Genomic DNA, 115,343 nt, shown 5'->3' with positions numbered 1-115,343 from the left:
AACACCGACGGGGTGTTCGCCGCCGGAGACTCGGGTCGAGGGCAGTCGTTGATCGTGTGGGCAATCGCCGAAGGGCGTGCCTGCGCAGCCTCGGTGGACAAGTTCCTCATGGGTTCAACAACACTTCCCGCGCCGGTAGCTCCAAGCGATAGGGCCATCAGCATCATTTGAGAGTCACAGGCTTAAATGCGGCACACCCACTGAGGGTGGGCCGCATTTTGCCTACGGTTTACATGAAAGGCATATGGCTGACGGAATGAGACGCGCAAAGATTGTTGCTACCTGGGGTCCATCCCTAGCGAGCTATGAAAACACCGTAGCGGTATTGAAGGCGGGCGTCGACGTGGCCCGCCTGAACATGAGCCATGGGGATCACTCCATGCACGCGCAGTCCCTGGCGAATGTGCGCAATGCGGCGGCGGAGATCGGCCGCGCGGTCGGTGTATTCGCCGACCTCCAGGGCCCGAAGATCCGCCTGGGCCGCTTCAAGGACAACGCGAAATACATCCTTGAAGCCGGCGAACAGTTCACCATCACCATCGAGGAGGTCGAAGGCACCCGCAACCTGTGCGGCACCACCTTCAAGGGGCTTCCCTCGGACGTGCAGGTGGGCGACTTCCTGCTGGTGAACGACGGCAAGGTCAAGCTCAAGGCCGTAGAGGTCACCGACACCGAGGTGCGCTCCGAGGTTGTTGTTGGCGGCGAGGTCTCCAACAACAAGGGAATCAACCTGCCAGGGGTGGCGGTGAACGTTCCCGCGCTCAGCGAGAAGGATGAGGACGACCTGCGCTGGGCCCTGCGCGCCGGCATCGACATGGTGGCGCTGTCCTTCGTGCGCAACGCCAGCGACATCGAGCGCGTGCACGAGATCATGGACGAAGAAGGCCGCCGGGTGCCGGTGATTGCCAAGATCGAGAAGCCGCAAGCGGTGGCCGCGCTGGAGGAGATCGTTAACGCGTTCGACGCCATCATGGTCGCCCGCGGCGATTTGGGTGTGGAGCTTCCGCTGGAAGACGTGCCCGTGGTGCAGAAGCGCGCCGTGGAGCTGGCCCGCCGCTGGGCCAAGCCGGTCATCGTCGCCACCCAGGTGCTCGAATCCATGATCGAATCACCCACCCCGACCCGCGCCGAGGCATCTGACTGCGCGAACGCGGTGCTCGACGGAGCCGACGCGGTGATGCTCTCGGGGGAGACCTCGGTGGGTGCGTACCCGGTGGAAACCGTGGAGACCATGTCCCGCATCATCTCCTCCACCGAGCAGCACGGGCTGGATCGGATTCCGCGTTTGGGTTCCAAGCCAAAGACCCGTGGCGGCGCGATCACTCGTGCGGCCGTGGAGATCGCCGATCAGCTCGATGCCAAGTACATCGTTGCCTTCACCCAGTCCGGCGATTCGGCCCGACGCCTCTCGCGGCTGCGCCCGAAGAAGCCGGTGCTGGCGTTCACCCCGCTGCAGCAGACCTACAACATCATGACCCTGATGTGGGGTGTCCAGGCCCGGCTGGTTGCCTATGCGGACCACACGGATAAGATGACCGCCCAGGTCGACGAGGCGCTGTTGAGTGAAGGCCTGGCCGAACTGAACGACATCGTGTGCATCGCCGCCGGTTCCCCTCCGGGGCAGGCCGGTTCAACCAACTCGTTGCGCGTCCACAAGGTCGGCGACCTGGCCGACGCCGGACAGCTGGTTAACGGCAAGCCGATGCCTGCGCGTGAAACCGTTGGCCCGTGGGACCCGGAGAACGTTGCGGTCTCCGGTTAGCTGTAGCACCGGCGTCCAGCCGTACGCGTAGACCCAGGAAGGACCCGGCCCTGCCCGCACACTGCGGGCAGGGCCGGGTCCTTCGTCGTTGGGCCCAGCTCAAACGGCCTTGGGCTACTCAATTGTGTTGCACATCACGCGGGGAAACTTTAATTGCGGGGCGCGAATTCTATTGGGGCAAACAAAAAATCCGCTGGCAGCAGTTCGTTGACTGCAACCAGCGGATCTCTTTTTTGTGCCCAAGGTGGGACTCGAACCCACACATCTTTCGATACCGCATTTTGAGTGCGGCGCGTCTACCGATTCCGCCACTTGGGCGGGCACAATGAATATCCTACTTGAGGTTTCGCAGATTTCCTAATTGAGCTCTTGGCCGATATTCGGCCCGATCCGAACGCAACCCAGTAGGCTTAGAAGTGACACTGAGGCAACGGGGCTTCACGTACTGAAACCACCGACATCTGCCGATCGTGATGGCAGGCATTCTTAACACGAAGGACGGCGCCGAATGAGCGAGCTACCAGAAATCACCAGGATCCCCTCCGAGGCGACGAGCTCGCCACGCCGCGTCATCGTGGCAGAAGATGAGACGTTGATTCGCCTGGATATCGTCGAAATTCTGCGTTCCGAGGGGTATGATGTGGTGGCCGAGGCGGACAACGGCCAGAGCGCCCTGGAAAAAGCCCGCGAGCTGAAGCCGGATCTGGTGCTGATGGACGTCAAGATGCCGGTTATGGACGGCATTACCGCGGCCGAGGCGATCGTGAAGGAACGCATCGCCCCGGTGGTCCTGCTGACGGCTTTCAGCCAGAAGGAGCTGGTGGAGCGTGCCAGGGAGGCTGGCGCCATGGCTTACGTGGTCAAGCCATTCACCCCGGCAGACCTCACGCCGGCGATCGAAATCGCGATTTCCCGCAACGATGAATTGCGCGCCTTGGAAGAAGAAGTTTCCAACCTGGCCGAACAGTTTGAAACCCGCAAGCTGGTGGATCGCGCCAAGAGCCTGCTGATCACCAAGATGGGACTCAGCGAGCCCGAGGCATTCCGCTGGATTCAAAAAACTTCGATGGATCGCCGCCTGAGCATGCGACAGGTCGCGGAGACCGTCATCGATCAGGTGAAGTAGGCCGCCGCAGGCCGCGCTCCTGGCAAAATGTGCGTCAAACCACCTGTGGTTTGACGCACATTTTTTATTTTCCGGATTCTTCACAGATTCTCCGGGGCCGGTGTTTGCGCAGGAAGTTGCCCGTTGTTCACCTTCCGTTAACCTTGTGTTGCCATGGTGGACATGTTGACGAACCATTACATGGGCATAAGATTGAAATTACGTGCTGACCCATGGTTTGGCGCGCCCTCCAACTTGCACCACGGATCGAACTCGATCCACGTAATTTTCCTTGCCGTTCGACCCCTCAGGCTGGTATTCAATGGATTTGACGCTTATCGTCGTCCTGGTCATTGCCTTGGCGTTGTTTTTCGACTTCACCAACGGTTTCCATGACACGGCCAATGCGATGGCCACCCCAATCGCAACCGGGGCAATTTCGCCCAAAAAGGCAGTTGCCCTCGCCGCAATTTTGAACCTCGTCGGTGCGTTCCTGTCCACGGAAGTCGCCAAAACAATTTCTGGCGGCATCATCAACGAAGACCCCACCGGCAGTTCAGGTGTTGCCATCGGCCCGGCGCTCATTTTCGCTGGCTTGATGGGGGCCGTGATCTGGAACCTGTTGACCTGGCTGCTGGGCCTGCCGTCAAGCTCGTCCCACGCATTGTTTGGCGGGTTGGTGGGTGCCGCGATTGTCGGCGCCGGCTTTAATGCAGTGAACTACGGGGTACTGCTCTCCAAAGTGCTGATTCCTGCTCTTTGCGCGCCGGTCATCGCGGGTGTCTCCGCGTACCTGTGCACCAAGCTTGCCTACGCAATCACCAAGCGTTCGGCAGGCTCCTCCCCGAAACGCGGTGGATTCCGCTATGGCCAGATTTTTTCCTCCTCGCTGGTGGCGCTCTCGCACGGCACCAACGACGCGCAGAAGACCATGGGAATCATCACCCTGACCCTGGTCGCCTCGGGTTTGCAGGACGCAAATTCTCCGGTGCACCTGTGGGTTGTCGCAGCCTGTGCATTTGCCATCGCGCTGGGAACCTACACCGGTGGCTGGCGCATCATCGAGACCATGGGTTCGGGTCTGACCGATGTGAAGCCCGCCCAGGGTTTCGCCGCTGAAATGTCGACCGCGTCGGCCATTTTGACCTCATCCCATCTGGGTTTCGCTTTGTCGACCACCCAGGTCGCCTCTGGCTCGGTGATCGGTTCGGGCCTTGGCCGCAAGGGCGCCGAGGTGCGCTGGGGTACCGCCGGGCGTATTGCACTGGGCTGGCTGTTCACGTTGCCTGCCGCGGCCGTCGTCGGCGGTTTGGCTGCCTGGATTACCAAAGCCGGAACCGTTGGCTTCTACATCGTGGCCGTATTGGGTGTTGCCGCGATGCTGACTATCTGGGTGGTGTCGCGCAAGCAGCCGCACGACCATGAGTCGGCGATGTCGGACATCGACAATTCCGGGGCCGCGGTGAATATCCTGAACAAAAAGGAACGTCGCGCGAAGGCCAAGGCCGAAGCGAAGGCCAAGCAGGAAGCCTTGCGTGCGAAGGCCGAACGAGATGAGGCCGAAGAAGAGAAGGTGGAGAACGCATGATCGACTGGACAGCATTCTTGATCGTTGCCGTCGTCACCTGGGCCGCCGCCTTGCTGATTGTTGCCGCCTACTCGCTAGGTGTCCGCCTGCTGGCGGTAGCCAAGGATGAGGGAGCGAACGTTGGGCTGAGCAAGTCCGGGGCGTACGCCTGCTTCACGGTGTGCGGTCTGATCGTCGCCTTCGGAGTGATCTTGATTGTGCCTCAGCTCAGCGAGGCAATTCTGGGAATTTCCTCGAGCCACTAGGTTGCTGCGGTGCGCTTGGCCGCGTACAGCTGGTTACCCGCGGGAGGCACCCCTAGACTGGAGCCATGACAAGCTTCAAGTACTACGTGGGTGCCTCCATTGATGGTTTTATTGCAGATCGCGATGGAAATGCGCGGTGGCTTCAACCGTTTACGAAGCTCGCCGGCGTGCGGGAGCACTTCGAGCAGTTTTTTGCCGGAGTGGGCGCGGTGGTGATCGGGGGCAAAACCTATGAAAATATCGCTCGGGACGTCGCCGAGGGAAACCTGGAATGGATCTACGGGAACAAACCCGTGTGGGTGTTCACGCATCACGAACTGCCCACGGTGCCCGGGGCTGACCTGACCTTCATCCGCGGTGAAATCGGCTTTTGGAGCAGGGACATCGCCCGCAGCGCCTTGGCGGGAGACGTGTGGGTTGTCGGCGGGGCGGATCTAGCCGGCGGGTTCCTTGAAGCCGGAATGCTTGACGAGCTGGTGGTCATCACCGTTCCGGTGCTGCTCGGTGGCGGTGCGAGTGTTTTTGGCCGCGGTATCACCCGCGAACTCGCTGGCCTGGAGCTGAGCAACCTCGGTGGGAATGTGTTCGCTTCCCGCTATGCGATTGGGTAGCCGCCAGCTGTTTTTTGAAGACGATCCCAACCGGTCAGATTATCTGCGCCCGCCCCGATGGGGCGGGCGCTTTTTGCCGCGTACCCCGAACTAGGGCTCGATGGGCAGCAACATGTTGGTGATGCGGGCGGTGGCCACCCGCTTGCCCATTTCGTCGCTGATCACAATTTCATGGGTGGTGCTGCGCCGCCCCAGATGCAGCGGGGTGCACACGGCGCTCACCAGGCCGGTGCGCCCGGCGCGATGATGGGTGATATTCAAATCCACGCCGACCGGGTTGGCTTTGCCCGCACCGTGCAGGGCGGCGGCGAAGGAACCCAGGGTTTCTGCCAGGGCCGCCGACGCGCCGCCGTGCAGGATCCCCATCACCTGGGTGTTGCCTTCCACCGGCATCGTGGCGCAGAGCCGATCGACCGCGAATTCGGTGAAGTTGATCTCCAGTTTCTCCACGAGGGTGCCGACCCCGTGACTGCGCAGAAACGCCCACATCGACTCGGGCACCCCGTGGGCCGCGAGTTGATCGGCAAACGGGTGTGCTGAAGATTGCGTGGGTTGGGAAGTGAATTTCTCGCTCATGCCAACTAGGCTTTCAGGTGTGAGCGAAACTACCAAACCGACGCCCGAATCGGACAAGAGCCTGCTGATCATCGACGGACACTCCATGGCATTCCGCGCGTTCTACGCGCTGCCTGCGGAGAACTTCGCCACGAGCACCGGTCAGCACACCAATGCAGTGCATGGCTTCGTCTCGATGCTGCTAACGATGATCCGCCAGCAGAAGCCGACCCACGTCGCCGTGGCATTCGACCTGGATACCCCGACGTTCCGCAAGCAGGAGTACAGCGAGTACAAGGGCGGACGCAACAAGACCCCTGAAGAGTTCTACGGGCAGATCGAGCTGATCCAGCAAGTGATGCACGCGATGAACATCCCAAGCATCAGCCTTGACCCGTTCGAGGCCGACGACATCCTGGCCACCTTGGCAACCGCGGGCGAGGAGGCCGGTTTTCGGGTGCTGGTGGTCTCCGGAGACCGCGACGCGTTCCAGCTGATCACCGAGAAAACCCTGGTGCTGTACCCGAAAAAGGGGATCAGCGACATCCCGCCGATGGATGCCGATGCGGTTGAAGCCAAATACTTTGTGCGCCCCGAACGCTACTCGGACTTGGCCGCCCTGGTGGGTGAATCGGCCGATAACCTGCCCGGCGTTCCCGGGGTCGGCCCGAAGACCGCCGCCAAGTGGATCAATCAGTACGGCGATCTGGCCGGCATCCTTGAGCACCTCGACGAGATCAAGGGCAAGGTCGGCGAATCGCTGCGCGAACATGTGGACAACGTGACCCGCAACCGCCGGCTGAACCAGCTGCGGCATGACCTTGAGCTTCCGGTGACCCTCGAAGAGATGGAACTGGTCGCGCCGAATCGCGAAGAGATCGAGAACCTGTTCGATGCGCTGGAGTTCAACACCCTGCGCAAGCGGCTTTTCGACCTGTTCGCGGCCCAGGAGGAACAGGCGGCCCCGCAGGTCGCCGAATTCGCGCGGGTGATCACCGACAACGCGGACTCGTTGAAGGCCTTCCTGGCCGCCGGCGACGGGGCGCCGATCGCGATCCAGCTAGGTGTTGCGAACGGCGAGGCCGTGGGATTGGGCCTGTTCCGCGGCACCGAGGCGGCGTGGGTTGAGCTTGACGCGGTGGATGACGCGACAGCCACGGTGCTGGCTGAATTCCTGGGTGACGCGCAGGCTCCGAAGATCTTCCATGATGCCAAAACCGCCATGCACCTGCTGGCCGATCGCTCGCTGAGTGTTGCCGGGATCGCCGATGACACCCTGATCAGCGCCTACCTGATCCAGCCTGACCGGCGCAGCCACGAGCTGGTCGACGTGGTGCAGTACCACCTGAAGTATGCGGTCCCGGTGTACCAGGCCAAAAAGGGCGAGCTGGATCTGGGCCTGGCCGGGGACCTGGCCGAGCCGACCCTGGCGCAGGCCCAGGCGATTTTCGACCTTTCGGGCTACCTTGACACCAAACTGGTGGAAAAACACGCGGATCAGCTGGCTCGGGAGATGGAGCTTCCACTGATTCCGGTGCTGTTCGCCATGGAACGCGCGGGGATATCGGTGAACCGTGAGCGCCTGGACGAACTGCGCGCGCACTTCACCACCCAGGTCGATCAGGCTACCAATGAGGCTTTCGCCGCGATCGGCCACGAGGTGAACCTCTCCAGCCCCAAGCAGCTGCAGGTGGTGTTGTTCGAGGAGCTGGACCTGCCGCGGACCAAAAAAATCAAAACCGGGTACACCACCGACGCCGAATCGCTCCAGGACCTGCTTGTCAAAACCGGCCACCCGTTCCTCGTCGCGCTGATGGCCTATCGCGATGCGATCAAGCTGCGCCAGACCGTGGACGGGCTGCTGAAGGCGGTCCACTCCGATGGGCGCATCCATACCACCTACGCGCAGACCGTGGCCGCCACCGGCCGGTTGTCCAGCCTGAACCCGAACCTGCAGAACATCCCGGTGCGTTCGGAGGAGGGGAGGCGCATCCGCGACGTGTTCACCGTCGGCGAGGGTTTCGAGACCCTGCTCACCGTGGACTATTCGCAGATTGAAATGCGCATCATGGCTCACCTCTCCGGCGACGAAGGGCTGATCGAGGCCTATCGCGAAGGGGAGGACCTGCACCGCTACGTTGGTTCGCGGGTCTTCAACGTCGAGCCAGCGGAAGTCACCAGCGAAATGCGTTCGAAGGTGAAGGCCATGAGCTACGGCCTGGCGTACGGGTTGAGCAGCTTCGGGCTCTCCAAGCAGCTGAAGATCGGCGTCGACGAGGCCCGCAAACTGATGAAGGACTATTTCGATCGTTTCGGCGCGGTGCGGACCTACCTGCGCTCGGTGGTGGAGCAGGCGCGGAAGGACGGGTACACCGAAACCATTTTCGGGCGCCGCCGCTACCTGCCGGAGCTGAACAGCTCGGATCGCCGTTTGCGGGATATCGCCGAACGCGCCGCCCTGAACGCCCCGATCCAGGGGTCGGCCGCCGACCTGGTGAAGGTCGCGATGCTGAAGATCGCCGACGAATTGCGTGCCGGCGGATACACCTCGCGCATGCTGTTGCAGGTCCACGATGAACTGGTGCTGGAGATCGCACCGGGGGAGCTGGAGGCGGTCAGCGAACTGGTCACCCGGGAAATGGGGCACGCCGCGGACCTGCTGGTTCCGTTGGATGTGCAGCCGGGAACCGGCGCGACCTGGCACGAAGCAGCGCACTAGGTACCTGTCCGCACCGCGGTATTGCCCCGAGGCAGTTCGGGGCGGCACCGCGGTGCGGCAGCACACTGACACCCTCGCAACAGATGAAAGGCCTTAGCGAATGAGCACCTCAACACCGGATGGCATCACCCTGGAACTTATCACTCCTGAACTGATTGATGGCCAGCCCTCAGAAAGCTGGAGGCTGCTGGATCGTGCCATCAGCCGGGGATTCCATGGGCCCAGCGCGAATGCCGAGGACCGGAAAATCCTCACCGAACTGGAAATCCAGGACGGTTCGCGGTCCATCGCCGCGTTCGATCGCACCGCGCAGGCCCCGGACCTGCACGCCTGTGAGCCGGTGGGCACCTATTCGTACTTCCCCGGCACCCTGAATGTTGGCGGCGCCGAATTGGTGCCGGTGCATCAGGTGACCTCGGTGACGGTCAGCCCGACGCACCGGCGTCGCGGGATCCTGCGCTCGATGATCACCGAACACCTGGCCGGCGCCGCGGCGCAGGGTATCGCCGTGGCCGTGCTGACCGCCTCGGAGGCAACGATCTACGGCCGATTCGGTTTCGGGGTGGCCGCCGAACGCGCCCGCTTCGAGCTGAAGGCCGGGCAGGGAGCGCAGTTCCGTGTGCCGATGACCGGATCGGTGCGCGCGGCCGACCCCGCCGAGATCGCCTCGCAGGTGGAAGAGCTGTATCTGGCGCACCACCGCGCCACGCTCGGCTCGGTGAGCCATAAGGCATTCGACCTCGGTCGAGCGACCGCCCGCTGGGAAGATTTCGAGAATCTTAAACCCTCGACCAAGCTCCGCGCGGCGTTGCACTACAACGCATCGGGTGAGCTGGACGGATTCATCACCTACACCTTTGACGGGTGGGGCCAGTCGCCGGCCACGATGTCCATTTCAACCCTGTGCACCGTGAATGCGCAGGCACGTCGCGAATTGATCGCCTACCTGTGCGACCATGACCTGGTGGAGCGTGTCACCGGCCGCGCTCCGGTCGACGATGCGCTGCCCCTGGCCTTGCGCAACTCGCGTGACTACAGCGTCACCGCTTATGGCGATCACCTGTGGGCGCGCTTGCTGAACCTGCCGTCGGCGTTGGAAGCTCGCAGCTATCCGCACGATGCCCGGGTGGTGCTGCAGGTTGAAGACGACATGGGTTTTGTGGACGGAACCTGGCTGCTTGAGGCGCGTGACGGGCGCATCGTGGTGCAACGTACCGAGTCGGGCGCGGCCGAAGCCCGGATCCTGGCGCGCGATCTGGCCACGCTCTACCTGGGGACCCGCAGCGCGAACCACCTGGCGGCGGCAGGCCTGCTCACCGAACACCACCAGGGTGCAGCGGATCGATTGGATCTGCTCTTCTCCGGGTTGCAGACGCCCTATTGCCAGGTTGATTTTTAGCCCGCCCGTGCCAGCTGATTGCAGACCGGGAGTTGGCTGAGGGCTGGCGCGCAACCCGGTAATGTAGCGAACCTCACAAAGCGGCTTCGCTGATGTTGGTGGTATCCGCTTTGCCCAGGCTTGGTGCAGAGCGTAGACTTTAACAGCGTGCCGTGGCTATGCCATGTCCGCGATTCGTTTTACCCGCTCGAAATTCCGGGACTTCCGGGGTTTCGACTGATCAAATCTATCCACATCGGAGTCCCTACTACATGACCATCACCTCGAACGAGAACAACAGCGCACCAGTCGTCGCAATCAACGACATTGGATCTGCTGAGGACTTCTTGGCCGCAGTCGATGCCACCATCAAGTACTTCAACGATGGTGACCTCGTCGAAGGCACCGTCGTCAAGGTTGACCACGACGAAGTTCTGCTCGACATCGGTTACAAGACCGAAGGTGTCATCCCTTCCCGCGAGCTTTCCATCAAGCACGACGTTGACCCAGGTGACGTTGTCACCGTTGGCGACAACGTCGAGGCCTTGGTTCTGACCAAGGAAGACAAGGAAGGCCGCCTGATCCTGTCCAAGAAGCGTGCGCAGTACGAGCGCGCTTGGGGCGACATCGAAAAGATCAAGGAAGAAGACGGCGTCGTTACCGGTACCGTCATCGAGGTTGTCAAGGGTGGCCTCATCCTGGACATCGGCCTGCGCGGCTTCCTGCCTGCGTCGCTGGTCGAGATGCGCCGTGTGCGCGACCTGGCTCCATACATCGGCCAGGAAATCGAAGCCAAGATCATCGAGCTGGACAAGAACCGCAACAACGTTGTGCTTTCCCGCCGTGCATGGCTCGAGCAGACCCAGTCCGAGGTCCGCTCGACCTTCCTCAACAAGCTGGAAAAGGGCCAGGTTCGTCCGGGCGTTGTTTCCTCCATCGTCAACTTCGGTGCATTCGTGGACTTGGGCGGCGTCGACGGCCTGGTACACGTTTCCGAGCTGTCCTGGAAGCACATCGACCACCCATCCGAGGTTGTCGAGGTTGGCCAGGAAGTCACCGTCGAGGTTCTGGAAGTCGATCTGGACCGCGAGCGTGTCTCCCTGTCGCTGAAGGCTACCCAGGAAGATCCATGGCAGACCTTCGCCCGCACCCACGCACTGGGTCAGGTTGTACCGGGCAAGGTTACCAAGCTGGTTCCATTCGGTGCGTTCGTTCGCGTCGAAGACGGCATCGAAGGCCTGGTTCACATCTCCGAGCTGGCAGTTCGCCACGTTGAGCTGGCCGAGCAGGTTGTCTCCGTGGGCGACGAGCTGTTCGTCAAGGTCATCGACATCGACCTGGAGCGCCGCCGCATCTCGCTGTCGCTCAAGCAGGCTAACGAAGGTGTTGACCCAGAGGGCACCGAGTTCGACCCAGCACTCTACGGCATGGCTGCAGAGTACGACGAGGCCGGCAACTACAAGTACCCAGAGGGCTTCGACCCAGAGTCCAACGAGTGGCTCGAAGGCTTCGAGACCCAGCGCGCTGCATGGGAAGCACAGTACGCTGCTGCCCAGGAGCGTTGGGAAGCACACAAGAAGCAGGTTGTTGCAGCCCTTGCCGCCGATGCAGAGGCAGAGCCTGCCGCTGCCGGCGAGGCCGCACCAGCATCGTACTCCTCGGAGGCACCAGCCACCGATGCAGGTACCCTGGCTTCCGACGAAGCACTGGCTGCTCTGCGCGAGAAGCTGACCGGCAACTAATTTGAGGCTCCCGCCTTGGCGGGGTAATCATTTGGTTTGTTTGCGCCACAAGGCCCAACCCATTGCGGGTTGGGCCTTGTGCCATTTAAGCGGTGTCCTGCATCGAAATCTCCTCCAGCGCCGCGGCCGCCTCATCCATAGTGCTGATGGGTTTGCCCTGCAGATCGCTCGCGCGATGGACTGCTCAGATTAGTTCCGTTCGGTAGTCTAAGTGCAACGGGCGCAGCAAAGCGCTTGGTACGGCCGCGCTGCCGGACGTTCACGGAGCACTGGAGAAGACATGGTGAATCAGCTCGCAACGAGTTCCTTGGCCGTGCGCAAGGACGTTCCCCTCCGGTCGCTGAGCGAGGACGAATGGGCCCGGGTTCCGCGCAGCATTCCGGATGCGTGGATATCGGCAGGGACCTGGATCCCGTTGGCGGCGTTGCTTTTCTACCTCATCTGCTTCGCGCCCCAGCCGATAGTGTTTGGAAGCTGGGCGCCGATCGTGTTGTCGTACTCATTTTTTATCGGGTTGCTGGTCCTGCTTGTTGGAGCCCGGCGGCATGCACCGTGGATCGGATTGGCCGCTTCGGCGTGGTTTTTGAGTTTGCTGGAACCCACAGGGCTGGAGCGCACCGTGTTGTATTGCGCGATCGGATATTTTGCGGTGCTCGCGGCCAGCGTTGCGATCGGGCAGATCCGATTCGCTTCGCTTCTGGGCGCCTGGCGCCGCGGGGAGCAGGGACACCTGCCGGTTGAGCTAAGCGCGTTGAAGCCGCTGAAATATTCGACGCAGCTACCGACCTGGGTGTGGAGTTTTACCGGTGCGCTGGTGGCATGGCCCCTGGTCAAAACCGCTTGGAAGTTTTTTACCGACGCCGACATGGATTTCGCCGCGGTGGACCCGGCGCTGTACTACGAATTGGGGGTAGGTTTTGCGGTGCTGGCACTGATCCAGCTCATCGCGGTGCTGCGCTGGATCGAATCCCGCAGCATGCCGCCGCTGGCTCTGGAGATTCCGGTGCTCCCGGGTCTCGGGCCGTTGGGATTTACGGGTGTTGGCGCTGGGCTGCCGGTGGCAGAGGGACAAAGCTCGGGATGCGGCTGCGCGGAGGCGGAGGCCAATACGGAAGTTGCCGACTTCAAGCATCCGGGCTGGATGCTCACCGACCAGCACTGCGCGGTGCATGGAATCCGGGCCGTCAACGAGTTGGCACCCGATCAATTCCTGGCGATCGCCCGCCAGCCCTGGGTTTACGGGAAGGACGCAAGCCGCGCGCCACATGCCGGGCATCAGCGGATGGTCATCGTGGGGCTGCACGGCTGGGGCGCAACACCTCGCCGGGTGAACACCAGCGTGCTGTCCGGCGGGGGAATGCAGGCCCCGACGCACCTGTTGCCTGGGACGGCGCGTGAACCAGTCAAGCGGGCGGACCGAAAACTGAAGTGGGTCGACCCCCGGGGCAAACACTGATCCCGGAGGCCGAGCAGGCACCTGGTCGGGACATCGACCGGATCAGCCTCGCGCCGCTGGGAAGCCGGTCCACGGCGGTGCGAGTGGCCGGAGAACGGGTGCGGATCGAGAACTGCCTTCAGGCCGATGGGGTGCAACACCTCGGTACGCAACACTGAGACGCACCGATAATTCCGCAACCTCAGTGCGTCGAGCGCAAGGCGCCGAGCGCATGGGGTTGGACTGCGCAGCTTAGGCTGCGCGGTGCTGGTTCACGGTGTTGCGCACCGGGGATTGCGAGGGATCCATGAAACGCGGCAGGATCACCTTGGGCACACCATCGTCGGCGATGACCTTGATCAGTCCGGCGTGCACATCGTGATGGTGCTTTTCGCACAGCATGGCACCCCAATAGACCGAGGTGACACCACCTTCGGACCAGAGCCAAATGTGGTGGATGTTGCAGGATTCGGGATCCTGGGTGCAGCCGGGAACTATGCAGCCGCGATCGCGCACGGTGATCGCCAGGCGCATGGGATCGGTGTGGAAACGTGTCGCGCGGCCCATGTCCAGGACCTGGCTTTTGCCGCCGAGCACCAGCGGGATGATTTTCGCCCGCGCCAGGGTCACCCGCAATTGCGCGGCGGACAGCTCATGACCGTGCAGGGTGATGCCGTGGGTTGCGGCCCGTTCTTCCAGTTCGTCCAGCGTCAGGGTGACGATCACCTGGGGTGCGACGGTGGCGAGGTGCAAGCCCTTCCCGGTTTGGGCATCCTGTTGAGCCTGCGCTTGGGTGTTGGGTTCCAGCAGGGTGCGCAGGCGCTGCGAATTGATACGCAGAAAATCCAGCAGTGCATTCAGCCGGCGCAACGCGACGGAAGGTTCGGGCGCGGGATCCGGTGCGGTGTTGGCCGCGGCTTCCTCATCGGTCACAAAATCCGGGTGCTCGGGAACGGGGGCCTCGGATTCCTGCCGGCCAAAGGTGCCGAACACAACGTTCGTCTTGGCTTCACGGGCTGTCTGGCCGGCCTGGGTGCGCGGATTGTCCGCCTGGGCGATAATCGAGTCGAAGATCTCCGTGCCCAGGGGATCGAGCAGCAATTCGATCAGGGTCAGCCCGTGCCGCGTGCCTCGGCGAAACAGCCCGGCCTGCGCGGCGGGATCTTCTTCGGCTTGTTGGGTTCGCGCCTGCTTAAAGATCTTGTTGACCCGCCGCTGCCGCGAGGTCGGTTGGGTGTCCTCCAGCGCGTCGTCGATCAGCTCTTCGAGCGGAGTCCCGAACTGGTCTTGCGCCGAAGCGGTGCGCGGCGGCTGAAATTCTCCGGGTGCTTCCTCAAACTTTTCAAGCCGCCTGGCCGCCGAGAGCACCTCGCCGGGCCGATTCCCCGGCGCGGCGAAACGTGCGGCCAAGAGCGGGAACTGGGGCGGGTACTGCGGGTGCTGGTCATCGAACTGGGCGATCACATGATGGGCGTCGGCGATGCGGCGCTTAGCCTCAAAATAATCCAGGTTCAACCAGGCCGCCGTGAGCTCCTCGGGCGAATCGAAACTCGGGCGCCCCTCACAGAGCTGGGGCGCAAGTGCCAGGTCGGGTTCGGTCTCCCGAAGGGCGTCGAGCTCCATCACCGACAGGCCGTGGGCGGCGCTGGCTTCGATCAGGTGCGCCGCGTGGATCTGCGCGCGCACCGACTCGTTGGCGACGTCTTCCACCGCGCTGGCCAGGGCCAACGCGTACCGAGGATCAACGGGGGAGCCATCTAAGGACGCGGCGGTTTGAAGCTGGCGCAACAGTTGCGCCATGAGCGCGGCGCAGGCCAGGGACTCGCCAGGGGAAAACTCCGCCGGGTCCTTCAGGCTGTGTGCCAGGGCGCTGAGGGCCTGGGTGCGTGATGCGCTCATGGGACCAGTCTGCCCCCGCGCGGCGCCGTGCAACGAGGCGGCGCAAAAATGTGGATAACTATTTTGTTTAGCCGGTGCTGCGTCGGGTGGAACGGGTGAGCGTGAACGTTCGATTGCGGGCCAGCTGCTCGGTGGGGCCGATGCGGCGCGCCAGCTCGCTGCGATATTTCAGGTGGGAGTTGAACACGCAGATCAGTTCGCCGCCCTCGGTGAGCACCCGCGCGGCCTCGTCGATCAGCTTCATCGCGATCTGCGCGGTGACGGTATTGCCGATGTGGAATGGCGGGTTCAGGGTGATCAGGCTGGCGCTGGCGCTTGGCATCCGCGAAAGCCCGTCGTCTTGCACCGCGCGCAGCCGGTTGGACAGCTTGTTCGCGTCGGCCGCGGCAAGGGTCGAGGCGACGGCGGAAGCCGAGTGGTCGGAAGCGTTGACGCGCAACTGCGGGTGGGTGAGCGCCGCATAGATGCCGATCGACCCGTTGCCGCAGGCCAGATCGATCAGCTCGGTGTGGGCCGCAAGCGACGGGAGGTGCTCCAGGAGCAGGGCGGTTCCCGGGTCAAGCCGTGCGTTGCCGAAGGTCGCCGCGCCGGCGATCAGGATGAAGCTGGTGCCATTGACCTGGTGGGTTGCACGCACCGGGAAATCCACGGCGGGCCGGTCGGGGCGCACCCCGGTGGCGGTGAGCACCCGGGATTTCTGCCGGGCCAGTGAGACATCCAGGGTGCCAAAGTGCTCGGCCAGCACCTGGTTCATCGAATGGTTCATGTGTTTGATGCGCCCGCCGGCCAGTACCCGAACCGCCGGATCCGCCACCGCGGCGATCGCCGCGGCCTGTTCGGCAAGCACGTCCAAACCGCGCGGCAGGTTCATTAGCACCAGCCGCGCATCGCGGGCGACCTCATCCAGCGCAAGAAACCGCACCCGGTCGGCCCAGTGCCCGGCCAGGGTCGCGAGGTTGTTCTCGATCGCGCGCCGGGCGGTCAGCGCATCGGTGTGGACGTGGATCCGTTGGGCTCCCAGGGCCAGGGCGCCCAGGGACAGCGCCCCGTACCGGTCGCCGATCACGGTGATCGTTTCCGGCCACGGTTCGCCGCCCTGGTTCAGCAACTCGGAGCCGGTTTGAAGCAGCAGCCGATCCGCGGCGTCGACGGCGAACAGGTTCTCCGCCTGCACGTCGGGGAAGCGGCTTAGCCCGGCGAAGATCTCCTGCAGCGGATCGGGTGCGGCGGCGTGTGGTGAGCTGGTCATGAAAGGTCCACCCATCTGGTGTCAACGGGGCTTAGCCGGCCGGCGCCGGAGGTCATCGCGGCGGTGAAACCGGCCAACTGCTCGGCGTGGATTGCGGTGTCGTCGATCCCGACCTGCAGCACCGCGTGCTCCGCCTCCCAACGGCTTGGTTCCAGCTGATAGCCGGCGGCGCGCAGCTCGTTCTCCCAGCGGGCGGCCAGGGCATGCGGGGCGGGCAGGGCTAAAATCCGCAACCGTTGCCGGCGCAACAGGATGGAATGATCCAACGCCTGGGATACCGAATCCGAGTAGGCGCGGACCAGTCCGCCCGCACCGAGTTTGATACCGCCAAAGTACCGGACGCACACGGCCAGCACGTCGGAGAGCTCGGTGCCCTGGCCGGTGTCCCGTTTGGCCAAGGCCTCGAGCATCGGGATGCCTGCGGTCCCGGAGGGCTCGCCGTCGTCATTCGAGCGCTGGATCATCCGGTCCGGACCCAGGATGAAGGCGCTGCAGTGGTGGCGGGCGTCGAAATGGGTTTTGCGCAGAGCCGCGATGTGATCGCGGGCTTGGGCTTCGGTGGCGACCCGAAAGAGGTAGGTGATGAAGCGGGAGCGTTTGATTTCGACCTCGTGAACGCTGTCGCGGTTCACGGTGCTGTAGGCGGTGGCGCGAGAATCGGTGGAGTCCATTGTTTCCAGTTTATCCTGCGAGCTGTCCCATCCGCTGCCCGGCGGTGGGGCCGTGGTACGGCTAGCCGGTATTAATCCGATGTTTGCATATCGCAACCGTTTTTCAGCTTGATTTACCGATGGGTTTAACCATTGACGCGGTGCTGTGCGAGTGGGAAAATATTGCCCACATGGGGCATCTGCAGGGGCTGGGTTCACGTTGCTGGGGGAGTTGCCAATGGGTGCATCGTACGAAATGGAACTGCTGGATCGTTGGCGTCTACTCGCAGATCGCCAGCTGATTAAACTGCGTTTACGCGAACAGCGGGTGCTGAGCCTGCTGGCGGTGCAGGGGCCGGTCTCGCGACGCAGGATGGCTGGGATGCTGTGGCCCGATTCGACCGAGGCACGGGCAGCCGACAGCCTTCGAGTGAGCCTGTGCCATATCCATCAACAGTGCGCGGGGGTTATTCGGTGCGATGACGGGTGGGTAGAGATCGATCCTGCGGTCGGCATCGACCTGCATAGGCTGCGCCACAGGCTGCAACAGGTGCTGTTAGCTCCCAGCGCACAGTCAACTCCGGAAGATTTTTTCCTGCGCATCCGGCAATTGCTGCCTGATTGGGATGAGCCGTGGCTTTTTGAAGAGCAGGAGGCACTGCGCCAGTTGCAGTTGCGCGCCCTGGAAGCCAGATCGTTGCAGCTGCTGAACCTGGGATTGCAGGAACAGGCGTGGCAGCTGGCGCAAAACGCACTGCGCCTGGATCCGATGCGGGAATCGGCCGCCAGCCTCAGCGCGCGCGCCGAATCCGGGCAGGGAAACAATGCCTCGGCCACCGCCGGGTTGTTGCAGTTCATCAGCCGCCTCAAGAGCGAACTGGGGGTGGAACCGAGTCCCGAACTGCTGCACACCCTCACCCAGCTGCGCGGCGCCTAGCCGCCGGCCGATGCAATTGACTGCCCGGCTTGGTGCGCCATGGACCCTCTGGTGGGCGGCGCGTATTAGGCTGGTGGCATGATGCATGTGGGCCTGACCGGTGGGGTGGCATCCGGTAAATCAGTGGTGGCGGCAAAGTTGGCGCAGCTCGGCGCGGTGGTGATCGACGCCGACGCGCTGGCCCGGGTGGTGGTTGAACCCGGAACCCCGGGACTTGCCGCGATCCGCAATAGCTTCGGCGAACAGATGCTCGCCGAGGACGGGACGCTGAACCGTGCGGCGCTGGGCGCCCTGGTGTTCGCCGACGATGCGGCGCGCGAAAAACTCAATTCGATCCTTCACCCGCTGATTCGGGCCGAGGCGCAACGCCTGCGCGAAGCGGCAGACCCGAATGCGCTGGTGGTGGAGGATGTGCCGCTGCTGGCGGAGACCGGCACACCTGAGGCGTTCGACGTGGTCATCGTGGTCCAGGCCCCGCGAGAAGAGCGTGTGCGCCGGATGGTTGAGGACCGCGGTTGGAGTGTTCAGCAGGCCGAGGCGCGCATGGCGGCGCAGGCAAGCGATGAGCAGCGCGCGCAGATCGCCGACTATCTGCTGATGAACGACGGCAGCCGGAATGAACTGCTGGCCAAGGTGGAAAACCTGTACCGGCAGGAACTGAACCCCGCAGGAATGAAATAGCCGATGGCCAAGATCGCAAAGTGGTTGATGCTCAGTAGTTTTGCCGTGGCCCTGGTGCTGTGGCTAGGTTTCGGCGGACGCAGCGAATTTGTCGCCTCCGCCGGACCGTATTCGGCGGTGGTGCAGGTCAGCGGGTGGCTGGCGCTGCTGGGATTGGTGTCGGCAACCTGGCTGACCATCAGCTTTTTTGGCGCTCTCATCCGCCGCACCGTGGCACGTAACGCAGTGCGATATGGGATGAAACGAGGACGCTAGGACAACTCACCGCGCCACCCGCGGGCGGCTTTTCACCGTCCGCGGGTGGCGCGCGAGTAGCTGAGAGACGGAGTCTTCGGCCAGGTCAGTTACCGGGATCGGGCAAGCTTTCCGGAGCCATGGGTTCGGGTGCCAGCTGCGGTCCACCGGTTGCCAACTCTGCCAGCGCCATTGGCGCGGGTGCCGAAGCGCCGCCCTGATCGGCGGCGGCCACCAGCTGCTCCAACGGCATCGGCGCCGGAGCGGCATGGTTGGACTGGGACTGTTCGGATCCCGCAACCGTGATGTTAAACGTGTAGTCCTTACTCATTTGGGTATTCACCAATTCTCTGCGGACGGTTTAGAGGTAAACCTGGGTGATGTTTTTCGCTGCGTCCAACACGATATAAACCTGTTTTCCCGTAGCCTTGGCCACGGAGAGCACCACATGGACGTTGCTCACCCCGTCGGCCGCCCCGGTGAGCACCTTGTGCCAGGCGTTGTCCGAGGCTAGATGGGCCCAGGCGTTCTGCGAATGGTTGGAGGTGAAGATTTGATTGATGGTGGTCCACATGTTTTTTCCTTCTTTCGTGTGGTTCGTTCACGGATTCACAGGTAGCACTGCGTGATGTTGGATGCGTCGGCGACGACGGTAACCTTCAGCCCCTTGGCTTGCGCCAGGGCGAGCACGGTGAGCATGTTGGTGATCCCGTCCGGTGCACCCGTGGTGATTTTCCGCCATCCAAGGGTTCCCACGTGGGCCCACGCGTTCTGCGTGTGGATCGTCGCGAAGACCTGATTCACCGCGATGTTGTAGTGGGTCGCGGGCCCGGTGTTGCGGGTGGTCACGGTCATCGAATGCGCGACCGCCGAGATGGTCTCGATGTCCAGGCCCGAGCCGGTCGCGTCCCACCAATTGCTGTTCGGCGCCGAGGCGGGGCCAAAAGTTGAACCGGAACCGCCATACAGGTCGGTGGCGTCGCCATAGTTGACCCGCCGCTCCAGGTCGAAACGGTTGTCGGCCTGCTCCAGGGACAGCTCGTAGTGTTTGGCCGCGGTCATCTCCTGATTGCTGTTATTACCCGTGGTGTCAACGTGCCAGATCGCGACCCCCGAATCCGGGAGGGACGTATCGCGCCCGATCTGTTCGCGGTTCTCCACGATAAAATATTCCGATGCGCTGCGCGGATGCAGCAGGAACTCGTTGCGACCGGCCGCGATGGTGTAGCTCTGCCCCGAGGCCATGGTCGTGGCCTGCGAAGACCACCCGGCGGCATGTTTCAGGTAGGCATCGACCTGGGTCGGATTTTTGTCGTTGCCGCCGTAGCACATCAGCGAGTAGTGCCCGACGCCCAGCCCAACCCCGACGCTGTCGTAGTCGTACAGGTCCGGGAAATCGCACACCATGTGTCCGTTCTCATGGCAGAACGTGCGCAGCGTGAGTTGGTTTCCCAGGTCGGTGATCTGGTAGTCGGAAAAGCGCCGTGTCGAGCTGAGCACAAAAGGCGAGGCCAATGCCCAGCTGTGCGGCCAGAGTCCCTCGCTCCATGCGTTGGAACGCACCCCGGCATAAAAGACGCTTAACGCCTTGACGTAGCCACCGGAATCCGCGGTCAGCCCCGAGAAGTCAAAACCGGAGGCCACCAGGGAGTTCAGGGCCTCGCGAATCAGCTCCTGGGCCCGGGTTCCGTAGCTGATGGCCGGGTCCGTGTAGTAGGTTCGCGGGTGCGCGGCGCGGTAGTAGGCCGTTACCGTGTTTTTGTAGCTGAGCTTTCCGTCGGAGACATCGCGGAAATAGTCGAAGGCAGAACCGTTGTTGCCAAAACCGGTGTAACCAACCTTGTTGCAGAAATCGTCAACCTCCTGTCGGTTGATGGTGGCCGGGAAATCACTGAAGTCAATGAGCAACACCAGTCCCCGGAAATTTCCGGTGGTCGGATTCGACGGCGGCGCGGCATCCGGGGACAAACCCTGGGCCGCCGGCTGATTCTGCGCGGCCTGACGTCGTTGCATCCATCGTGGTGTCGGGCCCATCGCCTCCTTGGCCTGGCGGGACTGCAGTGCGTTTGATTCATGTGTGATGCGCAGGTGCTGGGGCAGATTCAGGGTTTGTGGATCTGTCGAATCTACCCGCTGGCCGGTGGACTGCAACGAGGCGCCGTCGTCGGCGAGGGCCGCGTACTCGTAGTAGCCGTCGGCGGCCTTCACCACGGTGTAACCGTCGAGGCTTTCGAAAACCGCATGGAATTGGTTGCCCCAGCCTTTGAGCGTCAGCTCGGAACCGTCGGGATTCTCGAATGTGAAGATTTCGCCTTGAAATGGGACTGGCATGAAAGTGCCTTCCTCCCTGGAGAACATGGATAACCACGGACCTCACCGGCGTGACAGTCCGGCCTCGCGGGGTGAAGATCCTTTAATAAGCACCGCGGGAGTAACCCGCAACAAGCGGCCACCCTTGAAGTGCGCAACGTTGTGTTGGATCAACACAGCTCCTTTGTTTCTGCGTGATGTCCAACAGCGTCTCGCGATCAGTTACCCTGGTTGCGACTGCGCTCCTGCCTACTATGACTGCGTACCGATTACCCGTGCATTACCCCGGCGTTACCGACGCGCCGCAACCGTCGATAACTATGTTCTCCTTTGCTGTGTTGTGTGCACAGTGAGTGGATCAGCGGGCTCCACGGATTCTGTGGCCCGGTTCTGGGGCGGACTTCACGGCTAGCGAAGCCGGGGTAATGCTGTCGGGGTGAGGGCGTAGGCTAGAGGCATGAGTCTTGCACAGCCCATCAAACGTGTTGTCGCCCCTTTCGAAGTCATCAGCGAGTACGAGCCGGCCGGCGATCAGCCGCAGGCCATCAAGGAGCTGACCGAACGCATCACCGCGGGCGAGAAGGACATCGTGCTGCTTGGTGCGACCGGTACCGGTAAGTCGGCGACCACCGCGTGGCTGGTTGAACAGGTGCAGCGCCCCACCCTGGTGCTGGTGCAGAACAAAACGCTCGCCGCCCAGCTGGCCAACGAATTCCGCGAGCTGATGCCGAACAACGCGGTTGAGTACTTTGTGTCGTACTACGACTACTACCAGCCCGAAGCCTATGTGCCGCAGACCGATACCTTCATTGAGAAGGATTCCTCGATCAATGAGGAGGTTGAGCGGTTGCGCCACTCGGCGACGAACTCGCTGCTCACCCGTCGGGACACGATCGTGGTCGCGACGGTCTCCTGCATCTACGGTTTGGGTACCCCGGAGGAATACGTCGCCGGGATGGTGACTGTGCGCCGGGGTGAAGAGCTGAACCGCGACGCGATGCTGCGCCAATTTGTTGCCATGCAATACACCCGCAACGACATGGACTTCCACCGGGGCACCTTCCGTGTGCGCGGGGACACCGTGGAGATCATCCCGATGTATGAAGAACAGGCGGTGCGGATCGAATTTTTCGGTGACGAGGTGGAGGCCATCTACACCCTGCACCCGGTTACCGGAGAGGTGATCCGTGAGGAAACCGAGATGTACATTTTCCCCGCCAGCCACTATGTGGCCGGTGCGGAACGGATGGGCAAGGCCATCAAAACCATTGAGGACGAGCTGGCGGCCCGCTTGAAGGAACTTGAATCGCAGAACAAACTGGTCGAGGCCCAGCGGCTGCGCATGCGCACCACCTACGACCTGGAAATGATGGAGCAGATGGGCTTCTGCAACGGCATCGAGAACTACTCCCGGCACATCGACGGCCGCGAGGCGGGGAGCGCCCCGCACTGCCTGTTGGACTACTTCCCGGATGACTTCCTGCTGGTGATTGACGAGTCGCACGTTACGGTCCCGCAGATTGGCGCCATGTACGAGGGGGATATGTCCCGCAAGCGCACCCTGGTGGAGCACGGCTTCCGCCTGCCCTCGGCGATGGATAACCGTCCGCTGAAGTGGGACGAGTTCTTGGAGCGCATCGGGCAGACCGTGTACCTCTCCGCGACCCCGGGCAAGTACGAGCTGGGCAAGTCCGACGGATATGTGGAACAGATCATCCGCCCGACCGGGTTGATCGACCCGGAGATCATCGTCAAACCCACCAAGGGGCAGATCGACGACCTGCTTGACGAGATTCGCACCCGGGTGCAGCGCGACGAGCGTGTGCTGGTGACCACCTTGACCAAACGAATGGCCGAGGACCTCACCGACTACCTCACCGAGCATCAGGTGCGGGTGCAGTACCTGCACTCTGATGTGGACACGATCCGCCGTGTGGAACTGTTGCGCGAGCTGCGTATGGGCTCCTTCGACGTGCTGGTGGGCATCAACTTGCTGCGTGAGGGTTTGGACCTACCCGAGGTGTCGTTGGTGACGATCCTTGATGCGGATAAACAAGGTTTCCTGCGCTCGGCAACCTCGCTGATCCAGACCATCGGCCGTGCCGCGCGTAACGTGTCGGGTCAGGTGATCATGTATGCGGACAAGATCACCGACGCGATGAGCCAGGCAATTGAAGAGACTAACCGCCGGCGTGAGATCCAGCGCGCACACAACGAAAAACACGGGATCGATCCGACCCCGTTGCGCAAGAAGATCGCCGATATTACCGATCAGCTGGCTCGCGAGGACGCCGACACCCAAGAGCTGTTGAACAACAACCGGCTGGCCAAGGGCGGTAAACGCACCGCTGCCTCGGCGACGGTCCGCAAGGATGGCTTGGCCGCTGCGCCAGCCGAAGACCTGCTGGGCCAGATTGAGGAAATGACCGCGCAGATGCACGCGGCTGCCGCTGAACTGCAGTTCGAGCTGGCCGCCCGGATCCGTGATGAAGTATCGGAGCTGAAAAAGGAATTACGCCAGATGAAGGCCGCCGGGCACGCCTAGGCGAATCGTGGCGATCCTGTATTGGCGGTTCTCAGACGCGGTGGGTGCGGGCGGCCAGCGTAAAGGTGAGGCCGCGCGAGCGCCTAAAATTCACGAGTTGCGGGGTATGGGGCTGTGCCTGTGAGTTAGCTGTGGTCTACAATGGATGATTGTACGTAGGGGAGTATCCCAAATGCTGTGAACGTCAGCACGCGAATCAATGGCGATTCGCCGGGCACAGCAGCCGAATTTCGCACCATCTGAAGGTGGTGAGGCCGGCGGAGAGACTTGCGGCCATTAGCCATACCCTGCAACGAAAGGTCGCTCTTCTGTGGGCAATTCCGGGTTAACACTTCAATTTGAGATCATCGCACTGATCGTTTTGTGCGCGGTGCTCGTCGCCGATCTGCTGTATGTCACCAAACGCCCCCACATTCCTTCGATGAAGGAAGCCGGGATTTTTGTCGGTATCTACATCACCCTGGCCCTGATCTTCGGCGCAATTATTTGGACGCAGGCAGGACCACAGCTCGGCCAAGAATTTTATGCGGGCTGGATCACCGAATACGCGTTGTCCGTCGACAACCTCTTTGTTTTCATTATCATCATGGCCCGCTTCTCGGTACCGCGTAAGTACCAGCAGGAAGTGCTGATGTTCGGCATCATCATCGCGCTGATTCTTCGCGCGATCTTCATCGTGCTCGGTGCGGCAGTCATCGAACACTTCTCGTGGGTCTTCTACATCTTCGGTGCATTCTTGCTGTGGACCGCTTGGAACCAGCTCAAGGAAGAAGGCGACGAGGACGAGGAAAGCGGCCTGGTCAAGAAACTGACCAGCAAGCTGCCGATTTCCGAGAACTTCGACGGCAACAAGCTGCGCACCATGGTCGACGGCAAAAAGCTGTTCACCCCGATGGTGCTGGTATTCATTACCATCGGCATGACCGACCTGCTGTTCGCGTTCGACTCGATCCCGGCGATCTTCGGGCTGACCCAGTCCGCGTTTATCGTCTTCACCGCGAACATTTTCGCGCTGATGGGTTTGCGCCAGCTGTACTTCCTGCTTGGTGGCCTGATGAACCGTCTGGTCTTCCTGAAGCACGCACTGAGCTTCATCCTGGCGTTCATCGGTGTCAAGCTGGTATTCCACGCGCTGCACGAGAACCAGCTCCCGTTCATCAACGGTGGCGAGGCGCTGCACCAGTTCCCATGGCTGGACATCTCAACCGGTGTCTCGCTGCTGGTCATCCTGGGGGCGATCGTGGTGGCGACGGTCTTGTCGCTCTGGACGCCCATGGGGCGCCGAGCCGCTGAAAAAGCGGAGGAAGCCGAGGCCATTGCACAGGCCGCCAAGGCTGTGGCTGAAGCCAACGACAAGTAACCGATCGTGTGAAATGCCCGCCGGCCGCAACCCATTCAGGGAACGACCGGCGGGCTTTTTGCTGTCGAAATCCAACCACCAACGCAGTCTGCTAGGGTACACATCATGAGCACCACACCGTCCTCAACCGTCGAAGCTGCCTCGTCAATTGCGACGATCTCCGGCACCCTCTCCCGCCTGCTGGGCCACGCGGCCGGGCAGGGCCGTTCGGTGACCGCCTGGCGCGTATTGTCCGTCCTGGATCGGGATGGGGCTCAACGTGTGGGGGACCTTGCCATTGCGCAGCGAGTCGCCCAGCCGACCATGACCGGGCTGGTCATCAGGCTGGAGCACGACCAGCTGGTTTCGCGCCGCGCGGACCCCAACGACAGGCGCGCCAGCCTGGTTGAACTCACCGACTCGGGCAAAGCCGAGGTGGACGCCTATCGGCTGCGTGCCATCTCGGCCTTAACCAGCGGAATCCAGGCGCTGCCCGAAACGGAGCAGCAGATCCTGGCCTCTGCCGCACCGTTGCTGCAAAAAGTCTGCGACGAACTCGCTACCCAGCTGGATAAATAGGTCCTGCTGCCAGTTCCGCTCAGGACCCCGAAGCACCCGTATCGCCCAGGGCCGCCGCCTCCGGGTCCTGGGAATTGGTCATGGCCAGCAGCCGGCGGAAAATCGCCGGCCCCTCGTCGCCCAGCCCGTCATGGTGGAAATCCTCGGTGACCCAGGCCTGCAGGTTCGCGACCTGCGACGCGGTGCGCAGCGACAACTCGCGGTCCACGTACACGTCATCGTGGTACACCGCGGCTGCCACGGGCACGGTGTTTGCCGCCAGGACCTCCAGGTTGTAGAGCGCCGGGAAGTGTTCGTGCTCGGCCAAGATCCGGGCGACGTCTTCCAACGGACGCAATGCTGGATCCTCCGCGAAATGCCAGCGGAAAATCATCTCACCGGTTAATAACGGGGTAGCGGTGTGCTCGGTGAACTCGGCAAATTCGGGAAGCACCGCTTCGGCCGCGAAATTTGTGGCCGATCCCTGGGCATAAATACTCTCGTGCATCAGTGCATACAGCGGATTCGAGGCGAAGGACGACTGCGTGTACAGCGCGTCGAGGAAGGTATCCGACAGGCGCGGACCGCCGGGTGTCGTAATAAATGCTTCCTCGAAAATGTGGTGCAGCAAATGGACCCGGCTGTTTCCGCCCAGATACATCCCCAGCATTTGGACCAGCGGCACCGTGACACGCTGGCCGTTGGGCAGCACCTCGTCGCCCGAGCGGCGCACATGAGCATAGATCTTGCCCAGGGTCTCGAAGTCCTGGGGATACCAGGAGAAGTATTCGGCGTTGCGTTCTGCCATCCGCTGGTAGGTCGCCCGGTAAACGTCGTGGGCTTCAGCGTCCAACGAAGCCAGCCCCCCGGTGACCAGGCATCGATCCAATGATGCCGGGAAGAGCGAGAGGTAGGTCAGGGTGCAGAACCCGCCGTAGCTTTGACCCAGGGTGCTCCAGGTGCTGATACCCAGGTGTTTGCGCAGCTCCTCCGCGTCGCGAACGATCGAGTCTGCGCGGAAATGCTCCAGGTAACGTGCTTGGGCGGCCGAGTCTCCACGCAGGGCGAGCGACTGGCGGTTGGCCGGGGTGGATAGGCCGGTACCGCGCTGGTCCAAAAGCAGCACGCGGAAGTGCTTAACCGCTTCGGCGAGCCAACCGGACAGCGATCCGGGACGCGGAGATTTCCCGCCGGGCCCACCTTGCAGGTACAGCAACCACGGAAGGGAGGAGTCGGTGCTGACCTCGCGGGCGAACACACTGATCTGTTCGCCGGCCGGCCGGGAATAATCCAGCGGGACATCCAGCCGGTGTTCGGTCACGTCCATGCCGCGGTAGTGGCTCATGGGGTTGCTCCTTGGGTGCCTAGCGTTTGAAGTGCCTGACCGTCGAGGCGGCGGGTGGTCCACCCGTCCATCGACGATGAACCGATGGAATCGTAGAACTTGATGGCAGGTTCATTCCAGTCAAGCACGGCCCATTCCAACCGGCGGTAGCCGCGCTGAACACAAATCTGCGCGAGAGTGCGCAACAATGCGGTTCCGGTGCCCGAACCACGCTGGGTATCTCGCACATAAAGGTCCTCCAGGTGGATGCCGTGGCGCCCTTCCCAGGTGGAATAGGTCAAAAACCAGATTGCCACACCGATCACGGTGCCCGAGCTGTCTTCGGCAACATGGGCGAAAACCTTGGGGTCCGCGCCAAACAAGTGGTTTTCGATCTCTTGCGCGGTGTTGTGCACCGCATCCGGTTCCTTTTCGTAGACTGCAAGTTCTTGGATTAACTCCAGAATCTGCGGGCAGTCCGCAGCTGTTGCTTCGCGCACAATACTCATGTGCTCAAGCTTACCGCCGTCGTGCCGCTAAATCGTCGGTGACCAGTCCTAAGGTTGAATCCATGATGGGTGGACACCACGCCATGAGCGGCGCTGCCGCATGGCTAGCAATTACAACTCCGGTGAGCATTGGCTCCGTGAACCTTGGCTTCGGCGCACTGCAGATGGACCGGTGGGAAACACTCGCTGGAGCGATCGTCTGTGCCGGAGCGGCGCTTTTACCCGATGCGGATCACCATGGGGCGACCATCGCGCGGGCCTTGCCGCCGATCTCCAGCATTTTCACCCGCGCCATTGGCAAGGTGTCCGGCGGGCACCGCAACGGCACCCATTCGATCCTCGGCATGGCATTTTTTATCCTGCTCGCCTGGCTGGCCAACGGCTGGGCGGTGCAGACAGCTGCATTCGGGACGGTGTATCCGGCAGCCGCATTGTTCGCGGTGCTGCTGATTTCCTTCGCGGTGAAGTCGGTAAAATTTATGCCACCGGCCCTGTGCTGGATTATTGCGTTGGCTGCCGGAGCGTTTGTCGGAATGAACACCCCGCAGGAGAACCAATGGTTTTTGCTGGCGGTCGCGGTGGGTGTTGCGGTGCACGTGGTGGGGGATATGCTCACCATCGGCGGTTGCAACCTGATTTGGCCCATCAAGATTCGTTCACCGCGCTGGTTCCGCCGCCTTCCGGTGATTGGCGGGGTATGGAAGGCCAATGGCCGGGTTGCCTTGCCGATCCTTGCCGAAACCGGTTCAACGGCCGAATGGGCCCTTGCCTCCTTGTTAACTGTTTACGTGGGGATCGCACTGATTGTTGTGTGAGCCGCCGAGCAAGTGAGGCATCCGGTAATGGTTGGGTAACGCGCCGGGGCGGACACTGTGGCTACCTGGGTCACAGCCTTCTGCGTGCGGCTTGATCGGGTGTTGGGGGCCTGGAACAAGGGTGATTTTGGCTCGGTGAATGCTGTCGGTGAACCGCTGTCCGGGGCGGGCGATGGTGTGTAACGTTTAGTTTTTGCGTTGGCTGATCAACAGTGAGCTGGGGGCGAAAGTGAAGGACAGCGAGCAGACGACACCCATTGAAGCGAACATGAATCAGAGTCGTTTTCCGATTGCCGTTTCAGACCTCGCGGCCTGGCAAGATGAGGCGAGCTACCTAGCCCAGCAGCCTGCGGTGGGCATCAACAACGATGGGACCAATTCCGACGACGCATCCAAGACCGCTGCCGTGTTGGACGAAGCGATCCGGCTGCATCTGGACACTGCGCAGAAGCGGCTGAGCGGGCCAAGGATTTTGCCGATGCTGCGCAGCACCCTGATCGGCAGTGTGATGGCCCACGTGCATGCGGCCGAAACCCTGATGCTGCGGCGTGGTGATACGAACTACCTGATCGGCAAGATTCCCAAAATTCAGGCTGATGTCCGCAATCATCTGCGACTCAAAGACCCGCAACGTATTGAATTCGAACAATTGATTCGGGACCTGGACAAGCTGGATTCCAACCTGCAGGCCAAACGGGAGCTGATTAACTCCGGTCATGTGCGTGAGGAAATTATTAACGCCGGAGCCGCGGCGAATATGGCCTATCGTCGAGAGTATGCGCGGATGTTCAGTTTCCATCGGGGGCTGACCGTCTGGACGCTGATCTTGCTAGTTCTCGGGGTGGCGCTGGCCGTCTGGGGCGCGAAAGATCCCGGCGCCTTGGCGATCTGTTTTACCCCGGTCGGTCAGGAGAGTGTGGTTTGCCCAACGGGGGAGAGCCCATACCCTACGGTGCAAACTGCGCCCGCGGCTGAGGAAACTCAGGACGAAAACACCGGGACCGGCTCAACCCAGCGCACACGCGATGAGGTGATCAAGGCAACCGCACAAGCCGCGGATATCTCATTGCTATTGCTCATGGGGATGGCAGGGGCCGCGGTGACCGCCGCCGCGTCCTTCCGCAATGTTTCAGGTACCGCGGCACCGTTTAACCTGGCCATCGCAATGGCGCTGTTGAAACTGCCGCTGGGGGCATTGACAACCGTTTTTGGGCTGATCCTGATTCGTGGCGGGTTTTTTCCGGGGCTCTCCGACCTGGACAGCTCACCGCAGATCCTTGCGTGGGCGGTAATTTTCGGGGCAGCGCAACAACTGTTCACCGCCATGGTGGACCAGCAGGCCAAACGTGTCCAAGACCAGGTGGGTGAGGCAGTTGAAGCACCCGCTGACTGATCCGGTACGCGACTTCAAGGAAACAGTGCCAGAAGGGATCGGGTTATGCCGCTGAATAACGGGTACGGGGTGCTGATCGGGACCCTGCAAAACTACTACCGCGACCCGCCGGATGACTTCGGCCGGTATTACCACGGCAATCTGGTGATCCACACCCCGGGCGGCAATTACAAGTGCGCGATCGACGTGGATCCGAAAAACATGCCCGATGGGATCCAATGGCGTGCCGTGGGTGTCCGGAATCTAGATTTTGCGGCGATCTCCGCGCTCGCCGACGGCTGGCATCCCTTGACTTTGGATCCTTCCAGCGGCGCGTTGGACTACATCCGCAGCACGGTTTTGCACCCGCCGGTCATCATTCACCTGCTGCGTTACTCAAGTTGCCTGAACCGGTTGTTGTCCTGGCTGCGCTGGAACCCGCCATGGAAGAGCGGCACCGGGTTTCAGGCGCTCACCGAACTTGAAGCGGTCATCGAGGAGGGCACCAGGTTTTTTGTGTTCGGCGAACCGTTCTCCAGCGGGCTGGGGGTGCACAACATTCACCAGAACCAGGGCGACCCTGTGGGTGGCGGGTTTGATGCGGAAAACTGGATCTGGCAGGACGGCGGAACCATTGTGCTTAAACCGGACGGTCGGCTGGTGGGTTTCCTGAACAAATTCAAGACGCAGTCTTTCAAAACCGACGATCAGGGCCGCCCGCTGTAAAAAATTGGGGGTAGGCCCCGGAGCGCGAACGAATCACCGCTCCGGGGCCTGAAGTTTGATGCTCACCAGTACATGACGCTGGACTTGCCGATGCCTCCGGCCCAGTACAGGCGCAAACGCACCACGTAGCGGCGTCCGGCCAACAATCGCAAGTTGAGCTGGGCGTTCAGGCCGGTGCCGCTGTCATCATCACCGCCCAGGTATCGCAATGAGCCGCCGTCGTCCTCGAAAAGCACCATGACCATGTCTGACTGGCCAAATGTGGAAATGGTGTAATTCTGAGAAGCTTCGGGTTTCAACACGAAGTCTGCCTGCTGGCCGGCGGCCAATTCGAGCAATTGGGATTCGAAGACCTTCAGCTCCCGCAGCTCGGCGGTGAGCTCGGGATAGAACTTCTTGGCCCATTCTTTGTCCGGGGCCGATAACCCGCCCGGAGGGTTCAGCCCGCCGGCGTACTGTGCTGGTTCCCGGATCAGTCCGGCCGGGAACCAGTACTCCATCACTGAATCCGGGTCCCAAGCGGACCCGTCAACTTCCTGGGTGCTGATTTTGCGCAAGACGTTGTGCTCGGTCTGCGAACGCGTCCAGAAGTTCGGGGAGCCGGTGAAAAACCGGTAGACCGCATCCTCATCCCACTCGATCCCGGAGAACGGATTCTGGTGTTCGTGCGGAAGCCCCAGGGTATGCCCGATCTCATGCAGGGCCGTGCTATGCCCGTAGTCATCGGTCAGGTCCCAGCCGAAGTTCATGGTGGTTTCGGTGGCCGGGATTCCCAGCAGGTCGCGTCCCACGTAGGACCAGGAACCGTCGTTCGGATCGAAAGCGATCCTGATCTCAGAGGCCGCGCGGTCGGTGGTTTCGGTGAATTTCAGCCCCAGCGGGAGGGCTTTCCATTCGGCGAAGGCGTCGCGCACGGCCTGACGCTGAGCTTCGGGGCCGTCAACAAAAAAGTAGTGCAGTTCGGTTTCGTTGACCCAGACCTTGGACAAAACTCGGATGAGGCGCATGCGTGCATCGGGCATGCCCGGGGGAAGCTCCCGGCGGATGGTCGGCTTGGACAGGCACAGCGGCCGGTTTTCATAGTTCATATCCTGCTCCCTGGGTGGAAGTTCGTCGCAGTATGAAGGGGCAGGTGCCGCACCGGGTTAGCGCGGCACCTGCGGGATGCCTAGCTGACATACACCATCGGCACACCAAGGTAGTTGGCGTTTCCGTCGGAGAAGTTCAGTTGGGCGTGTGAGCCCCCGCCGCGTGCGTACACGTTCAACGCCACGGAAAGCAACAGGTAGGCCTGATCGGCACCGAGCAGGTCTGAGTAGTACATCGTGCGCCAACCATCAAAACGGTCGTTGACGTTGATGTTGTCGTTACCGGTGGACAGCACGTTCACGGAGCCAGCCGGTTTGTAGTTGTACTGGTAGCCACGGGCCGTCATCGAGATGTTGACCTTGGCTTCCTTGGAGTCGAACCAGCCGTCATCCGCCCGGACAATGTAGAAGCCATTAAACGGAACGTAGATGGTTTGCGCGTAGTTGCGGTTCTCCGGGGCACGGAAGGTGAACCACCAGTCCATGTAGAGGGTGAAGGACCCTGCCCCGGTTCCGAAGAGTCCGGAGCCTGCGCCCGACGCCCAGCAGGAGGCATTGATGTTGCCCGGGTTGTACCCCTGCCAGGAGATGGCCCCGTTGGAGCCGTGCAGTGTGCCGTAGTACGGTGTCAGCCAGCCCACGGCGGCGGCCGAAGGGTCGGTGCCCATGATGGCAGACAACGACGTGGATTCGCCGGGGTCCTGCTCGGCCAGCGCGGCAGCTCGGTCTTCCACCTGAGCGGAGACCTGCTTGTCCGCCTCGGAGGTGTCCTGCCCCAACTGGTCGGCCAAGGCTTGCGGCAATGTTTCCTTCAGCGCCGCCAGGCTCCGCTGGCCGCGGGATTCAAGCTCGGCCTGATGGTCGGCCTGGGACTTCTGCAGCCCGACAACTTCTTCTCGCCTGGCTGCGAGCAGCCGGTCAAAGCGCGGATCGATGCCCTCATTGATGTCCGTCATGATTTGTTTCTCCCTCATGATCAGGCCAACACCTACGTCGTGGTCGGTGGTTACCGGTGCGACCGCCCGGGTGTGGGCGCGCGTCGGCCTTGTGGAAGCTCCAGCGTAGAACCGGTGCTGTTACCCGGGTATTACCCCGGTGTTACGCGGGGGAATTAGCGGGAATTTATCAGGTGGGCGATGCTGCCAAGGGTGCTCGGATCATCGTCGAAGGTGCCGTGGGAGGTGGCCTGGGACCGCCGCCCGGGGGCCCCGCCGGTGGTTTTCGACCACGTCACGTCCGCCCCGACGGAGGCGAGAAAATTTCTCAGGTCAGCATCTTGCGTATGTGTTTGTTCCATCCCGAGGATTGGGGTTTTCCGCTCGGCTTCCAGCGCGGCGCTGATCAGGCAGAGCATCGAACGCGGGTAAAGCCACAGCACGCTGTCGTCCTCTTCGAGCTGGTGGCCCAGCCCAAAAAGGTGCAGGTTTTCCAACCCCTGGGCTGAACCGGTGATGGGGCGCAAGGTCCGGTTGAACTCCGCGACGGTCAGTGCAGGGGCCAGCAGGCTCAATGAACTGACTGCCGTGTCCGGGTGGTGCTGAAGGTATTGGGGAATGAACCGGGAGTGGAAGATTGCCCCGGCCGAGTGCCCGGCCGCATGCACCTGCACGTCTCCCGGATTATGCTGGGTGAACTCGGCAAGCCGTTGGGCGACGTAGCGGGCCCCGCCATCGCTGGCGACGGCTTGATCCGCTCCGATTTTCATCTGTCCCCAGACCTTTTGCCCCAACGGGCGGATTGCTCGTTCCAATCCGTCGCTGAACAGGTCTTCAATCAGGTTGCGGGCCCGGCCTTGTTCCTGCAGCTCACGAGCGCTGCCGCGGGGCAACAGGGAGCCCAAGGCATCAAGCAACCCGGTCTCCCAGACAAAAAACAGCGGGTAGATGCCGTGCGACAGGAAATGCGGAAGCAGCCGGGCAGCCCCGATGATGCCGCGTGATTCACTCACCAAACCGCCGTGCGCCCAGATTAACAGGCGCAGCGGCCGTTGGTGAGTTTCCAGATACCGGGGAAGGTGTTCAGCGAAGATGGCGTCGACGTCGTCGCGGCTGGTCTGCAAGGTGCCGTCGGTGGAGAACTGGCCGTTGGACAGGTTCACCAGATGCGGACGCAAGGCATCCAAATCCAGGGTGGGCGGCAACGCATGCAGGGTCGCGGGTTCGGCCGGCTGCAGGCTCAACAGTGTCATGGGGTGCTCCTTGGTGGTGCCGCGAACACGGTGTTGAGTCAAAGGATGGACGCGCAGGCGTTACCGGCGCATTACCCGCTGGCCCGCCTGCGGGGATTTTCGCCGCGGTAAACCATCACCAGACCGGTGAGCAACAGGGCGAATTGCACGATGGTGACCACCGCGCCTTCGGCGGTGAACAGTACCGACCAGCCGCTGAGCAGCAGCACTAGCGTCGGCAGGAGGATCATAGCGCCGCACAGGCGCAGCCACGAACCGTTCATGGCCAAATCCTACGACACAGCCCGCGACAACACCAGAGGTGAAATCGCGGGCTGTGGAGGAACAATCCGTGCTTTTAGGAATCCAGGCGTCCCACCGCGGTCACCGTGACCACCGGCTCGCCCACCGCGTCGGAATCATCCAGCGAGATGGTCGCGTTGATTCCCCAGTCGTGGTTTTCTTCCGGGTCGGCAAAAATCTGTCGGACCTCCCAGATGCGCCCGGGTTTTTCCTTCACGATAAACAGTTTGGAGCTGCGCGCGGTCGGGCCGTCGTCGATGTCCTCATGTTCCTCGAAGTAGTCGTCCATCGCGTTGGCCCAGGTATCGGCGTCGAATCCGTTGTGTTCGTCGAGTTCACCCAGGGCTTTGTCTTGTTCGTCGGCGAAGAGCTTCACGCGGCGGAACATCTCATTGCGCACCATCACGCGGAAGGCGCGGACGTTGCTGGTGAGTTTCTCCGGGGCAGGAGGAGTGATTTCCTCGGATTCGTTGTGCAGCTCACCGCGGGAGAGCTCTTCCCACTCGTCGAGCAGCGAGGAGTCGATCTGGCGGATCATTTCGCCCAGCCATTCGATGAGGTCTTCAAGGTCCTCGCGCAGCGAATCCTGCGGCACACTCTGGCGCAGCGCCTTGTAGGCATCGGTCAGGTAACGCAGCAGCACCCCTTCGGAGCGGGCCAGCTGGTAGTACTGGACGAAGTCGGAGAACCCCATGGCGCGTTCATACATGTCGCGCACCACACTCTTGGGCTGAAGCTCGAAGTCCGCGAGCCACGGCGCACCGGCACGGTACTGCTCGAAGGCCGCCTCCAGCTTTTGCGCCAGCGGCATCGGGTAGGTGACTTCTTCCAGCGCGGTCATGCGCGCGTCGTAGTCCAACCCGTCGGCTTTCATCGCGGCAATGGCTTCGCCGCGGGCCTTCTTTTCCTGTCCGGAGAGCACCTGACGCGGTTTTTCAAGGGTCGCCTCGATGGTGGAGACCACATCCAGCGCGTAGCTGGCCGAATCCGGATCCAGCAGCTCCAGGGCGGCCAGGGCGAACGGGGACAGCGGCTGATTCAACGCGAAGTTCTGTTGCAGGTGCACGGTCAGTTCGTAGTAGTTGCCGTACTGATCCGGTTCGGCGCGACGCACCACCACACCGGTAGCGATCAGTTCACGCAGAATGCCGATGGCGCGGAGTTTGAGTTTGCGTTGCGCGGCGGGGGTTTCGTGGTTTTCGCTCAGCAGGCGCACCGCCGCCTCAAACGCGTTGTCCTCACGTTCGAGCAGGTTCAGCAACATCGAGTGCGAAACCTGGAAGGAGGACTTGAGCGTTTCCGGGGCGGCGTCGACGATCTTCTCAAAGGTCTTCTCACCCCAGGTCACAAAACCCTGAGGTGGTTTCTTTTTGGGGATCTGCTTCAGTTTGGTTGAGCCCTCACCGTGCTTTTTCAGGGCCTTCTCCATGGCCTTGTGGTTCTCGATGGCGTGCTCGGGGGCTTGGACCAGCACCGTGCCGGCGGTATCAAAACCCGCCCGCCCGGCACGCCCGGCGATCTGATGGAACTCGCGGGCGTTCAGGATACGGGTTCGTGTTCCGTCGAACTTGGATAACGCGGTGATCACCACGGTGCGGATCGGCACGTTGATCCCCACCCCCAGGGTGTCGGTGCCGCAGATGACCTTCAGCAGGCCGGCCTGGGCCAGCTGCTCGACCAGGCGCCGGTATTTGGGCAGCATGCCCGCATGGTGCACCCCGATGCCGTGGCGTACCAGGCGGTTCAGGGTTTTGCCGAAGCCGGCGGCGAAACGGAACCCGGCGATCAGCTCGGCGATCCGGTCCTTTTCCTCGCGGGTGGCCACGTTGATGCTCATCAACCCGGTCGCCCGGTCGATCGCATCCAACTGGGAGAAGTGCACGATGTAGATCGGCACCTGCTGGGTTTTGATCAGTTCCTCCACGGCTTCCTGCACCGGCTCCATGGAGTAGTAGAAATGCAGCGGGATGGGGCGCTGGGTGTGGGCGACGGTGACCGTGGTTTTGCCGGTGCGCTCTTCCAGTTCCTTTTCGAAGCGGCTCACGTCGCCCAGGGTGGCACTCATGAGCAAAAACTGCGCCTGCGGGAGCTCGATCAGCGGCACCTGCCACGCCCAGCCACGCTGCGGGTCGGCGTAGAAATGGAACTCGTCCATGATCACGCACCCCACATCGGCGCGGGAGCCTTCGCGCAGGGCGATATTCGCCAAGATTTCCGCGGTGCAGCAGATGATCGGGGCGTCGGCGTTGACCGACGAGTCACCGGTCACCATGCCGACGTTCTCCGCACCGAAGATCTTGCATAAATCAAAAAACTTCTCGGACACCAGCGCCTTGATCGGGGCGGTGTAGAAGCTGATCTGGTCCCGGGCCATGGCGTAAAAATGGGCGGCGATGGCGACCAGCGACTTGCCCGAACCGGTGGGGGTGGCCAAGATGACGTTGCTGCCACCGGCCAGGGCCATCGAAGCCTCGTCCTGGGCCGGGTACAACTCGATGCCGCGGGTGGAGACCCAACGGCCGAAGGCCTCGTAGATTTCGTCGTCGGATACGTTCTTCGCGTCTGCAGGCAGGTAATCGGTGAGCAACATGATGTTCCAAGCCTATCCTTTGCGAACTGTGACCACGGGCTAGGTGATAACGCGCCGCGCGAATATGCTCAGGAATATGAAGTGGGATCCGAGAAAGTACACCGAATTCGCCGATTATCGCGGTCGTCCCTACAAAGACCTGTTAGGTCAGCTGGGAGAGGTGAACCCGGCAAAAATTGTGGACCTCGGCTGCGGACCCGGAAATATGACCAGGCTGCTGGCCCAACGGTGGCCGCAGGCGCAGGTCACCGGCTTGGATTCGTCGCCCGAAATGATCACGCAGGCCAGCGACGCTGAACACGAACCAAACCTGGGTTTCGAACTGGCCGACGCGCTGACGTGGCATCCGGAACCGGACACGGATTTATTGTTCTCCAACGCGATGCTGCAGTGGCTGCCCGGACACCGAGACCTGCTCAAGGTTTGGCTCGACGAACTGAAACCCGGAGCTTATGTGGCCATCCAAGTGCCGGGAAACTTCGGTTCCCCGTCCCATTCGGTGATGCGACAGGTTGCAGATAGCCCTGAGTGGGTTAATGAACTTGGCGGTGTGCTGCGCCATGACGATGTGGTCGGGGAACCCGACGAATACCAACGGATCTTGTTGCAGGCCGGATTCCAAGCCAACGTGTGGGAGACCACCTACCAGCAGGTGATGATCGGCGAGGATCCGATCTTGGACTGGGTGCGCGGTACCGCGCTGTTGCCGATCAGGGCGGCCCTGGATAGCGCGGATTACCTGAGATTCGAGGACGACTACCGGGTGCAGATCAGTGCGCACTACCCGTTTTTTGCGGGGCCGGATGGAACCAAGGTCACCAATTTCCCATTCCGCCGGATCTTTATGATCGGCCGGAAGCTCGGCTGAAAACCTGCCCACCCGCAGGGCCGGGGATCGCAGGCCCGAAGATAGCGGAATTGCCGCCGGCGAAAACAGCCGACGGCAACTCCTTGTCCTGGGTTACCAGCCGCGCTCACGCCATTCATCCAGGTGCGGTCGCTCGATGCCCAGCTCGGTGGTGTTCCCATGCCCGGGAAAAACCTTGGTTTCATCCGGGAACCGGTCAAAGATCCGGACCGAGACATCGGTGATCAGCGAACTGAAGCGCTGGGGATCTTTCCAGGTGTTGCCCACCCCTCCGGGAAAGAGGCTGTCGCCGCTGAGGATCACCGGCTGACCCGAGGAATCCACCAACGCATAGGCGATCGAACCGGGGGTGTGGCCGCGCAGGTGGATGGCCTCGATCACCACGTCGCCAAGGGTTATCTTCGACCCGTCGGAGAGCGGATGGCTGATCGTCACCCCGGCCTCCGCCGCGATTCCCTGGCAGTCATCGGCGCCCGCATAGGTGTCCACCGGGTATTTTTCAACCGTTGCGGCCAGCGCGCGCACATGATCCCAATGCTGATGCGTGGTGGCGATACCGACAATGTGCGGCTCCGGGCCGTCGTGGCTAGCCGCCGCGATCAACTCCTGAATGGCTTCAAAGTCGTCGGCCGCGTCAACCAGCAGCTGTTTGCCGCTGGCTTTCTCGGTGATCAGGTACACGTTGTTGGCCATATCGGAGACGGAAATCCAGCGGATGCTGACATCGTCCAAAAGAAGTTCGTTCATGTCCCCAGACTACGGGGAAAGCCGCTGTGTTCACGATAGGCTCAGTAGACGAGCGTCAATCAACGAAACGGAGCGGCGCATGAACACCCTGCACTTTGTGAAACTCGATGAAAAATCGGCGGTAGTTCCCTACCAGCAGGTCCGCGAGCAAATCCTGAGAGCCATCTCCGAAGGAAGATTAGCGCCCGGGACAAAACTCCCTTCGGTGCGCGCGCTCGCCGGCACGCTGGGACTTGCGGTCAACACCGTCGCCAAGGTGTACAAGGAACTTGAATTGCAAGGTGCCGTGGTGACTCGCGGGCGCCACGGCACGGTGGTCCAAGCGACCGAGGACCGTGCGGACCAGGAGGTCAGTGATGCGGCGGCAGACCTGGCGCGGATCGCGCAGATGTGGTCCGTGGATGAAGAAACCGCGGTGAAGTACGTACGTGCCGCCTTCAGCTCACTGCCTCGGTAGTGTGATGGTGCGTTGCTCGCGAAGCACCGCGAGGGGATAAACCTCCTCAAGGAGGCACTCTTCGTGCCCCGAGTCGCAATCGCCGGCGCACGGTGCGACAGCATGCCGGAATTCCACGATGACCAGCGGACTGGTTGGACATTAGACCAAGCATCCTCCTGAATACATGCCGTGGCAGCGGATGCCGGCAGCGCTGGCAAGTGAGGCTCCATGGATAACGACCGTCGTTCCGGCTCGGTACCGTGGTGCCGCGCGGGGCCATCCGACCCTGTGGAAAACCTCTCAAAATAATTATTCTTGCCCATAGGCTGTGCGAATTGACACCCACCGACTTCGGGAGCTCATCGTGCAGCAGAACACTCAACGTCCACAAATATTGCAAGCCGGGGCAGCTTGTTGCCTGCTGTGGGGGCTGCTGACCGGCTGCACCACCATTTCCGCGCAGCCCGAAACACCGCCGGCCGCCCTGGGTGCCCAACCCGTTACGGTGGCCTGGAGCAGCAAAGAAAACCTCGTCTCAAAGATTCACGTGATTCAACCCCGCGGGCTGGCAATCGCCTACGTTGAACGCAAAGGTTCCCTGGCACTGATTGCCCGTGACCTTAATGACGGGTCGCAACGCTGGAAGCGCGAGGCCTCCATCGGACGCACACCCGGCGGGATCGCCCTGGCATTTCCGGTCATCGAACGTGATGGAAAACAGACGATGGCCATGCTTGAACCTATCGGCGAAGAATCCGAACAACTGGTGATCATTGACCTCGCCACCGGAGATAACATAGCAGAAGCTTTTCCGACCACCTTGCGGGCAAATCGTCCCACCGAATGCGACGGATCGTGGTGTATCGAGGCCTACACGAGCCAAGGCGTTGACAAAGATCTGCGGTACGACTGGGATGACCAGCGCTGGAACCCGGTCTCAAGCCGCGAGCTTCCCACACCCAAGAAAAAATCTTCAGACCGGCTGATCGACGAGGGCCTGTCATCATCCCAGGACAGGGGAGAGAACCAAGAGATCCTGAGCTATGCCCGCGACGGCAGAATTCTCTGGAGCATCCCCTACGAACAGATTTTCGACCGGTACTATTCAACAGATCACGGATGGGAATGGGAAATGTTCAACGAGCCGCACCAAACCTACGTGGGGAGCGGTTCGCGGATGGACTACCAATACGTGCCAGATGGAGACGCGTATGTACGAGACTGGAGCACAGACCAGATGCTCGTCGGGCTGGAACCCGAAACCGGCAAACGACGCTGGGCGATACCAGGGGCGGCCCTGAACTGCGCCAGCATCGCCAACGTCCGTGCCGCCCAGACCCGTAGCAGCTTTGTCACCTGCAGATTCCAGCAGGGACTGACCACGGTACGCCCCGCCACCGGATGGACCGAAGGGACCACCGGGCTGAAATGGGATGTGGCAAGCATCGATGCAACCACCGGCGAGGTTCTGTGGTCCCACGAACTGCCGGAATACGACGACGCGGTGGATCTGGCCGATGCGAACAAAATCCTTGGCGACCAGAAATACACAATCCTGCCCCTGAAGTCTGGGCTCGCCGCGGTGGATATCGCGACCGGGGCGAAAGCCGAACTCTCCGAGGTCCTCGGGCCGATTGTCCTGTGCGAAATCGAGCGAGAGCCGGTAGACATCAAGAACCCCACCAAAGAATCCGGAAAAACCAATCTGAACCTTGGCGAAAGTGTGGAACCGTGCACTCGCGATGACTTGAAGCCGACCAAGGAGCTTCCGTTATTCGCAGAATTCCAACGAATCGGCCTGGATAAGAACCCCATTGAGGTTCTCGCCTCCCGCAACGGCATGGTCGCCTACAAGATGCCCGAACGCTGATGGCCATTCACCTTTGAGCGCTCAGGCTTCACGCCGGGAAACCGCGACGAATCAGTCGAGTTGTCATCCCAGGCGTCACGCCGGCAAACCCCTGTCATGACTCCTGCGTCAGCCCAAAGCCAGTCCGTGAGGCTAACTCACCCAGCGCGCCGGTGCGAACTTGAGCCGGTAGGACACTTGGCGCTCGCCGTGAGATTTTCAGGTCGTGGAGCTTGTGACTGTGAGTTACGTCGGAGTTCACACTCATTCGAAGTAATTTTCGATTAGTATTGCTTCGTGGCTATTACTGCAGAGAGCAAAAAAACTGATTTGACGCGCCTGGTCGTCAAGGGCGCGCGTGAGCACAACCTGAAGAATGTCGACATCGATCTGCCGCGTGACGCGATGATCGTGTTCACCGGCTTGTCCGGTTCTGGCAAATCTTCGCTGGCGTTCGACACGATTTTCGCCGAGGGCCAGAGACGTTACGTTGAGTCGCTCTCTGCCTATGCCCGAATGTTCCTGGGCCAGGTCGACAAGCCGGATGTGGACTTCATCGAAGGCTTGTCCCCGGCGGTGTCCATCGACCAGAAATCCACCAGCCGAAACCCGCGTTCCACGGTCGGCACCATCACCGAGGTCTACGACTACATGCGTTTGCTCTGGGCGCGTGTGGGGCGTCCGCACTGCCCGGAATGCGGCGAGCCGATTTCCAAGCAGACTCCGCAGCAGATTGTGGATCAGCTCATGGAGCTGCCCGAACGCACCCGTTTCCAGATCCTTGCCCCGGTGGTTCGCTCCCGCAAGGGCGAATTTGTGGACCTGTTCGCAGAGCTCTCCGCCAAGGGCTTCTCCCGCGCCCGGGTTGATGGAACAACCATCCAGCTCACCGATCCTCCGAAGCTGGCTAAACAGGTCAAGCACACCATCGAGGTGGTGGTCGACCGCCTGGCCATGAAGGAAGACGTCCATCAGCGCCTGACCGATTCCATCGAGACTGCCCTGGGTATTGCCGATGGAAGGGTCCTGGCGGATTTTGTCGACCTCGACGCCGATGATCCGCAGCGTATCCGCTCATTTTCCGAGAACCTTGCCTGCCCCAACGAGCACCCGTTGGCCATCGATGAGATTGAACCGCGGACCTTCTCCTTCAACAACCCCTTTGGCGCCTGTTCCGCCTGCTCCGGTATCGGTACCAAGCTGGAGGTGGACGAACACCTGATCGTCCCCGACGATGAGGTGACCCTCAACGACGGGGCCATTGCTCCGTGGTCCCTGGGCAAGGCAACCACCGAGTACTGGAACCGCCTGATTGAAGGCCTGGGCAACGAACTGGGCTTTACGATGGACACCCGCTGGCGGGACCTGCCGGACGTCGCCCGGCAGGCAATTCTGCACGGCAAGGACCACAAGGTGGTGGTGCAGTACAAAAACCGGTTCGGCCGCGAACGGAAGTACTCCACCGGTTTCGAAGGTGTCATCTCCTACGTGCACCGCAAACACCAGGAAACCGAATCAGATCACGCGCGTGACCGCTACGAGCAGTACATGCGCCAGATCCACTGCCCAACCTGTGGCGGGGCGCGCTTGAACCCGGCATCGCTGTCGGTGCTGGTGGGCGGTAAATCCATTGCCCAGGTCTCCGCCATGGACCTGCGCAGCGCCGCCGAATTCCTCACCACCCTGGAACTGAGCGAACGTGAAGCGAAAATCGCGGTGCAGGTGCTGAAGGAAATTGGCGCCCGCATGAAGTTCCTGCTGGATGTGGGACTTGAGTACCTGACCCTTGAACGTGCAGCCGGCACACTCTCCGGCGGCGAAGCCCAGCGTATCCGACTGGCCACCCAGATTGGTTCCGGGCTGGTCGGGGTGCTGTATGTGCTCGATGAGCCATCCATCGGCCTGCACCAGCGGGATAACCGACGGCTGATCGAAACCCTGTTGCACCTGCGTTCGCTGGGCAACACCCTGATTGTGGTGGAGCACGACGAGGACACCATCGCTGAGGCCGACTGGATTGTGGATATCGGTCCGGGTGCCGGCGAGCACGGCGGCGAAGTGGTCCACTCGGGATCCGTTGAGGGGCTGAAGAAGAACACCCGCTCGTTGACCGGCGATTACCTCTCGGGACGCAAACAGATTGAGATTCCGTCCAAACGCCGCAAGGTGGACAAGGACCGCAAGCTCAAGGTCGTTGGCGCCAGCGAAAACAACCTGCAGAACGTCAGCGTGGAGTTCCCGCTGGGGGTGCTGACCGCGGTGACCGGTGTTTCGGGTTCCGGCAAGTCCACCCTGGTGAACGACATCCTCTACAAGGTTTTGGCGAACAAGCTCAACGGCGCCAAGCAGGTGCCCGGACGCCATACCCGTGTGCAGGGTCTGGAGCACCTGGACAAGGTGGTCCACGTGGATCAGTCGCCAATTGGCCGCACCCCGCGCTCCAACCCGGCAACCTATACCGGGGTGTTCGACAACATCCGCAAGTTGTTCGCCGAGACCAATGAGGCCAAGCTCCGCGGCTACCAGCCGGGACGTTTCTCCTTCAACGTCAAGGGCGGACGCTGCGAGGCCTGTTCGGGCGACGGCACGCTGAAAATCGAGATGAACTTCCTGCCGGACGTTTACGTCCCGTGCGAGGTGTGCCACGGAGCGCGCTACAACCGCGAAACGCTGCAGGTGCTTTACAAGGGCAAGAACATCGCCGACGTGCTGGATATGCCGATTTCTGAAGGTGCCGAATTTTTCAGCGCCTTCACCCCGATCGCCCGCCATCTGAACACCCTGGTGGATGTCGGATTGGGCTACGTCCGCCTGGGGCAGCCGGCCACCACCCTCTCCGGCGGCGAGGCGCAGCGAGTGAAACTCGCGGCCGAACTGCAGAAGCGTTCAAACGGCCGGTCCATCTACGTGCTGGATGAGCCAACCACGGGCCTGCATTTTGAAGACATCCGCAAACTGCTGCTGGTGCTGCAGGGGCTGGTCGACAAGGGAAACACCGTGTTGACCATCGAGCACAACCTGGATGTGATCAAGTCCGCTGACTGGGTGGTTGATCTGGGGCCGGAAGGCGGTTCCGGCGGTGGCACGATCATGGCCACCGGTACCCCGGAAAAGGTAGCGAAGGTCGCGCAATCGCATACCGGCGCGTTCTTGGCGCAGATCCTTTAGAAGGGACGAGCAGGCAAAATGCCCTCGGTGAGCGGGCGCGGGTACATTCGAATTCAGTTATGGATTGTTTACCCGCGTCCGCTTCGTGGGATGATGTCCTAGTGAATATGTCGGTTGCAAGCGTGCTCTTTGATCTGGACGGGACCCTGGTGGACCCTGCAGGCTCCATTACCTCCGGAATCCGCCATGCCCTGGTGGCTCACGGAATCCCGGATCCCGGAGAAGAAAATGTCGAGGCGCTGGTTGGCCCGCCGCTGCAGGTCGGGCTGCGCACCCTTGAGGGGGTCACCGATGAGAACATCGACTCGGTGATTGCCGCGTACCGGGTACGTTACGCACAGGTCGGCATGCGCCAATCCACGGTGTATCCAGGCATGCGAGAGGTGTTGGACGGGCTGCGGGCAGCAGGAATTCACGTGGCAGTGACCACCGCCAAGCCGCTGCCGATCGCCCGTGAGCTTATTGCCGTTCAAGGGCTGGACAGCAGCCTCGACGCAATCCATGGCAACAGCAGTGAAGGCGGGTCGCACGGCTCCAGCAAGGCCCACATTGTGGCCGCTGCGTTAACCCAGGCAAAGCTGGACCCAGCACACTGCGTAGTGGTGGGGGACCGGCACTACGACCTTGATGCCGCCCGCGACAACGGTGTGCGCAGCATCGGGGTGCACTGGGGTTTCGCGCAGGGTGATGAACTTGATGCCGCGGACTTCCAGGTGTCTACCGCGGCCCAGCTGGCACATCTGCTTTTGGGTGAGCAACTGGCCGCCGAATTGAACTTAGAGAAACAGCTGCAGGAAGGTGCACAGTAGATGAGCATCTACACCATGACGCGATCCTCCATCCGCGGCATCATCCACGGCATCTGCCGCGCCGAGGTCACCGGACTGGAAAACGTGCCTAAGGAGGGCGGCTTTATTGTTGCCTCCAACCATCTTTCTTTTTTTGACTCCCTGATCATCCAGGCGCTGACCCCACGCGACGTCGCCTTTTTTGCCAAGGCCGAGTACTTCACGACCCCCGGTGTCAAGGGCAAGCTGATGAAGTCGTTTTTTGAATCGGTCGGTTCCATCCCGGTGCAGCGTGGGGAGCAGGCGGCCTCCGTGGCCGCCTTGGACTCGTTGGTGGAGATCATCGAAGCCGGCAGCGGCATCGGAATTTACCCGGAAGGTACCCGGTCGCGCGACGGCAAACTGTACCGCGGACGGACCGGTGTGGGTTGGCTGGCACTGACCACCGGTGTTCCGGTGGTGCCGGTGGGCCTGATCGGAACCGAGAAGCTGCAACCGGCCGGAACCAAGGGGTTCCGTCCGACAAAATTCCACATCCACTACGGCGAGCCACTGTACTTCGACAAGCTCGGCCGGAAACACCCGCTTCCGCAGCGCCGTCTGGCTACCGACCGGATCGTTGATGCAATTGCCGAGCTTTCGGGGCAGGAGCGCGTGGACTCCTACAACCAGCTTCCGCCGGACGCCAAGTAGCCCATGGCAGATCCAGCCAGCTACCGGCCGCAAACCTCGGATATTCCCACTAAACCCGGCGTCTACCGCTTCCGCGACGAGCACGCTCGGGTGATCTATGTGGGCAAAGCACGGGTTCTGCGCAACCGCCTGTCCTCCTACTTCGTCAATCCGGACCGATTGACACCAAAAACCCGCACCATGGTTTTCACCGCCGCAAGTGTCGAGTGGACCGTGGTGGGTTCAGAACTCGAAGCGCTGCAGCTGGAGTACACCTGGATCAAGGAATACAACCCGCGGTTCAACATCGTCTTCCGGGACGACAAAACCTATCCGTACCTCGCGGTGACGATGGATGAAAAGTATCCGCGCGCCCTGGTGATGCGCGGCGATAAACGCAAGGGCGTGAAATACTTCGGCCCGTTCTACCCGGCCAAGGCCATCCGGGAAACCCTGGACACCCTGTTGCGGGTTTTCCCGGTACGCAGTTGCGCGCCGGGAGTATTCAAACGCGCCGAAGCCTCGGGGCGTCCTTGCCTGCTGGGCTACATCGACAAATGTTCGGCCCCCTGCGTGGGCCGGGTCAGCGAAGAAGAACACCGGGCCTTGGCCGATGACCTGTGCACGTTTATGGGTGGGGAAGCGACCCGATTCACCAAGGCATTGACCGTGAAGATGCAAGAGGCCGTAGCCGAGCTCGAATACGAGCAGGCTGCCCGCTACCGCGACGACATCGCCGCGCTGAACAAGGTTTTTGAACGTAATGCCGTGGTGCTGGCGGATAACACCGACGCGGATATCTTCGGAATTCACGGTGACGAGCTGGAAGCCGCGGTCCAGGTTTTCCACGTGCGAGATGGGCGTATCCGTTCTCAGCGTGGCTGGGTGGTGGAGAAGGTCACCGACACCACCGACGGCGAATTTGTCGAACAGCTGCTCACCCAGGTGTATGCGGACCATGCGGATCGGATCCCGCGGGAAATACTGGTTCCGCAGCTGCCCGAGGACACCGAAGAGGTGACCACCTGGCTTTCGGAGCTGCGGGGTTCACGGGTTTCCTTGCGGGTGGCCCAACGCGGGGACAAGGCAGCCCTGGCGGGAACCGTGGTGGAGAACGCGGAGCAATCCTTGCGCCTGCATAAGTCCAAGCGGGCGGGGGACATCACCACCCGCTCGCTGGCCATGCAGGAGCTGCAGGACGCGCTGGGGACCGAACAGGCATTGCTGCGTATCGAATGCTACGACGCCTCGCACACCCAAGGCACCAACGTGGTCGCCTCGATGGTGGTTTTTGAAGACGGGCTGCCCAAAAAGAGCGAATACCGGAAGTTCTCCATTACCGGAGACGCCGCACGTGACGACACCGCCAGCATGTATGACGTGATCCACCGTCGTTTCAGCCGGTACCTGAAGGAAAAGGTCGACCCGCAGCTGCTGACCGGTGGTGAAATCGAAGCGGGGACCGCCGAGGTGAAGAAGTTCGCCTACCCGCCTTCATTGGTCATTGTCGACGGTGGTCCGCCGCAGGTCGCCGCCGCACAAAAGGCCCTGGATGACCTGGGGATCGACGATATTCCGGTGGTTGGCCTGGCCAAACGGCTCGAAGAGTTGTGGCTGCCGGAGGACCCGTTCCCGCTCATCCTTCCGCGCGCCTCCGCCGCGTTGTATCTGGTGCAGCGGTTGCGCGACGAGGCGCACCGTTTTGCCATTACCTTCCACCGGGCCAAACGTGGCAAGTCCATGCTCGCCTCGGAGCTGGATGCGGTACCGGGCTTGGGCAAGTCGAAGCAGGAAGCATTGCGCAAACACTTTGGTTCCATGAAAAAAATTCGTGCAGCCAGTGTCGAGCAGCTGCTTGAAGTGCCCGGAGTCGGTCCGAAACTTGCGCAAACCATCGCAGATTCGCTTCAAGGCGCGTCACCGAGCGCGGTAAACATGACTACCGGAGAAATTCTGGACTAGCCTTGAAGTATGAGCGCTGAGTATGAAGCCGTAAAGCCGCCGGAATCCGAGCTGGTGATTGTTACCGGCATGTCAGGTGCCGGTCGCACGACCGTTGCCCATGCCTTGGAAGACCAGGATTGGTACGTGGTGGAGAACCTGCCACCGGCCATGGTCGGTCCCCTCACCGAGCTGATGAGCCGGTCGCAGGGGTCCATCCCGCGAATGGCCGTGGTGATGGACGTGCGTTCGAAGGACATGTTCCCCGAAATCCGTGATGCGCTGGCAAACCTGACGGCCAGCGGAGTGAAATTCCGGCTGGTCTACCTCGATGCCAGTGACGATGTTCTGGTTCGCCGGTTTGAGCAGGGACGCCGCCCCCACCCGCTGCAGGGTGATGGCCGCATCGTCAACGGAATCCAGCGCGAGCGCGAAATCACCCGGGAACTGCGCGAAGCCGCGGAAATCGTTTTGGATTCCTCCTCCATGTCGGTGCACGACTTGGCCCGCACGGTCAACGAATTGTTCAGCGAGTCCGGCCCGGTGATCCTGCGAATCAACGTGATGAGTTTCGGTTTCAAATACGGGCTGCCCACCGACGCCAACTACGTGGCTGACGTGCGCTTCATTCCCAACCCGCACTGGGTGCCTGAGCTGCGCCCGCAAACCGGGCTGGACCGGGAAGTCTCGGAATACGTTCTTTCGCAGACCGGAACCGGCGAGTTCATCGAGAATTACCTCAAGGCATTGGAGCCGGTGTTCGACGGCTACCGTCGTGAGAATAAGCACTACGCGACAATTGCCGTGGGTTGCACCGGCGGCAAACATCGTTCGGTGGCCACCAGCGTTGAACTCGGGCGCCGCCTAGCGCAGTTGCCCAATGTTCGGGTGAACGTGAGCCACCGCGACCTGGGACGTGAGTAGTAGCGATGGCCTTCGCTACCGGCCCGATCCCCATCCAGGGCCTGAACCGCAGCAACGACTATCGCAACCCATCCGTGGTGGCTCTGGGCGGGGGACATGGGCTTTCCGCGTCGTTATCCGCCCTGCGGCGGCTTTCGACCGACCTGACCGCCGTGGTCACCGTCGCAGATGATGGCGGCAGTTCCGGACGCCTGCGCGACTCATTCGACGTGCTGCCTCCAGGGGACCTGCGCATGGCGTTAGCTGCCCTGTGTGATGACAATGACTGGGGCCGGACCTGGCGTGATGTGATGCAGCACCGGTTTGAATCGCCTGCCAACGCCGAGGAACCGCTCAACGGCCACGCGGTGGGAAACCTGTTGATCCTGGCGCTCTGGGAACTTCTGGATAACCCAGTCGCCGGCCTGCGCTGGGCGGGAGCGCTGCTGGGTGCTCGCGGTCAGGTGCTGCCCATGAGCACGGTACCGCTCTCAATCCACGGCGAAGTGCTTGAAACGGATGCCGCCACCGATACGTTGGTGCGCCGCCATATCGAAGGGCAGGCGAAGATCGCCAAGGCAGGGCTCGGGGGATTGGTCACCAATGTGAGTTTGGACCCGCCGGATGCTCCCGCCTGCGCGGAGGCCCTTGAAGCCATTGAACTGGCTGACTGGGTGGTCCTTGGCCCTGGGTCGTGGTACACCTCGGTGTTGCCGCACCTTTTGCTCCCCGATATGCGCCAGGCTATCGCCACCACCACTGCCAAGCGGTTGCTGACCATGAATCTAGCGTTGGATACCGCAGAAACTTCCGGGCTGGACGCCGCGGCTCACCTGGAAGTGCTCAGCCGCTATGCGCCAGAGGTGAAATTCGACGCCATTCTCGCAGACGAATCGCTTGTGAACAACAAAGAACGATTTGAGCTCGCAGCGCAAAAACTCGGTGCCCGGACCTTTTTTAGTAGAGTAGGGGTATCTGACGGTCGTGCGGTGCACGACCCGTTGCGTCTAGCGGCGGCCTATCACGAGGTGTTTACCGCAATCGGATCCTAAGGGGATCCATGTAAGGGAGTTTGATTCATGGCATTGACGGCTTCCGTCAAAGACGAGCTGTCGCGGGTGGAAATTCGCAAGCCTTCGGTCCGCAAGGCCGAAGTCTCGACCATGTTGCGTTTTAGCGGCGGACTGCATATCGTCTCCGGACGAATTGTGATCGAAGCTGAAGTGGACTTGGCTGCGACCGCCCGCCGCTTGAAGATTGCCATTGGCGAGCTGTACGGCCACGATGCCGAGATCGTCATGGTGTCGGGATCTGGGATCCGCAAGGGCAGCCGCTACATTGTGCGCGTTTCCAAGGACGGCGAAGTTCTCGCGCGGCAAACCGGTTTGCTTGACCAGCGCGGCCGCCCGGTGCGCGGCCTGCCTTCGGTGATCGTCAACGGTTCTACCGCTGACGCCGAGGCGGTCTGGCGTGGTGCGTTCCTTTCCCACGGGTCCTTAACCGAACCCGGACGAAGCTCGGCATTGGAAATTACCTGCCCCGGCCCCGAGGCCGCGCTGGCACTGGTTGGCGCCGCGCGCCGGCTGGGCTTGACGGTTAAGGCCCGCGAGGTACGTGGTGTTGACCGGGTGGTGATTCGCGACGGCGACGCCATCGCCCAGCTGCTGACCCGCATGGGTGCACATGATGCACTGATGGTCTGGGAAGAGCGCCGGATGCGCAAGGAAGTTCGCGCCACAGCCAATCGCCTGGCGAACTTCGACGATGCCAACCTGCGTCGCAGCGCCCAAGCGGCGGTCGCTGCCGGTGCGCGTGTTGAGCGCGCCATAGAGATTCTGGGTGACGAGGTGCCTGAGCATCTGCGTTACGCCGGACTGCTACGCCTGGAGCACAAACAGGCGTCGCTGGATGAGCTCGGCCGTATGGCTGAACCACCCATGACCAAGGACGCGATTGCCGGCCGTATCCGCCGCCTTCTGGCGATGGCTGATAAAAAAGCCAGTGATATGGGAATACCCGGTACCGAGTCCAGCGTTCCAGTAGATGAACTGGAACAGTAAAGTGTCCCCGCGGTAATCCTTTCCGCGGAGATTCGTCCAATTTAACAGATTGAGGAGAATCATGGCTGTCTATTCGCTGCCAGAACTGCAGTACGACTACGCTGCCCTTGAGCCGAACATCTCGGCTCGCATCATGGAGCTGCACCACTCCAAGCACCACGCAACCTACGTTGCTGGCGCCAACTCGGCACTGGAGCAGCTGGCTGAGGCTCGCGAAAAGGGCGAGTTCGGCAACATCCCGAAGCTGTCCAAGGACCTGGCGTTCCACCTCGGTGGCCACACCAACCACTCGATCTTCTGGAACAACCTGTCCCCAGAAGGCGGCGACAAGCCTGAGGGCGAGCTGGCCGCGGCGATCGAGGACTTCTTCGGTTCGTTTGATGCATTCCGCGCTCACTTCACCGCATCGGCCATGAGCCTGCAGGGCTCGGGCTGGGCTGTTCTGGCATACGATGCAATCGGTGGCCAGCTGGTTATCGAACAGCTCTACGATCAGCAGGGCAACGTCCCAGTGGCAACCATCCCGCTGCTGATGCTGGATATGTGGGAGCACGCCTTCTACCTGGACTACGTCAACGTCAAGGCCGACTACGTCAAGGCGTTCTGGAACATCGTGAACTGGGCCGACGTCCAGGCTCGCTTCGAAGCTGCCCGCACCGGCGCCGCTTCGTTGATCGTCCCAGGAAAGTAAACTTACTTAATCGGTAAGTTAGCTCACATTCAACGTTGAGATAGCGTAGGATGTATAAGTGTGTGGCGGATCCTGGCATCAGCCGGGATCCGCATGCACGGCACAACGGAGTGTCCTCTTTAAAGTAGGCCACTTCCGTAAGACTGCGGTCGTGGCATCATTTTCCCATTTAGAGGAGATAGTCACGTGACAACCCGTGTTGGAATCAATGGTTTCGGTCGTATCGGACGCAACTTCTTGCGTGCAGTTCTGGCTCACAAAGCAGACATCGATATCGTCGCCGTCAACGACCTTGGTTCAATCGATTCGCTTGCTCACCTGGTGAAGTTTGATTCCGTGCTCGGCCCGCTGGGCGAGACGGTTTCAGTCTACGGCGACGAGATTGTCGTCGGAGAACGCCGTATCAAGGTTCTGTCCGAACGCAAGCCAGGCAACCTTCCATGGCGCGAACTGAATGTGGACATCGTCATCGAGTCCACCGGCTTTTTCACCAAGGCTGACGATGCCCGCCACCACATCGAAGCCGGCGCCAAGAAAGTCATCATCTCGGCTCCAGCCAAGCATGAAGACATCACCATTGTGATGGGCGTCAACCACGAAAAGTACGATCCGGCCAGCCACGCCATCATCTCGAACGCATCGTGCACCACCAACTGCTTGGCTCCCGTGGCCAAGGTGCTGAACGACGAATTCGGCATTGTCGACGGCCTGATGACCACCATCCACGCATACACCGCTGACCAGCGTCTGCAGGATGCACCGCACAGCGACCCGCGTCGGGCCCGCGCTGCGGCGCTGAACATGATTCCTACCTCCACCGGTGCCGCCAAGGCTATCGGCGTGGTGCTTCCGGAACTCAAGGGCAAGCTGCACGGTTACGCCATGCGCGTCCCAGTTCCAACCGGCTCGGCCACCGACCTGACCGTCAACCTGGCCCGCACCGCCACCGTGGACGAGATCAACGCAGCCTTTGAGAAGGCCGCCAGCGAAGGCAAGCTTTCCAAGTACCTGGAGTACTCGACCGATCCGCTGGTTTCCTCGGATATCGTGACGAACCCGCATTCGGCAATCTTCGACTCCGGCCTGACCACCATCATGGGCAACACCGTGAAGGTTGTGGCTTGGTACGACAACGAGTGGGGATATTCCTCACGCCTGGTTGACCTTGTCGAATTCGTGGGATCAAGCCTCTAGTCGATAACCTAGAGACATGTCTTCACACACACTTGACGAATTGATCGCTGACAACGGTGTCCGCGGACGCTACGTACTGGTCCGCAGTGACCTGAACGTGCCGCTCGACGGTGACACCGTGACCGATGACGGCCGCGTACGCGCTTCGCTGCCGGTGATTTCCAAGCTGGTTGACGCCGGCGCCAAGGTCATTGTGATGGCCCACCTGGGTCGTCCCAAGGGCCAGTTTGATCCAAAGTACTCCATCGCTCCGGCGGCTACCCGCCTGAACGAGTTGGCCGACTTCGATGTCACCGTGGCTGCCGACGTGGTGGGCCCTTCGGCCCGCGAAGCCGCGGCGAACCTGGCCGACGGTTCGGTTCTGGTCTTGGAGAACGTGCGTTTCGACGCCCGCGAAACCTCCAAGGACGACGCCGAACGTGTCGAGCTGGCCAAGGAACTGGCCGCATTGACCGGCGAGAACGGTGCCTACGTCAACGACGCGTTCGGTGCGGTGCACCGCAAGCACGCCTCGGTGTATGACATTGCCGGCTTGTTGCCGAGCTACCAGGGCGACCTGGTGGCCACCGAGGTGAAGGTCCTCAAGACCCTGACCGAGGCTCCTAAGCGCCCGTACGTGGTGGTTTTGGGCGGTTCGAAAGTCTCGGACAAGCTCGCGGTGATCGACAACCTGATCGGCAAGGCCGACCAGCTGTTGATCGGCGGCGGCATGGCGTTCACCTTCCTGAAGGCGCAGGGCCACAACATTGGCGGCTCGCTGCTTGAAGAAGACCAGATCGCCGTCTGCCAGGAGTACTTGGAACGCGCCGAGAAGCTCGTCTGTGACATTATCCTCCCGGTTGACGTGGTGGTGGCGGACAAGTTCGGTGCCGACGCGGCTCACGAGGTGCTTGACGCAGACAAGATCGAAGAGGCGAGCTTCGGCTCGAACGGCCTAGGCCTGGACATCGGCCCGAAGTCTGCGGAGAAGTTCGCGAGCTACATCACCGGCGCTAACACCGTGTTCTGGAACGGCCCCATGGGTGTCTTCGAGATCCCGGCATTTGCCGAGGGGACTCGAACCGTGGCGCAGGCCCTGGCCGGCTCGGAAGCGTTCAGCGTGGTAGGCGGCGGCGACTCGGCCGCGGCCGTGCGTGCGCTGGGTTTCTCAGAGGATGACTTCGGACATATCTCCACCGGCGGCGGCGCCTCGTTGGAGTACCTTGAAGGCAAGACCCTGCCGGGTGTTGCCGCATTGGAAGGCTGATTTATGACCATTTCGCAAAACGGTGCATTTGTGCGCCAGCCGCTGATCGCCGGCAACTGGAAGATGAACATGGACCACGTCCAGGGCATCACCCTGGTGCAGAAGTTGGCGTGGACCCTGAAGGATCACCAGCATGACTACGATCGGGCCGAGGTGGCGGTATTCCCGCCATTCACGGACCTTCGTGGCGTGCAGACCCTGACCCTGGGTGACAAGCTGGACGTCGTATACGGCGCCCAAGATCTGTCCACTCAGGATTCGGGAGCCTACACCGGTGAAATCTCCGGTCAGTTCCTGAACAAGCTGGGTTGCCGGTACGTTCTGGTCGGCCACTCCGAGCGTCGCGAGTACCACAACGAAACCAACGAGGTCATCGCCTCGAAGCTCGCAGCGGCTTACCGCCACGAGCTGACCCCGGTGTTGTGTGTGGGCGAGGGCCTGGAAATCCGTAAGGCAGGGGAGCAGGTTTCATTTACCCTGACCCAGCTGGAGGAATCCCTGGCCGGCGTCACCGCTGAGCAGGCCGAAAACCTGGTTATCGCTTACGAGCCGGTTTGGGCCATTGGCACTGGCGAAGTTGCGGGACCTGCCGATGCGCAGGAACTGTGCGCCGCCATCCGCGGGGCACTGGCCGAACGCTTCGGTGATGAGATCGCGCAGAAGACCCGACTGCTATATGGCGGTAGTGTTAAGGCGTCAAATGCCGCCGCAATCATGCGTGAACGTGACGTTGACGGCGTGTTGGTTGGCGGAGCCAGCCTTGACGCTGAAGAATTTGCTAATATTGTCAGGTTCGAACATCATCTCGTTACCGACTGAATCTAACTAAGGAACCGTCGTCTTGGATATTATCAAGATCATTTTGCAGGTACTCCTGGGCATCACCAGTGTCTTGCTAACCCTCCTGATTCTCCTGCACAAGGGGAAGGGTGGCGGTATGTCCGACATGTTCGGCGGCGGCATGACCAGCTCGATGGGATCTTCAGGTGTCGCTGAGCGAAACCTGAACCGTATCACCATCATCCTCGGTTTGATCTGGGGTGCGGTCATTATCGGGCTGGCCTTGGTCATGAGATTCAACATCGAAGCTTAATCTTCGAGGTCGCATCGCGCAAAAACGGTGGGCATCTTCTGCAAACTTGTAGAGGATGCCCACCGTTTTAGTACCCCCTCGATGCCGGTGTGGTTAACAATGCAGGAACAACAGCGGCCTGCCGCGCGCATGCATAAGATGGAGAGGCGACTGCGGTAGCGTTGAGATTGCAGCCGGAGCAGAGCATTCGGTGTTGACGCCGCTATGCGAGCAGGTCTCGCTCCAAGCCGTTGGCACGCAGATCTAAGGCCACTGGCGCCAAGCCCATGCTTCTAACGTCGTACCGGCGTAATGGCTGTCTGCTTGGGCGGACGCAGGACTCAGAGTCAGAGTGAAGCGCAGACTAGGGAATCTATGGACCTGCTAAGTGTTATTCCGTTTATGCTGGGGCTCTTGACGCTGACTGCCATCTCGGCCGGCCTGGCACCTTCCATGAGTGCCGGGAGACTGACACGAAACTCTGCGATCGGCATTAAAACTCGGCATACCCTGGCCACTGACGACGCGTGGCTGAGTGGCCATGCGGCTGCCGCTCCCTTGATGAAACTCAGTGGACGGATTGGCTGGGTCTTTTTGTTGCTCGCCACCGCATTTTGCCTGTTTGGGTCGCCGGGGTGGGCCTTCGCGATTACAGGCGTTGGCTATGTGGTGGCCCTGACGTTGCTCTTCGTTGCCACGGCCAAGGCGAACGCCGCAGCAAGATCCAGCGGCTAGCCCTGCCGCATTATCGTCACGACGCTTTCAGGGGTTTCCAAGCCCCGTTGTGCGGCGGTGTGCAGGCAGCCGATGTCGCTGTCGCTTGAGTTCAATCAGGGCGCGAAGGTCTGCATGGTGGGAAGCGGTCAACCAGAATCCGCACGATACCTATGCGCCATGGGCTATCTGATAGCAACTTCAGTTTTGATCGGGTGCGCTAGCAGCCAGAGCTGAACACCGCGATCGAATGGGCCCGGGCGGCATATCGATCCGACACGGTGCCGGCCGGATGCCCAGGCGCGGCGCTGTCCAATTCGAGCTGCCACGGAGCCGCGTTCTCAGGGTGGGGCAGGTCGAATTCGCAGTCCTCGCCGAGGTTGAAAATGATCAGGACACTTCCGGCGAGGCCTTCACCGCGAGGGTCCTGGGCTCTGCCGCGCAGCTGGAGGGCCAATGAACGAAAGTCCGGATTCTGCCAGTGTTCGGCAGCCGGGGCGGACCCGTCAGGGAGCAACCACCGCACATCGGGCAGTCCGTTGGCGCGCAACTGCCCATGAAGGAAACCGCGCTGGCGCAGCAACGGGAGGCGCCGGCGCACCTCAATGAGCCGCCGCACATACTCCATCAGCTCGCGGTCCGTAGCCGACCAGTCGATCCAGCCCAAGTCGTTGTCCTGGGCGTAGGCGTTGTTGTTCCCCCGCTGGCTGTTGCCCAGTTCGTCGCCGGCCAAAAGCATGGGCACACCCTGCGCGAGGAGCAGGGTGGCGAGCATGCCGCGCACACGCAGGCTGCGAGCCTGGGCGATTTCCGAGTCGTCCGTGGGGCCTTCGACCGAGAAGTTGTCGCTGTGGTTCCCATCATGGCCGTCCCGGTTATCCTCGCCATTGGCCTCGTTGTGCTTGCGCGAGTAGGAGACCGTATCGCGCAGGGTGAACCCGTCATGCGCGCTGATGAAATTGATCCCCGCCGCGGTAGTGCGCCCGGAGTGCTCGAAGAGGAACGCGGAACCGAGCAGCAACGCGCCGATATTGGCCTCTCCCAGCGCTTCGCGGCGCCAGGCCCGTCGCACCCCGTCGCGGAATTGGTCGTTCCACTGGGCGAAAGGGGCCGGGAAGTTGCCCAGCTGGTAGCCGCCCGGACCAAGGTCCCAGGGTTCGGCGATCAACTTGAGCCTGCCGAGTACCGGATCTTGGGTGATGGCTTGCAGGAAGGTGCCTTGCGGATCGAAGCCCTGCGGGCCGCGTGCCACCGCGGTGGCCAAATCAAAACGGAAACCGTCGATGCCGAAAGTCTGCGCCCAATAACGCAGGCTGTCCAGCACCATGCGCAGCACCATGGGGGAGTGAACCGCCAGTGTATTACCCGTGCCGCTGTCGTTGGCATAGCGGCTTTTGTCCTCGAGCAGGCGGTAGTACCCGGCATTATCCAGGCCGCGCAGGTTCAGCGTCGGCCCGTGGGCCGCGCCTTCGCCGCTGTGGTTGTAGACCACGTCGAGAATAACCTCGATGCCTGCTTCATGGAGGGTGTAAACCAGCTGGCGAAGCTCGGCCACAGCGTCGTTTGCGGCGTAGCGGGGTTCCGGAGCGAACCATGCCACCGGCTGGTAACCCCAATAGTTCCGCAGACCCTTGCCCACCACGTGTTCGTCGTCGAGGAAGGCCTGCACCGGCAGAAGCTCAACGGCGGTGACCCCGAGACCGCGAAGGTGTTCGATGACCACCGGATGGCCCATGCCGGCGTAGGTTCCGCGCAGGTGCTCCGGAACCCCGGGATGGGCCGCGGAGATGCCTTTCAGATGGGTCTCGTAGATCACCAGGTCGGACAGGTCGTGGCCGGGGCGGTTGCTGGCCGGATCCGGCCCTTCCGGCGCTGAGGCAATGATGCCCTTGGGCACCACCGCTGAGCTGTCGCGCAGATCCGGCTGCGGGTCGAGCTCCCCGGCCGCCGAGCGCAGGGTGCCGTTCATCAACTCGTGATAGCGTACCGGGCGGTCCAGAGATCGAGCGTAGGGGTCGATGAGCAGTTTGTGGACGTTGAAGCGCAGCCCCGCGCTGGGGCGGAACTCGCCGTCGGCGCGCAGCCCGTAGCGGGCCCCCGCGCCCAGGCCGGAAAAATGGGCATGCCAGATACCGTCCTGGCGATAGGGGATCACCAGACGCTGTTCGGGTTGCTGATCCTCGTCCGAAAACAGGCAGAAGTACAGCGCGCTGGCATCAGGTGCATAAACCGCCACGTTCACCCCGGCGGAATCCACGGTGACACCCAGCGGCCAGGGCCGCCCGGCGGATGCCACTCCCGCCGGGGTTCCGGTCATCAGATGAGCTCCGTGAACAGCTTGGCGTACGCGGCCGCTGAGGTGCCCCAGTCCACCTCGGTTTCCAACGCCTGGGCGCGAAGCCGAGCCCACGCGTCGCGATCCGCGTACAGGTCCACCGCCCGGCCCAAGGCAAAACCCAAACCGCCCGCATCGATGTCGCTGAAGGTGAAGCCGGTGGCGGTCCCGTCGGCCAGATGCGCCGGCGTGGCGTCCACGACGGTGTCGCGCAGGCCGCCGGTGGCGGCCACCAATGGGATGGCGCCGTAGCGCAAGCCGATCAGCTGGGTCAGCCCGCACGGCTCGAAGCGCGAGGGGACCAGCACCAAATCCGCGCCGGCATACAACCGGTGGCTCAGCGGCTCGTCGTAGCCGATGTGCAGTCCCACCGACTGCGGATAGCGGGCCGCCAGCTCGCCCAGCGCGTACTCGTAGCCGGGGTCCCCGGAACCGAGCACCACCACCGCGCCACCGGATTCGATGAAGGTCGGCAGCTTCTCCAACAGCAGGTCCACACCCTTTTGGTGGGTGAGCCTGGTGACCACCACCGCCAGCGGGCCGGAAGGATCTGCCAGGCCGAACTGGTCGATGAGCGCTTGCCGGTTGGCGGCCTTGGCCGCAGGTTCTGCCGCGGAATAATTGGTGATCACCGGATCCGTGGCAGGGTTCCAGACGACGGTGTCAATGCCGTTGAGGATCCCCTGAAGTTCTCCGCGGTCCGCTCGCATGGACACCACCCCCTGAAGCCCGAAGCCGAACTCCTGGCGGGTCAGTTCCTGGGCATAGCCGGGGCTCACGGTACTGACCCGTGAGGCATGCACGAGGCCAGCCTTCAGGGTGCTGACCAGCCCATGGTATTCCAGGGCGTCCGGGTGGAAGTCCCACGTCGGAAGGCGCACTGCATCCAACTGGTCAGCGCCGAAGATGCCCTGGAAGGCAATGTTGTGGATGGTCAGCAGGCTGGGTGTCGACGCGCCGGCATACTTCAGGTAGGAGGGCAGAAGCCCGGCCTGCCAATCATGGGCGTGCACCACATCCGGTCGCCAGCGGTCGGAGGTCCCCTCGATGGCCAGCCGTGCGCCCACCCAGGACAACGCCGCAAAACGCACGTGGTTGTCATGGTGGTCGTGTCCATCAACCACATATGGTCCGCCGGGCCGGTCATAAAGATGCGGCGCATCCAGCAGTAGGAGGTCCAGCCCCTCGTAGCGGCACGAACGGACCGAGGCCGGGCCGCCGAAGAGGTTCTCGTCCCGCCAAATCCGCCGGGTGCGGCCCACCCGCTCGAGCAGGCCCGGATAGGCCGGCATCAGGATGCGGCTGCGCCATCCCAGGGGTTCCAGCGCCGCCGGCAGGGCGCCAACCACGTCCGCCAGGCCGCCGGTTTTCACCAGCGGAGCGCATTCGGAAGCAACGGACAGCACACGGCGTAGTTTCTGGGCCATAGGCTCCTACATCCCCTCCAGCACGTCGGCGTTCAAGTCCATGCGGCCCTCGAGCACCGCGGCCCGGCGGTCCAGCATGGGCTGGGTAACCAGCACCACCCCGGAGTCCGTGCGGCGGAACCACTTGGAATCCTCGACCGGGTCCTTCCCGACGATCAGCCCCTCGGGGATACGCACCTCGCTGTCGATCACGCACTTGGTCAGTTCGGCGTTGCGCCCCACATCGACATTCGGCAACGACACGACGTGGTCCAATTTCGAGTAGGAATGGGCACGGTTCCCGGTGAACAAGAGCGACTTGTGGACCTCGGCGCCGGAAAGGATGCAGTTGCCGGAGATCAGCGAGTCGATCGCTTGCCCACGCCGGGATGCGTCATCGTGGATGAATTTTGCCGGAGGTGTCAACTCCGCGTAGGTCCAGATGGGCCAGCGGTTGTCGTACAGATCCAGTGAGGGCACTACCTCGGTCAGGTCAAGGTTCGCCCGCCAGAAGGAATCGATGGTGCCCACATCGCGCCAGTACGGCTCGGTTTCCAGCCCGCTCATCACGCAGGAGTCGGTGAACTTGTGGGCGTAGGCGCTGCCGTTCTTCACGATGGCCGGAATGATATCGTGGCCGAAGTCGTGGCTTGAACTGGAGTCCTCGGCATCCTCAAGCAGCAACTCGCGCAGGAATTTCCAGTTGAAGACGTAGATGCCCATGGAAGCCAGCGCCATATCCGGATCCTCGGGCATGCCCGGAGGGTCTGCCGGCTTTTCCAGGAAGTCCACAATGCGCCCGTTCCCGTTCACGTGCATCACCCCGAAGCCGGTGGCCTCGGCGCGCGGAACCGTCAGGCAGCCGATGGTCACATCGGCCTGCGTGTTGACATGCTGGCGCAGCATGATCTCGTAGTCCATCTTGTAGACGTGGTCCCCGGCCAGGATGATCACGTACTCGATGTCGTAGTCGTCGACGATGTCGATGTTCTGCGTGACGGCATCCGCGGTGCCCAGGTACCACTTGTTTTCCTGGACGCGCTGGCTGGCCGGCAGGATGTCGAGGTACTCGTTGCGCTCGGCGCGGAAGAAGCCCCAGCCGCGCTGCATATGGCGGATCAGCGAATGCGCCTTGTATTGGGTGGCGACGGCCATCTTGCGGACCCCGGAGTTCAGGGCGTTGGAGAGCGGGAAATCGATGATGCGCGACTTGCCGCCGAAGTGGACCGCCGGTTTGGCACGTCGGTCGGTGAGCTCTTCGAGCCGGCTGCCGCGGCCACCGGCCAGGACGAAGGCCATCGCCTGGCTGGACAGGCGCGGCGGCGCCCCGATCAGGTGGCGTGTATCGGGAGCGGTATTCATGAGCGTTCCTCCACAAAATAGATTGCCGATAAAGGTGGGAGTGTGAGTAGTGCGGATTGCGCCTCGCCGCCGGCGGGGACGGTTTCGGTTTCGATGGCTCCGCCGTGGCCGCGATTGGCCCCGTGGTAGTTCTCCGAATCCGTGTTCAAAGCCTCGATCCAGCGTCCGGCCACCGGGAACCCGATGCGGAATCCGGTGCGTTCAACCGGGGTCAGATTCACGACGACGACCACGTGGGCATCGCCAGGCTCGCCGCGGCGCAGCCAGGCGAACACCTGGTGTTCCTTGTCATCGACGAGCAGCCATTGGAACCCTTCGGGACGGGTGTCATGCCGGTGCAGGGCGGGCTGCTCGCGGTAGAGCCGGTTCAGGTCGCGCACCAGCGTGCGCACCCCTGCGTGTCCGGGATCATCGAGCACCTCCCAGTCCAGTGCGCCCTGGTAATTCCATTCGCGTGGCTGTCCGAACTCTTGGCCCATGAACAGCAGCTTCTTGCCGGGATAAGCCCACATGTAGCCGTAGAACGCCTTGAGGTTGCCGAGCTTGTCCGCGTGGCTGCCGGGCATCCGCGAGTACATCGATCCCTTGCCGTGCACCACCTCGTCATGGCTGATGGGCAGCAGGAAGTTCTCGCTGAAGGCGTAGGTGATGCCGAAGGTCAGCTGGTTATGGTGGTGCTTGCGGTAGACCGGATCCTTCCCGAAGTACTCCAGCGAATCGTTCATCCAGCCCAGGTTCCACTTGTAGCCGAAGCCCAGGCCCCCGTCGTGCACCGGGCGGGTGACCCCGGGGTAGGCCGTGGAGTCTTCTGCGATCATCGCGATGCCCGGGTGCCGCGCGTAGCTGGCGGCGTTGGCCTGCTTAAGGAAGTCCAGCGCCTCGTAGTTCTCGTTGCCGCCGTCCTTGTTGGCGATCCACTGGCCCTCGGCACGCGAGTAGTCCCGGTTGATCATCGAGGCGACGGCATCCACCCGCAACCCGTCGAGGTGGTATTCCCCGAGCCAGTACAGCGCGTTGGCCACCAGGAAGTTGCGCACCTCGGGGCGGCCGTAGTTGTAGATCAGCGTGTTCCAATCCGGATGGAACCCCTCGCGCGGATCGAGGTGCTCGTACAAAGCGGTCCCGTCAAAACGGCCCAGCCCATGCTGATCGGTGGGGAAGTGCCCCGGCACCCAGTCGGCGATCACCCCGAGCCCGCGGGCGTGGGCGGCATCGATGAAAGCGGCGAAGTCCTGCCCGGTGCCGTAGCGGATGGTCGGGGCGAAGAGCCCAATGGGCTGGTAGCCCCAGGACCCGTCGAATGGATGCTCGCTGATCGGCATCACCTCGATATGGGTGAAACCCATCTCAGCGGCGTAATCCACCAGCTGAGCAGCCAGTTGCAGGTAGCTCAGCGGTTCACTGCCGTCGCCGGTGCGGCGCCACGAGCCCAGATGCACCTCGTAGATGCTGATCGCGGCGTCGACGGAATTGATTTCCTCGCGCTTGGCGACCCACTGCTGGTCCTGCCAGTGATGAGTGCCCAGGTGCCGCACCACCGATCCGGTGGCAGGCGGGTGCTCGGAGCCGAATCCGACGGGGTCGGCCTTCAGCGGCATCAGCGTGCCGTCCGGGCCGATGATCTCGTACTTGTACACCACGCCCTCGCCAAGCCCGGGCAGGAAAAGCTCCCAGACGCCGGTGGCGCCGCGCGAGCGCATGGGGTGCGCGGTGCCGTTCCAGGCGTTGAAATCCCCGACGACCGAGACCCTTTGGGCGTTGGGCGCCCAGAGCGCGAAGTGCACGCCGGGCACCTTTTCGTGGGTGATCAGGTGGGCGCCGAGCGTGTTCCACAGGCTTTGGTGCTCGCCCTCGCCGATCAGATGCTCATCGAGCTGGCCCATGACCGGGCCAAAGCGGTAGGGGTCCTCGCGTTCTTCCACGTGGCCCGAGGACCAGCGGATGCGCAACCGGTAGTACGGCAAGGCCGGACCGGTGAACAGCGCCGGGTCTGATGCGTGCGCAGCAAGCTCGCGTTCATCGGTGGAGTTGAACAACCACAGCCGCGCCGCTCCCGGAAGCCGCACCACCACATTTTTGCCGTCGTCGGTGGGGCCGAGCACAGCGAAAGGATCCGGGTGCCGCCCCTGGCCCAACAGGCCTACCTGCTGGGCGTCGATCACCGAAAGCGTCTTGTCCTCGTCTTCCACTTGGGACTCCTTGCTGTTTCGAATGCTCTTATCCAAGCACAGTCAGTGCACCGCCAGCTTAAGATGACGCAGGTCAAAGCTGTATGACTTACCGTGACCGAATATGCCGGGCTACAGGGCTGATTCCACGTCCCAAATCTGCGACATATACTCGCGGATTGAGCGGTCTGAGCTGAAATATCCCATGCGGGCCACGTTGAGGATCGCCATTCGCTGCCAGCGTGCGGTGTCGGCGTAGCAGGCGGCCGCCTCGCTTTGCGCCCGGTCGTAGTCCTCGAAGTCCGAGGCCACCAGGAACCAGTCACTGTTCCACAACGCTTCAAGCAATCCATCGTAGCGATGGCGGTCATCGGGGCTGAAGGCACCTTCTGCAATGGACTGAAGCACATCGCGCAGGGTTTGGCTGGCCTCCAGCACGGTGCGCGCGTGCCCGGGCTGCGCCCGGCGTTCGGCGACCTGTTCGGTGGTGAGCCCGAAGAGGAAGAAGTTCTCCGCCCCGACATGCTCGCGGATTTCAACGTTGGCCCCGTCCAAGGTGCCAATGGTCAACGCGCCGTTCAGGGCGAACTTCATGTTTCCGGTGCCCGAGGCCTCCATGCCGGCGGTGGAAATCTGCTCGGAGAGATCCGCCGCGGGGATCAGCTTCTCAGCCATGGAGACGCCGTAGTTCGGCGGGTAGGCCACACGCAGCAAATGCTTGGTGTCCGGGTCGTTGTTCAGAACCTGGGCAACGTCGTTGATCAGCTGGATGATCAGCTTGGCCATGTGGTAGCTCGGGGCGGCCTTGCCTCCGAAGATCTTGACCCGGGGAACCCAGCCGGCCTGCGGGTCGCGCTTGATCCGCTGCCAATGCGCAATGGTCCACAGGATGTTCAGCAGCTGGCGTTTGTATTCGTGCAGCCGCTTCACCTGGGCGTCGAACAAGGCTTCGGTGGGCAGCTCGATTCCGTGTTCCTGGGCCAGCCAGCCGGTGAAATGCTGTTTGGCCTGGCACTTGCTGCGGCCAAAGGCGTCGCGGAAGGCCGGGTCATCGGCATAAGGCTCCAATTCGCGGAGCCGCTGAAGGTCGGTTTCCCAGCCGGAGCCGATGGTGTCGGTGATCAGCGATGCCAGCGACGGGTTGGCCAGCTTGAGCCAACGGCGCGGGGTGATGCCGTTGGTGATGTTCACGATGCGCCCCGGGTGGAGTTCATTGCGCACCGGGAACAGGTCCTTGCTGACCAGGTCGGTGTGCAGGGCCGAGACGCCGTTGACCTTGTGGCTGGTGGCAAAGGCTAGGTCTCCCATGCTGACCTGATCGTTGCTGATCAGGCGCACCGGGTCGGGGGAGGAGCCCTGCAATTGAATGAACTGGGTGTCCAAGGTTTCGATGATCTGCAGGTGGCGCGGGAGGACCTTGCGCATCAAGCCCACGCTCCAGCGTTCCAGGGCCTCGGGCAGCAAGGTGTGGTTGGTGTAGCCCAGCACCCCGGTGGCGGTTTTCACCGCCGTATCGAAGTCGACACCGTGCTCGTCCACCAGCAGGCGGATCAGTTCGGGACCGGCAATGGCCGGATGGGTGTCGTTCATCTGGATGGCAACAAATTCGGGCAGCCTGAGCAGATCCTCGTGGGCGGAGAGATAGCGGCGCAGGATGTCCTGCACGGAGGCCGAGGTCAGGAAGTATTCCTGGGAGAGCCGAAGGCGCTTGCCGCGGTCGGTGGTGTCGTCCGGATAGAGCACCCGGCTCAGGCTTCGAGCCAACGCCTCCGGCTTCGAAGCCGCGGCGAAATCCCCGGCGTTAAAGCGGCTCAGGTCGAACAGGTCCGCGCTGGGCATGGGCGCCCAGAGCCGAAGGGTGTTGGCCCATTGGCCGCCGTAGCCGACAACGGGTGTGTCATGGGCCGAAGCGAGCACCTGGGCGCCCGGCGACCAGATCCAAGCCCCGTTGTGCTCCGCGAGCTCGCCGCCAAATCCCACCGGGTAGGCGGCCTCGGGGCGTGTGAAGTCCCAGGGGTTATCCGTGGCCAGCCAGTTTTCCGGGGTTTCGATCTGCCGCCCGTTTTCGAAATGCTGGCGGAACAGCCCGTGCTCGTAGCGCAGGCCGTACCCGTAAGCAGGGCATCCCGTAGTGGCCATCGATTCCAGATAGCAGGCGGCCAAACGCCCCAACCCGCCATTGCCCAAGGCCGCGTCTGGCTCGCCCTCGGCCACTTCGGCAAAACTCAATCCGAATTCGTCCAGCACTTGAACCACGATGTCCCGCAAACCGAGATTGATGGCCTGGTCCTCCAGCAGCCGGCCAATCAGGAATTCCATCGACAGGTAGTAGACCCGTTTACGGTCTTCGTCCCAGGTGCGCCGGGTGGCGTTGAACCAGGGGTCGACCGCGTGGTCGCGCACCGCATGGGACACGGCGATCCGCCAGTCGAAGAGCGAAGCTTTCTGCGGGCTCTTGCCGACCGTGTACTGCAGGTGGCGTAGCAGGGCTTGGCGGAACTGTGCTGGCGTTGGCGCAGCCTGCTCGGCTGCAACATCGCCGAGTTCGAAGGCATCGATGGGTTGCGACATGTGCTGATCTCCTTGTCAACTGATGGATAAGGGCTTTCAGTGGTAGTGCGTGAAAGGTGACACTACTCTATGATCGGCATTCTGTTCTCACCGATGACCTTGTGGCGTCATCGAAGATCCAATGCGCCATAGCCCCGGTGCGCTGCCTGTCCTGGAAGTCCCAGACCAGTCGGTGCCCTGAGGCGATCGTATCCGGCCGTGGAAAACGAGGTGTTTATTGCGTGTGAAGTTTAGGTTTAATGATGTGTACCTTGCACTGAGGAGTCGATCAGCTCCACCACGCGTTGCGCCGGCCCCAGGAGGCGGCGACACCGGCGCCGCCGTGGCCGTAGACCGCCCTTATGTTCCAGAACCTCGTATTGGGCTAGCTTTGGAACCAGGCTTATGGCTCGTGTGAGCAGGTCGGAAGCTGATTGCGCAGCACCTTCGATGTTGGTTTCATTGGCAACATCGCTCCCGCCCACAATGATGTCATTGTGGTGCGGAATGATACAGGCGAGACCCCCAGATTGATCGTCATCACTGAGCGGTCTTGCAGCCCTGCGGAATTGGCCAGCCGGATCAACTGTCTACGAGTCGGATACACGCTGTGATCATCGTCCAGCAATTCGCCTGCGCTAATCCTGCCCGCAAGCACAACTGAATCGGCATCTGCCGGGAGAGTGCCAGCGGGGCTCACGGTCCGCTGCTCAAGCTGCACGCAGTAACGCTGGAACTGGTTTTAGAACAAGGAAAGATAAGTGGGCATCGCGATGACCGGGACTGTGGAGCTGGTGGCGCTGAGCGCACTTTCGATCAACAACGAGGGGTCTTTTAGGCTCGCATGACTAGGGCGCCAAGCCCAAACGTCTAACGAGTATCGGAGGATTCGTTGGCCCGAATTCACGGGGGAAGACTTCGTGACGATGTGAACCGAAGGGCGCACAATGTATTGATCTATTGAGTGTTATTCCCTTGTTGCTTGGACTCTTGATTCTGATTACCGTCGCGATGGCTTGGCACCTGCTATGAGTGCCGGGAAGCTGGCATGAATCTCCGCGGACGGATTGGTTTTGTCTATTATTGGGCGTCGCCGTGTTTGGCTGTTGAGGCTACCTGGGTGGGTCTTTTTGATCACTGTTGCTGGATGTGCCGTGGCTCGGAGGCTGGCCTTCGTTGCTACGGCCACGGCGATTGCTGCTGCAGGGACCAGTGGATAACCCTAGGCAGGCAATGGTCGCGGCATTCTCAACGAGGATCTTGCCGCGCTGCAACGGAATTGCAACAGTGAAAAGGTGAATGGAGCCAAGCCAATTTGATTCGGGCAGAGTTGCGAAAGATAGCCGCGAAAACTGAACTCGAACTCCAGCGCAAACCCTGACTGAATAGTAGAACCGGCTTTGCTTTATTTGAGTGTGGACGATTTGCTTGCTCAGCTTTGCTGTCGTGAAAAGAACTAAAAGAAACAGGGCAGATTCCGTATAATTGGCCATGTCAGCTAGTAAGCTCCCCGCGCCTGCGGGGATGAGCCCGAGACAGCTCCTAAACCTGCTCCATCCAAGTTAAGCTCCCCGCGCCTGCGGGGATGAGCCCTCGGTCGGCTGCTTCTGCGTAACTTCTCCCTGAAGCTCCCCGCGCCTGCGGGGATGAGCCCGCATTACCGTTCTTAGACGCTCCCATCCAAGTTAAGCTCCCCGCGCCTGCGGGGATGAGCCCCAACCGGCAATCCGCAAGGAGACTCTACCCATAAGCTCCCCGCGCCTGCGGGGATGAGCCCAACGAGGCGGGCGACACCGTGGCAAGCCTAGCCAAGCTCCCCGCGCCTGCGGGGATGAGCCCAAGTGGGCGAAAAAGAGCGAACTGAAAGACCTAAGCTCCCCGCGCCTGCGGGGATGAGCCCCAGCCCGCGTCCGGCCACGCCAATGATCCTCAAAAGCTCCCCGCGCCTGCGGGGATGAGCCCTAAGGAATTAGTTGGGGGCGGTTTTGTTTTGTAAGCTCCCCGCGCCTGCGGGGATGAGCCCCTGCTGCAGGTGGGTCGCAGTCTTCCTGCCTTAAGCTCCCCGCGCCTGCGGGGATGAGCCCCTCATGACCACACGCAGGAAACAAGCCGACGCAAGCTCCCCGCGCCTGCGGGGATGAGCCCACGCGCATCTTCTCCACACCGTTTTCGGTTTGAAGCTCCCCGCGCCTGCGGGGATGAGCCCAACAAAGAAGATCGCTAGGCAACTACGCATAGAAGCTCCCCGCGCCTGCGGGGATGAGCCCGCGGTTGCTGAGCTTATCGGCGAAGCTAGGCCAAGCTCCCCGCGCCTGCGGGGATGAGCCCGGCATCAACGCGATCCCTGGGACGTGTTCGGTGAAGCTCCCCGCGCCTGCGGGGATGAGCCCGCCCGCTTCAACCCGAAGCGTTTCGAAGCCGCAAGCTCCCCGCGCCTGCGGGGATGAGCCCCCCACGCCGTGCCGGGGCCGCTGTTGAATGGGAAGCTCCCCGCGCCTGCGGGGATGAGCCCTGAAGGAAATTGCAAGCAAGTACATGCGCCGAAAGCTCCCCGCGCCTGCGGGGATGAGCCCCCACCCCGGGTAGCGCTATTTTTACGCCCAGAAAGCTCCCCGCGCCTGCGGGGATGAGCCCACAATGTCCCCACGGACGGCGACGACTGGTTGGAAGCTCCCCGCGCCTGCGGGGATGAGCCCTGGTGGCCTTTGTTATTCCCGAAAGGAATTCAAAGCTCCCCGCGCCTGCGGGGATGAGCCCACTGCGCCACGCAAGACCCGTGGCCTGTTGCAAAGCTCCCCGCGCCTGCGGGGATGAGCCCATGTTCGCTGAAGCTGTTGGCGGCGACACCATAAGCTCCCCGCGCCTGCGGGGATGAGCCCATGTTCGCTGAAGCTGTTGGCGGCGACACCATAAGCTCCCCGCGCCTGCGGGGATGAGCCCACGCAGCCCTGCACGACAAGGCACGTGGAACCAAGCTCCCCGCGCCTGCGGGGATGAGCCCACGGACGTTTCCCAGACGTTCGATCAGACGTTAAGCTCCCCGCGCCTGCGGGGATGAGCCCCTATCAACACTGGTCACTTCCGGCAACGCGACAAGCTCCCCGCGCCTGCGGGGATGAGCCCATCTGGCGGCAACTGGTCAGCAAGTGGCTTCAAAGCTCCCCGCGCCTGCGGGGATGAGCCCGCGCAAACGCTCAACAAGCAAACATGGTTTGAAAGCTCCCCGCGCCTGCGGGGATGAGCCCACTGGGCGTACGCACCGCTGATCAGCAGTCAAAAGCTCCCCGCGCCTGCGGGGATGAGCCCGGCCCTGGGCGATGACGCGCATACCCTTCGCGAAGCTCCCCGCGCCTGCGGGGATGAGCCCAATCGTGGTCGGGTCAGTGAACCAGACTTCTGAAGCTCCCCGCGCCTGCGGGGATGAGCCCGACGGTGAACGCGGACACGAACGAGTTCGGCAAAGCTCCCCGCACCTGCGGGGATGAGCCCGCCTGAGAGCCGATCTAAGAGCCTAACAGCACAAGCTCCCCGCGCCTGCGGGGATGAGCCCTGTTCGCTACGTGCCCGTAGATCCGCGTCGTTAAGCTCCCCGCGCCTGCGGGGATGAGCCCAATGCTGAGCGTGATAAGGAAGCTCGCCTGATAAGCTCCCCGCGCCTGCGGGGATGAGCCCGTGCCGCAAAGGACGTTGTACGCGCAGTATTCAAGCTCCCCGCGCCTGCGGGGATGAGCCCCAATCACCCGCACCACAGTCCGCACCGGAATCAAGCTCCCCGCGCCTGCGGGGATGAGCCCGCAGAGTCGGCGCGTGTGGCGGCTGAGGATGCAAGCTCCCCGCGCCTGCGGGGATGAGCCCTTGGACAGGGTCGACCGGGTACGCTCCGCCGCAAGCTCCCCGCGCCTGCGGGGATGAGCCCACACCCCATGCGAAAGTCACGCCACTACCGAAAAGCTCCCCGCGCCTGCGGGGATGAGCCCGCGCGTCCACAGCTATTGAGATTGCTAAACCCAAGCTCCCCGCGCCTGCGGGGATGAGCCCTCTTGGGCTTGCTCGGCCACCTGAGCCTGTAGAAGCTCCCCGCGCCTGCGGGGATGAGCCCGGCAATATCACGCATCAGCATGAAACCGGTGATAAGCTCCCCGCGCCTGCGGGGATGAGCCCGCGATGACGATAGCCAGGATAGTGCGGATCGTAAGCTCCCCGCGCCTGCGGGGATGAGCCCGGAACCGGCTCGACAAGCGGATCCAGACTCAGAAGCTCCCCGCGCCTGCGGGGATGAGCCCGAGTAGAAACTCGGATCAGCGTTGCCGGTGTTAAGCTCCCCGCGCCTGCGGGGATGAGCCCGGTTCGTGCGGATGCTGCGAAGACCTAAACGAAAGCTCCCCGCGCCTGCGGGGATGAGCCCAGTTCCCGGTGTGGGCGTTGGGCCTACTAGGAAAGCTCCCCGCGCCTGCGGGGATGAGCCCCTGCGCAGGAGCCTTTGCAGCCGACACCTTGGAAGCTCCCCGCGCCTGCGGGGATGAGCCCTTTCCCTCTACCAGTTGAGGGCTACGTTCCCTAAGCTCCCCGCGCCTGCGGGGATGAGCCCGCCCGCCGCCGGGTCGCCTACGTCGTCGGACAAAGCTCCCCGCGCCTGCGGGGATGAGCCCCATACCTGGTTCTCTTTGACCCAGCCGACAACAAGCTCCCCGCGCCTGCGGGGATGAGCCCTGCGCGATCGGGTCATTTTCAGCCCGGTAATGAAGCTCCCCGCGCCTGCGGGGATGAGCCCGGACAAAATATCTACGTCGACGTGTACGAACGAAGCTCCCCGCGCCTGCGGGGATGAGCCCCCGAAGCTCCCGAGCACCTGAGCCACCCACCACAAGCTCCCCGCGCCTGCGGGGATGAGCCCCTCAAAGCAAACCGAGGAGTGAAATAAATGTCAAGCTCCCCGCGCCTGCGGGGATGAGCCCTCCAGATAGGTTTGCAGGGTCTGGTCGTCGATAAGCTCCCCGCGCCTGCGGGGATGAGCCCCAAAATATGTTGTATGGGAGAACGTTCGAGGTGCAAGCTCCCCGCGCCTGCGGGGATGAGCCCGAAAGGGCGCACCATGAACGCCGACATAATCAAAGCTCCCCGCGCCTGCGGGGATGAGCCCGTGACAGCATGGGCTCACGCATCACCCAGATGAAGCTCCCCGCGCCTGCGGGGATGAGCCCCCTGTGCCCACCATCGAGCTGCACCAGGTCGCAAGCTCCCCGCGCCTGCGGGGATGAGCCCAAGCACCGGACAATACGCACTCACCCCAAGCAAAGCTCCCCGCGCCTGCGGGGATGAGCCCCCCGCCGAGTCGCCAGCACCAGTGACAAACGAAAGCTCCCCGCGCCTGCGGGGATGAGCCCAGGGTGGCCACCTCGATGGCGTGCTCCATGAGAAGCTCCCCGCGTCTGCGGGGATGAGCCCACTGCGCCGTCCCCTGAGCTGCCAGGCAAGAAAAGCTCCCCGCGCCTGCGGGGATGAGCCCACCGAGCTGGCCGGCAGCTTCGGCCACACCAGAAGCTCCCCGCGCCTGCGGGGATGAGCCCACGAGCGAGAACGATGCTACGAGGCGTGGCGTGAAGCTCCCCGCGCCTGCGGGGATGAGCCCGCAACCCACCTGGCTAACCAGCTGCTCGATAAAAGCTCCCCGCGCCTGCGGGGATGAGCCCACCACCCACAAGCGCTCGCCGTGGCCAGGTCTAAGCTCCCCGCGCCTGCGGGGATGAGCCCCGCAACGATCCTTATCGGTCCCGGTGAAGCTGAAGCTCCCCGCGCCTGCGGGGATGAGCCCTGGAATCGTGCCAGAACATACAGTGACTGTGTAAGCTCCCCGCGCCTGCGGGGATGAGCCCCAGCCGATCGCGTCCTTGACCCACCCGATGACAAGCTCCCCGCGCCTGCGGGGATGAGCCCAAGCGGATTCGGGTGTCTCGCGAGATTTTCACAAGCTCCCCGCGCCTGCGGGGATGAGCCCACTGCATCGACCGCCGGTGTGGACGTTTTCAGAAGCTCCCCGCGCCTGCGGGGATGAGCCCTCGCAGCGTCACGGCCTGCACGTCTCACCTGAAAGCTCCCCGCGCCTGCGGGGATGAGCCCCTCGGCAAATACACCATCCTCAACGGCAAAAAAGCTCCCCGCGCCTGCGGGGATGAGCCCCCGTCCGATGGGGAATCGCACATCACTATCGGAAGCTCCCCGCGCCTGCGGGGATGAGCCCCATGGCGCGCATCAAGGCAGGGCTGGAAAAGCAAGCTCCCCGCGCCTGCGGGGATGAGCCCATCAGAAAATTAGTCGGCCAACAGCATCGAAAAAGCTCCCCGCGCCTGCGGGGATGAGCCCACGAAGATCCCCGGCATCCAGACCAGCCACATAAGCTCCCCGCGCCTGCGGGGATGAGCCCGATCTTGGTAGGGATGACAAGGTGTGCGTCGAAAGCTCCCCGCGCCTGCGGGGATGAGCCCCACAGCGCTGCGACAGCCGCCATGAGCGGGGCAAGCTCCCCGCGCCTGCGGGGATGAGCCCCATGCAACCAGACTGAATATACCGCTTTTGAGAAGCTCCCCGCGCCTGCGGGGATGAGCCCAGTTCGGCTCTCGTTCTTCGCTCAAGCGATTCAAGCTCCCCGCGCCTGCGGGGATGAGCCCAAGAAAACCCCCGATAAGATCAGGGGTATGGGAAGCTCCCCGCGCCTGCGGGGATGAGCCCTGGGCAGCGCTGAGCGGGCCCTAGGTGACGCGAAGCTCCCCGCGCCTGCGGGGATGAGCCCGACGGCAACATCAAGCGTCGCGTGGAATTCCTAAGATCCCCGCGCCTGCGGGGATGAGCCCGGTTCGCCTTTCAGTACTTCGTTTTCGTCATAAAGCTCCCCGCGCCTGCGGGGATGAGCCCATCGTTCCGCGACTCAGCCGGTGACCTGTACAAAGCTCCCCGCGCCTGCGGGATGAGCCCCAATGATTCGAGTGGGCCAATGATCAAGATCGAAGCTCCCCGCGCCTGCGGGGATGAGCCCGCAGAGAACTGTTTGATCCCGCGCCAGCTCCGAAGCTCCCTGCGCCTGCGGGGATGAGCCCTCCTCAGGCAGAATCGTCTCGTGGTTGTCGAACAAGCTCCCTGCGCCTGCGGGGATGAGCCCGAAAATAACGACCGCTCCTGTATGGGCGGTAAAAGCGCCCCGCGCTTGCGGGCGTGAGCTCGCCTGGCACGTTTGGAGCTAGCCAACGAACTGAAGCTCCCAGCGTCTGCGGGAACGGGCCCGTGACATACCGCAGTTTCTGCGGCCATCGCCAGAGATGGACGCGCTTCTGGAGAATAAGCCAGTGAAGTTAGCACAAGGAGCAAATGGGTCTCGTTAAATATGAGTTGACCAAAAGTGCGCGAATGCGGGGCCGCTCAGGTGAGACCAGATTCGGCCAAAGTTTCAGTGAAAGCAGTGGCCATTGTCGGAGAATCTCGTTGGACACCATCGGGCATTCGATTAGGTCGCCGGCGGGCAAGGCGCAAGGCCACCAGGAACCACCTTGTAGACTTCTGTGTTTCAATGGCGGTGCGTTGATAAATGGCTTAGCATACCTTGGGCGCCATGCCGTTCGACCATAGATTTCTAAGAATCGTATCCGGCCTTCGACGTATGGGCTACTAGACATGGAAGGCTGAGGCAGGACCGAGGCCAACCGCACAGATCGGCAACCGCCGTTACTAGAAAACGGACGATTGCCGATCATCTGCGTGATTCCGATTCTTGGAATCACGCAGGGAAATGAATATAACACCGGAAAACCTTGCAGGCAAGAGCTAGCAACATAACCATTAGATTCGCCTGCCACAACGCAACAGCTCGAATAATTCGTTCCAAAACCCCTGCTCCGCAAGGATGATTACTTGGCTCTTCTTGCAACCTAACCGGGCTCATACCCGCTTCAACGCGAGTTCGGGCTACGGGTCGATCTTACCTTTGGAGCAATGAAAAAACGATGCGCCGTCTCATCAACGCTTTCGATGTCGGAATTTACTCATATTGCTCCACCCTGGGCGTAGCCCGCTAGGTTCCGCTGCACGAATGGACTTTGTTGATTCTGTTCCATTCGATTCACTATCAGCTTTGACCTCTTGGCTGCGGGGGCGAGACATTAGTGAAATACCATCAAAATCCTTCACCAGCCACGGATGCCTGTGCACACGGACCTTCATTCGTTGCTCGTTGCGCGCAGAATGGACGAGGATCGCTCGCCCGTCTTTGCAGAGCACGCGGACTTCGTCCCAAATTTCGTCTCGTATTCGGGCAGAAACAACTCCCACGAATACACCCGCGCTAATCTCCATCAGCCATCTACTGAGAAAGCCCCGCAAACCAACCGGGCAAGACGACAGCACTATCACGGTCATGGCGAATTACCTTCCGATGCATAGTTACTACCACTAGGCAGTAGTCCGGCTGCGTAGTCCCAGATATTAACTACATCGTTACTGAGATCAGAATCTTCAGGAATCTCGTCTGGAAGGAGCAAACTCTGAATGTCTTGAGCGCACCGGCCCATGAGGCCACTGGAGAATACTGCGTCTCGTACTGCCCGCCGAACTGCAGCAGTAACGTCTACCGGTTCTGCAGCTGTCACTTCGAACGCGATCGGTATGGTCAGCTGAGCCTTGTACAAATCAGCAATGTCATAAACAAAGGACTTGTCATGGCCTGTATGGACGAAGCCTAAACCAGGCGAACATCCAAGCGAGACCACTACAGTGTGGATGACTCCATACAAGCAGACGTGGGCAGCCGAAAGGGCTTTATTGATTTCGTCGCTAGCGTCGAAGTCATCGACTTTGTAGTCGCGCCGCGTCCAAGGCACCTTCCATTTGTCGGACTGTTCTCGGTAGATCCGCCGAACGCGTGCGCCCTCCCGACCACGAAGTTGCTGCATCGTCGCTTGAGAAGTTTCCTCACCAGGAAATCGAAGCTCGTACATTTTTCTCGCGATGGAAAGGCGCAACTGTTGGTTCGAGACCAGCCGTGCTTGAGCTTCAAGTAACCTCGAGGATCTCGCTAGTGAACGGCCGTGTGCGTAGTATCGAACTCCATTCTCACCAACCCAGACCGCTGTAGCACCAGATTCTGCCAGCAACGACATGGCCTGGTGCGTCACGCGAGTACCAGGTCCAAATAGGAGAGTCCCTATTGATGCAGCCGGCACGTTGACCACTGATTCACGATCAGTTACGGTGAGCGCGTTCTGATCTCGATGCACGGTGCATCGTTCGAGGTACAAAAACGAAATACGATCTTTGACTCGAGTCAGCGCTGGCAGCTGAACAGGGCGTTTGGCCGGAGTTGGTCCCGACATGTCAGATTCTCGCGGGGGCCAGAGACATAAGACCCAACCCGTAGGCCTTCCCGCGACCTATCCCGGAAACCAGCGCGGCGCGAAAAGCTTGAAGGTCATCAACGCGCAGAGTCCCATCGAATTGAGTGCTGTGTAGTGTGACAGTTGAGTTTTTCCTCTTGAACCTGCGATTCCCCGATGCGCCGATGCGTACCATTGGACCAATATCCGCAGATTCGAGGATAGAAAACCCATGTAACGCACCCTGACGTTGGAGCCATTCAACTTTTTGAGCGTCGTGAATAATAGGCACGCGTTTGCCACGAACAAGCTCCGGACGTTTGGCATTCGGCGAGCCGGCATCTACCGCGGATTTCATCGTGTTACCTGTAAGGCGGAATCCGTAGCGTTTTCCTTGCTCAATCTGGTCCAAGACCCGAGTGTAGTCTTGGGTCTCCGGTGCGAACTGACTCAATCCGGCTTCTTCATGGAAATCCGTTGTAGCAGGCTTTTCAGTGCTGACAATATAGAGCCAAGTGCTGGTCGTAAATGAATCGATGCGCCACAAGACGCGTTGGTCGCCGGAATGGCCGTGCGGTGCAGGGTCGAACATCTTCATGATTGCGCCATGTAGCCGATGCGGGTTTACCAGATAAGGCATCGCTGTACGCAATGTTGGGTCGATGGCGATGCGTGTTCTGTAAGTCATGATCTCTTAGCCCAATCCATCCCAAGTATTGTGATCGTCATCTCCAGGATTCGTAACATGTTGCGGTACAAAAAACTGATTAGGTACTTCCGCCGGCTCCAATTCCGCAAAAGTTCGTGGAAGGTATTTGCGGTGTTTGGAGCTGTATGAAACAGGTAGATCGCGAAGCGTGACGCCATGGGGATTGTCAGATGTAGTGTCTGCTTTCAATGGCAAACGCAGAGTTTCCAAATTTCGCAGCTTCTCTCCCGCCGTCGCGGAAATCTGAGCTGGCAAGGTCCGAAGTACCTCCACCGCCTCACCTTCGCGAATTCCTGTGCCGCGAGTTGCATCGTGTTTTCCGCGCATCGCGACAGGACGTGCTGGGGGACAGGAACGACGGCCGAGGAACAAGGGGTAAACTGGATTCGCCAGCGCGTCGGCGATTTTGACCACCAGTTCATCGTTTCCCGATAGCGCAGCCGTAAAACGGGCATCTGCCAAATAATAACGCCGACTGAGTGGCATCGATTCAGACTTGTCCCTTGATAGAGATACTTGAAAGTCCTCCAGGAGCACTCCGGATTGCTCGGTTCGAACTGCGAATGTGAGGGCCGCTAGATCTTCTACGCTCTCTTCTCGACTTCGTCCGAGCGCACTAGCAACAAGTCCAAGTACACCACTTTTTGTCGGTTCAGTATTGGTTGACCTGATAGTAAACCTACTGTCGTAGCCCCATGCTTGTAGCGGTCCCGCCAAAGCGAGCAGAACGCTTACCGTCATTCGGCACTTCCCAGATGAGCTAGAACCGCGTCTCGAGCAATCTCTGTTAGCCCAGGCAACGAACCACTCGTGCCTAGATCTTTCAGCGTGGCAGCCGATTTGTTTGCAGCCATTACGTAGCGTGTGGCATTTAGTCCGTACGCTTCGTCAAAGGACGACACATGCTTTGCCAATTCCTCGGCGCTCTTTTCGAGGCGAGACCCACCAAAATCCGCAGTAATCGCCTGTTCAAAAGCGCCGACCCAGCTCAACGGCTGTTCGTTGCTAAAGCTTAGAACTAAAGCGTCCGGAAGAGTTCCATGAGCAAATGTATTCTGCTTTCCTGTCGGCATTGCTCGGACAAAACTATCGATAAACTGTGCGACTGTGGCTGCCGTGACAGTTGAATCGCCTAGTGTCTTGTTCAGCGAATCAACATTAATCGTTGCGTATCGATAGAGAGTGGATGACGTAAACTCGACAGTTCCGATCATGTCCGCGCCAGCCTCATCATCGCCTCGTTTATCGTCGATTGCGGTGAAGTAGTCGAACTCCGGCGCGGCTTCATGCACACTTATTGCGTGCGCAACCTGTACTGAAGCATCTACGGAAAGTTCCTTCGCATCTGCGAGCATCCTTCCGAAAAGTGCAACATCAATCGCTTGATTGGCAGTTAGTGCGGCGATCGCATCCTTTTTGGCAGGTTTGCCTTGCGTATCGATTGCTAGCTGAGCAAGGTTCTTTGCCTGTGCAGTTCCAAGAAAGATCAGGTAGCTGCTTTCGGGGATAGGGTCTTCGATTGTTTCTGCCGGTTCGGTGTCCGAAGACTTTGAACGCTTTTTTGGTATCTCGGCTTTGATTTTTGCGGCCGCAAGAGACGACTGGGCCCAAGAGATTGCATCCGATTCATGCTCGGGTGCAAGGGTCTTGATCTGATCAGCAATTATTTTGACAACGTCTTTTGTGCGAACACCGAGCTTGTCGGAATCGAACTTTTTGCTGAAATCTGTGCGTATTGCGCGTTTCCACGACTGGCTTGAAACTCGTTGGCGGACGGTACCACCGTAGATTGCTGTTTTGGGCGAGCCAGACTCGTCCCTGTTGATGTTGTTTGGTGGCAGCGTCTGCAGGACGTGGATGTCTACAAATAGATTCTTCATGATGTGTATGGGTTTCCTTTGCGGTTGAGTTGTTAGTGACTTGAAGGTTTTAGCCGACATCCGGCAGTTCGGTTGCAACCTGGTCAATCGAGGGTTTGAAGTAGGCGAATTCACGTCCCCACCGAAGTAGTACAAACTTGTGCTGACCCGGGATAAGTAGCTGACGTAAGTCGTCCGCAAGCCTTACATGGTCAATTGGTGTTTCAGCGTCTCGTAGGATTCGGATCAATGAACCGAGATGGTGTTGGACTTCAAGGGGGGAGGAAGCCGTTGCCAGCGCATCGAACCGTCGCTTGACTGAACTTGCTGACAAGTTGTGGTCGCTTAGCTCACGAATCACACGACCAAATTTGATCCCTTGCACGTGCATAGGTTTAGACTTTTTGCCTTGTTGATGCACGGAATAGAGAGTCAGTGTAATGTGGGTGGCCCATTCTGCCGGGGTAGGATTCCTAGTTCGCCCTTGAAAGTTCTCTGGAAGTTCCGCCAACGTCAGTTCCCAGAGTTCCGGATCGGTCCCGGGTGCTTTGCCTGTGGCTTTACGCAACACTGCCAGGCTTCGTACAGCTGACGCTTCGTTGGCTAGATAGCCATTTTGTAGTCGGTGGATCTTGGCTGCGATAAACGCTGTAAACGCATCAGACATCAGTAGTCTCCTTAGAGGGGGGCAGAGCTGTTTGGGAACAGTTTATTAAGCCGAGCGTTGAAGCGTGAGCGTGCTGTATGCGCAGTAAACCAAGTCTCTTCTTTAGACTTGATGCCGAGTAAACTTCGTTGGCTCGCTTGTCGCATTAATCGGTCGGCGTGGTTTGTGAGAAGCAACCGAGCGTTTTGATTCCACTGATCACGAATGGCGTCGGTATCATCATGCGCGGATACTTTACCGAGCCAAGTCCGGAATTCTCGGTCAAAATCGAAATAAGCAGCTGTCAGCACCTGAACTTGTTCAGGTGGACGATCATTACCGCCTGCGATGAGAATATCCTTGGCCAGGTCACCCAAATCCCGGATTGCAAAATCAGTGCGTGTCGCCGCGGCAAGGGCTTCTTGCCGGTGTCCTTCCGCATGCTCGGAGAGTAGAGACGCGATGAAATTTAAACTGTCAACGTACTGCGCGTCAAATGAAGAGTTTTGAGGCCCGTAACTAAAGCCGACGAGATTTAAACTGAAGACGTAACTGTCAGCAATGGTTTGCCCAAAAATCAACTGTTCAACTTGACGCAATACCTTTGGCGTTTCATGACGTGCTCCTGTTTCTGAGGGACTTGTTGTTGGATTACCTAGTACCGCGCTCAGTCCTCTCCATGCAGCACGTGCAGGGTTGTGTTCACGTGGCATAAAAACAGGATGACCTAGCTTTTTCGCCTGGGCGGCGCTGTCGCGCCAGAGCGACAACGGCTCAAAGACATGTGAGTTTTGTGGCAATAGACGATCGCCGTTGGTCACAAGAACGCCAGTCACTTGATGGCCGTCGTGGCGCAGACGTACTCTGCGGGATTGCCACGTAAAAATATCCGAATCACCAAGTGGTTCCGGGGGGATATCGGGATCGGGTGACTGGAGGGACCTCAATTCACCGCGTGCGGGAATTGAAGTGGAAGTCGACCGTTCCCAGGCCGCCACGTCTTGATCTTCTGTTGTACCTAGTTCGGGAAGGCGCAGATTGAGCATCAGTGTCTCAAAGAGGTTCTCGCCTTCTAGATAGAATCCGCCGAGATTACCTGCCCAACCTGTGCCAATGGGAAAACCTTTGCCGTTGCTGACTCTCTCATCACCGAGTGCCCCAGGTTTGATGCCTGAGTAGTCGTAGGCTTGCAAATGGATCAACCAACGCGCAGTTTCGGGAAACGATAGGGTCCTTGTCGCGTCACCTGCGCGGGTAGTGAAATGTTGATGCCCGGCCGGAATATCCGGAATCAGCCTGCTGGGCTTGTCATAAATGTTTTTTGAGGTTTCAAGTGTAGGCGCTTGCATGAATGGCGCCACGTCATCGATCAAGTTAAAACGTCGATGGACTTCGTCACTCGCTAGATACGAATAAATTGTCTCATCGGTAAACGCGCTATTCCGCCAAAGTGCGCCCCAACTAATCAAAGGGTCTTCGACTGGACCCACAGCTTGGCGTACCACTGCCAGCAAGACACGCAGTATCGCAAAGTCAAGGGTTGGTACTTCATTGCTCATCCGGCGTATCTGATGCGCCTTGGTGAAAAGTTCACTAATTCCCACTTCAGCCAAGGTGCCGTCGAGATTTTGTACTGGAATCCAAGGGTCTTCAATTAAATTGAAAGATACCGCCCTGGGTGACTCAGTCATGGGTTGCGCCTTTCGTTGGGGGTGTAACGATCAGACCGAGTGTGCGATCGTATTTAATGTGGTGGTTCGCCAATGTTGTCTGGCAATCCTTCGAGAGGAACAAGACTAGCTGCCCCTTCAACAATGGGTTTTCCTGCCAAACTTCGAGACCTTGCGCTTCTAACTGATTTAGCGTCTCTTCCAGAGTCTTAAAATCTGATGAAAAGTTCATGGGAAGTCGAACGCTATTAAGCAAAATGCGTCGAGCGAGCCCAAAGTCATCGATTCTTGCGATTTCCGTGAGGGAAAGCTGCAGATCGTCCTGCCATGGGAGGCCCGAGATCGTTTCCTTGTCTCGGGTCATGAGCAAAACTTCGAAGGAATCTTCGATGTCACGAACGCGAGTAACAGCTTGCGCTTCCTCGCGAGCTGCAGTTGATAGATTTCTCGTTTTGGGATCCGCCGAGCGAATTGTTTCAGTTGCCTTGTCGACGAAGAGATCAACCGAAGATTTGGGTGGTGGAATAAGACCGGTTGAGGCTATTGACGCTTTCTTGGCCCGTTGATCAGCTGCTAATTTGGCCTGTTCATCGTGGTTCTTTTGCCAGGAAGAAGGATACTTCAGGTCAGGTGAGTAGGCTTCCTGCACAAGCTCCGCTGCTTGATGTGGGTGCTGGATGGCAATATCCCATGCAGATCTTTGCTCAAGAACAGCCAACGTGTTAAGCAGGGGATACTCGTCATAGATTGCCGACACAGACTTGATGATTGTTGAGTGCGGCCTGTCCCAACTCTCGACACCACGGATCCACAATTCCGGTTTATCGAACGTGCCAAGACGATTGCTACGTCGATGACGGTGCAAGCGGCCAACGCGTTGTAACAGTAGATCCATTGGTGCCAGATCGCTGATCAACAGGTCGAAGTCTATGTCTAGTGACTGTTCGAGTACTGAAGTGCCCACGATGATCTGGCGCTCGGGTCTACTGGCTCCTGAATGCTCGGGTCCGAGCATGTCGAGAATCTGTTTCTCAATCCTGAGCCGATCGGCAGTTACAAAACGTGAATGCGCGAGCACGGTCTCCTGAGGTAGTTTCGATTGCAAAAAATCAAACGTTTCTTGGGCGCGACCTACGGTATTGCAGATCACGCCGACGATTCCACCGTTTTCAATCCTTGGTGCAAGCATCTCCCAGAGGTCAGCAACGTTATCTGGAACCCTAATTGATTGGACAGGAACTGCAGCCGACTCTAAGGCGCAGTGAGTCATTGAGATGCCGCTACTTGATACTTGAGTGACGCATGGATATCCGAGCTGCGCGGGGATCATGTCGGCGATCATTTTGTCGACTACTATGCTCCGTTTGCCCTTGATTTTCTCTGGCGCAATTCGAGAGTAGTAGGCCTTGGCTAAGTCTCTCCGTTGCTGAACAGGTAATGTTGCGGACATCAGGATCACTGGGACACCATAGGATGCGAGCCATTCCAAAACGCGATGCAGGAAAGTGAACATATAGGCGTCTGCCGCGTGCACCTCGTCGATAATGACCACCTTGGAAGCCAGCCCCAAATGTCGCAAGACATAGTGCTTGGTATTCAGTGCTGCCATCAATACTTGATCGATCGTTACAACCGAAATGTTTGGTTGGAAAACTCTTTTTCGATCAGAAAAGAAGTGATGAACCAAGAATGTTGGTGACCCTGCAGCTGTGTCTTCGTCGTAAATGATGGACGAGTTGAGTAGTTGTTTTGGCAGCGCAGAGTAGCGTTCATTAAAGCGCGCTTTGCTGTGCCCCAAAGTGATTGTTGGAGTCCCTTGCCCATCAGCAGTTGCAGCATCGACCCATCCGAGAATTCGTGGCAGCATTGCATCAGTTGTGGCCATGGTGGGGAGCGCAAAAGCTACTCCGTCGAGCCCCAAATTGGCAGCGAGTTGCTCGGCCGCTGCGAGGGCCATCTCGGTTTTTCCACTGCCTGTGGGCGCTTCAAGGATATAGAGTTCGGGCGAAGTTGCCGACGAGGCCACGCGATAGAACGTTTCTTGCATTAGCGAAAGTTCTGCGTTCTCGGGAAGTTCAAAGCGAGACTTATAGTAGGAACTTGGATGCCGGGTGGGCGCGCCGAAAGTCCATGTCTCTGGCAGCCCCAGCGCGTTTTTGGCTTCCTGAAGCCTGGCAAACTGATCAGGTGCAGAATCGTGGGAACGGAGCGAGAAAATTGAGGAGTTGCTGGCAGCCCAATCTGCGAGAATCACCAGGCCAGTGAGCAATGATTGACACTGCGGAGGAATTCCAGTCGGCGAAAGTTTTTTCAATGCCGGCGAGGCTTCTGTTGCAAAAGCCCATGCGTTGAGTAGCTCGTCCTGCGACTCAATCCATTCCACTTTGCCGGGGTTTCTGCGCAGCACATTAAGGGTCCCCATCTCTGGAAACCTTCCATGATGCCCACCGGAAACCACAGAAACAGATCCCGCGTTCAGCTGAGAATATCCGTAGTTTTCTTGAAGCCAGCGTGAGATGATGGCCATTCCGTGGACCGAATGTGGCAGGATGTCTAGATCGCCACTGCGATCGCTGGCCGGGTATCCATGTTCTTCAACTTTGACATATAACGATGGCACCTTTTGCTGAAAAAATGGTGCGGCCTTTCCCACGTCATGCGATGCGGCAAGAAAGCGCGTGACATTCGATAGCTCACCATAGGTCAGTCCCATTCCATCGGTGAGTAATGCCCTAATGTTCGGGCTTGAATGCTCAAAGATTAGCTTCACGGCCGCTGCAGAATCTAAGCCGTGTAGATAAAGCGGTAGAAACAGCATTTCGGCAGGATTGTCTGGACGGTTCGTTTTTGCCCATAATTCTGGACGAACCACCGAGTGCATATCTGACAAAGGACCCCCATCCCGAATGTATCTAACTTGACCATAGCTGTGAGACCCGACACTTTGAAGTGTTTCATCAGTTGTTACGAAGAATGCTCTTATTATTGCGAGGTCCAATCCTCCAAATAAATTTCGCAAACGAAAAGCCCCGCCGTAGGCAACTGATTGTTGCCCGGCGAGGCTGGACGAAGGACAGCACGTCGAAGGGACGCCTTTCTTGCGGTGTCAGCGCGGGAAGTTACCCGGAGCCTTCCAATCCCTCCACCAGCTCCACCACGCGTTGCGCCGTGCCCCAGGAAAGGGTGACACCGGCGCCGCCGTGGCCATAAGCGGCAATGACCGGAACCGGCTGCCCGCCAACATGTTCCAGCCGGATGGTTTCTCGCGCTGGCCGCAGTCCGACCTTGTGCTCCAGGATCTGAAGTCCATCAAGCTCCGGAACCAGTGCGGTCGCACGTTTCAGGATGTCCACGGAGGTCTGTGGCTCCACCTCGCGGTTCCAATCGTTCGCGGTGTCGGTGCCGCCCACAATGATGTCGTCACGCCGCGGGATGACATAGCTGACACCTTCCGGGTGCTCGTCGTCGCACAGCCATTGGGTCAGGTTCTTGGTGTTGGCCAGTCGCACCACCTGGCCGCGGATGGGGTAGACGCCCTCGTCGTCGCCGAGCAGTTCTCCGCCCCGCAACCCGGCTGCCAGCACCACCACGTCCGCGCTGTCCTTCATTTGCGCGAGACCGGTGACCGTGCCCTTCACAAATTTCACACCCAGGTCCTGTACTTGGCGGTGCAGCCAGCCCAAATAGGTGCTCATGGTGATGATGGGCAATGTGGCCCAGACACCGGCGTGCGCGCCGGCCGGAAGCTCATGGGGCGCCGCTTCCTCGGTGCCCTGCACGATGTTTGTCCACGAGCGGTCGGCTCCGGGCCGGTGATCCACATTCAGCCCGCGGCGCAGGTCGATTCCGGTCTCTGGGCGCTGGGACAGCTGTTCAAAACGGGCGAGCGAATCGCGCAGCAGCTGATCCGCGGCGGGGGAGTTCTCCGAGTGGTAGGGAAACCAGATCGCGGCGGCAACTGAGGAGACGCACTCGGTCAGCTCCTGATCATAGGCCACGGTGACCTGATGGCCGGCGGCGGCCAGCTCGTGGGCGCAGGAGAGCCCGATGACTCCTGAACCAATCACGGTGATACGCAGTGCTGTAGTGGGCATGGGCCTTCCTTGGACGTCAGGTGAAAACAAAAAACCGATGCCGCCAACAGCAGCTGTTGGCGGCATCGGTGACTGAAAATAAATTTACAGCAAGGTGGCCGCGGCGCGGTCCACCAGCCAGCGAGTGGCGTGGGTGCCGTGCACCGCGCTGGCGGGAACGGCGGCCTCATTGACCTCGTGTTGGGCGGCGGCCAAGGCCGGAGCCTTCTCCGCCCCGGCCACCAGCAACCAAACCTCGCGGGCCGAATTGATGGTGCACATGGTCAGCGACGCCCGGTGCGGTGGCGGCTTGGGGGAGTCGTGGACCGCAATGGCTCCCAGCTCGTCGGACCTGGTGTGGTTCGGGAACAGGGAGGCTACATGCGAATCCGGGCCCATCCCGAGCATCAGCACGTCGAACGCCGGGTTGGCGGCGCCTTCCGGCGCCTCGGCCGCCAGCACCTGGGTGTAGGCGACGGCTGCGTCCTCCGCGGTGGCGAACTGGTCGGTGGAGCCCATGACATGCACGTTCTCACGTTCCAGCCCCAGCGGGTCGAGGGCCGTGAACAGCACCTCGGCCTGCAGCGCGTTGCGGTCCGGCGAGTCGGCGGCGACAAATCGCTCGTCGCCCCACCAGAAGTGCACGGCCGACCAGTCGACACTCACCTTGGCCGGATTATCGGCCACCGCCTGCAGGGCGGCGATGCCCAGCGATCCGCCGGTCACCACCACATGCGCCACACCGCGGGCGGCCAGCGCGTCGGCGATCGAGGTGATCAGCCGCGCGGCGATGCCGTGCGCGGTCGCGGCGGCATCCTCATGGATCACAATCTGCTTAGCGATCACTGGCGGGCACACTCCTCAGGTTGGTCAGTGCCAGGCCGCGGGTGATGACCTCGCCGAAGACATCGTCCGCGTCCAGGCGGCGCATCTCCTCGGCCAGGCATTCGGCCACCGAGCGGCGTGGCAGCGAGATGCGCTGCGGGGCCGAGCCCGGCAGGTACAGGTGGGCCACGGCGCCCGAGGGGCGGGACAGTTCCACGTCCCCGCCCTCGCGGGTCAGGCGCACCGAGGACAAACCGGCGGTCGACTTGTCCGCGGCAATGGTCACTGGCACCTGCAGGCACATGGTCAGCCAGGCCGCCAGCAAGGTGGTGGAAGGGGAGTTTTCCGAACCCTTCACGGTGATCCCGGTCAATCCCTCGGTTCCCACCAGGTCGATGATGCTCGCCAGCTGGGCGCGCCACAGGGTCAGCCGGGTCCATGCCAGGTCGGTGTCCCCGGCGCGGTAGGTCTCAACGCGGCTGAACAGCGCCGCGGTGGGGTCCTCCATTTCGCCCGAGTCGGTGATCCGGCGGTGGGCCAGCTGGCCCAGCGCGGTAGCCGACGGGTCGCTCGGCACACCGTGCGGCCACCAGGCCACAATGGGGGCGTCGGGCAGCAGCAACGCTGAAATCAGCGCCTCGTCGGCCACCATGTCCGGCCCGTGGGTGCGCATCACGATGACCTCGGAGGCCCCGGCGTCGCCGCCGACTCGAATCTGCACGTCCAGCCGGTTCTCGCCCTGGGCCGAGCCGCGGACCACCACGATGATGCGGCACGGATGCTCGCGGCTGGCCAGGTTGGCGGCCTCGATGGCGTTCTCCGCGAAACCTTCGCGGGTGATCACCACCAGGGTCAGCACGCGGGAGAGCGCCACCACGCCGTGGGTGCGGCGTGAGGAAAGCAGCTTCTTGGCGACCTTGTTGGTGGTGGTGTTGGGAAGATCGATCATCATGGGCGACGCCACGTCCTTCCATCCTTGGCCATCAGCTCATCGCTGCTGGCCGGGCCCCAAGAGCCCGGGGCGTAGGGGTCGGGCTGCTGCGGCTGCGCGGCCCAGTACTCCTCGAACGGATCCAGGATGCGCCAGGACTGCTCGACCTCTTCGTGGCGCGGGAAGAGCGGCGGCTCACCCAGCAACACGTCAAGGATCAGGCGTTCATAGGCCTCCGGGGAGGATTCGGTGAAGGCGTTGCCGTAACCGAAGTCCATGGTGACGTCGCGGATTTCCATCTGGGTGCCGGGCACCTTGGAGGAGAACCGAATGGTGGCGCCCTCATCTGGCTGCACCCGGATCACAAACGCGTTCTGCCCGAACTCGTCGTCGTTGTGGTCAGTGAACAGCAGGTTCGGGGCCTTCTTGAACACCACCGCAATCTCGGTCACCCGGCGGCCCAGTCGTTTGCCGGCGCGCAGGTAGAACGGCACGCCGTCCCAGCGCCGGGTGTTGATGTTCAGGCGCACCGCGGCGTAGGTTTCGGTTTTGGACTTGGGGTTGAATCCCTCTTCGTCCAAGAACCCCACCACTTCTTCGCCGCCCTGCCAGCCGGAGGTGTACTGGCCGCGGGCCGAAGCCGCCCCGAGGTCTTCGGGGAGCTTGACCGCGGCGAGGACCTTTTCCTTTTCGCTGCGCAGGTGGTCCGCGTCGAAGCTGATGGGCTCCTCCATGGCGGTCAGCGCCAGCAGTTGCAGCAGGTGGTTCTGGATGACGTCGCGGGCGGCGCCCACCCCGTCGTAGTAGCTCGCGCGGCCGCCGATGCCGATATCCTCGGCCATGGTGATCTGCACGTGATCCACGTATTTGTTGTTCCACAGCGGTTCGAACATCTGGTTGCCGAAACGCAGGGCCAACAGGTTCTGCACGGTCTCCTTGCCCAGGTAGTGGTCGATGCGGAACACCGAGTCGGCCGGAAAAACCGACTCGACGATCTCGTTCAGCTCGCGCGCGCTGGCCAAGTCGTGGCCGAACGGCTTTTCGATCACCACACGCTCCCAGCCTTCGTTGGCGTCGTTGGCCAACTTGTGCTCGGAGAGCTTCTCGCAGACCGCGTCGAACCAGCTCGGCGGGATGGAGAGGTAAAACGCGTGGTTGCGCCCGGTGGACCGGGTTTCGGCCAGCTCGTCCAGGGTGGCGGAGAGCTGCTCGTAGGCCGCGTCGTCGTCAAAGGCGCCGGAGATGAAACGCATCCCGGCGGCCAGCTGGGCGAACACCGTTTCATTAAACGGGGTGCGGGCGCTGGCCAGGATCCATTCACGGGCCTGGGCCGCGAAGTCCTGGGCGGTCCAGTCTCGCCGGCCGAAACCGACAATGGCAAAGTTAGGGGGCAGCAAACCGCGGCTGGCAAGGTCGTACACCGCCGGCATCAGTTTTTTGCGGGCTAGGTCGCCGGTGATTCCGAAGAACACCAGCGCGCCCGGACCGGCGATGCGGTTAAGCCGCCGGTCGCGGGCGTCGCGTAGTGGATTGCGCATGGGTGCTTACTTCGCCGCCTCAAGCAGGGCGGCGATGCCGGCCTGGCGGTCGGTCAGGTTCACCCGCAGCACCGGACGGTTGTGCGCGTCATCGGAGAGCACCCCGGCGTCGCCGGTTGCCTGGGCGGTGATCAGGCCGCCGAAGCTGTAGGGACGACCAGGGATTTCCAGGTCCTCGTGGTGATCCGCGGTGATCTGCAAGAACACACCCTGGGCCGGGCCGCCCTTGTGGTACTGCCCGGTTGAGTGCAGAAAGCGCGGACCCCAGCCGAAGGTGACCGGGCGGCCGGTCTTGGCCGCCAGCGCGTCGCGCAGCTCTTCGAGCTGGGCATCGCCGGTGCGGTTCAGGTAGGCCTGCACCGCCAGGTAGCCGTCGGCCGGAAGCTTGGCGGTCAGCTCATCCAGGGCATCGCCAAGGGTGCTGGCCGAGGTGCCGAACAGCTGGGCGGCGCCGTCCACGGCATCCGGAGCGGCGGCGGCCGGAGCGTCCAGCAGCGAGCGGGCGGCCACCTTGGCGGCCTCCACATCCGGCTGGTCGAACGGGCTGATGCCCAGCAGGTAGCCGGCCACGGCGGTGGCGTACTCGAAGATCATGAACGAGGTTCCCAGTGGCGCGCTGAAATGCACCGCGGTGGCTTCCTCATCGATTTCCTCGGGCAGCTGGTCGTACACGTACAGCGGCAGCACGTCGGCCGCCGGCGACACGAGCTCGGGGGCGCCAACGTGGGCTACCACCGGCAGCACACCCTTGGAATCCTTGCCGGTGGATTCGGCGATGAGCTGTTCGGCCCAGTCCCCGAAGCCCGGCAGGGCCTCGCCCACCCCGGCGATGACCAGCTTGTCGCGGCCCTTGGTGGCCATGGCGGCCCCCAGGTGCAGGGCAAGGTTGTCCTCGTCGTCCTGGGAAAGCACGTCGTGCAGCAGCCCGGCCTCTTCGACCAGCGCCTCGATGTCCGCACCGGCCAGCCCCGAAGGGACCAGGCCGAAAGCGGTCAGTGCCGAGTAGCGTCCGCCGACGTTCGGGTCGGCGTTGAAGACCGCGCGCACACCCTCGGGGTTATCCATCGGGGAACCCGGATCGGTGACCAGCACCAGGCGGGTGGCCGGATCGATGCCGGCGGCGGTGAACGCGGCACTGAAGGCACGGCGCTGCGAGTCGGTTTCCACGGTCGAACCCGACTTGGAGGCAACCACCACCACGGTGTGCTCCAGGTCCGTTTCGATCAGCGGGCGCAGCATGGCCGGATCGGTGGTGTCGCAGATGACCAGGTCGACCTCGTCATGTGCGGTGATCACCTCGGGGGCCAGCGAGGAGCCGCCCATCCCGCACAACACGATGCGGGTCAGGCCCTCGGCCACCAGCTCTTCGCGCAGCGCCAGGATGGCCGGAATCAGTTTTTCGGCGGCGTCGAACGGATTGACCCAGCCTAGGCGGATGGCGGACTCGGCCTGCGCGTGAGGGCCCCACACGGTGGGGTCCTGGGCCGCGATCCGGCTGCCGATCCGGGCCTCGATCAGGGCCGGAAGCAGCTGGTCGACGGACTTCAGGGCGTCGCCGGAGGTGACTAGACCCAGCTCCATCTACTTGGCTCCCTTCAGAGCCACCGACATGTCTTCGAGCAGTTCGTTCCAGGCGTCCTCGAACTTCTGGACACCCTCCACCTCGAGGAGGTTGACGATCTCGGTGTAGTCGATGCCCACGGCCGCCAGCTTGTCCAGCACGCGGTTGGCCGCGTCGTAGCTGCCGGCGATCGCGTTGCCGCGCACCTGGGCTTCGGCGGCGGTGGCGTCCAGGGTCTTTTCCGGCATGGTGTTCACGGTCTGCGGCGCCACCAGTTCGGTGACATACAAGGTGGATGGGTAGGCCGGGTCCTTGACGCCGGTGGAGGCCCACAGCGGGCGCTGCACGTTGGCGCCGGCGTTGGCCAGCACCTCGTAGCGTGCCGAGGCGAAGGTCTCTTCGAATACCTGGTAGGCCAGGCGGGCGTTGGCCACACCGGCCTGCCCGCGGACCGCGGCGGCCGCATCGGTGCCCAGGGTGTCCAGGCGCTTGTCGATTTCGGTGTCGACACGCGAGACGAAGAAGGATGCCACCGAGTGGATCTTGGACAGGTCAAGGCCCTTGGCGTGGGCCTTCTCCAGGCCGATCAGGTAGGCGTTGATGACCTCGCGGTAACGCTCCAGCGAGAAGATCAGGGTGACGTTGACGCTGATGCCCTCCGCGATGGTCTCGCTGATGGCTTCCAGGCCCTCAAGGGTTGCCGGGATCTTGATCAGCACGTTCTCGCGGTCGACCCGCTGGTACAGGGCCTTGGCCTGGGCGATGGTCGGGGCGGTCTGGTGCGCCAGGCGGGGATCCACCTCGATGGAGACACGGCCGTCGAAACCGTTGCTGGTCTCGTAGATGCTCTTGAACAGGTCGCAGGCGGCGGCGACGTCGTCGCTGGTGATCTCGGTGATCGCGTCTTCCACGGAGTTGTGGCGCTGGGCGGCGATGGCCTCGCCGTAAACCTCGGCGTTGGACAGCGCCGCGGCGAAGATCGACGGGTTGGTGGTCACACCAACAACGTTCTTTTCCTCGATCAGGGCAGCGAGTGATCCACTGGTCAGTCGTTCACGCGAAAGGTCATCGAGCCAGATGGATACGCCGGCGTCGGTGAGTGCCTGGGTGTTTGGGTTGCTCATGATGTGTACTTGAGTTCCTTACTTTGCGGCGTTCTGAATGGAGGTTTCGGCGGCGGCCACCACGGCCGCGGTGGTGATTCCGAACTCCGAGTAGAGCTTTTTGTAATCGGCGGAGGCGCCGAAGTGGTCAAGCGAGATAATCTCGCCGTGGGCGCCAACCAGCTCGCGCCAGCCCTGGGCCACACCGGCTTCAACCGACACGCGGGCGGTGATAGAAGCGGGCAGGACCTCTTCACGGTAGGCGGCGTCCTGCTTGGCGAACCATTCGTGGCTCGGAAGCGAGACAACACGCGCGGCGATGCCCTTGGCGGCGAGCTCTTCGCGAGCCTCGACGGCCAGCTCGACCTCGGAACCGGTGCCGATGAGGATGACATCCGGGGTGACCTCTGCGCCGTCGCGGACCGCCTCGGCCAGGATGTAGCCGCCCTTCAGGGTGCCGGCGGCGTCGCGGAAACCGGCTGCCGAACGGTCGTAGATCGGCAGGTTCTGGCGCGAAAGCACGATGCCCGACGGGGTGCCCGTCAGTTCCAGCATGCCGCGCCAGGCGTAGGCCACCTCGTTGGCGTCCGCCGGGCGGATCACGTCGAAGTTCGGGATCACGCGCAGCGAGGCGAGCTGTTCCACCGGCTGGTGGGTTGGACCGTCTTCGCCGAGCCCAATCGAGTCATGGGTCCACACGAAGATCGAAGGCACACCCATCAACGCGGCCAAGCGGATGGCCGGACGCTGGTAGTCCGAGAAGATCAGGAAGGTGCCGGAGAAGGCGCGGGTCGGGCTGGAAAGCACAATGCCGTTAACAATGGAGGCGGCGGCGTGCTCGCGGATACCGAAGTGCAGGACCCGGCCGTAAGGGTTGGCGGTCCAGGAATCGGTGGAGCGGTGCTGGGGCGCGAAGGACTTGGCGGTGTCGATGGTGGTGTTGTTCGACCCTGCCAGGTCGGCCGAGCCGCCCCAGAGTTCCGGAAGCTCATCGGCGATCGCGTTGATGACCTTGCCCGAAGCTGCACGGGTGGCCATGGTGGAGCCCGGTTCGAAAACCGGAAGCTTCTCGGTCCAGCCCTCGGGCAGCTTGCCCGATTCCAGGCGTTCAAGCAGCGCGGCGTTCTGCGGGTTGGCTGCCTTCCATGCCTCGAACTCGGTGTTCCAGGCTTCGTGGGCGGCGGCGCCGCGGGTGATGGTTTCGCGTGCGTGAGCCAGCACCTCGTCCTCGATGGCGAAGTTCTGCTCTGGATCGAAGCCCAGGGCCTTCTTCAGGCCGGCAACTTCCTCGCCGCCGAGCTTGGAACCGTGGATTCCACCGGTGTTCTGCTTGGTTGGCGAAGGCCAGCCGATAACGGTGCGCAGCGAGATGATCGATGGGCGGCCGGTTTCGGCCTTGGCGGCGCGAACTGCGGCGTCAAGGGCGGCGACGTCTTCCACGTATTCACCGGTTTCGGTCCAGTCCACGCGCTGGGTGTGCCAGCCGTAGGCGGCGTAGCGGCCCAGGACGTCTTCGGTGAAGGCGATGTCGGTGTCGTTTTCAATGGAGATCTTGTTGTCATCGTAGATCACAACGAGATTGCCGAGTTCCTGATGTCCGGCCAGCGAGGAAGCCTCGGAAGTGACACCCTCCTGCAGGTCTCCGTCGGAGGCGATGACATACACGGTGTGGTCGAACGGGCTGGTGCCCGCCGGTGCTTCTGGATCCAGCAGGCCGCGCATGCGGCGCTGGGAGTAGGCGAAACCAACGGCGGAAGCCAGGCCCTGACCCAGCGGTCCGGTGGTGATCTCGACGCCGGCGGTGTGGCCGAACTCCGGGTGGCCCGGGGTCTGTGCGCCCCAGGTGCGAAGCGCTGCAATGTCTTCCATTTCCAGGCCGTAGCCGGAAAGGAAGAGCTGCAGGTACAAGGTCAGCGAGGTGTGGCCGGGGGACAGGATGAAGCGGTCGCGGCCGATCCAGTTCGGGTCCTTGGGATCGTGGCGCAGGTGCTTCTGGAAAATCAGATAAGCAGCTGGGGCCAAGCTGATGGCGGTGCCAGGGTGGCCATTGCCAACCTTCTCAACGGCATCTGCTGCCAGGACACGAGTGGTGTCAATGGCTTTACGGTCCAACTCGGTAAGTGAGAACTCTTCTACTAAGGATTCAGTCGCCACTGCGGCGTTCCTTCCATTCAGACTTGGACGGGAGAAAAACTCCCGATGACACGCAATACGCCGTCGCTCCGATGTACCCGATGTTCGAGCTTCATGGGTTCATTGGTCGCGACGGCGCAATCAGGGTCAACTCTATCGCGAAACACCCAATTGGTGCGTGGGTTAAGCAACATGACTTCCAAAGATTTACGCCTTCTTTGCTGTGGGCGGAACGTCTGCCGCGTTTTTCGATACGACACCGTGGGTTAACAACGGCTTCACATCTGGGGTCGCAACCGGGCATAAAACTTCGATCGAAATGCTCAGCGGAGTGCAACGTATCTTCGGGGAAACGAACTGCCACACGACCCGGTTACGGTTCAATGAACATTCACCAAGACGGTCGCATTACAAAAATTGAAGATTGTAATAAAATCCATAACAAGTATTATTCGTTGTATAGAGCGATCGAACTGTCGCCTGATTCGTTGGCGTGCGGTGGCGCCCCAGGGTTGCTTCGCGTCTACCCGTCCACCTTTTGCCTGCAACTGCGTTCGAAGAATCATGGGTTTGAAAATACAAAGATGGCGCTCCTGACTGACTGGTTGCCGACTGGTTGTCGAGCGTTCAGGGATGGTGCGTCTCATTCAGTGTGCGCGGATATCTCAATCTGACTTCATTACTTGCTGGAGTGTGATTGACATGTTTTTGGGGCGGCGAAAGGGGTGTCATGTTGACTGAAATCACCACGTTTTAATCGAATCCTTGATAGGGAGGAGTTTCATTCGATTTCTATCCGTCGTAGAATGATTGAGTCTGTCCTTGTACCCTGTGAAGAACTGAGTGCGTTTAATTGAAGACTCAAAGTGTCGCCGACTATTCAGTGCCGCGCGCATCGCGTCAGCCTGAAGAGTCCACCGGCGACTTTCTGAAGCGCAAGGCCGGTGCCTACCTCGCACTGACCAAACCTCGCGTGATCGAGTTGCTGTTGGTGAGCACCCTTCCTACCATGATCTTTGCCCAGCGTGGCTTCCCGCCGGTCTGGCTGATGGTTTCAACCATTGTCGGCGGTGCGATGGCCGCTGGCGCTTCGGGCGCATTCAATTGCTACATCGATCGCGACATGGACAAGCTCATGAAGCGCACCAAGGGGCGTCCGCTGGTCACCGGCGACCTCACGCCCAAGGAAGCGCTGATTTTCTCGTGGACATTGGCAATCGCCTCTCTCGTCGTGCTTTGGGTTGGCACCAATCCGCTGACCACTGCCCTGGGGCTCGCAGCGATCTTGCTTTACGTGGTTCTGTACACCATGATTCTCAAACGCCGCACTGCTCAGAACATCGTCTGGGGCGGTATTGCCGGATGTATGCCGGTGCTCATCGCCTGGGCCGCGGTCACCGAGACCATTGAATGGCCTGCAATCATCCTGTTCCTCGTGATCTTCTTGTGGACGCCGCCGCATTACTGGCCGTTGTCCATGAAGTACGCCGATGACTACAACGCGGCGTCGGTGCCGATGCTCGGAGCCATCGCCAATGCTCGCCGCGTGTCGGTGCAGGTTGTGCTCTACGCCTGGGCTACCGCGGTTTGCTCGTTGCTGCTGGTTCCCCTGGGCCACGCGGGAATCGTGTACACCGCAATTGCCGGTGGGGCTGGCGCGTGGTTTGTCTACGAATCGCACGTTCTCTACCGCGAGGCGCAGAGCGATCACAAACCTGCCGAGGTCAACCGCAAGGCCATGAAGGTCTTCCACATCTCGATCACCTACCTCTCGATTGTGTTCTTGGCCTTGGCCATCGACCCATTTGTGGGAAGCCCGCTCTTCGGCTAAGAGGCAAAAAATTTCACAAAATATCCGGTACCGAATCATTTGATTAGGTACCGGATATTTTTTGCGCGAAAACGCTGAGGATGATGGTTGCGGGGAGTCTTGGCCAAGACCTGTACGTGCGGTGTGCTCGTAACACTAGGCAGTGTAGCTTCTTCTGATCTGCCAACCAGATCAGGGGCGGCGACATTGATTGAGGGAAAAACGCATGACGGATCGCGCCGATCGTGGCTGGGCAATGAAGGTTTCCGCCGCTCTGGGGGCAGCTCCGAGTCCACGCTGTGCACCTGAGGAGGTCGTTTCACGCTGAGCGTCTCTAGCTGCCCTAGAACGCCGTTGCGTGGCTCGGTGGCAGTATTACGGTTCAGATTTGTATGCGGAATCTTGTGCGTGAGCGCAGGGCGGGCCTGCCTGCTTTCCAAGGGATATCAGTAAGTGTCAACGATTTGCGGCTCAACTGTTGGTTTCTGATGGTAGCTAGCTCAGTGATCAAACCGGTGATCGCCCATCAGAGCTGTTGGCTGCCTGCGGAACGGCACTTCGGCTGGTGCTGACCTCCGAAGGCCGCATGCCAGGTGGGAGAAGCGACGCAATCAAAAATGGCTCTCAACCGTTGAGGTTGAGAGCCATTTTGAGCTGAGCGAATACTGGGAGGTTAGTCCTGTTCCACCCGCACGGATTTTGGCATCAGATAAGCCCGATCCCACACGTTGGTGGCGGCCACCATCAGCAGGCTGGCGCCGAGCATGTGCAGCAACACCAGTGGCACCGGCAGGCCATGCAGGTGCTGGGTGTACCCGATGGCACCCTGGATGAGGATGACAACAACGAGCCACCAGCCGGCGCTACGGAGCTTTGGATTGTTGGTCGTCCGGTAGGCCAGGATCATGAATGCGATCGTAGCCAGCATCAACAAGTACACCGGACCGGTGTGCAGGGGAGTCACGATGCGCGGATCAAACATGTGGCGCGGCGCTTCGGCGTCACCGGCGTGCGGGCCGGTACCGGTAACGATGGTGCCCATGATGATGGCGATGCTAGACAAGATCAGGATGAGGAAACCGAGCTGGGAGATGGTTTTGCTGGTCGCCGGTGCCACGTCGCGTTTCAGTTCGCGCCGGGTTCGATTCACCAACACCGTAGCAAGGGCGACCAAGGTGGCAGAAAGCAAGAAGTGCAATGAAACAACCCATGGGTTGAGTTTGCTCCAGACCGTAATTCCGCCAATCACACCTTGGCCGGGAATGCCGATCAGCAGGACCAGCCCGAGTTTGTACAAGGTGGTATGGGTCTTGCGCATGTTCCAGACGGAAAGCAGGAATGCGACGGCAATGATCAGCAGCACAAAAGTGAGCAGACGATTGCCGAACTCAATCAGACCGTGGATACCCATTTCCGGAACTGGGGTCATGGAACCCGGGACGCAGTTCGGCCATTGCGAGCAGCCCAGACCTGATTTTGTCAGGCGCACTGCACCGCCGGTGACAATGATGCCAACCTGGGAGATCAATGATGCGATCGCCAGGCCATGAACAAGGCGGGTGACCTTGGTCGGCAGCTTATCGGCCCAGCTCGTGGCGGCTAGGTCTGAAGACATGAAAATCATCCCTTTTGCGTGGTGTGTGTGGTTAGTTCCATTTGAACTTCTTGATGGCCGCAAACGAGCCTGCAACAGCCCACAGCACCAGGAAGATCAGTCCGGGAATGTTGAAGCGCCCATTGATCAGAGCATCGCGCATAGCGTCGCCCAGGGCCGCAGAGGGTAGTGCGCTCAGGGTGGGCTGCAGCCATTCTGGAGCCATGCTCAGCGGGTAGAGGACCCCGCCTGCGCCGGCAAGCAGGATCCAGGCGAGGTTGGTGATCGCCAACGTGGCCTCGGGGCGGACCGTACCGGCAATCAAGAGACCCAAGGACGTGAAGGCAGCGGCGCCCAAGAGCAAAAAGATGATGCCTGGAATGATGCCCCATGGGTTCGGATGCCAGCCCATGAGAAGCGCAGTCACGGTGATCAAGACAACCTGAATGAGCAGCACGGTGAGAACCGCGATGACCTTGCCGAAAATCAGTCCGGTTTTGCCCAACGGGGTGGTGGAGAACATTCTCAGCACCCCGTATCGACGGTCGAAGCCGGTGCCGATTCCCTGCCCGGTAAACGCGGTGGAAATGACACACAGGGCCAAGACGCCGGGAACCGCGGCGTCGATTGACCGCTCAGCAATATCGGAAATCAGATCCGTAAAGGTCAAAACAAACAGGGCGATCATCGGCATGACAACTGCCAAGATCAGTTGCTCGCCGTTGCTGAGCATCTGGATGGATTCGTACTTGCCCTGAATCAAGATGCGCTTGAGCGGGGAAACTGCGTTGGACTCGGTGCTCACCTGGGTCATGCCGGTTCCTCCTTCTGGGCAAATTCAAGGAAGACGTCTTCCAAGCTGCGCGACTGCAAGTTTAGTTGTGTTGGCAAGATCGATTCCCGAGCCCACCAGCTGGTGAGCCAGTTGAGGTGTTCGGGGGAGGTGACCCCATCCAAGCGGTATTGTCCGGCCGAGGTCTCTGAAAGATAGAGGCCCAAAGGGGGCTGGGGCAGTGCCAGTCCCGCGGTAGCGCTGAATGATACCGGCCGGGCGTCGTGGCCTTCTTCGGCTCGGGCGATGAGTTCAGAGACCGTGCCTTGGGCGACGGTACAACCCTTGTCGATGATGTAGACGTAGTCGCTCAGGCGCTGAGCATCATCCATGAGGTGGGTTGTAAGAACTATGGCCTTCCCGGCGTCGCGGAGTTCCGAAATGAGGTCGAAAACGACCTGCCGGGACTGCGGATCAAGCCCGGCGCTTGGCTCATCGAGGAACAATACTTCGGGGTCGCCGGCAAGCGCCAAGGCGAGTGCTACACGCTGCTTTTGACCACCGGAAAGGCGACGAATTGTGCGCGAGCCAAAGGATCTCAGGTCGAGGCGTTCAATCAACGCCTCGATGTCTACGGGCCGTCGATAAAGCGACGCAACGTGGCGCAAAAGCGGCACCGGCCGCATAGACGGCGGCAGGCCACCGTCCTGAAGCATGACCCCTACCCGGGCACGCAAGTCAGGTTTGTCCCCATAGGGGTCCTGGCCTAACAACTCGATAGAGCCACCTTCTGGGCGCATCAGACCTTGGGCGCAGGCCAAGGTCGTTGATTTGCCGGCGCCATTGGAGCCCAACAGGGTGGTGATTTGGCCTGGATAGGCCTTGAGGGAGACCGATTCTAGGACTCGCAGCATGCGATTATCCAAGGCCGGGACTGGACCTAAATCTTTTGCCAGCTCATTGATGACGAGGCTGGGGGTTACAGAAGACACCAGAACATTCTACGTCATGTCGAAGTCTCCAGCTTGAGTGGTTGATCACCAACACTCGAATTGTTCGGCTCCACGCGAGAGAATTGAAGTTGTCCGAAGCAGATCAAAAACCGCGTGATTTCTAGGCAGGAAAGCCCGTCCTTAGTAAGTCCTTCCTTACTAGACTGATCGCGAAAATATACGCATGATTGTGTTGTGTATTCATCTAATTCAAACTCAGTGAGTAGCCCGACCAGCGCCGTTGCAGGCGCTGCGGGTGATACGGAGGAACGCACGCGCGACCGGGTCCTGAGCGCAGTTCTCGAAGATGGGCCGGTCAGTGCGGCAGAGCTTGGAAACAAGCTTGGCTTCACACCCGCGGCGGTCCGCCGTCATCTTGACGCCCTGTCCAAGGCGGGGCTAGTTGAAGTAAAACTTGTCGCCAACCAAAAGGCTGGTGCTGGTCGACCGTCCCGCAGGTACGTGCTTTCGCACCGCGGGCAGGCCAAGCTCGGCAATGACTACTTGGAAATCGCCACCGACGCACTCAAGGTGCTCGGTGAGGCTGCCGGCGAAGATGCAATTCGCAAGTTCGCCCGCGATCGTTTTGCGGCAATGGAGAACCGCTACGCCAGGGCACTTGCCGGTGTGGAAGGTTTGGAAGCCAGGGCCGATGTACTGAGCGAACTGCTCAGTGCAGATGGCTTTGTTGGGTATACCCGCAAGGTCGATACCAAAGTGGCTACGGCCTTGATGCATAGTGTTCAACTGTGCCAGGGTCACTGCCCGATACAAGATTTGGCACGGGAGTTTCCGGTGTTTTGCGACATGGAAACCGAAATGTTCGCCCGTCTGATCGGGGTTGATGTGCGTAGGCTTTCAACCTTGGCCGGCGGCGGGCACGTGTGCACGACCCACATCCCAGTGGGTCGCGAAAAGGCGCCAATGCGCGTCGAGAAGAGAACTCGAATTCAGTTCACGAAGCAGGAGAGGCCGCGATGACGGATCAGATTGCACAGGAGTCTGCAGACCCAGGTGTAATTTCCGAGATTCTGGAAAAGAACCCTGAACTCCAGGGAATCGGTAATTACGAATACGGTTGGGCCGACAAGAACGATGCCGGAGCCAATGCGCGCCGCGGTGTCGACAAGGATGTTGTGGCAAACATCTCCGCTCTGAAGAACGAGCCGGAATGGATGCTGAACCTTCGCCAGAAGGCATTGAAGTACTTCGACCGCAAACCAATGCCAACCTGGGGTCCAGACCTCTCGGGTATTGATTTCGACAACATCAAGTACTTCGTGCGTTCCACCGAGAAGCAGGCAACCAGCTGGGACGACCTGCCCGAGGACATCAAGAACACGTACGACAAGCTGGGTATCCCGGAGGCTGAGAAGCAGCGTCTGGTTTCCGGTGTTGCCGCGCAGTACGAGTCCGAGGTGGTTTACCACCAGCTGCGTGAAGACCTCGAAGCCCAGGGTGTCATCTTCTTGGACACCGACACCGGCTTGAAGGAACACGAGGACATCTTCAAGGAGTACTTCGGTTCGGTCATCCCGGCAGGCGACAACAAGTTCGCGTCGCTGAACACCGCAACCTGGTCCGGCGGCTCTTTCGTGTACGTGCCCAAGGGTGTCCACGTAGAAATCCCGCTGCAGGCCTACTTCCGCATTAACACGGAGAACATGGGTCAGTTCGAACGCACCTTGATCATCGCCGATGAAGGTTCCTACGTTCACTACATCGAGGGTTGCACCGCCCCGATCTACCAGTCGGACTCGCTGCACTCGGCCGTTGTCGAGATCGTTGTGAAGAAGAACGCCCGCGTTCGCTACACCACGATCCAGAACTGGTCCAACAACGTGTACAACCTGGTGACCAAGCGTGCCGTCTGCGAAGAGGGTGCAACCATGGAGTGGGTCGATGGCAACATCGGTTCCAAGGTCACCATGAAGTACCCGGCCGTCTACCTGGTTGGCGAGCACGCCAAGGGTGAGACCCTGTCCATCGCCTTCGCCGGCGAGGGCCAGCACCAGGACACCGGTTCAAAGATGGTTCACATCGCGCCAAACACCTCCAGCGCCATTGTGGCCAAGTCGGTGGCCCGCAACGGCGGCCGTTCGGCGTACCGCGGCCTGGTTCAGGTGCAGGAAGGTGCCAAGGGCACCAAGAACTCGGTTGTGTGCGACGCGTTGCTGGTCGACCAGATTTCGCGTTCAGACACCTACCCGTACATCGACGTCCGCGAGGACGACGTGACCATGGGCCACGAGGCAACCGTTTCGCGTGTGTCCGAGGAGCAGCTGTTCTACCTGCAGTCCCGCGGCCTGGCCGAGGACGAGGCCATGGCGATGATCGTGCGCGGCTTTGTCGAGCCGATCGCTCGCGAGCTGCCCATGGAATACGCCCTGGAACTGAACCGCCTTATTGAACTTCAGATGGAAGGATCGGTCGGCTAAGAATGTCGGAGACCACCACCCATATCCCGGAAGAGAAGTCGCGCATCGGCGCCCCATCGATCCCCGGTTTCACCGAAGAAGGCGAGAACCTTTCGCCAATCAACAGCAACGACGACGCACCCCTGGGTGGAGCTTCGTCCAAGGCGCATAGCCACGGTGGCGGAGTCGGAGTTCCTGATTCCTCCCGTGCTGGCCGTCTGACCAGCTACAACGTGGATGACTTCGCCAAGCTGACCGGCCGCGAAGAAGACTGGCGCTTCACCCCGCTCAAGCGCCTGAAGGGCCTGCACTCGGAGGCTCTGACCGGGGCTGCGCCAAAGGTTGAGCTGACCGGTAGCGATACCGTGAAGCTGACCGAGGTTGCCCCTGGCGACGTGCTCAACGGCATTGCCCACACCCCGGATGACCGGGTCTCGGCCAACGGCTGGAAGTACGCTTCCACCTCCCAGGTTGTGACCATCGCCAAGGGTGCCGAGGCTGCCAAGGCAACCTTGCGCATCACCGGCGAGTCCTTGGATGCGGCCGCTCAGCACATCATCGTGGTTGCCGAGGAGAACTCCGAAGCCACCATCGTGCTTGACCACGTCGGCTCGGCAGTGTTGGCGCAGAACGTCGAATTCGATGTTCGCGCCGACGCTCGACTGACCGTGATCTCCCTGCAGGCCTGGAACGACGACGCTGTTCACGCCTCCTCGCAGCAGGCGCTGGTTGCCAAGGGCGCTTCGTTCAAGCACGTGGCTGTTAGCTTCGGTGGCGACCTGGTGCGTGTGAGCCCCTCGGCTCGCTTCACCGGCGAACGCGCCGAAATCGAGCTGTACGGTCTGTACTTCGCAGACGCCGGCCAGCACCTTGAGCACCGCTTGTTTGTTGACCACGCGGTGGCCAACTGCAAGTCCAACGTGCTGTACAAGGGTGCCTTGCAGGGCAAGGATGCTCACACCGTATGGGTTGGCGACGTGCTGATCCAGAAGGCAGCCGTAGGTACCGACTCGTACGAGGCGAACCGCAACCTGGTTCTCACCGATGGCGCCCGCGCCGATTCGGTGCCGAACCTGGAAATCGAAACCGGCCTGATCGATGGTGCGGGACACGCATCAACCACCGGCCGTTTCGATGACGAGCACCTGTTCTACCTGATGGCCCGCGGTATCGATGAGAAGACCGCACGCCGCCTGGTGGTCCGTGGCTTCCTGAACGAAATCGTGCAGCAGATCGGCGACGAGGCTCTGCAGGATCGTTTGACCGAGACCATTGAATCGGAACTGGCCGCGACTGACAACTAGTCAGCACCTGTCTTCATCAGTTTTTTAGAAAGAAACGGAACGACGTATGTCTACTCTGGAAATCAAGGACCTGCACGTCTCGATCGACACCGAGCAGGGCGAAAAGGAAATCCTCAAGGGTGTCACCCTGAGCATTAACACCAACGAGACCCACGCCATCATGGGCCCTAACGGTTCGGGCAAGTCGACCCTGGCTTCGACCATCGCCGGCCACCCACGCTACAACGTCACCGGTGGCTCGATCACCCTTGACGGCGAAGACGTGCTGGAGATGAGCGTTGACGAGCGTGCCAAGGCTGGCCTGTTCTTGGCCATGCAGTACCCGGTTGAGGTCCCAGGCGTGACCATGACCAACTTCCTGCGTACCGCAAAAACCGCCATTGACGGTGAAGCTCCGAAGCTGCGTACCTGGACCAAGGACGTCAAGGACGCCATGAGCAAGCTGAAGATCGATGCCGACTTCGCGCAGCGTAACGTGAACGAAGGCTTCTCGGGTGGTGAGAAGAAGCGTGTTGAGATCCTTCAGCTGGAACTCTTCAAGCCAAAATTTGCCATTCTGGACGAGACCGATTCCGGTCTGGACGTTGACGCCCTGAAGATCGTTTCCGAAGGCGTCAACCGCGCTCAGGAAGAGAACCAGATGGGTACCTTGCTGATCACCCACTACACCCGAATCCTGCGCTACATCAAGCCAGACTTCGTGCACGTGTTTGTGGATGGCAAGATCGCCGAACAGGGTGGCCCGGAGCTTGCGGACCGCCTGGAAGAAGAAGGCTACGACCGTTACCTGAACGTCAACGCCTAGATAGGGAAGTTCCAATGAGCGAAGCTACGGAACAGAGCCTGGGGTCGGCAACGACTCCCTTGGAAGATGTTGAAGAAGCGCTGAAAGACGTTATCGACCCGGAACTCGGTGTTAATATCGTTGACCTCGGTCTGCTGTATGGGCTGAAGTACGCCGAAGACGGTGTGCTGATTTTGGACCTCACGCTGACCACCGCGGCTTGCCCGCTCACCGATATTATCGAGGAGCAGGTTGCCTCGGCGCTGGAGAATATTGTTGACGAGCACCGGTTGAACTGGGTCTGGATGCCACCTTGGGGTCCAGAACGTATCACCGATGATGGTCGCGACCAGATGCGAGCCCTCGGGTTCAATATCTAAGTTCATACGCACCACGTGCCAAAGGCGTGGCCCGAATCCCTAGCAGGATTCGGGCCACGCCTTTTTGCTGCGCTCGAGAGCCAAGGTTCGAAGCGAGCGTTACGTGATTTGTCGCACAATTGTTAAGAAAGTGGCATTCGAGTAAAAACGTTAGTAGAGTGGCGTTAAATGTTCTTAGGAATACCTTAGTCAACTGAAGGGACTCGCCAGTGTCGGACTCCGCCCGCGTTGTTAACGCACGAATCGCGCGACCAATAGCGGACGTTGAAGAGGCCCTGAAAGACGTTATCGACCCAGAACTCGGGGTTAATATCGTGGATCTCGGCCTTGTGTACGGATTGCGGTTTTCCGAGGGTGCTGTATTGGAAATCGATATGACCCTCACGACCGCGGCCTGCCCGCTCACCGACATCATCGAGGAGCAGGTGCGGATAGCGCTCAAGGACCTTGTCGCGGTGTATCACCTGAACTGGGTCTGGACCCCGCCATGGGGGCCTGAGCGGATCACCGACGATGGTCGAGATCAAATGCGAGCCCTGGGGTTCAACCTCTAGGACCCGATCAAGAACTCGGATGCCCGGTAGTCTTCGGAGAAACCTTACCGACGAAGCGCGGTTTCGAAGGCTACCGCGGTACCCGTACCGCCGGCCGCCGCCATCAGCGCCACCTGTCGCTGACCAGGCAGGGCCGCCGCCCGGGCTTGATGGAAGAGCCTGGTGACCAGCACAGCGCCGCTTGCACCATAGGGGTGTCCCAGTGCCAGCGCGCCACCTTGTTGATTCACTCGTCGTTCATCCAAGCCCAGCTCGTCGAGGCAGGCCAATGCCTGCACCGCGAAAGCTTCATTAAATTCGATGAGCGAATCATCATTGACCGCTGGCTCTCCCAAAACCTGCTGCAGTTTCTGATAGGCAGGGGAGGCAGCCATGCCCAGTACTTCCGGGTCGCAGGCTCCGGTTCCACTGGCCAGATAACGCAAGGCGAACTCCGGTTCCAGCTTCTGAAGGACGGCGTCGCTGACCAGCAGTACCGCTGCCGCGCCATCATTGATGGGGCACGAGTTGCCTGCCGACACCGTACCCCCGGTGACAAATGCCGGTTTCAAGGCGGCCAACTTGCGGGTGGTGAGCCCGGGGCGCGGGCAGGTATCTTGCTGAACAAGCCCAGCGGCGGTCTGCATGGGCACCAGCTCGGCGGCAAAGGCCCCGGATTGCGCCGCGGCTACCGCTCGCTCATGGCTGCGCAAGGCAAAGGCATCCTGTCGTTCCCGGGAAATTCCATAACGGGTGGCGATGTTTTCTGCCGCAACACCCATGTCCGGGTCTTCGTCCGGCGCTGGGGTGAACCGTGCCCGCGAATATACGCGAGGGGTCGTGAGCTGGTCCTGCTGTTTTTCCATCCGCCAGGGTGCGGTGCTCACCGATTCCACACCACCGGCTATCACGACGTTTGCCTCGCCGCAACGGATCATCCGTGCGCCGGCCGCGATAGCTTCCAAGCTGCTGGCACACTGGGCGTCCAGGCTGGTCGCGCCGGTGCTCTGCGGCAGTGCGGAGGCCAGGGCCGCGACTCGGGCGATATTTCCCCCGGGCCCCGCGGCATTGCCGGCGAATACGTGGTCGACCTGTTCCGGCTGGATTCCGGTCCGCTCAAGCAGGGCGTTAATCACCTGACCGAGCAGCTGCTCGGCTCCCAGCCGCGCGTAGTGTTTTCCAGCACGGACGATGGGGGTTCGCAGTGCGCCGACGACATACGCGGAATTCAACGTGGTCCTACCTTCATTTGAGGCTGATCTTCAACACAGACGGGTCTTGCGGGTCCGGTAGCTGGTTCGAAGCAATTTTCCCGCTCGACGTCACCGGCCATCGTTCAAGAACAACCAGCTCATGCGGGATTTTGTAGCCGGCTAATACTTCGCGTAGCTGCTGGCGCAGCGCCGCGGGCTCTTGAGGCGCTCGGTCCGTATATGCGATAAGTTTAGTTCCTGCCGGTCCAAGGTGTGCCAGAACCTGCACTCCGGGTAGTCCCAGCGTGTCGAATGCGTCGGCGATTTCTCCAGGGTGAACGTTGTTGCCGTGCACGTTGAGCATGCCGCCGGATCTTCCCAGGATCTTCAGTCGGCCATCGGGCATGATCTGCGCGGTGTCCCCAACACTGGTTGCCGCGCCGCACCGTGAGATGAGCGCCGCACCGGAGGGGTCGTATCCCTCGGCGTTGAATGGGCTGTCCACAAACAACGCTCCGGCTTCACCGGGCTCGGCTGCGTGCACATGCAGCTTGACCCCGGGAAATGGGGTACCGACAAATGTGTGTCCCGGGGTGTTTTCGGGTGGGTGCTGGCGGTAAGCGATGAGGCTGTGTTCGCTGCTTCCGTAGTATTCGACGCAGCTCAACTGCTCAGTGGTGGTGTGCAGCCGGTTTACCAGGGCGGAAGGCAGCGCTTCGCCCCCGCTGATCACACAATTTACGGCGCTCAGCGCGCTGGGATCGGCGTCAGTGATCCGTTGGATGATGGTCGGAACGCTGACAAGCCGGGTGCACCGCCAGCGTGCGAGCAGATCCAGCGTCGTTGGCAGATCCCAACGCCCGGGTGCGACGAAGGTTCCGCCGCTGTGGATGGATTCGACCATGGCATAGAGGCCCAAACCGTGGGAAATCGGCCCGGGGCATAGGGTGACGGCCTCGGATGTGGCTCCCAGAATCTGCGACCCTGCCATCAGGGAAGCTTCCCAGGAAGCACGTGTGCGAACTACCGCCTTGGGTTCGCCGGTCGAGCCGGAGGTGCAGATGGCCAGCAGCTCCTGGTTGGAATCTACCGTGGCTCCAGAAATGTGTTCAGGTGCATCGGGGTTGGCAGTAAATACATCGACGGCCTTGCTGGGCAAGGGGATGAGTCCCTCAGGCAACTGATCATCGGCGGGGGAGCATATGACGGTGGCCGCTTCAAGGCGTGTGGCCGTGGTGCGCAGCAACTTTTGCGGCCAGGCGGGGTCCAGCACGGCAAGGGGTTTGCCTGCCAGCACCGCGGCGTAGAAACCGACGGCGAACGTCACCGGGTCGGTGGTGCGAATTCCCACACGCCGCCCGGGTAACGTTGCCAGCTCTCGGGCCAGGTCTTTGGCGCTGGCAAACAACTGGGCATAGGTTAAATGGCCATGGGCCGAGACCACCGCGGTTTTATGCGCGGTTCTCTCGGCCCAATGGCGCGGCGCGGAGGGCAGATCCATCCGGCTACTTCAGCAATCCGCGGTAACTGCGGTGTACGGTCAGTGCGACCAGCGTGGCCACGACCGCCTTGATTGCATCGCCGGGCAGGAAAGCCAACGAACCAATCGCCGAGGTGCCCAGATCCAGACCGGTGGTTACCGAGGTCCATGGAACGCCGAAGGCGTAAATCACCACCACGCCGCCAAGCAGGCAGGAAGCCAACCCGGCGATGAGCTGCGTGGTCCGATTCTCAATACGAGTGACCCAATACTTGTAGAGTGCGCCAATGACCAGGGAACCGGCGACCCAGCCAATCAGGTAGCCGCCGCTAGGGCCGAAGAGTACCGCCAAACCTCCGCGCCCGCCGGAGAGCAACGGAAGGCCGGCCAGGGCGAGCACCACTACAACCAGTGAAGCCAGCGCCCCGCGCCACGGCCCCAAGAGTGCTCCGGCCAACATGACACCGAGCGTCTGCAGGGTAATGGGCACGGGAATGAAACCCAGGGTGATGGGTGGAACCAGACCCATTGCGGCGATCAGGGCGGCGAATACGGCGACGTAGACCGTGTTGCGGGTCTGCGAGCTGGTCGCGGTAGCGGTGGTCGTCATGATGACTCCTCGGAAGTTGTGATTAGTCGAGTGTGAAGGGTGCTAGGGCTGTAGGTTAGCGGGCCTGCGAGTCGTAACCGCGGGCATCAAGTGCTTCGGCGGTTTCATCTGCCATTCGCAGCGAACGAATCACCAGCGGAACGCTGACCGCTAGGGGATTGTTCGCCAGGCCCCGGGCATGCTGGGCCTCGCGGACTTCTAGGTACACACGTTTGAGCTCGGGGATGAAGCGAATGGCCATGGACAGGCCCAGGGCGATCTGCTGCGGATTTGCCCCGAGATATCGCAGTGGGAATGCCACCCTTTGGAAAAGGTCAAGCATCGCACTGAAAGAGGTGGTCAGGCTTACGCAGTAGGCCAACAAGCACATGGTGAGCAGCCGCAGCACATACACGGTGGCGCTCGGCCAACCTGTCTGGAATCCCAGCAGGACAAACACCACGCTCAGCATGATCAACAAGGTCATAAGTGGCAGCCGCAGGCGGCGCAGCTCCACTTTGGCGCTGAGCAGCAACACAAGACTTAGTCCCAACAGGACCGTCAGCACTTGCCACGAGGTGATCAGGTACAGGCCAAGACTGAGCAACAGCAAACTTGCGAACTTCCAGCCTGCGGGGATTCGCGCCAGGTAGGAATTGTTCGCCGTGCTCATCATGCGTGGCTCCACTGCCGGTAGTGCGCCACTGCCGCATCCGGAGTGCCGTCGTAGGCGATACGGCCATCGGTAACCACCAGCACCCGATCAAAATCTTCGAGGATTTCAAGGTCGTGGGTGACAACGATCGCCCGTTGGCCCAGTTTGGCGACTTCGCGCTGAAACGCAAGTCGGTTGCGCAGGTCCAACATGGTGGTCGGTTCATCGAACACGATGGTGCGTGGCTGCATGGCGATCACCGCCGCAAGGGCGACCATCTGTTGTTCGCCGCCGGAGAGGGTGTGGCTCTCACGCTCGGCCAGATGGGAAATGTTGAGCTCGGCCAGGGTCGAGAGGACCCGCAATTCGCGTTCGTCGCGCCCGAGGCCCAGGTTTTTCAGGCCAAAGGCCACGTCGTCGGCCACGATGGGCATAATGATTTGGTTGGCCGGGTTTTGGAACACAAACCCTACGTCGCGGCGGATCTGTTTGGCATGTTTACCGGTGCTCAGCCCGCCGATATTCACCTCGCCGTAGGTTGGCAGGACCAGCCCATTAAGCAGTCGGGAGAGTGTGCTTTTTCCTGCACCGTTGGCTCCGATGATGCCAATACGTCGTTCGTTGAGGTTGAGGGTGACCTCGGAGAGTACATCTCGGTGTTCGTAGCGGACCGTGACATGCTCCAGTCGAATCTCGGGTAGTTCCACGTATGCTCCAGCGCAGGGTCTTGGTTTGCGAGCGGTCAGGGACAACTCGCAGGTGTTGCGGCGCGGACGGCGGGAATGCCGTCGATAATGAGCATACTTGATCACTGTTCAATTGTCTTGATCAGTGTTCAATAAAGTTGTTATGCGACGAAAAATTGCTCGAGAATCAACATCACGGCCAAGGCGATCATGATCAGGCCGGAGCACAGTGTCACCACCCGTGCGGCCGCCGGACGTGAGCGCAGCGAGAGCCGGGCGGCCAGCGCAACACTGAAGTAAACAGCAACTGACACGAGGAAATGGGTCAGTCCCAAGATTCCCGTCTGCAAGGTGAGCGACAGGTCGCTCGACTTGTCGAGGAACTGCGGGATGAGCGCGACATAAAGCAGCAGGGCCTTGGGATTGATGCCGCTGGTGAACAATCCCTTGAAATACGGTGCGCGCCAGCCAGTGGGCTGGCGTGGTGGGGTGCGGGTTGCCAGCAGGGTGCGTGAGGTTTCGTTTTCAGGGGCGGTATCTTGTGCGGCCTCGGTCGCGGCATCAAGCTGCGGGGAAGGGGTGGGCTCCGAATCATAAAACGCTGCCGACTTCCAACTGCGCAGCGTCGCAAAACCAAGCCATAGAAGGTAGACGGAGCCCGCGGTGGTTAGCCACGTGAGGATCGCGGGTGAGCCTGCGACCACTGCGGCAATGCCGCAGACCACCAAGGCCGTGTGAAACAGGTAGCCCGAGAGCAGGCCCCACACGGCCGGTCGGTAGCTGGACTTCCCGAGCGCCGAGGAAATGATGTACGCCCAATCGGCCCCAGGCGTGCAGGCTAGCGTGACCGACACCAACAGGAAGCCGAAAAGTTGTCCAAGGTCCACAGCATCCTCCAGCGATCGACGGGATCTTCGAAACTAAGCCTAGGAAAAATCTTGAGAAATGTGCTTGCCGATATATGCCGAAAAACGGCCAAGTGAACAAAATTTTCATCAATATTGCGATATTTCAGCAATTATTTTGTGCCCTACCATGGAGCTATGGATAAATTGGATCGCGCAATCGTCGCGCAGCTTCAGCTTGATGGGCGCATGAGCGCAACTGCCTTGGCCGCGAAGATCGGTTTGTCGGTGGCTCCATGCCACCGACGTATCCGCGAATTGGAGCGTGCCGGGGTCATTGCCGGATACCAGGCTGTGGTTGATCCGGAAAAAGTAGGTTTGGGATTTGAGGCGCTAGTGTTTGCGACGTTGAAAGACCGCGCCCATCTCAAAGAGTTCGAATCGGCCGTCGAGCGCGAGGAGCTGATCGTTGATGCGCAGCGCCTTTTTGGAGAACCTGATTTTTTACTCCGTGTGTACGCTCGCGACCTCACGCACTATCAGCATGTTTACGACGAGGTGCTGGTGGAGCTACCGGGGGTCGAAAAGCTCACCAGCACCATTGTGATGCGCAATATCAAGGAGCGTGCGGTCCTGCCGGTCTAACTGACCCGCTGCGCACTGAGGCGAGTTCGGCTGATCAATGGCGTGAGTAGAAGGGAGAGGGCCATCACGGCGGCCGCAATCCAAAGTGCCTGGGGTAGGCCCAGCTGATCAACGGCGAATCCGATCAGCGGTGGGCCGGTCAGCATGGAGCCATAACCGAAGGCGCTGAGGATACTCACCGCCCGAGGACCAAGTTCAACACTTCCCGAGGCAGCCAAACTCATGCCAATGGGGAATCCGAGGGAGCTTCCCAACCCCCACATGCTCGCACCTAGGGCCAAGACCACTGGGGCTTGGCCGAGGATGAACAGGCAAATGCCAGCGAGCCCAATCGTTCCCATGAGCATAAGGGTGCGAAGTGGCCCTAAGCGGTCAACGACCTTACCCCCGGCGAAGCGTCCAAGCGTCATGGCTGCGACGAAGCAGGTGAACATCAAGGCGCCCATGCGGTGCAACAAACCATGGCCATCGACCGTGGCTACCGCAATCCAGTCGTTGGCCGCCCCCTCGGCGAAACTCAGGCCCCCAACCATGACTCCCAAGAGGAGGAGTAGGCCGAGTTTGTTTCGATGCAACGAGTGGGTGGTCTCCGATTTTTGTTGTGTCGCAGCTTGTTGAATCCAGCTGCTCATGCCCCGCTGGGCGATGATTGCAAGGCCGATGATCAGACCGGCCACCAACATGAAGTGCCAGAATGTCGAGACCTTAAGGGTCAGTGTCACCGTCGCAATGCCTGCGCCCAGCAGGGAGCCTAAGCTGAAGAAACCGTGGAATATCGGCATAATGCTGTGTTTTAAACGTTGCTCAACCTGCGCGCCGCTGACATTCATCATGACATCCATCGACCCGAAAAAGATCCCGTTGACGAACAGGATGGCGAAGGCGAGCCATGGATTATTGGTCAGCGACACTGCAATGCCCAAGCCGACTAGGCACGCGGCCAGCGCCAGCGGGAAAATTAGCAACAACAAACGGGTGCTGATGCGGCTGCTGACAAAAGGAATCAGGCTAATTCCTAGCAAGGTGCCCAGGGTCATGCATAGCAAAAAGTACCCTAGTTCCTGGCCGGAGAAAGCGAAAACGGTGTTGATGACGGAGAGTCTGCCGGCCCAAGAGGCGAATGAGATTCCGGCGATTAGGAAAATTAAGTTGATCGCATTGCGCTCCGTCACAAAGCTTTTCGTCACCCCTGTGACCGTTTGACCCATCCAGTCCTTCATCCGTCGAATAGTCGATTCGCTTGATATTATGTCAGATTGCAAGCATGGAATCGACCGCGAATCACACCTAGAAACCTCAGTGTTTCCTCAAGTTTTCAGGTGAACTACCCGCTCAAGACGATCGAGGGCACGTGAGTACTACTCGAAAGTAGCCATATGTTGATTAGGTGTTACTTGTCTTGTGTGGCGAAGCTCACGTAGGCTCGGCGGGACATGGTGTCTGGGATGGAATGAGGTATTCGTATGGGCGGGGGACAGGAGGCAGGTGTCATCGTGGTCGGTGCCGGATTGTCGGGACTCGTTGCCGCGCTGGAGCTCGTCGATGCTGGGGTGAAGGTGACGCTGCTTGACCAAGAAAACAGAAAAAACCTAGGCGGTCAGGCTCACTGGTCCTTCGGCGGTTTGTTTCTTGTTGATTCACCCGAACAGCGTCGACTGCGGGTCAAAGACTCTCTGGAGCTGGCGTGGTCGGACTGGCAGCATAGCGCGCAGTTTGATAGGCAGGAGGATCAAGACAGTTGGGCGGTGAAATGGGCCAAGGCTTATGTTGAGTTTGCTGCCGGCGAGAAACGTACGTGGCTAAGTGACCAGGGAATCCAGTTGACACCCGTAGTGGGCTGGGCCGAACGCGGTGACGGAAGGGCTGATGGTCACGGGAATTCAGTTCCTCGGTTTCATATTGCATGGGGTACCGGTAGCGGCGTCTCCGGCCCGTTTGTCGCAAGAGCTTTGGACGCCTGTGCTTCCGGCCAACTCAGAATCCTGCATCGGCACCGGGTGACAGATCTGGTAGTTCACGGTGGCACGGTCGTAGGAGTCCATGCAAATGTCTTGGTCGATGACGACAGCGAGCGTGGTGTGCGATCCTCGCGTGAGGCCACCGGAGAATTTGATCTAGCGGCCGAGGCGGTGGTGCTGACCACCGGGGGAATTGGCGGAAACCATGATCTGGTTCGACGGTTCTGGCCGTCGCGGCTAGGCACTGCGCCACGCCAACTCATCACCGGGGTGCCTGAGTATGTCGACGGTAGTGGTCTGGTCCTTGCGGAGAAGTCCGGTGCGAGATTGGTCAATCAAGACCGCATGTGGCACTACACGGAAGGCATTCGGAACTGGAATCCCGTCTGGCCAGGGCACGGTATCCGAATTCTTCCTGGTCCCTCGCCGATGTGGTTTGATGCGGAGGGCAACCGGCTGCCCAGTCCGTACCTTCCCGGGCATGACACACTCGGTACCTTGAAATTTCTTCGCACCGATCCGGTGGCCAGCCGCTACGACTATTCGTGGTTTGTCCTCAACCAGCGAATCGTAGAAAAAGAATTTGCACTTTCCGGTTCAGAGCAAAACCCCGATCTCACCGACGCCGATCGTCTTGCCGTGGTGAGAAGCCGGGTCTTGGGCAAGGGCGCACCGGGGCCGGTGGCCGCATTCATTGATCGCGGAGCGGACTTTGTGACGGCGTCGACGCTGGAAGGGCTGGCCGAGGCAATGAACCAGATCGCCACGGAAACCATCATTGACCCCCGGCGCATGCGCCAACAGATCGAAGCCAGGGATTTGCAAACAGGGAACAAATTTTCAAAAGACCAGCAGATTCAGTCGATTCACAATGCGCGCCGCTACCTGGGCGACCGCGCCATGCGCGCGGTAGCGCCCCACCGGATCTTGGACCCAACCGCTGGCCCCCTCATCGCGGTCAAGTTGCATGTATTAACCCGCAAATCTTTGGGTGGACTTCAAACGGACCTTGCCGGCCGGGTGTTTCGACACGATGGCTCGGTCTTTGAAGGGCTGTATGCGGCCGGCGAAGCTGCGGGTTTCGGAGGTGGCGGGATGCACGGGTATAACGCCCTGGAAGGAACTTTCCTTGGCGGCTGCCTTTTCAGCGGTCGTCAGGCCGGCCGAGGGGCCGCTGCCGAGCTCTAGGATGATCCGACCGCGGTAATGCGCGTTCTCTGCGTCATCGAATTTATGCGCCGCGGCGGCCACCGGGTGTGGGTCTTCAACGACCTGCCTGTTGTGCAGGACCTTAAGAGCCTGCCTTCCAGCCTTTGGGTGTCGTGATGAGAAGTCGTTGACCAACAGTTTCAGGGTCGGCCACGATTTTCAGCAGCGCGCTGGCAGGCCCGGGATGGACTTGACGTGGGACAACTCTTTGACCGTGGCTCGTTCGGGCATTGCCGGCGCGTCGTTGAGGTTCACCGGGTACACGATGGTCCATTCCAAGTCGGATGCCGGAAGTTTTTGGTCAGCCACCGCCTTGTCATCAAAGAATTTGCACAGCACGCTGCGATAGACCATACGGGCGAAACCCGATGCTTGCCGTGCGGTGTCACCGGCGCCGAGCACGTGGACCAGGATTTTGCGCGAGACACCAGTGTGGCTTGCGGCAGCGGTGATGTGAGGCAGGGTGCGCTGCATGAAGGTGGTGTCTTTCATGGATCCGGTGATTGAAACCAACAGTGCATCGGCCCCGTGAGCTGCGGTAGCCAATGTGTCAAGAACCTCCGCCGAGCCCTTGGCGGTAGTAATTCCGGATTGCACGGTGACGGCTTTGCGGCGTCGGGCAAAAGCTACCACTTCATGTCCAGCAGTGGCCGCCTGGGCGGCGAAGCGAGACCCAAGATTTCCGATAGCTCCAAGTACGATGATTTTCACAAGAATGTCGTTTTAATAGGTGAGGTGCACCCGCAGGGGACCGTTCGAGCTAACTGCTGGGTAGGTTGTGGCCTAGCAGGCCCTCTAATGCAACGACGCACATGGTTCGCAGTTCATCGCGGGAGACTCCGGGCTGATCAATGGCGTGACGGGCGGTATATTCCACCATGGCCAGCCAGGCGCCCATCAGGAGGCGAGTCTGCGCGGAATTTTCCGTGCCGGTTGCGCTCAGCAACCGTTCGACCTGAATCGTGTGATTGGCTGCGGCTAGTGCCGCGGCAGTTGAGGCGGTGGAAGAGGTGGGTGAATACAGTTCACGTATCCCGCCACTGCTCGCTTCAAAATGATCAAAAAATGCGGTCAGTGCACGGTCCAGATTTTCTCGTTGGCTCAGACTCGTATCGGGCTGGGTTGCTATCAATACACGGTTGGCCTCGCGTTGCAGGACTGCCTCTAGGAGGCGTTCCTTGCCGGGGAAGTAGTGGTACACCAAAGCACGCGTTACCCCTGCATCTGTGGCGATGGCACTCATCGATGCGCCGGCAATTCCATCGCGAGAAAAATGTGCGGCCGCGATGTCTATGATTTGCGCCCGGCGTTCCTCGGGGGACTGGCGTGAACTTTCATCACTATTTGACACATGTCAAATATAGCTCGCCTGAAAGGTCGAGGCGAACTCTCGGCTGCGGGCGGGTGGCGCTCCAGCAAGATTTGTGCCAAAAATACCGGGAATTCCGGCCGTTGCCATCAGTGTGGTAGGAATCGGATTTGGGTTCAAGTGATATCCGGCGAGGCTACTGGAGTGCGCCCTTGAGTGCAGTGAGGTGCGTCCGACTCAGTTCATACGCAGACCGCCCATCACGGTTTGCGATAGCCTCGGCGAGGTCTGCGTGAGCGTTATGATCCTGGTTTTCCGCAAGGCTTCGACCTAGTCTGAGCATTTCGATCATGGCTTGGCGCAGTCGCGGTACGAAGCTGTCAAAAAGCTCGAGCAAGACCGGATTGTCGGCCGCTTCGACTATCGCGCGATGAAATCTCATATCGGCATCCACGTAGGATTCGGTATTCTCATGGTCTTTCTGACGGTCCTTCAGCGCCTTGCGGATCGCGCGGAGCGCTTGAGGTGTTCGACGTTCGGCGGCATACGTTGCGGCTTCGGCTTCGATTGCAATGCGTGCTTCGATCACCGCGACAATTCCGGCCCGTTGCAAAACCGTGTCCCACTCCTCGGTGATATCCAGGGCGGTGACAAACACCCCGGCCCCTTGTCGGGTTTCTAGCACACCTTTGCCGGCGAGTTGGCGGATCGCTTCACGTATGGTCGAGCGCCCCACGCCTAGCTGTGTTGCAAGTGTGGTCTCACCTGGCAGTTTCGCGCCAAGCGACCATTGTTTTGACCGAATTTTTGCAAGCAGAAGATCTGCGGCTTGGTCCGCAAGCGGTGTTCGTTTGATCTGAGCCATTCTAATCTCACTTATCAACTTGTCTGAGGAGTTGTGTATAGTCTAGTCCATGATTCTAAGGATTCTAGGAAGCCACAGCAGGGGTTAGATCGATCGACGCCCCGCTGTGGGGTGCCCTTTGATGTCGATCGATCGATCGTGTGTGGTGCGGTTACCGACGCACTACTCATCTGCTGGCGCATTGACTGAGCTCGGTGCACGGCGCATTGTGAAAGGAACCCCGTGAATCAAAACAATCCTGCCGGCCGAAACCGAATAGGGCTTTGGGTGCTCACTGCCACCCATGCCGGCAATGACTTCTATACCGGCGCCGTGGTGGCCCTGCTGCCGTTTTTTGTACTTCAGGCAAACTATAGCTACTCGGCGATCGCCGGAATTACGCTTGCGGCGACCGCATTTTCGAGTGTTGCTCAACCAATATTTGGTTATCTCAGCGATAAATATGGGATGCGTTGGATGAGTTTGGCCGGGTTGGCGACCGCAGGATTAGGTGTTGCACTCAGCGGCCTCGTCTCTCATTCCTATCTGGCCGTGTGGGTCGTGATTGCGATCTCAGGTATCGGAATCGCCGCGTATCATCCCGCGGCAACCATGGAGGCCCGACAGGTCGGCGGCGGTACCAGTGGTGCGATGAGCCTGTTTTCTGTTGGCGGGAACATCGGCGTAGCTTTGGCTCCTTCAGCGGTGATCCTGGTGGTCGGCTGGTATGGCTTGAAAGGGACGTGGCTTTTGGCCATCCCGGCCGTGGTGTTGGGCCTCGTTTATATCGCGGTATCTCGCAGTCAGCTGCTGCGACGCCCTACACTTGTGGCAAGCGACACGGTCAAAGTTTCCGCGAAACAAGCCGAAGTGGTCGATGATTGGCGTGCGTTCGGATGGTTGAGCCTGGTCCTTGCGCTGTGGTCGATTGCCTATGTCGGCACCTCAACCTTTGTGTCGCTGTATGCAATTGAGAGATTCCAGACGAGCACGCAGTTTGCGGCGATTGCGTTGTCTTTGTTCCCGGCCGCCGGTGCGTTGGGAACCCTGGTCGGAGGATGGTTGGCGGACCGTTTTGGGCGCCTTCGCATGGTGCGTATGGGCTACCTGTTGGCTGCACTGTCAATTGCGGCGATCGCTTTTGCGCCGAGCCCGGTTGTTGTAATTGTGGCAACTGCGGCGCTGGGTGTAAGTCTCTTTATCCCATTCGCCGCGCAAATCACCTTGTCGCATTCCTACTTGCCAAACCGCATCGGGCTGGCTTCGGGCGTTACGCTGGGTCTGACACTGTCTTTGGGAGGAGTCTTCAGCCCACTGCTGGGGCGGATTGCCGACCAGTACAGTGTTCAGCTTGTGTTTATCATCATGGCGGCGTTGACTGCCGTTGGGTTCGTGCTCTCATTTGTTCTGAAAGAACGCACGAGTGAACCGAAGCGTGTGATCGCTATTGAAACTACCGCCGTCGAAAATGAGGAGTCACATTCATGAGTGAAGTCCTGCGTTTGCAGAACGTCGATTTTATTCGCGAGTCCAAGTTAATCCTTGCTGATATCAATCTTGTGGTGAATGCCGGCGAGCATTGGGCGTTGATTGGCCCGAATGGGGCGGGCAAAAGCACGGTTCTAAGCATGTGCGGTGCGCAGAAGCACCCGACCCGCGGCACCGTCAAGGTTCTCGGTCAGCAACTGGGTCATGTGGAAATCAGAAAACTGCGTGAGTCGATTGGGCATGTCAACCCGCGTCACCCGTTAGGTTCCAGACTCACGGCACGCCAAGTGGTGCTTACCGGAGCAACCGGCACCGTCGAACTGATGCCACGGTGGAAACCTGACCGGGAGGTGCTTGAGCGCACCAACTATCTGATGGATCTGCTCGGCCTGCACTCCTTGGAGCACGCAACGTGGCCGACCATGTCCCAGGGGGAGCGAGGGAGAACGCTGATTGCCCGCGCTCTGGTTAACGATCCGCAGCTTCTTCTGCTCGACGAGCCCGCTACCGGATTGGATGTCGCCGCGCGAGAGCAGTTTCTTGAAACAATTGACCACCTGCACCGTTCTCAACCCCAGCTTGCGACGGTACTGGTCACGCACCACTTCGAGGAGCTGCCGGAGACAACGTCACATGCGGCTCTCCTGAAGAAGGGAGCTGTGCTCGCGGCCGGTGCCGCACAAGAAGTCCTGACCACCCCGCTGGTGTCCGAGAGCTTTGAGCACCCGATTCAGATTGAGTATCGGGATCAGCGTTGGCAGGCCCGAGCGATCCGAGCGATGATCTCATGATGAATCGGCGATGATAGGTGTGGATGGATCAAGACTTCTGGCTCTTTTGGCT

95 protein-coding genes, 1 tRNA gene and 1 CRISPR repeat array (1 of these 97 running past the window's edge) are annotated in these 115,343 nt (G+C 60.9%); of the genes, 47 read left to right on the top strand and 49 right to left on the bottom strand.

The window, feature by feature from the left end:
- Window positions 1–171: the 3' end of a glutamate synthase subunit beta gene (locus tag ACIOWL_RS16125; RefSeq protein WP_400387311.1), read on the top strand. It extends 1,299 nt beyond the left edge of the window; only the last 171 of its 1,470 coding nucleotides appear in the window; its start codon lies off the left edge, out of view; it ends in the stop codon at window positions 169–171.
- Window positions 172–256: 85 nt separating this feature from the next.
- Window positions 257–1,762, top strand: a complete 1,506-nt coding sequence (gene pyk, locus ACIOWL_RS16120; protein WP_400387309.1) for a pyruvate kinase — start codon at window positions 257–259, stop codon at window positions 1,760–1,762.
- Between the two features lie 236 nt (window positions 1,763–1,998).
- Here the strand turns inward: pyk and ACIOWL_RS16115 are convergent.
- A tRNA-Leu gene (locus tag ACIOWL_RS16115) sits at window positions 1,999–2,080 on the bottom strand.
- Window positions 2,081–2,270: 190 nt separating this feature from the next.
- Here ACIOWL_RS16115 and ACIOWL_RS16110 point away from each other — a divergent pair.
- The 4 genes from ACIOWL_RS16110 to ACIOWL_RS16095 all read left to right on the top strand — a co-directional run bounded on the left by ACIOWL_RS16110 (window position 2,271) and on the right by ACIOWL_RS16095 (window position 5,311).
- The gene (locus ACIOWL_RS16110) at window positions 2,271–2,888 is read left to right on the top strand and encodes an ANTAR domain-containing response regulator (RefSeq protein WP_400387306.1); all 618 of its coding nucleotides are present in this window, start codon (window positions 2,271–2,273) and stop codon (window positions 2,886–2,888) included.
- A gap of 301 nt (window positions 2,889–3,189) precedes the next feature.
- On the top strand, window positions 3,190–4,455 hold the full coding sequence (locus ACIOWL_RS16105; protein ID WP_400387303.1) for an anion permease: 1,266 nt from the start codon (window positions 3,190–3,192) through the stop codon (window positions 4,453–4,455).
- Window positions 4,452–4,700, top strand: coding sequence for a hypothetical protein (locus tag ACIOWL_RS16100; RefSeq protein ID WP_400387300.1), 249 nt, complete (start codon window positions 4,452–4,454; stop codon window positions 4,698–4,700). Before ACIOWL_RS16105 ends, ACIOWL_RS16100 begins: the two co-directional genes overlap by 4 nt.
- A gap of 65 nt (window positions 4,701–4,765) precedes the next feature.
- Window positions 4,766–5,311, top strand: coding sequence for a dihydrofolate reductase family protein (locus tag ACIOWL_RS16095; protein ID WP_400387298.1), 546 nt, complete (start codon window positions 4,766–4,768; stop codon window positions 5,309–5,311).
- 90 nt (window positions 5,312–5,401) lie between these two features.
- Here ACIOWL_RS16095 and ACIOWL_RS16090 read toward each other — a convergent pair whose 3' ends face one another.
- Window positions 5,402–5,887, bottom strand: a complete 486-nt coding sequence (locus ACIOWL_RS16090) for a hotdog fold thioesterase (RefSeq protein ID WP_400387295.1) — start codon at window positions 5,885–5,887, stop codon at window positions 5,402–5,404.
- Between the two features lie 85 nt (window positions 5,888–5,972).
- Here ACIOWL_RS16090 and polA point away from each other — a divergent pair, with 85 nt between their 5' ends.
- From polA to ACIOWL_RS16065, 5 genes are all read left to right on the top strand, one after another.
- Window positions 5,973–8,585 carry a DNA polymerase I gene (polA, locus tag ACIOWL_RS16085; RefSeq protein ID WP_400387489.1) on the top strand — a complete coding sequence of 871 codons (2,613 nt, stop codon included), beginning with the start codon at window positions 5,973–5,975 and terminating at the stop codon, window positions 8,583–8,585.
- 100 nt (window positions 8,586–8,685) lie between these two features.
- Window positions 8,686–9,984, top strand: a complete 1,299-nt coding sequence (locus ACIOWL_RS16080) for a GNAT family N-acetyltransferase (RefSeq protein WP_400387293.1) — start codon at window positions 8,686–8,688, stop codon at window positions 9,982–9,984.
- Between the two features lie 251 nt (window positions 9,985–10,235).
- Window positions 10,236–11,705: a 30S ribosomal protein S1 gene (rpsA, locus tag ACIOWL_RS16075; RefSeq protein WP_400387290.1), complete on the top strand. Its 1,470-nt coding sequence runs from the start codon at window positions 10,236–10,238 to the stop codon at window positions 11,703–11,705.
- Window positions 11,706–11,985: 280 nt separating this feature from the next.
- Complete coding sequence (locus tag ACIOWL_RS16070; protein ID WP_400387287.1) at window positions 11,986–13,161, top strand: hypothetical protein; 1,176 nt, start codon at window positions 11,986–11,988, stop codon at window positions 13,159–13,161.
- Window positions 13,134–13,319, top strand: a complete 186-nt coding sequence (locus tag ACIOWL_RS16065) for a hypothetical protein (protein ID WP_400387285.1) — start codon at window positions 13,134–13,136, stop codon at window positions 13,317–13,319. The genes ACIOWL_RS16070 and ACIOWL_RS16065 overlap by 28 nt, the downstream gene beginning before the upstream one ends.
- 73 nt (window positions 13,320–13,392) lie before the next feature.
- Here the strand turns inward: ACIOWL_RS16065 and ACIOWL_RS16060 are convergent, their stop codons facing one another.
- The 3 genes from ACIOWL_RS16060 to ACIOWL_RS16050 all read right to left on the bottom strand — a co-directional run bounded on the left by ACIOWL_RS16060 (window position 13,393) and on the right by ACIOWL_RS16050 (window position 16,959).
- The gene (locus tag ACIOWL_RS16060; protein ID WP_400387283.1) at window positions 13,393–15,039 is read right to left on the bottom strand and encodes an HNH endonuclease signature motif containing protein; all 1,647 of its coding nucleotides are present in this window, start codon (window positions 15,037–15,039) and stop codon (window positions 13,393–13,395) included.
- 67 nt (window positions 15,040–15,106) lie between these two features.
- Window positions 15,107–16,288, bottom strand: coding sequence for a class I SAM-dependent methyltransferase (locus tag ACIOWL_RS16055; protein ID WP_400387280.1), 1,182 nt, complete (start codon window positions 16,286–16,288; stop codon window positions 15,107–15,109).
- Window positions 16,285–16,959, bottom strand: a complete 675-nt coding sequence (locus ACIOWL_RS16050; protein ID WP_400387278.1) for an IMPACT family protein — start codon at window positions 16,957–16,959, stop codon at window positions 16,285–16,287. The genes ACIOWL_RS16055 and ACIOWL_RS16050 overlap by 4 nt, the downstream gene beginning before the upstream one ends.
- 217 nt (window positions 16,960–17,176) lie before the next feature.
- Between ACIOWL_RS16050 and ACIOWL_RS16045 the strand changes: the two genes are divergently transcribed.
- From ACIOWL_RS16045 to ACIOWL_RS16035, 3 genes are all read left to right on the top strand, one after another.
- Window positions 17,177–17,875 (top strand): BTAD domain-containing putative transcriptional regulator, encoded by a 699-nt coding sequence (locus ACIOWL_RS16045; protein WP_400387275.1) that lies wholly within the window; start codon window positions 17,177–17,179, stop codon window positions 17,873–17,875.
- 78 nt (window positions 17,876–17,953) lie between these two features.
- The gene (coaE, locus tag ACIOWL_RS16040) at window positions 17,954–18,556 is read left to right on the top strand and encodes a dephospho-CoA kinase (protein ID WP_400387272.1); all 603 of its coding nucleotides are present in this window, start codon (window positions 17,954–17,956) and stop codon (window positions 18,554–18,556) included.
- 3 nt (window positions 18,557–18,559) lie between these two features.
- The gene (locus tag ACIOWL_RS16035) at window positions 18,560–18,811 is read left to right on the top strand and encodes a hypothetical protein (RefSeq protein ID WP_400387269.1); all 252 of its coding nucleotides are present in this window, start codon (window positions 18,560–18,562) and stop codon (window positions 18,809–18,811) included.
- Between the two features lie 85 nt (window positions 18,812–18,896).
- On the opposite strand, the gene ACIOWL_RS16030 is transcribed toward ACIOWL_RS16035, so the two are convergent.
- From ACIOWL_RS16030 to ACIOWL_RS16020, 3 genes are read right to left on the bottom strand one after another with little or no spacing between them, the layout of a single operon-like run.
- Window positions 18,897–19,121: a hypothetical protein gene (locus tag ACIOWL_RS16030; protein WP_400387266.1), complete on the bottom strand. Its 225-nt coding sequence runs from the start codon at window positions 19,119–19,121 to the stop codon at window positions 18,897–18,899.
- 30 nt (window positions 19,122–19,151) lie between these two features.
- Window positions 19,152–19,364 carry a hypothetical protein gene (locus ACIOWL_RS16025; RefSeq protein ID WP_400387263.1) on the bottom strand — a complete coding sequence of 71 codons (213 nt, stop codon included), beginning with the start codon at window positions 19,362–19,364 and terminating at the stop codon, window positions 19,152–19,154.
- Between the two features lie 35 nt (window positions 19,365–19,399).
- Window positions 19,400–21,121 (bottom strand): M6 family metalloprotease domain-containing protein, encoded by a 1,722-nt coding sequence (locus ACIOWL_RS16020; protein ID WP_400387260.1) that lies wholly within the window; start codon window positions 21,119–21,121, stop codon window positions 19,400–19,402.
- 436 nt (window positions 21,122–21,557) lie between these two features.
- On the opposite strand from ACIOWL_RS16020, the gene uvrB reads away from it, so the two are divergent.
- From uvrB to ACIOWL_RS16005, 3 genes are all read left to right on the top strand, one after another.
- Window positions 21,558–23,645: an excinuclease ABC subunit UvrB gene (uvrB, locus tag ACIOWL_RS16015; protein ID WP_400387258.1), complete on the top strand. Its 2,088-nt coding sequence runs from the start codon at window positions 21,558–21,560 to the stop codon at window positions 23,643–23,645.
- A 310-nt stretch (window positions 23,646–23,955) separates the two neighbouring features.
- Window positions 23,956–25,005 carry a TerC/Alx family metal homeostasis membrane protein gene (locus ACIOWL_RS16010; RefSeq protein WP_400387255.1) on the top strand — a complete coding sequence of 350 codons (1,050 nt, stop codon included), beginning with the start codon at window positions 23,956–23,958 and terminating at the stop codon, window positions 25,003–25,005.
- Window positions 25,006–25,110: 105 nt separating this feature from the next.
- A complete protein-coding gene (locus tag ACIOWL_RS16005; protein ID WP_400387252.1) occupies window positions 25,111–25,563 on the top strand; it encodes a MarR family winged helix-turn-helix transcriptional regulator in 453 nt (150 codons plus the stop codon).
- 19 nt (window positions 25,564–25,582) lie between these two features.
- Here ACIOWL_RS16005 and ACIOWL_RS16000 read toward each other — a convergent pair whose 3' ends face one another.
- Both ACIOWL_RS16000 and ACIOWL_RS15995 read right to left on the bottom strand, forming a co-directional pair.
- Entirely contained in the window at window positions 25,583–26,887 is a 1,305-nt protein-coding gene (locus tag ACIOWL_RS16000; protein WP_400387249.1) for an alpha/beta fold hydrolase, read from the bottom strand.
- Window positions 26,884–27,375 carry a GNAT family N-acetyltransferase gene (locus ACIOWL_RS15995; RefSeq protein ID WP_400387241.1) on the bottom strand — a complete coding sequence of 164 codons (492 nt, stop codon included), beginning with the start codon at window positions 27,373–27,375 and terminating at the stop codon, window positions 26,884–26,886. The genes ACIOWL_RS16000 and ACIOWL_RS15995 overlap by 4 nt, the downstream gene beginning before the upstream one ends.
- Window positions 27,376–27,437: 62 nt before the next feature.
- Here ACIOWL_RS15995 and ACIOWL_RS15990 point away from each other — a divergent pair, with 62 nt between their 5' ends.
- The 3 genes from ACIOWL_RS15990 to ACIOWL_RS15980 all read left to right on the top strand — a co-directional run bounded on the left by ACIOWL_RS15990 (window position 27,438) and on the right by ACIOWL_RS15980 (window position 30,288).
- Window positions 27,438–28,190: a metal-dependent hydrolase gene (locus tag ACIOWL_RS15990; protein WP_400387239.1), complete on the top strand. Its 753-nt coding sequence runs from the start codon at window positions 27,438–27,440 to the stop codon at window positions 28,188–28,190.
- A gap of 268 nt (window positions 28,191–28,458) precedes the next feature.
- Complete coding sequence (locus ACIOWL_RS15985; RefSeq protein WP_400387236.1) at window positions 28,459–29,583, top strand: hypothetical protein; 1,125 nt, start codon at window positions 28,459–28,461, stop codon at window positions 29,581–29,583.
- Between the two features lie 45 nt (window positions 29,584–29,628).
- Complete coding sequence (locus ACIOWL_RS15980) at window positions 29,629–30,288, top strand: DUF2278 family protein (protein WP_400387233.1); 660 nt, start codon at window positions 29,629–29,631, stop codon at window positions 30,286–30,288.
- Window positions 30,289–30,350: 62 nt separating this feature from the next.
- On the opposite strand, the gene ACIOWL_RS15975 is transcribed toward ACIOWL_RS15980, so the two are convergent.
- From ACIOWL_RS15975 to ACIOWL_RS15955, 5 genes are all read right to left on the bottom strand, one after another.
- Complete coding sequence (locus ACIOWL_RS15975) at window positions 30,351–31,376, bottom strand: M12 family metallopeptidase (RefSeq protein WP_400387231.1); 1,026 nt, start codon at window positions 31,374–31,376, stop codon at window positions 30,351–30,353.
- 80 nt (window positions 31,377–31,456) lie between these two features.
- Entirely contained in the window at window positions 31,457–32,332 is an 876-nt protein-coding gene (locus ACIOWL_RS15970; protein WP_400387229.1) for a hypothetical protein, read from the bottom strand.
- Between the two features lie 155 nt (window positions 32,333–32,487).
- The gene (locus ACIOWL_RS15965) at window positions 32,488–33,564 is read right to left on the bottom strand and encodes a hypothetical protein (RefSeq protein WP_400387226.1); all 1,077 of its coding nucleotides are present in this window, start codon (window positions 33,562–33,564) and stop codon (window positions 32,488–32,490) included.
- Between the two features lie 71 nt (window positions 33,565–33,635).
- Window positions 33,636–33,827, bottom strand: coding sequence for a hypothetical protein (locus ACIOWL_RS15960; protein ID WP_400387223.1), 192 nt, complete (start codon window positions 33,825–33,827; stop codon window positions 33,636–33,638).
- 74 nt (window positions 33,828–33,901) lie between these two features.
- Complete coding sequence (locus ACIOWL_RS15955; protein ID WP_400387221.1) at window positions 33,902–36,436, bottom strand: DEAD/DEAH box helicase; 2,535 nt, start codon at window positions 36,434–36,436, stop codon at window positions 33,902–33,904.
- Window positions 36,437–36,512: 76 nt separating this feature from the next.
- Between ACIOWL_RS15955 and ACIOWL_RS15950 the strand changes: the two genes are divergently transcribed.
- Entirely contained in the window at window positions 36,513–37,304 is a 792-nt protein-coding gene (locus ACIOWL_RS15950) for a trans-aconitate 2-methyltransferase (protein ID WP_400387218.1), read from the top strand.
- Between the two features lie 93 nt (window positions 37,305–37,397).
- Here ACIOWL_RS15950 and ACIOWL_RS15945 read toward each other — a convergent pair whose 3' ends face one another.
- A complete protein-coding gene (locus tag ACIOWL_RS15945; RefSeq protein ID WP_400387216.1) occupies window positions 37,398–38,051 on the bottom strand; it encodes an MBL fold metallo-hydrolase in 654 nt (217 codons plus the stop codon).
- 79 nt (window positions 38,052–38,130) lie between these two features.
- Between ACIOWL_RS15945 and ACIOWL_RS15940 the strand changes: the two genes are divergently transcribed.
- The 15 genes from ACIOWL_RS15940 (at window position 38,131) to ACIOWL_RS15870 (ending at window position 54,809) form a co-directional block, all read left to right on the top strand.
- Window positions 38,131–38,508: a GntR family transcriptional regulator gene (locus ACIOWL_RS15940; RefSeq protein ID WP_400387214.1), complete on the top strand. Its 378-nt coding sequence runs from the start codon at window positions 38,131–38,133 to the stop codon at window positions 38,506–38,508.
- 346 nt (window positions 38,509–38,854) lie between these two features.
- Window positions 38,855–40,360 carry a PQQ-binding-like beta-propeller repeat protein gene (locus tag ACIOWL_RS15935; RefSeq protein ID WP_400387212.1) on the top strand — a complete coding sequence of 502 codons (1,506 nt, stop codon included), beginning with the start codon at window positions 38,855–38,857 and terminating at the stop codon, window positions 40,358–40,360.
- Between the two features lie 276 nt (window positions 40,361–40,636).
- On the top strand, window positions 40,637–43,507 hold the full coding sequence (gene uvrA / locus ACIOWL_RS15930) for an excinuclease ABC subunit UvrA (protein WP_400387210.1): 2,871 nt from the start codon (window positions 40,637–40,639) through the stop codon (window positions 43,505–43,507).
- Between the two features lie 107 nt (window positions 43,508–43,614).
- Window positions 43,615–44,316: an HAD hydrolase-like protein gene (locus ACIOWL_RS15925; protein WP_400387207.1), complete on the top strand. Its 702-nt coding sequence runs from the start codon at window positions 43,615–43,617 to the stop codon at window positions 44,314–44,316.
- Window positions 44,317–44,988 (top strand): lysophospholipid acyltransferase family protein, encoded by a 672-nt coding sequence (locus tag ACIOWL_RS15920; protein WP_400387205.1) that lies wholly within the window; start codon window positions 44,317–44,319, stop codon window positions 44,986–44,988.
- Window positions 44,989–44,991: 3 nt separating this feature from the next.
- Entirely contained in the window at window positions 44,992–46,929 is a 1,938-nt protein-coding gene (gene uvrC / locus ACIOWL_RS15915) for an excinuclease ABC subunit UvrC (protein ID WP_400387202.1), read from the top strand.
- Window positions 46,930–46,938: 9 nt separating this feature from the next.
- A complete protein-coding gene (rapZ, locus tag ACIOWL_RS15910; RefSeq protein WP_400387200.1) occupies window positions 46,939–47,832 on the top strand; it encodes an RNase adapter RapZ in 894 nt (297 codons plus the stop codon).
- 5 nt (window positions 47,833–47,837) lie between these two features.
- The gene (gene yvcK, locus ACIOWL_RS15905; RefSeq protein WP_400387197.1) at window positions 47,838–48,863 is read left to right on the top strand and encodes a uridine diphosphate-N-acetylglucosamine-binding protein YvcK; all 1,026 of its coding nucleotides are present in this window, start codon (window positions 47,838–47,840) and stop codon (window positions 48,861–48,863) included.
- A gap of 27 nt (window positions 48,864–48,890) precedes the next feature.
- Window positions 48,891–49,871: a DNA-binding protein WhiA gene (whiA, locus tag ACIOWL_RS15900; protein ID WP_400387195.1), complete on the top strand. Its 981-nt coding sequence runs from the start codon at window positions 48,891–48,893 to the stop codon at window positions 49,869–49,871.
- 61 nt (window positions 49,872–49,932) lie between these two features.
- Window positions 49,933–50,562 carry a superoxide dismutase gene (locus ACIOWL_RS15895; protein WP_400387192.1) on the top strand — a complete coding sequence of 210 codons (630 nt, stop codon included), beginning with the start codon at window positions 49,933–49,935 and terminating at the stop codon, window positions 50,560–50,562.
- Window positions 50,563–50,748: 186 nt separating this feature from the next.
- Window positions 50,749–51,756: a type I glyceraldehyde-3-phosphate dehydrogenase gene (gene gap, locus ACIOWL_RS15890; RefSeq protein WP_400387189.1), complete on the top strand. Its 1,008-nt coding sequence runs from the start codon at window positions 50,749–50,751 to the stop codon at window positions 51,754–51,756.
- A 16-nt stretch (window positions 51,757–51,772) separates the two neighbouring features.
- Window positions 51,773–53,002 (top strand): phosphoglycerate kinase, encoded by a 1,230-nt coding sequence (locus tag ACIOWL_RS15885; protein ID WP_400387186.1) that lies wholly within the window; start codon window positions 51,773–51,775, stop codon window positions 53,000–53,002.
- Between the two features lie 3 nt (window positions 53,003–53,005).
- Complete coding sequence (gene tpiA / locus ACIOWL_RS15880; protein ID WP_400387183.1) at window positions 53,006–53,821, top strand: triose-phosphate isomerase; 816 nt, start codon at window positions 53,006–53,008, stop codon at window positions 53,819–53,821.
- Between the two features lie 22 nt (window positions 53,822–53,843).
- Window positions 53,844–54,095 (top strand): preprotein translocase subunit SecG, encoded by a 252-nt coding sequence (gene secG / locus ACIOWL_RS15875; RefSeq protein WP_047119343.1) that lies wholly within the window; start codon window positions 53,844–53,846, stop codon window positions 54,093–54,095.
- A 354-nt stretch (window positions 54,096–54,449) separates the two neighbouring features.
- The gene (locus ACIOWL_RS15870; RefSeq protein WP_400387180.1) at window positions 54,450–54,809 is read left to right on the top strand and encodes an SdpI family protein; all 360 of its coding nucleotides are present in this window, start codon (window positions 54,450–54,452) and stop codon (window positions 54,807–54,809) included.
- Window positions 54,810–55,008: 199 nt separating this feature from the next.
- Here the strand turns inward: ACIOWL_RS15870 and glgX are convergent, their stop codons facing one another.
- From glgX to tkt, 20 genes are all read right to left on the bottom strand, one after another.
- A complete protein-coding gene (gene glgX / locus ACIOWL_RS15865) occupies window positions 55,009–57,105 on the bottom strand; it encodes a glycogen debranching protein GlgX (RefSeq protein ID WP_400387178.1) in 2,097 nt (698 codons plus the stop codon).
- Window positions 57,105–58,550: a glycogen synthase GlgA gene (gene glgA / locus ACIOWL_RS15860; protein WP_400387175.1), complete on the bottom strand. Its 1,446-nt coding sequence runs from the start codon at window positions 58,548–58,550 to the stop codon at window positions 57,105–57,107. Before glgA ends, glgX begins: the two co-directional genes overlap by 1 nt.
- A gap of 6 nt (window positions 58,551–58,556) precedes the next feature.
- The gene (glgC, locus tag ACIOWL_RS15855; protein WP_400387172.1) at window positions 58,557–59,891 is read right to left on the bottom strand and encodes a glucose-1-phosphate adenylyltransferase; all 1,335 of its coding nucleotides are present in this window, start codon (window positions 59,889–59,891) and stop codon (window positions 58,557–58,559) included.
- Entirely contained in the window at window positions 59,888–62,080 is a 2,193-nt protein-coding gene (glgB, locus tag ACIOWL_RS15850; RefSeq protein ID WP_400387170.1) for a 1,4-alpha-glucan branching protein GlgB, read from the bottom strand. Before glgB ends, glgC begins: the two co-directional genes overlap by 4 nt.
- Window positions 62,081–62,191: 111 nt before the next feature.
- Complete coding sequence (locus ACIOWL_RS15845; protein WP_400387167.1) at window positions 62,192–64,630, bottom strand: glycogen/starch/alpha-glucan phosphorylase; 2,439 nt, start codon at window positions 64,628–64,630, stop codon at window positions 62,192–62,194.
- 1,482 nt (window positions 64,631–66,112) lie between these two features.
- Window positions 66,113–71,823: direct repeats of the CRISPR family, unit length 29 nt; unit sequence AAGCTCCCCGCGCCTGCGGGGATGAGCCC.
- Between the two features lie 790 nt (window positions 71,824–72,613).
- Complete coding sequence (gene cas2e, locus ACIOWL_RS15840) at window positions 72,614–73,012, bottom strand: type I-E CRISPR-associated endoribonuclease Cas2e (RefSeq protein ID WP_400387164.1); 399 nt, start codon at window positions 73,010–73,012, stop codon at window positions 72,614–72,616.
- On the bottom strand, window positions 73,009–73,965 hold the full coding sequence (cas1e, locus tag ACIOWL_RS15835) for a type I-E CRISPR-associated endonuclease Cas1e (protein ID WP_400387162.1): 957 nt from the start codon (window positions 73,963–73,965) through the stop codon (window positions 73,009–73,011). Before cas1e ends, cas2e begins: the two co-directional genes overlap by 4 nt.
- Before the next feature lies 1 nt (window position 73,966).
- Window positions 73,967–74,653, bottom strand: a complete 687-nt coding sequence (cas6e, locus tag ACIOWL_RS15830; RefSeq protein ID WP_400387159.1) for a type I-E CRISPR-associated protein Cas6/Cse3/CasE — start codon at window positions 74,651–74,653, stop codon at window positions 73,967–73,969.
- 6 nt (window positions 74,654–74,659) lie between these two features.
- Entirely contained in the window at window positions 74,660–75,415 is a 756-nt protein-coding gene (cas5e, locus tag ACIOWL_RS15825) for a type I-E CRISPR-associated protein Cas5/CasD (protein ID WP_400387156.1), read from the bottom strand.
- Window positions 75,412–76,554: a type I-E CRISPR-associated protein Cas7/Cse4/CasC gene (gene cas7e, locus ACIOWL_RS15820; protein WP_400387153.1), complete on the bottom strand. Its 1,143-nt coding sequence runs from the start codon at window positions 76,552–76,554 to the stop codon at window positions 75,412–75,414. The genes cas5e and cas7e overlap by 4 nt, the downstream gene beginning before the upstream one ends.
- Window positions 76,555–76,603: 49 nt before the next feature.
- A complete protein-coding gene (casB, locus tag ACIOWL_RS15815; protein ID WP_400387150.1) occupies window positions 76,604–77,200 on the bottom strand; it encodes a type I-E CRISPR-associated protein Cse2/CasB in 597 nt (198 codons plus the stop codon).
- 11 nt (window positions 77,201–77,211) lie between these two features.
- Complete coding sequence (gene casA, locus ACIOWL_RS15810) at window positions 77,212–78,870, bottom strand: type I-E CRISPR-associated protein Cse1/CasA (protein WP_400387147.1); 1,659 nt, start codon at window positions 78,868–78,870, stop codon at window positions 77,212–77,214.
- Window positions 78,863–81,730, bottom strand: coding sequence for a CRISPR-associated helicase Cas3' (gene cas3 / locus ACIOWL_RS15805; protein ID WP_400387486.1), 2,868 nt, complete (start codon window positions 81,728–81,730; stop codon window positions 78,863–78,865). The genes casA and cas3 overlap by 8 nt, the downstream gene beginning before the upstream one ends.
- Before the next feature lie 238 nt (window positions 81,731–81,968).
- Window positions 81,969–82,943 (bottom strand): NAD(P)/FAD-dependent oxidoreductase, encoded by a 975-nt coding sequence (locus ACIOWL_RS15800; RefSeq protein ID WP_400387144.1) that lies wholly within the window; start codon window positions 82,941–82,943, stop codon window positions 81,969–81,971.
- Between the two features lie 84 nt (window positions 82,944–83,027).
- On the bottom strand, window positions 83,028–83,768 hold the full coding sequence (gene pgl / locus ACIOWL_RS15795) for a 6-phosphogluconolactonase (protein ID WP_400387142.1): 741 nt from the start codon (window positions 83,766–83,768) through the stop codon (window positions 83,028–83,030).
- On the bottom strand, window positions 83,758–84,699 hold the full coding sequence (locus tag ACIOWL_RS15790; RefSeq protein WP_400387139.1) for a glucose-6-phosphate dehydrogenase assembly protein OpcA: 942 nt from the start codon (window positions 84,697–84,699) through the stop codon (window positions 83,758–83,760). The genes pgl and ACIOWL_RS15790 overlap by 11 nt, the downstream gene beginning before the upstream one ends.
- Window positions 84,696–86,216 (bottom strand): glucose-6-phosphate dehydrogenase, encoded by a 1,521-nt coding sequence (gene zwf, locus ACIOWL_RS15785; protein ID WP_400387136.1) that lies wholly within the window; start codon window positions 86,214–86,216, stop codon window positions 84,696–84,698. Before zwf ends, ACIOWL_RS15790 begins: the two co-directional genes overlap by 4 nt.
- Window positions 86,217–86,222: 6 nt before the next feature.
- Complete coding sequence (locus ACIOWL_RS15780; RefSeq protein WP_400387133.1) at window positions 86,223–87,797, bottom strand: glucose-6-phosphate isomerase; 1,575 nt, start codon at window positions 87,795–87,797, stop codon at window positions 86,223–86,225.
- Window positions 87,798–88,901, bottom strand: a complete 1,104-nt coding sequence (gene tal / locus ACIOWL_RS15775) for a transaldolase (protein WP_400387130.1) — start codon at window positions 88,899–88,901, stop codon at window positions 87,798–87,800.
- Window positions 88,902–88,919: 18 nt separating this feature from the next.
- The gene (tkt, locus tag ACIOWL_RS15770) at window positions 88,920–91,034 is read right to left on the bottom strand and encodes a transketolase (RefSeq protein ID WP_400387127.1); all 2,115 of its coding nucleotides are present in this window, start codon (window positions 91,032–91,034) and stop codon (window positions 88,920–88,922) included.
- Between the two features lie 862 nt (window positions 91,035–91,896).
- Between tkt and ACIOWL_RS15765 the strand changes: the two genes are divergently transcribed.
- Window positions 91,897–92,844 (top strand): heme o synthase, encoded by a 948-nt coding sequence (locus ACIOWL_RS15765; protein WP_400387483.1) that lies wholly within the window; start codon window positions 91,897–91,899, stop codon window positions 92,842–92,844.
- A gap of 652 nt (window positions 92,845–93,496) precedes the next feature.
- Here the strand turns inward: ACIOWL_RS15765 and ACIOWL_RS15760 are convergent.
- The 3 genes from ACIOWL_RS15760 to ACIOWL_RS15750 are packed head-to-tail and all read right to left on the bottom strand — an operon-like array spanning window position 93,497 to window position 96,184.
- Window positions 93,497–94,438 carry a heme A synthase gene (locus tag ACIOWL_RS15760; RefSeq protein ID WP_400387124.1) on the bottom strand — a complete coding sequence of 314 codons (942 nt, stop codon included), beginning with the start codon at window positions 94,436–94,438 and terminating at the stop codon, window positions 93,497–93,499.
- A 31-nt stretch (window positions 94,439–94,469) separates the two neighbouring features.
- Window positions 94,470–95,231, bottom strand: a complete 762-nt coding sequence (locus ACIOWL_RS15755) for an ABC transporter permease (RefSeq protein ID WP_400387121.1) — start codon at window positions 95,229–95,231, stop codon at window positions 94,470–94,472.
- On the bottom strand, window positions 95,228–96,184 hold the full coding sequence (locus ACIOWL_RS15750; protein ID WP_400387480.1) for an ABC transporter ATP-binding protein: 957 nt from the start codon (window positions 96,182–96,184) through the stop codon (window positions 95,228–95,230). The genes ACIOWL_RS15755 and ACIOWL_RS15750 overlap by 4 nt, the downstream gene beginning before the upstream one ends.
- Window positions 96,185–96,400: 216 nt before the next feature.
- Between ACIOWL_RS15750 and ACIOWL_RS15745 the strand changes: the two genes are divergently transcribed.
- The 6 genes from ACIOWL_RS15745 (at window position 96,401) to ACIOWL_RS15720 (ending at window position 101,620) form a co-directional block, all read left to right on the top strand.
- Window positions 96,401–97,162, top strand: coding sequence for a helix-turn-helix transcriptional regulator (locus ACIOWL_RS15745; protein WP_400387119.1), 762 nt, complete (start codon window positions 96,401–96,403; stop codon window positions 97,160–97,162).
- The gene (gene sufB, locus ACIOWL_RS15740; RefSeq protein ID WP_400387116.1) at window positions 97,159–98,619 is read left to right on the top strand and encodes a Fe-S cluster assembly protein SufB; all 1,461 of its coding nucleotides are present in this window, start codon (window positions 97,159–97,161) and stop codon (window positions 98,617–98,619) included. The genes ACIOWL_RS15745 and sufB overlap by 4 nt, the downstream gene beginning before the upstream one ends.
- Window positions 98,620–98,621: 2 nt before the next feature.
- Complete coding sequence (gene sufD / locus ACIOWL_RS15735) at window positions 98,622–99,902, top strand: Fe-S cluster assembly protein SufD (RefSeq protein ID WP_400387113.1); 1,281 nt, start codon at window positions 98,622–98,624, stop codon at window positions 99,900–99,902.
- Between the two features lie 46 nt (window positions 99,903–99,948).
- Window positions 99,949–100,707 carry a Fe-S cluster assembly ATPase SufC gene (sufC, locus tag ACIOWL_RS15730; RefSeq protein ID WP_400387111.1) on the top strand — a complete coding sequence of 253 codons (759 nt, stop codon included), beginning with the start codon at window positions 99,949–99,951 and terminating at the stop codon, window positions 100,705–100,707.
- Between the two features lie 14 nt (window positions 100,708–100,721).
- The gene (locus tag ACIOWL_RS15725; protein ID WP_400387109.1) at window positions 100,722–101,066 is read left to right on the top strand and encodes a metal-sulfur cluster assembly factor; all 345 of its coding nucleotides are present in this window, start codon (window positions 100,722–100,724) and stop codon (window positions 101,064–101,066) included.
- Window positions 101,067–101,275: 209 nt separating this feature from the next.
- A complete protein-coding gene (locus ACIOWL_RS15720) occupies window positions 101,276–101,620 on the top strand; it encodes a metal-sulfur cluster assembly factor (RefSeq protein WP_400387106.1) in 345 nt (114 codons plus the stop codon).
- A gap of 44 nt (window positions 101,621–101,664) precedes the next feature.
- On the opposite strand, the gene ACIOWL_RS15715 is transcribed toward ACIOWL_RS15720, so the two are convergent.
- The 6 genes from ACIOWL_RS15715 to ACIOWL_RS15690 all read right to left on the bottom strand — a co-directional run bounded on the left by ACIOWL_RS15715 (window position 101,665) and on the right by ACIOWL_RS15690 (window position 107,089).
- On the bottom strand, window positions 101,665–102,831 hold the full coding sequence (locus ACIOWL_RS15715) for a thiolase family protein (protein WP_400387104.1): 1,167 nt from the start codon (window positions 102,829–102,831) through the stop codon (window positions 101,665–101,667).
- 13 nt (window positions 102,832–102,844) lie between these two features.
- Window positions 102,845–104,293 (bottom strand): class I adenylate-forming enzyme family protein, encoded by a 1,449-nt coding sequence (locus ACIOWL_RS15710; protein ID WP_400387102.1) that lies wholly within the window; start codon window positions 104,291–104,293, stop codon window positions 102,845–102,847.
- 4 nt (window positions 104,294–104,297) lie between these two features.
- Window positions 104,298–104,882, bottom strand: coding sequence for a biotin transporter BioY (locus ACIOWL_RS15705; protein WP_400387099.1), 585 nt, complete (start codon window positions 104,880–104,882; stop codon window positions 104,298–104,300).
- A gap of 55 nt (window positions 104,883–104,937) precedes the next feature.
- Complete coding sequence (locus tag ACIOWL_RS15700; RefSeq protein ID WP_400387097.1) at window positions 104,938–105,537, bottom strand: energy-coupling factor transporter transmembrane component T family protein; 600 nt, start codon at window positions 105,535–105,537, stop codon at window positions 104,938–104,940.
- Window positions 105,534–106,223, bottom strand: a complete 690-nt coding sequence (locus ACIOWL_RS15695) for an energy-coupling factor ABC transporter ATP-binding protein (RefSeq protein WP_400387095.1) — start codon at window positions 106,221–106,223, stop codon at window positions 105,534–105,536. Before ACIOWL_RS15695 ends, ACIOWL_RS15700 begins: the two co-directional genes overlap by 4 nt.
- A 140-nt stretch (window positions 106,224–106,363) precedes the next feature.
- Window positions 106,364–107,089, bottom strand: coding sequence for a LysE family translocator (locus ACIOWL_RS15690; protein ID WP_400387092.1), 726 nt, complete (start codon window positions 107,087–107,089; stop codon window positions 106,364–106,366).
- Window positions 107,090–107,245: 156 nt separating this feature from the next.
- Here ACIOWL_RS15690 and ACIOWL_RS15685 point away from each other — a divergent pair, with 156 nt between their 5' ends.
- On the top strand, window positions 107,246–107,692 hold the full coding sequence (locus tag ACIOWL_RS15685; RefSeq protein ID WP_400387089.1) for an Lrp/AsnC family transcriptional regulator: 447 nt from the start codon (window positions 107,246–107,248) through the stop codon (window positions 107,690–107,692).
- Here the strand turns inward: ACIOWL_RS15685 and ACIOWL_RS15680 are convergent.
- On the bottom strand, window positions 107,689–108,864 hold the full coding sequence (locus ACIOWL_RS15680; RefSeq protein ID WP_400387087.1) for an MFS transporter: 1,176 nt from the start codon (window positions 108,862–108,864) through the stop codon (window positions 107,689–107,691). The two genes, ACIOWL_RS15685 and ACIOWL_RS15680, sit on opposite strands and share 4 nt — an antisense overlap.
- A gap of 291 nt (window positions 108,865–109,155) precedes the next feature.
- Here ACIOWL_RS15680 and ACIOWL_RS15675 point away from each other — a divergent pair, with 291 nt between their 5' ends.
- Window positions 109,156–110,838 (top strand): FAD-binding dehydrogenase, encoded by a 1,683-nt coding sequence (locus ACIOWL_RS15675; RefSeq protein ID WP_400387084.1) that lies wholly within the window; start codon window positions 109,156–109,158, stop codon window positions 110,836–110,838.
- A gap of 180 nt (window positions 110,839–111,018) precedes the next feature.
- Here the strand turns inward: ACIOWL_RS15675 and ACIOWL_RS15670 are convergent, their stop codons facing one another.
- The 3 genes from ACIOWL_RS15670 to ACIOWL_RS15660 all read right to left on the bottom strand — a co-directional run bounded on the left by ACIOWL_RS15670 (window position 111,019) and on the right by ACIOWL_RS15660 (window position 113,033).
- A complete protein-coding gene (locus ACIOWL_RS15670; protein ID WP_400387082.1) occupies window positions 111,019–111,570 on the bottom strand; it encodes an NAD(P)-dependent oxidoreductase in 552 nt (183 codons plus the stop codon).
- 49 nt (window positions 111,571–111,619) lie between these two features.
- Window positions 111,620–112,210 carry a TetR/AcrR family transcriptional regulator gene (locus ACIOWL_RS15665; RefSeq protein WP_400387079.1) on the bottom strand — a complete coding sequence of 197 codons (591 nt, stop codon included), beginning with the start codon at window positions 112,208–112,210 and terminating at the stop codon, window positions 111,620–111,622.
- A gap of 154 nt (window positions 112,211–112,364) precedes the next feature.
- Complete coding sequence (locus ACIOWL_RS15660) at window positions 112,365–113,033, bottom strand: FadR/GntR family transcriptional regulator (protein ID WP_400387076.1); 669 nt, start codon at window positions 113,031–113,033, stop codon at window positions 112,365–112,367.
- Between the two features lie 222 nt (window positions 113,034–113,255).
- Here ACIOWL_RS15660 and ACIOWL_RS15655 point away from each other — a divergent pair, with 222 nt between their 5' ends.
- Window positions 113,256–114,500: an MFS transporter gene (locus tag ACIOWL_RS15655; RefSeq protein ID WP_400387073.1), complete on the top strand. Its 1,245-nt coding sequence runs from the start codon at window positions 113,256–113,258 to the stop codon at window positions 114,498–114,500.
- Entirely contained in the window at window positions 114,497–115,291 is a 795-nt protein-coding gene (locus ACIOWL_RS15650) for an ABC transporter ATP-binding protein (protein WP_400387070.1), read from the top strand. The genes ACIOWL_RS15655 and ACIOWL_RS15650 overlap by 4 nt, the downstream gene beginning before the upstream one ends.
- The last annotated feature ends 52 nt before the right edge of the window (window positions 115,292–115,343 follow it).

This window comes from Glutamicibacter sp. NPDC087344 (genome assembly GCF_044744225.1).
Lineage (GTDB): Bacteria > Actinomycetota > Actinomycetes > Actinomycetales > Micrococcaceae > Glutamicibacter.
This window is presented reverse-complemented; position numbering and strand designations above follow the sequence as displayed.

Excerpts from the sequence above, each read along its gene's own strand:
- ACIOWL_RS15790 (WP_400387139.1), bottom strand. The coding sequence starts at position 84,699 with ATGATGATCGATCTTCCCAACACCACCACCAACAAGGTCGCCAAGAAG.
- ACIOWL_RS16060 (WP_400387283.1), bottom strand. The coding sequence starts at position 15,039 with ATGAGCGCATCACGCACCCAGGCCCTCAGCGCCCTGGCACACAGCCTG.
- ACIOWL_RS15970 (WP_400387229.1), bottom strand. The coding sequence starts at position 32,332 with ATGACGGACATCAATGAGGGCATCGATCCGCGCTTTGACCGGCTGCTC.
- ACIOWL_RS16110 (WP_400387306.1), top strand. The coding sequence starts at position 2,271 with ATGAGCGAGCTACCAGAAATCACCAGGATCCCCTCCGAGGCGACGAGC.
- glgC (WP_400387172.1), bottom strand. The coding sequence starts at position 59,891 with ATGAATACCGCTCCCGATACACGCCACCTGATCGGGGCGCCGCCGCGC.
- ACIOWL_RS16105 (WP_400387303.1), top strand. The coding sequence starts at position 3,190 with ATGGATTTGACGCTTATCGTCGTCCTGGTCATTGCCTTGGCGTTGTTT.
- glgX (WP_400387178.1), bottom strand. The coding sequence starts at position 57,105 with ATGACCGGAACCCCGGCGGGAGTGGCATCCGCCGGGCGGCCCTGGCCG.
- ACIOWL_RS15685 (WP_400387089.1), top strand. The coding sequence starts at position 107,246 with ATGGATAAATTGGATCGCGCAATCGTCGCGCAGCTTCAGCTTGATGGG.
- ACIOWL_RS16020 (WP_400387260.1), bottom strand. The coding sequence starts at position 21,121 with ATGCCAGTCCCATTTCAAGGCGAAATCTTCACATTCGAGAATCCCGAC.
- ACIOWL_RS15990 (WP_400387239.1), top strand. The coding sequence starts at position 27,438 with ATGATGGGTGGACACCACGCCATGAGCGGCGCTGCCGCATGGCTAGCA.
- casA (WP_400387147.1), bottom strand. The coding sequence starts at position 78,870 with ATGACTGAGTCACCCAGGGCGGTATCTTTCAATTTAATTGAAGACCCT.
- tal (WP_400387130.1), bottom strand. The coding sequence starts at position 88,901 with ATGAGCAACCCAAACACCCAGGCACTCACCGACGCCGGCGTATCCATC.
- ACIOWL_RS15870 (WP_400387180.1), top strand. The coding sequence starts at position 54,450 with ATGGACCTGCTAAGTGTTATTCCGTTTATGCTGGGGCTCTTGACGCTG.
- ACIOWL_RS15950 (WP_400387218.1), top strand. The coding sequence starts at position 36,513 with ATGAAGTGGGATCCGAGAAAGTACACCGAATTCGCCGATTATCGCGGT.
- ACIOWL_RS15895 (WP_400387192.1), top strand. The coding sequence starts at position 49,933 with ATGGCTGTCTATTCGCTGCCAGAACTGCAGTACGACTACGCTGCCCTT.
- ACIOWL_RS15975 (WP_400387231.1), bottom strand. The coding sequence starts at position 31,376 with ATGAACTATGAAAACCGGCCGCTGTGCCTGTCCAAGCCGACCATCCGC.
- ACIOWL_RS15995 (WP_400387241.1), bottom strand. The coding sequence starts at position 27,375 with ATGAGTATTGTGCGCGAAGCAACAGCTGCGGACTGCCCGCAGATTCTG.
- ACIOWL_RS15955 (WP_400387221.1), bottom strand. The coding sequence starts at position 36,436 with ATGTTGCTCACCGATTACCTGCCTGCAGACGCGAAGAACGTATCCGAC.
- ACIOWL_RS15710 (WP_400387102.1), bottom strand. The coding sequence starts at position 104,293 with ATGGATCTGCCCTCCGCGCCGCGCCATTGGGCCGAGAGAACCGCGCAT.
- ACIOWL_RS15845 (WP_400387167.1), bottom strand. The coding sequence starts at position 64,630 with ATGTCGCAACCCATCGATGCCTTCGAACTCGGCGATGTTGCAGCCGAG.
- sufC (WP_400387111.1), top strand. The coding sequence starts at position 99,949 with ATGTCTACTCTGGAAATCAAGGACCTGCACGTCTCGATCGACACCGAG.
- ACIOWL_RS15755 (WP_400387121.1), bottom strand. The coding sequence starts at position 95,231 with ATGACCCAGGTGAGCACCGAGTCCAACGCAGTTTCCCCGCTCAAGCGC.
- ACIOWL_RS15925 (WP_400387207.1), top strand. The coding sequence starts at position 43,615 with ATGTCGGTTGCAAGCGTGCTCTTTGATCTGGACGGGACCCTGGTGGAC.
- rapZ (WP_400387200.1), top strand. The coding sequence starts at position 46,939 with ATGAGCGCTGAGTATGAAGCCGTAAAGCCGCCGGAATCCGAGCTGGTG.
- cas6e (WP_400387159.1), bottom strand. The coding sequence starts at position 74,653 with ATGACTTACAGAACACGCATCGCCATCGACCCAACATTGCGTACAGCG.
- polA (WP_400387489.1), top strand. The coding sequence starts at position 5,973 with ATGGCATTCCGCGCGTTCTACGCGCTGCCTGCGGAGAACTTCGCCACG.
- ACIOWL_RS15705 (WP_400387099.1), bottom strand. The coding sequence starts at position 104,882 with ATGACGACCACCGCTACCGCGACCAGCTCGCAGACCCGCAACACGGTC.
- ACIOWL_RS15945 (WP_400387216.1), bottom strand. The coding sequence starts at position 38,051 with ATGAACGAACTTCTTTTGGACGATGTCAGCATCCGCTGGATTTCCGTC.
- tpiA (WP_400387183.1), top strand. The coding sequence starts at position 53,006 with ATGACCATTTCGCAAAACGGTGCATTTGTGCGCCAGCCGCTGATCGCC.
- whiA (WP_400387195.1), top strand. The coding sequence starts at position 48,891 with ATGGCATTGACGGCTTCCGTCAAAGACGAGCTGTCGCGGGTGGAAATT.
- ACIOWL_RS15675 (WP_400387084.1), top strand. The coding sequence starts at position 109,156 with ATGGGCGGGGGACAGGAGGCAGGTGTCATCGTGGTCGGTGCCGGATTG.
- ACIOWL_RS15960 (WP_400387223.1), bottom strand. The coding sequence starts at position 33,827 with ATGAACGGTTCGTGGCTGCGCCTGTGCGGCGCTATGATCCTCCTGCCG.
- ACIOWL_RS15780 (WP_400387133.1), bottom strand. The coding sequence starts at position 87,797 with ATGGAGCTGGGTCTAGTCACCTCCGGCGACGCCCTGAAGTCCGTCGAC.
- ACIOWL_RS15760 (WP_400387124.1), bottom strand. The coding sequence starts at position 94,438 with ATGTCTTCAGACCTAGCCGCCACGAGCTGGGCCGATAAGCTGCCGACC.
- ACIOWL_RS16035 (WP_400387269.1), top strand. The coding sequence starts at position 18,560 with ATGGCCAAGATCGCAAAGTGGTTGATGCTCAGTAGTTTTGCCGTGGCC.
- yvcK (WP_400387197.1), top strand. The coding sequence starts at position 47,838 with ATGGCCTTCGCTACCGGCCCGATCCCCATCCAGGGCCTGAACCGCAGC.
- cas1e (WP_400387162.1), bottom strand. The coding sequence starts at position 73,965 with ATGTCGGGACCAACTCCGGCCAAACGCCCTGTTCAGCTGCCAGCGCTG.
- ACIOWL_RS16000 (WP_400387249.1), bottom strand. The coding sequence starts at position 26,887 with ATGAGCCACTACCGCGGCATGGACGTGACCGAACACCGGCTGGATGTC.
- cas3 (WP_400387486.1), bottom strand. The coding sequence starts at position 81,730 with ATGCACTCGGTGGTTCGTCCAGAATTATGGGCAAAAACGAACCGTCCA.
- ACIOWL_RS15650 (WP_400387070.1), top strand. The coding sequence starts at position 114,497 with ATGAGTGAAGTCCTGCGTTTGCAGAACGTCGATTTTATTCGCGAGTCC.
- ACIOWL_RS16025 (WP_400387263.1), bottom strand. The coding sequence starts at position 19,364 with ATGTGGACCACCATCAATCAAATCTTCACCTCCAACCATTCGCAGAAC.
- ACIOWL_RS15980 (WP_400387233.1), top strand. The coding sequence starts at position 29,629 with ATGCCGCTGAATAACGGGTACGGGGTGCTGATCGGGACCCTGCAAAAC.
- ACIOWL_RS16095 (WP_400387298.1), top strand. The coding sequence starts at position 4,766 with ATGACAAGCTTCAAGTACTACGTGGGTGCCTCCATTGATGGTTTTATT.
- ACIOWL_RS16005 (WP_400387252.1), top strand. The coding sequence starts at position 25,111 with ATGAGCACCACACCGTCCTCAACCGTCGAAGCTGCCTCGTCAATTGCG.
- ACIOWL_RS15800 (WP_400387144.1), bottom strand. The coding sequence starts at position 82,943 with ATGCCCACTACAGCACTGCGTATCACCGTGATTGGTTCAGGAGTCATC.
- casB (WP_400387150.1), bottom strand. The coding sequence starts at position 77,200 with ATGTCTGATGCGTTTACAGCGTTTATCGCAGCCAAGATCCACCGACTA.
- ACIOWL_RS15885 (WP_400387186.1), top strand. The coding sequence starts at position 51,773 with ATGTCTTCACACACACTTGACGAATTGATCGCTGACAACGGTGTCCGC.
- cas7e (WP_400387153.1), bottom strand. The coding sequence starts at position 76,554 with ATGAAGAATCTATTTGTAGACATCCACGTCCTGCAGACGCTGCCACCA.
- ACIOWL_RS15660 (WP_400387076.1), bottom strand. The coding sequence starts at position 113,033 with ATGGCTCAGATCAAACGAACACCGCTTGCGGACCAAGCCGCAGATCTT.
- ACIOWL_RS16080 (WP_400387293.1), top strand. The coding sequence starts at position 8,686 with ATGAGCACCTCAACACCGGATGGCATCACCCTGGAACTTATCACTCCT.
- ACIOWL_RS16050 (WP_400387278.1), bottom strand. The coding sequence starts at position 16,959 with ATGGACTCCACCGATTCTCGCGCCACCGCCTACAGCACCGTGAACCGC.
- uvrB (WP_400387258.1), top strand. The coding sequence starts at position 21,558 with ATGAGTCTTGCACAGCCCATCAAACGTGTTGTCGCCCCTTTCGAAGTC.
- ACIOWL_RS16030 (WP_400387266.1), bottom strand. The coding sequence starts at position 19,121 with ATGAGTAAGGACTACACGTTTAACATCACGGTTGCGGGATCCGAACAG.
- coaE (WP_400387272.1), top strand. The coding sequence starts at position 17,954 with ATGATGCATGTGGGCCTGACCGGTGGGGTGGCATCCGGTAAATCAGTG.
- uvrC (WP_400387202.1), top strand. The coding sequence starts at position 44,992 with ATGGCAGATCCAGCCAGCTACCGGCCGCAAACCTCGGATATTCCCACT.
- ACIOWL_RS16100 (WP_400387300.1), top strand. The coding sequence starts at position 4,452 with ATGATCGACTGGACAGCATTCTTGATCGTTGCCGTCGTCACCTGGGCC.
- glgA (WP_400387175.1), bottom strand. The coding sequence starts at position 58,550 with ATGGCCCAGAAACTACGCCGTGTGCTGTCCGTTGCTTCCGAATGCGCT.
- ACIOWL_RS15985 (WP_400387236.1), top strand. The coding sequence starts at position 28,459 with ATGAATCAGAGTCGTTTTCCGATTGCCGTTTCAGACCTCGCGGCCTGG.
- ACIOWL_RS16045 (WP_400387275.1), top strand. The coding sequence starts at position 17,177 with ATGGGTGCATCGTACGAAATGGAACTGCTGGATCGTTGGCGTCTACTC.
- ACIOWL_RS15920 (WP_400387205.1), top strand. The coding sequence starts at position 44,317 with ATGAGCATCTACACCATGACGCGATCCTCCATCCGCGGCATCATCCAC.
- ACIOWL_RS15940 (WP_400387214.1), top strand. The coding sequence starts at position 38,131 with ATGAACACCCTGCACTTTGTGAAACTCGATGAAAAATCGGCGGTAGTT.
- ACIOWL_RS15725 (WP_400387109.1), top strand. The coding sequence starts at position 100,722 with ATGAGCGAAGCTACGGAACAGAGCCTGGGGTCGGCAACGACTCCCTTG.
- ACIOWL_RS16055 (WP_400387280.1), bottom strand. The coding sequence starts at position 16,288 with ATGACCAGCTCACCACACGCCGCCGCACCCGATCCGCTGCAGGAGATC.
- zwf (WP_400387136.1), bottom strand. The coding sequence starts at position 86,216 with ATGCGCAATCCACTACGCGACGCCCGCGACCGGCGGCTTAACCGCATC.
- sufD (WP_400387113.1), top strand. The coding sequence starts at position 98,622 with ATGTCGGAGACCACCACCCATATCCCGGAAGAGAAGTCGCGCATCGGC.
- rpsA (WP_400387290.1), top strand. The coding sequence starts at position 10,236 with ATGACCATCACCTCGAACGAGAACAACAGCGCACCAGTCGTCGCAATC.
- ACIOWL_RS16090 (WP_400387295.1), bottom strand. The coding sequence starts at position 5,887 with ATGAGCGAGAAATTCACTTCCCAACCCACGCAATCTTCAGCACACCCG.
- cas2e (WP_400387164.1), bottom strand. The coding sequence starts at position 73,012 with ATGACCGTGATAGTGCTGTCGTCTTGCCCGGTTGGTTTGCGGGGCTTT.
- pyk (WP_400387309.1), top strand. The coding sequence starts at position 257 with ATGAGACGCGCAAAGATTGTTGCTACCTGGGGTCCATCCCTAGCGAGC.
- ACIOWL_RS15700 (WP_400387097.1), bottom strand. The coding sequence starts at position 105,537 with ATGATGAGCACGGCGAACAATTCCTACCTGGCGCGAATCCCCGCAGGC.
- cas5e (WP_400387156.1), bottom strand. The coding sequence starts at position 75,415 with ATGACGGTAAGCGTTCTGCTCGCTTTGGCGGGACCGCTACAAGCATGG.
- ACIOWL_RS16070 (WP_400387287.1), top strand. The coding sequence starts at position 11,986 with ATGGTGAATCAGCTCGCAACGAGTTCCTTGGCCGTGCGCAAGGACGTT.
- ACIOWL_RS15965 (WP_400387226.1), bottom strand. The coding sequence starts at position 33,564 with ATGACACTGTTGAGCCTGCAGCCGGCCGAACCCGCGACCCTGCATGCG.
- sufB (WP_400387116.1), top strand. The coding sequence starts at position 97,159 with ATGACGGATCAGATTGCACAGGAGTCTGCAGACCCAGGTGTAATTTCC.